At 50.0% G+C, this 115,343-nt stretch carries 97 protein-coding genes (2 of these 97 cut by a window edge); 53 read left to right on the plus strand and 44 right to left on the minus strand.

What is annotated here, in order from left to right:
- Positions 1 to 118 carry the beginning of a bestrophin family protein gene (locus tag BP71_RS03775; protein ID WP_496376762.1) on the minus strand. 884 nt of this gene lie to the left of the window's left edge, so the window shows 118 of its 1,002 coding nt (coding positions 1-118); the start codon lies at positions 116 to 118; its stop codon lies off the left edge, out of view.
- Positions 119 to 194: 76 nt separating this feature from the next.
- A complete protein-coding gene (locus tag BP71_RS03780) occupies positions 195 to 629 on the minus strand; it encodes an SRPBCC family protein (RefSeq protein ID WP_496376764.1) in 435 nt (144 codons plus the stop codon).
- Between the two features lie 222 nt (positions 630 to 851).
- On the opposite strand from BP71_RS03780, the gene BP71_RS03785 reads away from it, so the two are divergent.
- A complete protein-coding gene (locus tag BP71_RS03785; RefSeq protein WP_496376766.1) occupies positions 852 to 2,090 on the plus strand; it encodes a hypothetical protein in 1,239 nt (412 codons plus the stop codon).
- A gap of 73 nt (positions 2,091 to 2,163) precedes the next feature.
- Positions 2,164 to 2,508 (plus strand): hypothetical protein, encoded by a 345-nt coding sequence (locus BP71_RS03790; RefSeq protein WP_496376768.1) that lies wholly within the window; start codon positions 2,164 to 2,166, stop codon positions 2,506 to 2,508.
- A 141-nt stretch (positions 2,509 to 2,649) separates the two neighbouring features.
- Here the strand turns inward: BP71_RS03790 and BP71_RS03795 are convergent, their stop codons facing one another.
- A complete protein-coding gene (locus tag BP71_RS03795) occupies positions 2,650 to 3,195 on the minus strand; it encodes a hypothetical protein (protein ID WP_496376770.1) in 546 nt (181 codons plus the stop codon).
- A 138-nt stretch (positions 3,196 to 3,333) separates the two neighbouring features.
- Here BP71_RS03795 and BP71_RS03800 point away from each other — a divergent pair, with 138 nt between their 5' ends.
- The 12 genes from BP71_RS03800 to BP71_RS03855 all read left to right on the plus strand — a co-directional run bounded on the left by BP71_RS03800 (position 3,334) and on the right by BP71_RS03855 (position 23,887).
- Positions 3,334 to 3,822 (plus strand): GtrA family protein, encoded by a 489-nt coding sequence (locus tag BP71_RS03800; protein ID WP_496376772.1) that lies wholly within the window; start codon positions 3,334 to 3,336, stop codon positions 3,820 to 3,822.
- 259 nt (positions 3,823 to 4,081) lie between these two features.
- Complete coding sequence (locus tag BP71_RS03805; protein ID WP_496376774.1) at positions 4,082 to 5,140, plus strand: LacI family DNA-binding transcriptional regulator; 1,059 nt, start codon at positions 4,082 to 4,084, stop codon at positions 5,138 to 5,140.
- 194 nt (positions 5,141 to 5,334) lie between these two features.
- Positions 5,335 to 6,567 (plus strand): Nramp family divalent metal transporter, encoded by a 1,233-nt coding sequence (locus BP71_RS03810; protein WP_496376776.1) that lies wholly within the window; start codon positions 5,335 to 5,337, stop codon positions 6,565 to 6,567.
- Positions 6,568 to 6,569: 2 nt separating this feature from the next.
- The gene (locus BP71_RS03815; RefSeq protein WP_496376778.1) at positions 6,570 to 7,586 is read left to right on the plus strand and encodes an NAD-dependent epimerase/dehydratase family protein; all 1,017 of its coding nucleotides are present in this window, start codon (positions 6,570 to 6,572) and stop codon (positions 7,584 to 7,586) included.
- A 119-nt stretch (positions 7,587 to 7,705) separates the two neighbouring features.
- Positions 7,706 to 8,767, plus strand: coding sequence for a dihydrodipicolinate synthase family protein (locus BP71_RS03820; RefSeq protein WP_496376780.1), 1,062 nt, complete (start codon positions 7,706 to 7,708; stop codon positions 8,765 to 8,767).
- Complete coding sequence (locus BP71_RS03825) at positions 8,767 to 10,293, plus strand: PQQ-dependent sugar dehydrogenase (RefSeq protein ID WP_496376782.1); 1,527 nt, start codon at positions 8,767 to 8,769, stop codon at positions 10,291 to 10,293. Before BP71_RS03820 ends, BP71_RS03825 begins: the two co-directional genes overlap by 1 nt.
- A gap of 64 nt (positions 10,294 to 10,357) precedes the next feature.
- A complete protein-coding gene (locus BP71_RS03830) occupies positions 10,358 to 13,441 on the plus strand; it encodes a SusC/RagA family TonB-linked outer membrane protein (protein ID WP_496376784.1) in 3,084 nt (1,027 codons plus the stop codon).
- A gap of 17 nt (positions 13,442 to 13,458) precedes the next feature.
- On the plus strand, positions 13,459 to 14,919 hold the full coding sequence (locus BP71_RS03835) for a RagB/SusD family nutrient uptake outer membrane protein (protein WP_496376786.1): 1,461 nt from the start codon (positions 13,459 to 13,461) through the stop codon (positions 14,917 to 14,919).
- Positions 14,920 to 15,244: 325 nt separating this feature from the next.
- Positions 15,245 to 16,885, plus strand: a complete 1,641-nt coding sequence (locus tag BP71_RS03840) for a DUF5597 domain-containing protein (RefSeq protein ID WP_496376788.1) — start codon at positions 15,245 to 15,247, stop codon at positions 16,883 to 16,885.
- Between the two features lie 367 nt (positions 16,886 to 17,252).
- Positions 17,253 to 20,528: a SusC/RagA family TonB-linked outer membrane protein gene (locus tag BP71_RS03845; protein ID WP_496376790.1), complete on the plus strand. Its 3,276-nt coding sequence runs from the start codon at positions 17,253 to 17,255 to the stop codon at positions 20,526 to 20,528.
- A gap of 17 nt (positions 20,529 to 20,545) precedes the next feature.
- The gene (locus tag BP71_RS03850) at positions 20,546 to 22,300 is read left to right on the plus strand and encodes a RagB/SusD family nutrient uptake outer membrane protein (RefSeq protein WP_496376792.1); all 1,755 of its coding nucleotides are present in this window, start codon (positions 20,546 to 20,548) and stop codon (positions 22,298 to 22,300) included.
- Between the two features lie 180 nt (positions 22,301 to 22,480).
- Positions 22,481 to 23,887 carry an enolase C-terminal domain-like protein gene (locus tag BP71_RS03855; RefSeq protein WP_496376794.1) on the plus strand — a complete coding sequence of 469 codons (1,407 nt, stop codon included), beginning with the start codon at positions 22,481 to 22,483 and terminating at the stop codon, positions 23,885 to 23,887.
- Here BP71_RS03855 and BP71_RS03860 read toward each other — a convergent pair.
- The 5 genes from BP71_RS03860 to BP71_RS03880 all read right to left on the minus strand — a co-directional run bounded on the left by BP71_RS03860 (position 23,863) and on the right by BP71_RS03880 (position 28,496).
- Positions 23,863 to 25,932 (minus strand): M48 family metallopeptidase, encoded by a 2,070-nt coding sequence (locus BP71_RS03860; RefSeq protein ID WP_496376796.1) that lies wholly within the window; start codon positions 25,930 to 25,932, stop codon positions 23,863 to 23,865. The genes BP71_RS03855 and BP71_RS03860 overlap by 25 nt on opposite strands.
- 104 nt (positions 25,933 to 26,036) lie before the next feature.
- Positions 26,037 to 26,519 (minus strand): TlpA family protein disulfide reductase, encoded by a 483-nt coding sequence (locus BP71_RS03865; RefSeq protein ID WP_496376798.1) that lies wholly within the window; start codon positions 26,517 to 26,519, stop codon positions 26,037 to 26,039.
- A gap of 51 nt (positions 26,520 to 26,570) precedes the next feature.
- Entirely contained in the window at positions 26,571 to 27,548 is a 978-nt protein-coding gene (locus BP71_RS03870; RefSeq protein ID WP_496376800.1) for a DinB family protein, read from the minus strand.
- Between the two features lie 201 nt (positions 27,549 to 27,749).
- On the minus strand, positions 27,750 to 28,139 hold the full coding sequence (locus BP71_RS03875; RefSeq protein ID WP_496376802.1) for a DoxX family protein: 390 nt from the start codon (positions 28,137 to 28,139) through the stop codon (positions 27,750 to 27,752).
- 63 nt (positions 28,140 to 28,202) lie between these two features.
- The gene (locus tag BP71_RS03880; RefSeq protein WP_496376804.1) at positions 28,203 to 28,496 is read right to left on the minus strand and encodes a hypothetical protein; all 294 of its coding nucleotides are present in this window, start codon (positions 28,494 to 28,496) and stop codon (positions 28,203 to 28,205) included.
- Positions 28,497 to 28,966: 470 nt separating this feature from the next.
- Here BP71_RS03880 and BP71_RS03885 point away from each other — a divergent pair, with 470 nt between their 5' ends.
- Genes BP71_RS03885 through BP71_RS03895 form a run of 3 tightly spaced genes read left to right on the plus strand, consistent with a single transcriptional unit; the run spans position 28,967 to position 31,924 of the window.
- A complete protein-coding gene (locus tag BP71_RS03885) occupies positions 28,967 to 29,827 on the plus strand; it encodes a hypothetical protein (protein ID WP_496376806.1) in 861 nt (286 codons plus the stop codon).
- 4 nt (positions 29,828 to 29,831) lie between these two features.
- The gene (locus BP71_RS03890) at positions 29,832 to 30,761 is read left to right on the plus strand and encodes a hypothetical protein (RefSeq protein WP_496376808.1); all 930 of its coding nucleotides are present in this window, start codon (positions 29,832 to 29,834) and stop codon (positions 30,759 to 30,761) included.
- A complete protein-coding gene (locus tag BP71_RS03895) occupies positions 30,761 to 31,924 on the plus strand; it encodes an adenylosuccinate synthetase (RefSeq protein ID WP_496376810.1) in 1,164 nt (387 codons plus the stop codon). The genes BP71_RS03890 and BP71_RS03895 overlap by 1 nt, the downstream gene beginning before the upstream one ends.
- 143 nt (positions 31,925 to 32,067) lie before the next feature.
- On the opposite strand, the gene BP71_RS03900 is transcribed toward BP71_RS03895, so the two are convergent.
- The gene (locus tag BP71_RS03900) at positions 32,068 to 32,919 is read right to left on the minus strand and encodes a hypothetical protein (protein ID WP_496376812.1); all 852 of its coding nucleotides are present in this window, start codon (positions 32,917 to 32,919) and stop codon (positions 32,068 to 32,070) included.
- 175 nt (positions 32,920 to 33,094) lie between these two features.
- Between BP71_RS03900 and BP71_RS03905 the strand changes: the two genes are divergently transcribed.
- Complete coding sequence (locus BP71_RS03905) at positions 33,095 to 33,808, plus strand: LytR/AlgR family response regulator transcription factor (RefSeq protein ID WP_496376814.1); 714 nt, start codon at positions 33,095 to 33,097, stop codon at positions 33,806 to 33,808.
- 3 nt (positions 33,809 to 33,811) lie between these two features.
- Positions 33,812 to 35,842: a sensor histidine kinase gene (locus BP71_RS03910; RefSeq protein WP_496376816.1), complete on the plus strand. Its 2,031-nt coding sequence runs from the start codon at positions 33,812 to 33,814 to the stop codon at positions 35,840 to 35,842.
- Here the strand turns inward: BP71_RS03910 and BP71_RS03915 are convergent.
- The 8 genes from BP71_RS03915 to BP71_RS03950 form a co-directional block, all read right to left on the minus strand.
- Positions 35,839 to 36,261, minus strand: a complete 423-nt coding sequence (locus tag BP71_RS03915) for a secondary thiamine-phosphate synthase enzyme YjbQ (protein WP_496377744.1) — start codon at positions 36,259 to 36,261, stop codon at positions 35,839 to 35,841. The two genes, BP71_RS03910 and BP71_RS03915, sit on opposite strands and share 4 nt — an antisense overlap.
- 89 nt (positions 36,262 to 36,350) lie before the next feature.
- A complete protein-coding gene (locus BP71_RS03920; protein ID WP_496376818.1) occupies positions 36,351 to 36,845 on the minus strand; it encodes a DinB family protein in 495 nt (164 codons plus the stop codon).
- A 37-nt stretch (positions 36,846 to 36,882) separates the two neighbouring features.
- A complete protein-coding gene (locus tag BP71_RS03925) occupies positions 36,883 to 37,272 on the minus strand; it encodes a VOC family protein (RefSeq protein ID WP_496376820.1) in 390 nt (129 codons plus the stop codon).
- Positions 37,273 to 37,313: 41 nt separating this feature from the next.
- Entirely contained in the window at positions 37,314 to 38,651 is a 1,338-nt protein-coding gene (locus tag BP71_RS03930) for an MFS transporter (protein ID WP_496376822.1), read from the minus strand.
- A 430-nt stretch (positions 38,652 to 39,081) separates the two neighbouring features.
- A complete protein-coding gene (locus tag BP71_RS03935) occupies positions 39,082 to 39,666 on the minus strand; it encodes a PKD domain-containing protein (RefSeq protein ID WP_496376824.1) in 585 nt (194 codons plus the stop codon).
- Positions 39,667 to 40,058: 392 nt separating this feature from the next.
- Positions 40,059 to 40,688, minus strand: coding sequence for a hypothetical protein (locus BP71_RS03940; protein WP_496376826.1), 630 nt, complete (start codon positions 40,686 to 40,688; stop codon positions 40,059 to 40,061).
- A 151-nt stretch (positions 40,689 to 40,839) separates the two neighbouring features.
- A complete protein-coding gene (locus BP71_RS03945; protein WP_496376828.1) occupies positions 40,840 to 41,358 on the minus strand; it encodes a DinB family protein in 519 nt (172 codons plus the stop codon).
- A 106-nt stretch (positions 41,359 to 41,464) separates the two neighbouring features.
- Positions 41,465 to 43,777, minus strand: a complete 2,313-nt coding sequence (locus tag BP71_RS03950; protein WP_496376830.1) for a glycoside hydrolase family 95 protein — start codon at positions 43,775 to 43,777, stop codon at positions 41,465 to 41,467.
- A 170-nt stretch (positions 43,778 to 43,947) separates the two neighbouring features.
- Here BP71_RS03950 and BP71_RS03955 point away from each other — a divergent pair, with 170 nt between their 5' ends.
- Entirely contained in the window at positions 43,948 to 44,697 is a 750-nt protein-coding gene (locus BP71_RS03955; protein ID WP_496376832.1) for a GNAT family N-acetyltransferase, read from the plus strand.
- Positions 44,698 to 44,754: 57 nt separating this feature from the next.
- Entirely contained in the window at positions 44,755 to 45,339 is a 585-nt protein-coding gene (locus BP71_RS03960) for a hypothetical protein (RefSeq protein ID WP_496376834.1), read from the plus strand.
- Positions 45,340 to 45,399: 60 nt separating this feature from the next.
- On the opposite strand, the gene BP71_RS03965 is transcribed toward BP71_RS03960, so the two are convergent.
- From BP71_RS03965 to BP71_RS04025, 13 genes are all read right to left on the minus strand, one after another.
- On the minus strand, positions 45,400 to 46,344 hold the full coding sequence (locus BP71_RS03965) for an L-histidine N(alpha)-methyltransferase (RefSeq protein ID WP_496376836.1): 945 nt from the start codon (positions 46,342 to 46,344) through the stop codon (positions 45,400 to 45,402).
- 10 nt (positions 46,345 to 46,354) lie between these two features.
- Positions 46,355 to 47,512 (minus strand): ergothioneine biosynthesis protein EgtB, encoded by a 1,158-nt coding sequence (gene egtB, locus BP71_RS03970; protein ID WP_496377745.1) that lies wholly within the window; start codon positions 47,510 to 47,512, stop codon positions 46,355 to 46,357.
- Positions 47,493 to 49,070 carry an ABC transporter permease/substrate-binding protein gene (locus BP71_RS03975; protein WP_496376838.1) on the minus strand — a complete coding sequence of 526 codons (1,578 nt, stop codon included), beginning with the start codon at positions 49,068 to 49,070 and terminating at the stop codon, positions 47,493 to 47,495. Before BP71_RS03975 ends, egtB begins: the two co-directional genes overlap by 20 nt.
- Complete coding sequence (locus BP71_RS03980; RefSeq protein WP_496376840.1) at positions 49,070 to 50,023, minus strand: ABC transporter ATP-binding protein; 954 nt, start codon at positions 50,021 to 50,023, stop codon at positions 49,070 to 49,072. Before BP71_RS03980 ends, BP71_RS03975 begins: the two co-directional genes overlap by 1 nt.
- Positions 50,024 to 50,134: 111 nt before the next feature.
- Positions 50,135 to 51,517, minus strand: coding sequence for a mercuric reductase (locus tag BP71_RS03985; RefSeq protein ID WP_496376842.1), 1,383 nt, complete (start codon positions 51,515 to 51,517; stop codon positions 50,135 to 50,137).
- 135 nt (positions 51,518 to 51,652) lie between these two features.
- Complete coding sequence (locus BP71_RS03990) at positions 51,653 to 52,579, minus strand: bifunctional riboflavin kinase/FAD synthetase (RefSeq protein WP_496376844.1); 927 nt, start codon at positions 52,577 to 52,579, stop codon at positions 51,653 to 51,655.
- A complete protein-coding gene (truB, locus tag BP71_RS03995) occupies positions 52,576 to 53,277 on the minus strand; it encodes a tRNA pseudouridine(55) synthase TruB (RefSeq protein ID WP_496376846.1) in 702 nt (233 codons plus the stop codon). Before truB ends, BP71_RS03990 begins: the two co-directional genes overlap by 4 nt.
- A 38-nt stretch (positions 53,278 to 53,315) precedes the next feature.
- Complete coding sequence (locus BP71_RS04000; protein ID WP_496376848.1) at positions 53,316 to 54,092, minus strand: undecaprenyl-diphosphate phosphatase; 777 nt, start codon at positions 54,090 to 54,092, stop codon at positions 53,316 to 53,318.
- Positions 54,089 to 54,304: a DUF3098 domain-containing protein gene (locus tag BP71_RS04005; protein ID WP_496376850.1), complete on the minus strand. Its 216-nt coding sequence runs from the start codon at positions 54,302 to 54,304 to the stop codon at positions 54,089 to 54,091. The genes BP71_RS04000 and BP71_RS04005 overlap by 4 nt, the downstream gene beginning before the upstream one ends.
- Before the next feature lie 59 nt (positions 54,305 to 54,363).
- Positions 54,364 to 55,242, minus strand: a complete 879-nt coding sequence (locus BP71_RS04010; RefSeq protein WP_496376852.1) for a cell division protein FtsX — start codon at positions 55,240 to 55,242, stop codon at positions 54,364 to 54,366.
- A 128-nt stretch (positions 55,243 to 55,370) separates the two neighbouring features.
- Entirely contained in the window at positions 55,371 to 55,964 is a 594-nt protein-coding gene (locus tag BP71_RS04015; RefSeq protein ID WP_496377746.1) for a bifunctional nuclease family protein, read from the minus strand.
- A 333-nt stretch (positions 55,965 to 56,297) separates the two neighbouring features.
- On the minus strand, positions 56,298 to 57,272 hold the full coding sequence (locus BP71_RS04020; protein ID WP_496376854.1) for an electron transfer flavoprotein subunit alpha/FixB family protein: 975 nt from the start codon (positions 57,270 to 57,272) through the stop codon (positions 56,298 to 56,300).
- A 33-nt stretch (positions 57,273 to 57,305) separates the two neighbouring features.
- Entirely contained in the window at positions 57,306 to 58,043 is a 738-nt protein-coding gene (locus tag BP71_RS04025; protein WP_496376856.1) for an electron transfer flavoprotein subunit beta/FixA family protein, read from the minus strand.
- Positions 58,044 to 58,137: 94 nt separating this feature from the next.
- Here BP71_RS04025 and BP71_RS04030 point away from each other — a divergent pair, with 94 nt between their 5' ends.
- Both BP71_RS04030 and BP71_RS04035 read left to right on the plus strand, forming a co-directional pair.
- Entirely contained in the window at positions 58,138 to 58,464 is a 327-nt protein-coding gene (locus BP71_RS04030; protein WP_496376858.1) for a tetratricopeptide repeat protein, read from the plus strand.
- 160 nt (positions 58,465 to 58,624) lie between these two features.
- Positions 58,625 to 58,981, plus strand: a complete 357-nt coding sequence (locus BP71_RS04035; protein ID WP_496376860.1) for a hypothetical protein — start codon at positions 58,625 to 58,627, stop codon at positions 58,979 to 58,981.
- Positions 58,982 to 58,984: 3 nt separating this feature from the next.
- Here the strand turns inward: BP71_RS04035 and BP71_RS04040 are convergent, their stop codons facing one another.
- Both BP71_RS04040 and BP71_RS04045 read right to left on the minus strand, forming a co-directional pair.
- Positions 58,985 to 60,289, minus strand: coding sequence for a Gfo/Idh/MocA family protein (locus tag BP71_RS04040; protein WP_496376862.1), 1,305 nt, complete (start codon positions 60,287 to 60,289; stop codon positions 58,985 to 58,987).
- A 28-nt stretch (positions 60,290 to 60,317) separates the two neighbouring features.
- Positions 60,318 to 61,616 carry an acetylxylan esterase gene (locus BP71_RS04045; RefSeq protein ID WP_496376864.1) on the minus strand — a complete coding sequence of 433 codons (1,299 nt, stop codon included), beginning with the start codon at positions 61,614 to 61,616 and terminating at the stop codon, positions 60,318 to 60,320.
- Positions 61,617 to 61,776: 160 nt separating this feature from the next.
- Here BP71_RS04045 and rluF point away from each other — a divergent pair, with 160 nt between their 5' ends.
- The 3 genes from rluF to BP71_RS04060 all read left to right on the plus strand — a co-directional run bounded on the left by rluF (position 61,777) and on the right by BP71_RS04060 (position 65,131).
- Entirely contained in the window at positions 61,777 to 62,523 is a 747-nt protein-coding gene (rluF, locus tag BP71_RS04050; protein ID WP_496376866.1) for a 23S rRNA pseudouridine(2604) synthase RluF, read from the plus strand.
- Positions 62,524 to 62,596: 73 nt separating this feature from the next.
- Entirely contained in the window at positions 62,597 to 63,844 is a 1,248-nt protein-coding gene (locus tag BP71_RS04055; protein ID WP_496376868.1) for a serine hydrolase, read from the plus strand.
- A 540-nt stretch (positions 63,845 to 64,384) separates the two neighbouring features.
- On the plus strand, positions 64,385 to 65,131 hold the full coding sequence (locus BP71_RS04060) for a hypothetical protein (protein WP_496376870.1): 747 nt from the start codon (positions 64,385 to 64,387) through the stop codon (positions 65,129 to 65,131).
- Positions 65,132 to 65,149: 18 nt separating this feature from the next.
- On the opposite strand, the gene BP71_RS04065 is transcribed toward BP71_RS04060, so the two are convergent.
- From BP71_RS04065 to BP71_RS04085, 5 genes are all read right to left on the minus strand, one after another.
- A complete protein-coding gene (locus tag BP71_RS04065; protein ID WP_496376872.1) occupies positions 65,150 to 65,842 on the minus strand; it encodes an LCIB family protein in 693 nt (230 codons plus the stop codon).
- 5 nt (positions 65,843 to 65,847) lie between these two features.
- A complete protein-coding gene (locus tag BP71_RS04070) occupies positions 65,848 to 66,825 on the minus strand; it encodes a bestrophin family protein (protein WP_496376874.1) in 978 nt (325 codons plus the stop codon).
- Between the two features lie 114 nt (positions 66,826 to 66,939).
- Complete coding sequence (locus tag BP71_RS04075) at positions 66,940 to 67,713, minus strand: LytR/AlgR family response regulator transcription factor (protein WP_496376876.1); 774 nt, start codon at positions 67,711 to 67,713, stop codon at positions 66,940 to 66,942.
- A complete protein-coding gene (locus BP71_RS04080) occupies positions 67,710 to 68,756 on the minus strand; it encodes a sensor histidine kinase (RefSeq protein WP_496376878.1) in 1,047 nt (348 codons plus the stop codon). Before BP71_RS04080 ends, BP71_RS04075 begins: the two co-directional genes overlap by 4 nt.
- Entirely contained in the window at positions 68,753 to 69,709 is a 957-nt protein-coding gene (locus BP71_RS04085) for a GAF domain-containing protein (RefSeq protein ID WP_496376880.1), read from the minus strand. The genes BP71_RS04080 and BP71_RS04085 overlap by 4 nt, the downstream gene beginning before the upstream one ends.
- A 612-nt stretch (positions 69,710 to 70,321) precedes the next feature.
- Between BP71_RS04085 and BP71_RS04090 the strand changes: the two genes are divergently transcribed.
- The 23 genes from BP71_RS04090 to BP71_RS04200 all read left to right on the plus strand — a co-directional run bounded on the left by BP71_RS04090 (position 70,322) and on the right by BP71_RS04200 (position 99,714).
- Positions 70,322 to 71,185, plus strand: coding sequence for an ester cyclase (locus BP71_RS04090; RefSeq protein WP_496376882.1), 864 nt, complete (start codon positions 70,322 to 70,324; stop codon positions 71,183 to 71,185).
- Positions 71,186 to 71,190: 5 nt separating this feature from the next.
- Complete coding sequence (locus tag BP71_RS04095; RefSeq protein ID WP_496376884.1) at positions 71,191 to 71,601, plus strand: ester cyclase; 411 nt, start codon at positions 71,191 to 71,193, stop codon at positions 71,599 to 71,601.
- A 12-nt stretch (positions 71,602 to 71,613) separates the two neighbouring features.
- On the plus strand, positions 71,614 to 72,780 hold the full coding sequence (locus BP71_RS04100; protein WP_496376886.1) for a nuclear transport factor 2 family protein: 1,167 nt from the start codon (positions 71,614 to 71,616) through the stop codon (positions 72,778 to 72,780).
- A gap of 96 nt (positions 72,781 to 72,876) precedes the next feature.
- Positions 72,877 to 73,314, plus strand: coding sequence for an ester cyclase (locus tag BP71_RS04105; RefSeq protein ID WP_496376888.1), 438 nt, complete (start codon positions 72,877 to 72,879; stop codon positions 73,312 to 73,314).
- 72 nt (positions 73,315 to 73,386) lie between these two features.
- The gene (locus BP71_RS04110) at positions 73,387 to 74,214 is read left to right on the plus strand and encodes a type 1 glutamine amidotransferase domain-containing protein (protein WP_496376890.1); all 828 of its coding nucleotides are present in this window, start codon (positions 73,387 to 73,389) and stop codon (positions 74,212 to 74,214) included.
- Positions 74,204 to 75,913 carry a thiamine pyrophosphate-binding protein gene (locus BP71_RS04115; RefSeq protein ID WP_496376892.1) on the plus strand — a complete coding sequence of 570 codons (1,710 nt, stop codon included), beginning with the start codon at positions 74,204 to 74,206 and terminating at the stop codon, positions 75,911 to 75,913. Before BP71_RS04110 ends, BP71_RS04115 begins: the two co-directional genes overlap by 11 nt.
- Positions 75,914 to 75,941: 28 nt before the next feature.
- The gene (locus tag BP71_RS04120) at positions 75,942 to 77,471 is read left to right on the plus strand and encodes a GMC family oxidoreductase (protein WP_496376894.1); all 1,530 of its coding nucleotides are present in this window, start codon (positions 75,942 to 75,944) and stop codon (positions 77,469 to 77,471) included.
- A 46-nt stretch (positions 77,472 to 77,517) separates the two neighbouring features.
- Entirely contained in the window at positions 77,518 to 77,943 is a 426-nt protein-coding gene (locus tag BP71_RS04125) for a hypothetical protein (protein ID WP_496376895.1), read from the plus strand.
- Positions 77,944 to 77,974: 31 nt separating this feature from the next.
- A complete protein-coding gene (locus BP71_RS04130; RefSeq protein WP_496376897.1) occupies positions 77,975 to 78,367 on the plus strand; it encodes a nuclear transport factor 2 family protein in 393 nt (130 codons plus the stop codon).
- Between the two features lie 35 nt (positions 78,368 to 78,402).
- Positions 78,403 to 78,972, plus strand: coding sequence for a DJ-1/PfpI family protein (locus tag BP71_RS04135; protein ID WP_496376899.1), 570 nt, complete (start codon positions 78,403 to 78,405; stop codon positions 78,970 to 78,972).
- A gap of 11 nt (positions 78,973 to 78,983) precedes the next feature.
- A complete protein-coding gene (locus BP71_RS04140; RefSeq protein WP_496376901.1) occupies positions 78,984 to 79,412 on the plus strand; it encodes a VOC family protein in 429 nt (142 codons plus the stop codon).
- A gap of 128 nt (positions 79,413 to 79,540) precedes the next feature.
- On the plus strand, positions 79,541 to 81,364 hold the full coding sequence (locus BP71_RS04145) for an AGE family epimerase/isomerase (RefSeq protein ID WP_496376903.1): 1,824 nt from the start codon (positions 79,541 to 79,543) through the stop codon (positions 81,362 to 81,364).
- 26 nt (positions 81,365 to 81,390) lie between these two features.
- Complete coding sequence (locus BP71_RS04150) at positions 81,391 to 81,729, plus strand: STAS domain-containing protein (RefSeq protein WP_496376905.1); 339 nt, start codon at positions 81,391 to 81,393, stop codon at positions 81,727 to 81,729.
- Positions 81,730 to 81,732: 3 nt separating this feature from the next.
- Positions 81,733 to 83,853 carry a glycogen debranching protein GlgX gene (gene glgX / locus BP71_RS04155; protein ID WP_496376907.1) on the plus strand — a complete coding sequence of 707 codons (2,121 nt, stop codon included), beginning with the start codon at positions 81,733 to 81,735 and terminating at the stop codon, positions 83,851 to 83,853.
- A gap of 52 nt (positions 83,854 to 83,905) precedes the next feature.
- Positions 83,906 to 84,226 carry an STAS domain-containing protein gene (locus BP71_RS04160; protein WP_496376909.1) on the plus strand — a complete coding sequence of 107 codons (321 nt, stop codon included), beginning with the start codon at positions 83,906 to 83,908 and terminating at the stop codon, positions 84,224 to 84,226.
- A gap of 11 nt (positions 84,227 to 84,237) precedes the next feature.
- Positions 84,238 to 84,663 (plus strand): ATP-binding protein, encoded by a 426-nt coding sequence (locus BP71_RS04165; protein WP_496376911.1) that lies wholly within the window; start codon positions 84,238 to 84,240, stop codon positions 84,661 to 84,663.
- A gap of 5 nt (positions 84,664 to 84,668) precedes the next feature.
- Positions 84,669 to 87,803 carry a WD40 repeat domain-containing protein gene (locus BP71_RS04170; RefSeq protein ID WP_496376913.1) on the plus strand — a complete coding sequence of 1,045 codons (3,135 nt, stop codon included), beginning with the start codon at positions 84,669 to 84,671 and terminating at the stop codon, positions 87,801 to 87,803.
- A 17-nt stretch (positions 87,804 to 87,820) separates the two neighbouring features.
- Positions 87,821 to 90,502, plus strand: a complete 2,682-nt coding sequence (locus BP71_RS04175) for a TonB-dependent receptor plug domain-containing protein (protein WP_496376915.1) — start codon at positions 87,821 to 87,823, stop codon at positions 90,500 to 90,502.
- Between the two features lie 23 nt (positions 90,503 to 90,525).
- Positions 90,526 to 91,353, plus strand: coding sequence for a class I SAM-dependent methyltransferase (locus tag BP71_RS04180; protein WP_496376917.1), 828 nt, complete (start codon positions 90,526 to 90,528; stop codon positions 91,351 to 91,353).
- A gap of 1 nt (position 91,354) precedes the next feature.
- Entirely contained in the window at positions 91,355 to 93,895 is a 2,541-nt protein-coding gene (locus BP71_RS04185) for a hypothetical protein (RefSeq protein WP_496376919.1), read from the plus strand.
- Complete coding sequence (locus BP71_RS04190) at positions 93,892 to 97,638, plus strand: sensor histidine kinase (protein WP_496376921.1); 3,747 nt, start codon at positions 93,892 to 93,894, stop codon at positions 97,636 to 97,638. Before BP71_RS04185 ends, BP71_RS04190 begins: the two co-directional genes overlap by 4 nt.
- A gap of 17 nt (positions 97,639 to 97,655) precedes the next feature.
- Positions 97,656 to 98,486: a sensor histidine kinase gene (locus BP71_RS04195; protein WP_496376924.1), complete on the plus strand. Its 831-nt coding sequence runs from the start codon at positions 97,656 to 97,658 to the stop codon at positions 98,484 to 98,486.
- Positions 98,487 to 98,526: 40 nt separating this feature from the next.
- Positions 98,527 to 99,714 carry a PP2C family protein-serine/threonine phosphatase gene (locus tag BP71_RS04200; RefSeq protein ID WP_496376926.1) on the plus strand — a complete coding sequence of 396 codons (1,188 nt, stop codon included), beginning with the start codon at positions 98,527 to 98,529 and terminating at the stop codon, positions 99,712 to 99,714.
- A 17-nt stretch (positions 99,715 to 99,731) separates the two neighbouring features.
- Here the strand turns inward: BP71_RS04200 and BP71_RS04205 are convergent, their stop codons facing one another.
- From BP71_RS04205 to BP71_RS04230, 6 genes are all read right to left on the minus strand, one after another.
- Positions 99,732 to 100,862 (minus strand): VWA domain-containing protein, encoded by a 1,131-nt coding sequence (locus BP71_RS04205; protein ID WP_496376928.1) that lies wholly within the window; start codon positions 100,860 to 100,862, stop codon positions 99,732 to 99,734.
- A gap of 12 nt (positions 100,863 to 100,874) precedes the next feature.
- Entirely contained in the window at positions 100,875 to 103,076 is a 2,202-nt protein-coding gene (locus tag BP71_RS04210) for a DUF5682 family protein (RefSeq protein WP_496376930.1), read from the minus strand.
- Positions 103,077 to 103,109: 33 nt separating this feature from the next.
- Positions 103,110 to 104,192: an ATP-binding protein gene (locus BP71_RS04215; protein WP_496376932.1), complete on the minus strand. Its 1,083-nt coding sequence runs from the start codon at positions 104,190 to 104,192 to the stop codon at positions 103,110 to 103,112.
- Between the two features lies 1 nt (position 104,193).
- Positions 104,194 to 105,657, minus strand: coding sequence for a DUF5691 domain-containing protein (locus BP71_RS04220; RefSeq protein ID WP_496376934.1), 1,464 nt, complete (start codon positions 105,655 to 105,657; stop codon positions 104,194 to 104,196).
- Positions 105,654 to 106,967 (minus strand): SWIM zinc finger family protein, encoded by a 1,314-nt coding sequence (locus BP71_RS04225; protein ID WP_496376936.1) that lies wholly within the window; start codon positions 106,965 to 106,967, stop codon positions 105,654 to 105,656. The genes BP71_RS04220 and BP71_RS04225 overlap by 4 nt, the downstream gene beginning before the upstream one ends.
- A 97-nt stretch (positions 106,968 to 107,064) precedes the next feature.
- Positions 107,065 to 108,879 (minus strand): glycogen/starch synthase, encoded by a 1,815-nt coding sequence (locus tag BP71_RS04230; RefSeq protein ID WP_496376938.1) that lies wholly within the window; start codon positions 108,877 to 108,879, stop codon positions 107,065 to 107,067.
- Between the two features lie 225 nt (positions 108,880 to 109,104).
- Between BP71_RS04230 and BP71_RS04235 the strand changes: the two genes are divergently transcribed.
- The 3 genes from BP71_RS04235 (at position 109,105) to pgi (ending at position 112,949) form a co-directional block, all read left to right on the plus strand.
- Positions 109,105 to 110,310: a heparan-alpha-glucosaminide N-acetyltransferase domain-containing protein gene (locus BP71_RS04235; protein WP_496376940.1), complete on the plus strand. Its 1,206-nt coding sequence runs from the start codon at positions 109,105 to 109,107 to the stop codon at positions 110,308 to 110,310.
- A 67-nt stretch (positions 110,311 to 110,377) separates the two neighbouring features.
- Entirely contained in the window at positions 110,378 to 111,217 is an 840-nt protein-coding gene (locus tag BP71_RS04240) for a sugar phosphate isomerase/epimerase family protein (protein ID WP_496376942.1), read from the plus strand.
- Positions 111,218 to 111,299: 82 nt separating this feature from the next.
- Positions 111,300 to 112,949 carry a glucose-6-phosphate isomerase gene (gene pgi / locus BP71_RS04245; protein WP_496376944.1) on the plus strand — a complete coding sequence of 550 codons (1,650 nt, stop codon included), beginning with the start codon at positions 111,300 to 111,302 and terminating at the stop codon, positions 112,947 to 112,949.
- Here the strand turns inward: pgi and BP71_RS04250 are convergent.
- Positions 112,928 to 113,314 carry a VanZ family protein gene (locus tag BP71_RS04250; protein ID WP_496376946.1) on the minus strand — a complete coding sequence of 129 codons (387 nt, stop codon included), beginning with the start codon at positions 113,312 to 113,314 and terminating at the stop codon, positions 112,928 to 112,930. The genes pgi and BP71_RS04250 overlap by 22 nt on opposite strands.
- A gap of 847 nt (positions 113,315 to 114,161) precedes the next feature.
- Between BP71_RS04250 and BP71_RS04255 the strand changes: the two genes are divergently transcribed.
- Positions 114,162 to 115,343, plus strand: the 5' portion of a protein-coding gene (locus BP71_RS04255; protein WP_496376948.1) for a DUF4932 domain-containing protein. The gene runs 366 nt beyond the window's last position; 1,182 of the gene's 1,548 nt are visible here — the first part of the coding sequence; its start codon is at positions 114,162 to 114,164; its stop codon lies beyond the right edge, outside the window.

Below are 115,343 nucleotides of genomic sequence, written 5' to 3' on the forward strand. Positions count from 1 at the left end.
TCCATTCAAGGTATTCGTATACGAAAATGGCGAGAGATCCGGTGACAAGGGAAAACAGGACCATTCGCCAGGAATAATAGTAGACGATGACCGGTGACAGGTAGCGGTTAATGTACATAGGCGCGATTGAGTATTTGGAGTGAATAATTTTCTGCTCCTAAAATGCAAACAAATCGCTTCTCAGGCAATGCTTCTCACGACTCTGCCACTTCTTTCAATGAATGCAGTGCAGTATTCCAGTAAAATTGCAGGTGTTTGAATATTTCAAATGTCAGGAAGTCGCGGATGGTCAGGATTAAATGCGTACGGTTATCATGCGCAAGCAGTTCGAAATGAAGGACCGAATAATTTCCGGGAATGTCCGGTACCAGCGACAAGGTGCTCCAATGCGTGTATTCCAGGTTCCGGAAAGGTTCGAACCGGAGTATTTTTCCCCTGTTTTCAAAGGGAAGCCCGTACAGATCGCCGCGAATGAGGACATCGCCTGCTTCGCGCCATTCGGTCAGGAATTCGAGCGGGGTATCGAGCATCCATTGCTGAATGAGGTGCGGGATGGTGAGCGTAGCCCAGATACGGGCTGCGGGCGCATTGATATGGATTTCCTGGCGGACTATCGGCTCTTCTGACATTCGACAATGTTTTTACCGGACAAAGCAGGAGAACAACTGGTGAACATTCTGAATTCCCTTTGGTGATCTTACCTGCCATGAAATAATGAATGTACTTTTAATAACCCGGACCGACCATTGGAATATTTGTTTTCAGGATAGCTTTTTCAGTCTGCAACTTGAACTTCCTCAAAACCAAAAAATGGAGTTCAAAACAAATTGGCTTTTGTCCTACGGGCTGCTGTGTGGAATGGCGACCATCTTTTTTTCATCATGATTGGTCGAAATGCTGTCAATATTCCGATTGGTGATGATTTTTATTGTGCGCTGTTGTTCGTTCAGCAATTCCAGGACAACCCTGATTACCTGGAGAAGTTCAATCTGCTTTTCGGGCAGTGGGTGGAGCACCGGATTCTGTATTCAAGGTTGGTTGCTTTGGTTTCTTACTGGTTGACTGGTCAGGTCAATTTTCTCGTCATGATCTGGATTGGAAACCTAAAGCTGGTTGGCATCATACTTTTCTTTACGCAGTGCTTCCGTCGTCTGGATTTACAGGGGTATTTTCTGTTGCCGGTTTTACTGACGATGTTTACTCCTGCTATGTATGAGGGTAATTTATGGGCAGGCGCCAGTACTGTTTACATGCCCGTATGCTTAATGGGCTGTATCGCAGTTAATCTGCTGGTTAAGGGGACCAGGCCTGCCTTTCTTGGCGCAACAGCAATTGCAATACAGGCAACATTTTCATTTGGCAATGGGATGTTGTTGTTTATATCGGGTGCGATAGTGCTGCTGATTTTGCGGCGAAGCCGCCTGACGCTGATCTGGATTGTCACGGGAATGATAACGGTCATAGTGTACTTTACCAACTTCCGCGCGCACAGCGCGACCGACGCATTCAGTGTTGTTTCACATTTCCGGCACCCGCCATATTTCTGTTATAATTTTTTGGCATTTGTCGGCGGAATCTTTGACTACACAGACAACACGAATTGTCCCGTTGATATTTCAAATGTTTTCGGCATTGGACTGGGCCTCTTTGAGGTCGTCACGCTCTGTTACATTTCAGTTCTGCTGCTTATGCGCACACTTCCAGGCTGGGATGGTGATCAAAAGCGGAAAGAGGCAGTTGCGTGGCTGGGAATCAACTCATTTCTGTTTGTAACGGCCTTGGCAATCGCTTATTCGAGAACTTCCAATGATGTGCTTACTACGCTATCCAGCAGGTACAAGATCTATTCAATGTTATTTTTAGTGATGATCTACTGGGGCGTCCTGCTTTACTTTGGTAGAAAGCGGATAGTCGGATTTGCTTTCTCTTGCCTCTGCTTCTCCCTGTTAATATTTAATTTTTATGTCTACTATGGCAAAATGGTTGCATTCAAATCATCATATCTGGCGGGTCTGTATAATTATCATCGAAATCATAAGTGGCTATCTATCGCAATACATCCTATTTTGAACGATCGGCCCAAGCTGTGAGCGATTTCGTGCAGAGGCAGTTGCCCCTGTTTTTACATTTACCCCGGTATTTCCGCAACTGACACCTACTGCATTGAGCGATGCTTCCGTTGTAGCGGTCAAGCTGAGCTGGGACAGAGGTGTTAACCAGAACAGGCATCTCACGATCCAATCAGATCAATATCCGGGAAATCACGGTTCATCAGGTGAAGTATATCTGATTATTTATAATAATTCGGAATGCCTTCTCCTTCCCGCCTCGCGCATTCGGAATGGCCGGAAAAATATGCTCATTCACTGGCGGTATTTCAAGCCTGGTTTTTATTTCGATGACAAGTTGGAAAAGGTAATCCGGCCCGGGCAAAGATATCAGTTGGCGATATTTTGTCCATGGGAAAAAGAGCCGTTACGTAAGATCAATGGGGAAATACAGTTGTGATCCATTCAAATTAAGCGATTTTACAGTTTAATTCAATTCAAGGTACGATTTTCTGCCACAAATGGGCTGGCCAAACCGGTCGGTTGTCGCAGATGGAACAGCCCCACGCAGGAACACTTTCGCAAACCCTTGCCTGGGATTTCAAAGTACGATATCAATATAAGCATTCACCTGGGACCAGTCCACGAAATTCATTTTCTCGTATCTCTCAACCCATTCCAACTCGCTTCCCTGCGGTACGTGAAAGTAAATAATACTTCCGTTGATTTCGCCCCGGTCTGTCACTTCTTTCAACTTCAAAACCTGCATCGAACGCAGCCAGTCTTGCTGATTGGCCTTGTCCTTAATATCGTAAAGCCTCGGGAATATGTGGATGACATCGGTCAGATAGTGACGGTAGCCCGACACGGGCCAGTCTTTGCGGTTGGTATAGGTTTTGCCGTTCAGGTAATCAAGCACGTACTGGAGACTGTCGGGTGGAAGTGTAGAAGTGTAAATGGTATTATAAATGTATTCGACCTGGTGATCGTACCGGTTTATAAAATCGAATACTCTGTCGATCGCGAAATCTTTCTTTGTTTTTACAATTACGTCGGTTGGAACAAAGCGTGGAACCGGAGGGGTATTCTTGTCTTTGCATCCGATAGCGAAGAACAGGAGGAGGTAAATACAGATGTCTTTTTTCATAGCTTTTGTGTTTGCTTTTGAATGTACAATGAATCTGTCCGGATCGTTGTGCCGCGTATTTTTTTCGTGCTCATACCTGGCTTCCGGAGAAAATGGCAATGCAAAAACTACTATATTGCCCGTCAAGTAATCATTGATATGCCAGACCAGCTCTTTAACCGGCGCGATCTCATTGCCTATTTTATCGTCGCAGCAACAGGCGCACTTTCCAATTTACTGGTTACCACGCTGTTGCAGGAATGGTTTACAATAACCTATAAGTCCGCTTTATTCGCAGGATACTGGTTTTCTTTTGTGGTGGGTTATTTTCTCACCAGGCTATTTGCGTTCAATGCGAGAAACACGTCGCAGACAAAACGCCAAGCCCTTAAATTTACTGCCGTTTCCATTCTTTCCTGCCTGATTACCGTTTATGGGTCCGAATATTTGTATATGTATTCCAAAGAATGGGCCGGTACATTTACATTCGTCATTCCGCTTTCCGTGAAAGAAGTTAATCTAAATAAATTGTTTTCACAAATTGCATCAATGGGAGCAAGCTTTCTCAGCAATTATATTTTGCATAAGCAATTCACCTTCCGGGATACCGGCTTCTATGACCGTTTGAAACGAATGCTCGGCATTTAGAAATCAATGTAGTTGTACCAGTCCGGCATCGGAGGGACTTATTGCGAAATTGTTTGCATGCGACGGTAAATGCCCCCGGATTTCTTCTTTTGGCAACACAGCGAATCAGGTTGGATGGAAATTCCCTTGCAGGAATGACGTCACACCGGCTATATTTACCTTCCAAATCAAGCCTTAACCCGACGCGTGTGCCTGCGCAAGCGTCGTTAGCAATGCAGGAAATGCCGGTTTCCCGCGAGCGACACAAACGAATCCCTGAATGGAAAAAGAGAACGAATTGTTCGGAGTGAAGGAAATTGCAAGGCGTGCCAACGTCTCCACCGCAACTGTCGACCGCGTGCTTCACAACAGGACCGGCGTTTCCGAAAAGACCAAGGCCAGGATCAACGAGATCATCAAAGAAATGGACTATCAGCCCAATATCCTGGCGAGTCGTCTGGCATCGAGGAAGATCATCAACCTGGCCGCATTGATTCCCGATGTATCGGAAGAGACGGATTTCTGGTCGGCTCCGCTAAGCGGGATCCGGAGGGCCGAAGCTGAGATGAAGCAATATGGTGTTCAGGTGCAGGTCTTCCTTTTTGACCTGAATGACAAAGACGCGTTTGGGCAACAGATCAGGCGCGTGTTCGACACCGGATTTCACGGCATTCTCATCTCGCCCTCATTTATCGAGGAAACCAAGAAATTTGCTGCCGAATGTGCCCGCCGCAAAATTCCATTCGTGTTCATCGACTCCGACATTCCCGACCTCCATAGCCTGTCCTACATTGGTCCGCATTTGCGTAAAAGCGGTTATGTGGGGGCCAAGCTGCTGACGTACCGCCTCGAACCGGAGAAAAAAGTACTGATCATCAATATTTCCAAGGAGATCGACAATTTCAATTACCTCGAAATCGAAGACGGTTTTCGAGCCTATTTTAATGATAACAATCAGCCTAACGAAATCGTCAGGATCGATATCCGGGAGACGGATTATCAGTCGGTAGCACGTCACCTTACTTATGTGTTCCATTTGAACAAGGACATCGGGGCCGCATTTGTGACCAATTCCCGGGTGCATACAGTTGCCTCTTTCCTCAAAAACAGCCACCGGACCCATGTGTCGCTGATCGGTTATGACTTTGTGAAAGACAATGTCGGTTATCTGGAAAATAATGTCATCGACTTCCTGATCTGCCACCGTCCCGACGATCAGGGTTATCGCGGTATGATGGCGCTCTATCAGACGCTCGTCGTAAACGCATCGGTTACCAGGCAGAACTACATGCCTATTGACATTGTCACAAAGGAAAACTACGAGTTTTATCAGAATTAGGGTTGTTGTATAACATATATGGTGCAATACGGTCTATTGCCGCAAAATCCATTGCCTATAAATTTTTTCGCAAAATTTTATAGATATGATTTGCGTAAAAATGGAATTCCGGAATTCTTTTCTACCTTTACGGGCACGTGCCCGTAATCCATCAATTTAATATTGAATCACTCAAAAGCCTAAATCCCTACACATTGGAAAACACGCAAAACAATCTCCTCAAATGGCTTGGGTCGCTGGGCCCCGGTATGATTACCGCAGCGCTTGTGTTTGGTCCCAGTAAAATGACCATTACTTCTAAAATGGGAGCATTATATGGCTATTCGCTGCTTTGGCTGGTAGCGGTAGCAATTTTCTTTATGGCGATTTTCACCGGAATGGCAACGCGCATTGGGGTGGCAACAGAGCAATCGCTGCTGGCGACGGTTCGTCAAAAATGGGGTAAGGCGGCCGCTGTGGCGATGGGAATCGGCGTGTTCCTTGTTGCTTCGTCCTTTCAGGCGGGGAATTCCGTTGGCGTAGGAATTGCTGCCGGGGAATTGTTCCATACTTCTCCGGTTCCATGGATCCTGTTTTTCAATGCGTTGGCTATCTGTCTTCTGTTTTTCAGAAGCTTTTATTCGGTGTTGGAAAAAACGATGATCTTCCTGATCGTTCTCATGTTGTTATCGTTCATTACCACTGTTTTTTGGGCAAAGCCAGATGCTGGCGCGATCGCCCGGGGCCTGGTTTCCCCACAGGTACCCGAAGGCTCGCTCGGCCTGATTATTGCTTTTACGGCGTCCTGTTTTTCGATCGTCGGTGCATTGTATCAGTCTTACCTGATTCAGGAGCGCATCCGTATCAATCCTGCGGTTCGCACGAGCCGCAACGATAGCATGACAGGTATCATTTTGTTGGGAGTCATGTGTCTGATTGTGATCGTTTGTGCCGCAGCGATTTTGAAACCCAAAGGTATACCCGTGAAATCAGCCTCGGATATGGCAAAAGCGCTTGAACCTTTGTTTGGGAGCAATGCGTCCGCTTTTTTCCTGATAGGCCTGTTCGGGGCAGCCTTTTCCTCTGTGATTGGCAATGCATCGGTCGGTGGTACGTTACTGGGTGATGCTTTGGGAATGGGGAGTAATTTCAGTTCCAGATCGGTGCGTTATCTCGTGGCGCTGGTGATGGTGATCGGGGCTTTCGTAGCGATCCGGTTTGGCAAGCTTCCCCTGGAACTGATCGTATTCGCGCAGAGCGTAACCATTTTCGTCGTGCCGTTCATCGGAACGGTCATGTATCTCGTTGCGAACGATAGTAGTATAATGGGAAAAAAGGTAAACACACCTTTGGTGAAGATCTTTGCAGGCCTGGGATTGCTGATCATCTTCGCCCTGGCCCTGGTCAATATCAGAGAATTATTTTTCAACAATCCGCTTTTTAAATAGAAATGAACGGTATCGAATTTTTAGAGGAACAGTTGCTGCAACCTTCGCAGGCGCTGATCGACGACATGAAAAGTATCGAGGGCGATATTATGATCCTCGGAGCCGGAGGTAAGATCGGGCCCAGCATCGCGCGGCTGACTATGCAGGCCATTGAGCGCGCGGGACTGGATAAGCGCGTGATCGCCGTGTCGCGTTTCAGTGAACCGGGACTTACCGAGGAGCTGAATGCGGAGGGAATTGAAACGATCGTTGCCAATATTTTGGAAGACAGCCAGTTGCAGGACCTTCCTGAGGTGGAAAATGTGCTCTACCTGGCCGGGCAGAAGTTTGGGACGGCCAGCAACGAACCCTACACCTGGGCGATGAACACCTACCTGCCGGGGCGTGTGGCGGAGAAATTCCGGAAATCACGTATCGTAGTGTATTCAACCGGCAATGTGTACCCTTTCACACCGGTGGGCTCGGGAGGAGCGACAGAAGAAATGCGGGCAGATCCGATAGGGGAGTATGGGCAATCATGCCTGGGCCGAGAGCGTATGTTCCAGTATTTTTCGGGGATTTATGGAACACCGCTTCTCATTTACAGACTCAATTATGCCATTGATTTCAAGTATGGCGTATTGCTGGAAGTTGCGAAATCGGTGTTGCATGGCAAGCCGCTCGACGTGACGATGGGGTATGTGAATGTGATCTGGCAGGGCGATGCCAATGAAATGGCGATCCGTTCGCTGCTCCATTGTGAGTCACCTTCGAAGATCCTGAACATTACCGGTCCTGAAACGGTTTCGCTGCGCTGGCTGGCGCATGAGTTTGGACGTATATTCAATACCGAACCTCAGTTTACCGGCGAGGAGCAAACGACAGCGCTGCTCAGCAATGCGGCCGAATCATTCCGATTGTTTGGTTATCCCCGCACGACGTTGAAGGAGATGATCGGCATTACGGCCAAATGGCTGCTCGAAGGAGGGAAGACGATCAACAAGCCTACGCATTTCCAGGAGCGTAAAGGGCAGTTTTAGGAGTGAAGGGATAATGGGAGGAAGAGGAATGGGGAAGAAGAGGAATGGGGAAAAGGAGGAAGGGAGAAGGGGAGAAGGGAGAAAGGGCTTATTTTTAGATCAATGTAATTTTTAGAAAGATGTTGAAGGACGATGTTAAAAAATTGTTGTTCGACGGGACGGTTATTCCTGCGCATCCGCTTGCGCTGACGCAGGATTTGCGCCTGGACGAGCAAAAGCAGCGCGGCCTCACGCGCTATTATATGGCTAGCGGTGCCGGCGGGGTCGCCATCGGGGTACACACCACGCAGTTTGAGATCCGTGATCCGGACGTGAATCTCTTTGAAACGGTGCTGGCGATGACTGCCGACGAAATCAGTAAGGCTGCATTGAACAGGCCATTCATCAAAGTTGCGGGCATTTGCGGATTGACGGACCAGGCAGTGAAAGAGGCAGAAATCGCGGCAAAATATGGTTACGACCTCGGGTTGGTGAGCATGGCGGCATTCCAGACGCAGCCGGAATCGGAGATTATCGGGCATGTGAAAAAAATCGCGGAGATTATCCCGGTTTTCGGATTCTATCTGCAGGCTGCCATTGGCGGCCGGGTTTACAGCTACGATTTTTGGCTGCAATTTGCGGAGATCCCGAATGTATGCGCGATCAAAGTGGCGGCATTCAACCGTTACCAGACCCTGGATGTTGTGCGGGCGGTAGCACACTCGGGCCGGAGAGATGATGTAGCCCTTTATACAGGCAATGACGACAATATCGTGGCGGATCTGCTGACTCCTTATCGCTTTGAAATCAACGGAAGATCGGTGGAGAAACGGTTCGTAGGCGGCTTACTCGGCCATTGGGCAGTCTGGACAGAGAAGGCAGTCGAATTATTGGCAGATATCAAACGATCACTGGCGAACGGTTATGAAAATGTGGATGCTATGCTGAGCGCCAATATTGCGGTAACTGATATGAATGCAGCCATATTCGACCCGGCCCATGCATTCCACGGCTGCATTACTGGGGTACACGAAGTACTCCGTCGCCAGGGGCTGATGGATGGGATCTGGACGCTGAATCCCAATGAAAATCTTTCGCCGGGGCAGTATGAGGAAATTACGCGTGTGATCGGAGCTTACCCGCATCTGGTGGATGATGAATTTGTGGCCCGGTTTCTGGAAAAAGAAATGAATGTGATCTGATGATGAACCTGCTCCGTTCATTATCGGTCTGGATTTCAGCTGTTTCGGTGGCATGCTTTGCTGTATCCGGGGATTGGGTTGTCTCACACAAAATGGTGGTCGAAACTGTCGCGGCGGAGGTACCCGTCAGAACCTCGACAGTGATTTCCGGCCTGAATGTGCCCTGGGAACTGGTGTGGGGGCCGGATAACTGGATATGGTTTACAGAGCAGAGCGGGACGATCAGTAAGGTTAATCCTAAAACCGGGGAAAAAATCGAATTGGTTAAAATCGATGAAGTATACCGGCATCGTTCACTGGGTTTGTTGGGAATGGCATTACATCCGGATTTTAGCAAATATCCCTATGTCTTTGTCGATTATACTTGTAAGAAGGATTCGGCAATCACGACGAAACTCGTGCGTTTCACCTATCGCCAGAATCGGCTTACTGATCCGCTTACCATGTTGGAAATTCCTGCGCACACCGGGCATAACGGTTCTCGGATCGTGATTTCGCCGGACCGGAAACTGATGTTCGCGACCGGCGACGCCATCACCATTATCAATGCGCAGAACACTGCTTCACTGAACGGAAAAGTGTTGAGAATGAACCTGGATGGGAGCGTTCCGGCGGATAACCCGATCAAAGGAAGTTTGGTGTGGTCGTGGGGGCACCGCAATATCCAGGGGCTTGCATACGGTGCAAACGGGCTGCTGTACAGCTCCGAGCATGGTGATGCCGTGGAAGATGAGGTCAACATCATCCGGAAAGGATATAACTACGGCTGGCCAAAAGTGGAAGGATTTTGCGACCAGGCCCATGAAAAGGCATTCTGCGATTCAGTGAAAGTGGCGGAGCCTGTGAAGGCCTGGACACCCACCATAGCGCCCGCGGGCATCTCGGCGTACAAGGGGAACATGTTTCCGGAGTGGAAAGGAGCGATACTGCTGACGACTTTGAAGGAGGCCGACCTCCGCGTGCTGAAAACAGACGCAAAAGGCACCGACATCGTCAGTGAAAATATCTTGCTGGATGGCACATTTGGGCGGTTAAGGGCAGTTTGTCTGGCGCCGGATGGCAGTATTTACGTGTCCACGAGCAATCGCGACTGGAATCCGGGCAGCGGTTTTCCCAGGAATGACGACGATAAGATCATCCGGATTACCCGTGGTACGCGGGCCGATCTGCTTGCGCAGAAGAAACAAACCGAAGCTACTCAGGAGCAACTATCGAAGGGGGCAAGGCTATACAGACAATATTGTTCATCCTGTCATAAGCCGGACGGGAACGGCGTGGCCGGTACCTTTCCCACCTTGCACGGCACTGAGCAGGTGAAGGAAAAAGAGCAACTGGTGAAGATCATGCTCAGCGGATTGTCCGGAAAAATCAAAGTCAATGGCGAAGAGTATGACCAGCACATGCCTGCAATGGGCTTCCTGCCGGACGAATCCATTGCCGAGATCGGCACTTACGTACGACAGTTTTTCAACCGGGACCTGGAACCGGTACTGGTTCAGGATGTTACAAAAATGAGGAGTAAATAACTTTTTCTTCGTGTTCGGGCACGTGCACGTCACCAATTATCTATTTAGTTAAACCCAAATTCCTATGATCCAAATGAAGTTTTACCTGAGAAGGCCGCTGCTGGCGACGATGCTGGTCCTGGCCTTGTGTATGATGGGCCGGCTGCGCGCCCAGGATGTCGGCAACGTGTCCGGAACAGTCGTCGATAGTATCGGTAACGCGACGCTTCCGGGGGTTAGCGTGGTCATCAAAGGCACAACCAAAGGCGTAAGCACCGATGCCGACGGTAAATTTCAGATCCAGGCTTCGGCTGGTGACGTGCTTACGTTCTCATTTATCGGTTACAAAAAGGTGGAAGTGACGGTAGGAAATCAGACGATGATCCGGGTCGTGTTGCGACAGGACAATACGGTGCTCGACGAACTGGTGGTGGTCGGTTACGGGACTGTCAAGAAAAGCTCTGTGACCGCGTCTGTCGCCAAGGTAGAGAATACTGTACTCGATCAAATCCCCGTCGGAAGGCCCGAGTCGGTGCTGGCGGGACGGTTGGCGGGTGTGAACGTGACGCAGAACAATACATCTCCGGGCAGCGCGCCGCTGATCCGTATTCGCGGCGCGAGTTCCATCGACGCTGGTAACGATCCGCTGGTGGTGATCGATGGTTTTCCGGGTGGCAGCCTGGGTAGCATCAGTACCAACGATATTGAGTCGATAGAGGTGTTGAAGGATGCATCCGCCGCTGCGATCTATGGTTCACGCGGTGCGGGCGGGGTGATTATCGTAACCACCAAAAAAGGGAAATCCGGTAAAGCGAAATTCAATTTCAATGCCTATGCAGGTGTAGCCAAAGCGAAGGGGCACAAGGATTGGATCACCGGTCAGGAATACCATGACTACGCCGTCCGTTACCAGAACCGCGAATACAAATGGATCGGAGGCGACACCAGCATTCCGGTCTGGAACGACGCCCGTCGCCCCAATGCCTACCAGGTAAGCGATGTGCTGAAAAACGGTAACAACGTGATCTGGGAAGATGAGGTGTTGCAGGCAGCGACTATTCAGAACTATAACCTCTCGGTGGGTGGCGGCAATGACCACGTGCGGTATTACGTATCCGGCACTTTGAAAGACGAACAGGGCACGCTGAAAAATACCTGGTATAAAAACTACGGTGTGCGGGCCAATGTGGATGTAACCGTGAATTCGGTGGTAAGTCTGGGTTTCATGCTGAACCCTTCGTACGCCAAGCGCCGGTTTGCCTCGTCAGATATTAATAATTATGTGAAATTTCCAAGTTTCGTGGCGGTTCGGAACCCCGACGGGACTTATCCGAATGCACGGTCCTATTGGGGCGCTGTCGTCAGTGGCCAGACTAATCCGATGGCTACCCTCGACGGAAGCTACTATTACGGAACTACGATCAACAACCTCGGTGAGGCATTTGTGAACCTGAACCTCGCGAAAGGACTTTCGTTCCGGTCGTCACTCAGTACCAACCTGGCCTCCAACCAGACCGACCGTTTCCAGGCTTCCTGGGCAACCAGCACCGGCCTAAACTCGGGCTCGCAGGGATTGAGCTCAACGACCAGCATTGCTAACGAGAACGTTTTGAGCTATACTAATACTTTTAAAGGTATACATAGTGTGAGCGCGATCGCAGGTGCTTCGTACCAGAAATACAATTCGAGCAGCAGCTCCATGGCCGCGGTGAACGGATCGTTCAACAACGACATTATCCATACATTGAATAATGGGATCATCAATCCTTCTGCTACCACCTCTTCGAAGTCGCAATGGGGGCTTATTTCGTATTTCAGCCGTGTGAATTATGGCTTTAAAGACAAATACCTGCTTTCTGCATCGATCCGTACGGATGGCAGCTCGCGTTTCGGACCGGATAACAAATGGGGTTACTTTCCGTCGGCTTCGGTAGCTTGGCGCATTTCTCAGGAGGATTTCATGAAGGATATCCGTCCGGTGAGCGAACTGAAACTGCGTGCCAGCTATGGTACGACGGGCAATTTCAACATTGGTGATTTCGAATACCTTGGGCAAATCGGTGACGTGTACTATTCGCCCAATAACACATTAACCAAAGGACAAACTCAGGTGTCTTACGGAAACAGCAGCCTGAGTTGGGAGAAAACGAAGAGCTACGACTTCGGTCTGGAACTGGGCCTGTTCCGAAACCGAGTCAATGTGGTACTCGATTATTACGACAAAAGAACCAGCGGACTGCTTTACAATGTAGCGATCCCGTCGATTACCGGCTTTACCAGCTCATTGTCGAACGTGGGCAGCGTAAGCAACAAAGGTTTTGAAATTGAACTGACCACCAAAAACCTCGTCGGCGCATTCAAATGGGAGACATCGTTCAACATGGCGAAGAACAACAACAAAGTGGTGGATCTCGGCGGCGTGCAGGAGCGCATCACGACCGATACCTACGGAATGGGGTGGATCCTGCGTCTCGGACAGCCGATGTTTTCTTACTACGGGTACAAGATCGTTGGCGTACTTCAAAACGCAGAAGACGTGAAGAACTCTCCGGTGCTCGCGGGTTCGCTGCCGGGTAACCCAAAATACCAGGATGTAAATGGCGATGGTCAGATCACCTCTGCCGATAAAGTGATCCTGGGCAACTTCCAGCCTAAGGCGTATTTTGGTATGATCAATAATTTTGCCTACAAAAGTTTCGACCTGAGCATTGCCATGCAGGCTTCCGTGGGTGCGAAGATGTACAACTTCGAGAACGAGTATTATCAGGGTGCATTGCTCGGAGCGATGCGCCGCTCGCTGGTGGATACACAATGGTGGTCGGAAGCCGAGCCCGGCAATGGCATGGTTCCGGCGAGCTCGCTCAGCAAATTGACTTACCAATCGTCGTCGGATGCCTATATTGAAGATGCTTCATTCCTCGCTGTCCGGAATATCAACCTGGGCTACACGCTGCCGTCGGAAGTGACACAGAAGCTTCATTTATCAGGCCTGCGCGTATATGCGTCGCTTGCAAACCCATTCATGTTTACCAAAAAGAGCTTTCACGGCTACAATCCGGAAGGATTTACGGGCGGTGAGATTGCCGGAACGGGCAGTAAGCCGGGCTATAACAATGGTGCAACGCCTATCAACCGGGTTTATACGGTGGGTCTTAATTTCAATTTCTAATGCTTAACCATCGGGACATGAAAATCACAAAAAATATCAAAACAGCGCTGGTGCTGTTGGCTTTGGGCATGACCAGCTGCGAAGACAAGCTCCTGAACCTGACACCGGAATCGGTGCTCACGCCTACCAATTTTTATAAAAGCGCTAACGACATCAACCAGGCTGTGCTGGCCGTTTACAATAGCCTGCAAGCCCGCAAGCCAACGGATTACCTGCTTATGGAAGTGCCTGCGGACAATCTGTACATGTCGGCGAACACCACCATCGCAGGCTCCAACGACATCGACTTTCTGACCGTGAATTCGGACAATGCATTAACCACCGCATTCTGGAACACCACTTACAATGGCATCTTTCGGGCGAACGCCGTGCTTCTGAACATCGATAACCCCACGAACTATGCCGCCGGGGCGAAAGATCAGTATATCGGTGAAGCGAAATTCATGCGTGCGCTCTTCTATTTCGATCTGGTGCGCGTTTTCGGAGGGGTACCCAAAGTCACGAGCCAGATTTCGATTCCGGAGGCAGCCCTGCTTCCAAAGGCAACCGAAGCGGAGATCTATGCACTGATCATCGAAGACCTCACCGACGCAGCTGCCAAACTCCCTGTACGTAAATCCATCGCGACCGGCCGCGCAAGCAAGGGCGCTGCTCTTGGTTTGTTGGGGAAAGTTCATGTATACCGGCAGGATTGGGCGAATGCCAAAGTTCAGTTGGAAAAAGTGATCAATGAGTTGGATTATAAGCTCGTCGGCGATTTTGCCTCGATATGGAAAGTAGAGTCGGAGGACAATGACGAGACCCTGTTCACGGTAAAGTATGTCGATGGAACCAACGGCCAGAGCCTTTCCACTTCTTACACACCCAATGGCGGTCTGGTCGGTATTGCCGACCGGGGTGCAGAAACGTCGCTTCCTTCCTGGAGCCTCATGAAAAAATACGAGACCGGGGACAAGCGTAAAGCATCGACCGTGCAGGAATGGTGGACGTCTCCCGCAACCCCGAAAGCTGAGCCGATCTGGTATCCGTATGTCAGCAAGTTTGCGGTGAAGCATTCCTACGGCGCTTCGGGGCTGGATATTCCCGTGCTTCGTTACGCGGATGTTGTTTTATTGTATGCCGAAACGCTGTTCAAAATGGGCGACAAGGCCAATGCATTGGCCCAGTTGAACAAAGTCCGCGAACGCGCGTTTGGCAATGCTACCCACAATTATAAGGGAACGGAAACAACCGATCTCATGGACCTGATCCTGAACGAGCGCCAGCTGGAACTGGCCTACGAGCACGAGCGATGGTTCGATCTCGTTCGTACCGGCAAATACCTGACGGTCATGAAACAGGAGGAGCGCCTTTACAACTATGCCGCCAAATCGCCGGTGATAGTGGACCTCGCACCAAAGGATTTTATGAAGGTGTACCCCATCCCGCAGGCGCAAATCGACCTGTCGGGCGGTTTGAAACAGAATGCGGGATATTAGCAATCCATGGTTCCGTATTCATTCAGATTCTGTTGCTCCACATCCGTTGCGGTGTGGAGCAATTTTTTTTCAGCCCTTTCAAAATCGCGGTATGCGACCGCCGTCTTCTTTTAGAGTTTGCTTGATAAAAGGTTGCTTTTCTACGTACGGATCTCGAACACCGAATGTGCCAAGATTCCCCTCCTGGTCGGAAGATCCCAACTTGCACAACCTTTCCAGATTCCCGCAAACCTTTGCGGAACCCATTGCGGAAATTTTTTAACTCATTTGTTTGCAGTGCGTTATTTAATGCATCATATTCAGTTTTCACTTTCCAAACCCGAATATGGTCCTTCGATACTTCACCGGCATGCTTGCCGGTATTTGCATTGCTGTTTCTTCCATTCACGTTTTGGCGCAGCAACCGTCCGGGCGTGCGATTCCTGCCATCGTTTCTAAAAATGGCCGTCATGCATTCTGGGTTGATGGTAAGCCTTACCTGATCCTGGGCGCGCAGATGTGGAATTCGAGCGGCTGGCCGGATATCCTGGACAAAACCTGGCCGCAATTGAAAGAATTGCATTGCAACACGCTGGAAGTACCCATTTATTGGGAAAACATGGAGAAGGAAAAGGGTAAATACGACTTCACTGATCTGGATAAGCTGATCCTCGATGCGCGCCGAGAGAACATCCGGTTGGTTTTGTTATGGTTTGCCTCTTTTAAAAATGGCAGCTCGCAATACATCCCGGTCTGGATGAAAGAGAATACCAGGGATTATCCAAGGATGCTGAATGCAGGTGGTCAACCGATCCAGGTCCAATCCACGATTTCGGAAAACAACCGCAATGCAGATGCAAAAGCTTTCGCGGCGGTAATGGCCCATATCCGGCAGATAGATGAATCGTACAGGACGGTCATTATGATGCAAGCGGAAAACGAGCCAGGTTCATTGGGAACGGACCGTGACTATTCGGCAGAAGCTACGAAGCTCTTCAATGGGCAGGTACCCGCCAAACTGGTTTCGGCATTGAAAAAGAAACCGGGTACCTGGCAGCAGGTGTTCGGCGTGGATGCTGCTGAGGCATTTTCGGCTTACCATATGGCGAAATATATTGATTATGTGGCAGCGGAAGGTAAAAAGCAGTACCCGCTTCCTGTTTATGTGAATGCCTGGCTGCGTGAAAACCGTTTCGAGCGCGCGGGCGAGCATCCGAGCGGAGGACCAACGTCCAATATGATCGACGTGTACAAGGCCGCCGCACCTTCGATAGACCTGCTGGCGGTGGATATTTACAATCGGAACTACGTCCAGTTCCGCGATTTGTGCGAGAAGTACGCCCGGCCCGATAATGCCTTATTCGTGCCCGAAACCGGCAAGGGAACGCTCTTCGCCCGCTTTCATTTCTACGCGATAGGTGACTACAATGCCATAGGGGTAGCACCCTACGGCATCGATCCGTTCCATGCAGACCCGCACGATAAGCGGGATAAGACCAGGCTGGACGACAAATTCTCCGCAATTGCCGCGAATTACAGGCTGCTAACCCCGGCCATTCCGCTGATTACCAGCTTGCAGGGTACCGGCAAACTCAAAGCCGCCGTAGAGGAAGACGGGCTGGGAGAGAAGCTGCTGCATTTTTCCAATTATGATTTACTCATGACATTTGGCTTTCCTACCTATAAAACCGGCAATGAACTGACAGGCCGAGTGCTCGTAGCCGAAACGGCACCGGATGAATTCTACCTGATGGGTTTCGATACCAAATTTCAGTTTCGTCCGCGATTAGGATCTGGTTTTTCGGCGTCGGAGCTGATTGATGTGGAAGAAGGGACATTTGTGAATGGAGAATGGAAACGACGAAGGATCTGGAATGGCGACGAGGTGTACCATTCGACGCTGACGCCAGAGGGCGTGATTCTGAAAGTCAGGTTGCGGGGGCTGCAATCCGACCAGTATAACACCAAACCCAATTTTGAACAGTAAAGACATTCAATGCCAGGTTATTAAGCCTGGCATTTTTGTTTGCCGATTGGTTTGCCGTATTCGCATATTGAAATAGTTATATATTCTTTCCTTCCGTAGTTCTTTAACATTTCCATACGAACGCACTCAATCCGGCCTTCCCAACTTGCACAGCCGTTTCTGCAAAGGATTGCGAAAAGGTTTGCGGAAATTTTTTAACTGTTTTATCAACAGATAGTTAAATATTCTTTCATCTTACCATCAAAGTGTTTGATTGACACAATTCAAAAAAACGTTTCATCTCGGCATTGTACAATCAGCACATTCCAGTCAATTTTCATAAACCGGTTTTCCCGACTTCGGGAGGATCCTAAACCTTCTGTTATTTATGAAGTTAAAAAACTACTCACCAGGAAAATGTGCCTTATCCCTTGCCTTGGCAGCTGTAATGAGCTGGACGGAAGGGATTGCGAAAGGTGTGGGCGGTGACTTGCCGTACATGCGTCATATGCGGGTGGATGCGACGGTACGCGGTAAGGTTATGTCGGATAAAAATGAACCACTGGTTGGAGTGAACGTCATCCTGAAAGGCACGTCCATCGGTACGACGACCGACCCGGATGGTAATTTCCAGCTTACGGTGCCGGAAAGAGGTACATTAACCTTTTCGTTTATCGGCTACCTCTCGCAGGAAGTTCCGGTTGGCAACCGCTCCGAGATCCATATACGGCTGATGCCCGACACGAAAATTCTCAACGAAGTGGTGGTGACCGCCTACGCGACCCAGAAGAAAAAGGACATTACCGGCGCGGTGGCCGTGGTGGATGTGAAGAATATCACCAAACAGCCGAATGGGCTGGTATCCGGCCTGTTACAGGGCCAGGCTTCCGGCGTGACGGTGATTTCTTCGGGGCAGCCGGGCGCCGAGCCACAGGTACGGATCCGCGGCATCAATACGTTTGGCAATAACACGCCGCTGTATGTGGTGGACGGCGTGCCGACGCAAAACAGTACCAATCTGAATCCCAACGACATTGCATCGATCCAGGTGCTGAAAGACGCCGGAGCCGCGTCCATTTACGGTTCGAGGGCATCGAACGGGGTCATTATTATCACTACCAAGAAAGGGACGGGCAAGGTATCTGTACAATACGATGCCTACTACGGCGTGCAGGTGCCGAAGTCGGGCAACGTCTGGGACCTGCTGAGCCCGACGGAAGAAGCGCAGCTGCGCTGGATCGCGAACAAAAATTCGGGTTTACCCATCAACGACCCCATTTACGGTTCGGGTCCCGAACCGGTGATCCCGGATTACATTTATCCGCTGGGTGCGAAGGAAGGCGACGCGGCGGCGGACCCCTCCAAATACTACATCAATCCGAACTACAAAACCGACGACGATTACAACCGCTTTTACCGCATTATCCGGGCAAAAAAGGCGGGCACCGACTGGTACCACGAAGTTTTCAAACCCGCTGTCAACACGAGCCATAACCTCTCCGTCAGCGGCGGCACGGACAAAGGGAACTACATGATATCGCTCAACTATCTCAACCAGCAAGGCACGATGCTTTCGACTTATCTGAAACGCTACAACCTCCGGGCAAACACGCTTTTCAACGTTAGCAAGCGCATTCGCATTGGTGAAAACCTGACCTACACCATCACCAGCAACCCACAGCAGACTGAGCTGGCTGACCTGAACATTGTTCAAACAGCCTCTCAAATGTCGCCGATCTTTCCGGTACGGGATATAATGGGCAATTATGCGGGCATTTTCGGGACGGGTTATAATGGGAACAATCCGGTGGGAACGTTGGAACGTTTGAAGGACAACCGTAACCTCGGTAACCGGTTGTTCGGAAATATGTTTGCGGAAGTGGATGTGCTCAAAGACCTCACATTCAGGACGAATTTCGGGGGTGAAATGTACTCGGGCACTTCGCGGTCTTTTGTGTATCCGACTTATGAAAACAATGAGAATACCAAGTATAATGCTTTCTCGCAGGGTTCTTCGGGCGGGTACGCGTGGACCTGGACCAATACGTTGACTTACCGCAAAACCATTGGTTCGGTGCACGACCTGACGGTGGTACTGGGGAATGAAGCTTATAAATCGTATTACGAAAACCTGGGTGGCACCACGCGGGATTATTACACCTTCGACCCTGATTATACCACATTATCAACGGGTTCCGGTATTCAAAGCAATTATAGTGGCCGGAGCTTTGAATCGCTGAACTCGCAATTCGGGCGGTTTGATTACGCATTTAAAGGCAAATACCTACTCAGCGGCACATTGCGTCGCGATGGTTCTTCCAAATTCGTCAGATATCAATATGGCTGGTTCCCGTCGGTGAGTGCAGGCTGGCGGCTTTCGGAGGAGGGTTTTATGCAGGGCCTCAAATGGCTGACTGACCTGAAAGTGCGCGGAAGCTGGGGCGTAATGGGTAACCAGTTGAATGTCAATGCGAATAATGGCTATTACACATTCATAATGGACAAGGCGGCTTCCTATTATGACATTGGACGGACTAACAATTCCAACCAGCCAGGCTTTCAGGTTGGCCAAATTGGTAATCCGGATGCGAAATGGGAGCGGAATACCAACGCGAACATCGGTATCGACGCTAGTTTCCTGAGCGGGATGATCGATATTTCGATCGATTATTTCAGGAAGGATATCAAGGATCTGCTCTACAATCCGGCAGTTCCCGGAACACAAGGGCCGGGTATTGTACCATTTGTGAATATCGCGGGCACGACGAACCGCGGCATCGATCTGTCGGCTAATTTTCATAAAAACCTTGCGACCGACCTGCGGTTGGACCTTGGCGCCACATTTACTTCCTATAAAAACAAGGTTACCCGGGTGACCGACAACACCAATTATTTCTTCTCCACCGGTCGCGCGTTGAACGGCATCAACTATGTGCGCAATGAAGTAGGCCACCCGATCGGATCGTTTTATGGCTACCAGGTTGCCGGGTTTTGGAATACCACAAAGGAACTCGATGCGGCAAATGAGCAGGTGAGGCAAGTTACTGGTAACCCGGAGGCCGTGTATCAAACAGACCAGGCATTGGGCCGTTTCCGTTTCAAGGATGTCAATGGCGACGGCATGGTTACCGCCGACGACCGGACCTTCCTCGGAAACCCTAATCCTGATTTCAACTACGGTCTGAACGTTGGGTTGAAGTATAAACAATTCGATCTCAGCGCATTCTTCTATGGTGTGCAGGGTGGGGATATCTGGAACCAGCTGCGGTATACCACCGATTTTTACGCCTCATTTGTGCAGGCAAAAAGCAAGCGGGCATTGTATGATTCGTGGACGCCGCAAAATATGAATGCGACCCTGCCGATCCAGGAAACCAAAATGACTGCGGCTACCAACGGTTCACCGACTTCCTATTACGTCGAGGACGGCTCTTACTTGCGGCTCAAAAACATCCAGCTTGGCTATAATCTCCCGGCCTCGCTGCTTTCCAGGATCAACGTGTCGAACCTCCGCTTTTACGTGCAGGCGGCCAATGTGTTTACACTGACCAAATACATTGGGCTGGATCCCGAAATCGGCGGCTCGGCGACGAGTTTTGGGGTAGATAAAGGGATGTATCCCAATGATCGTCAATTCCTTGGCGGAGTTCAGGTTAGTTTCTAATTTTTTTCAGAGAGAAAATGAAAGCATTTAAAACAATATTGCTGGCTTGCCTGGCGGCCAGCCTATCACTGCAATCCTGCAAAGAAAATTTTCTGGATTATACGCCTCAGGGCGCATTGGGCGAAGATTTACTGGCGACCAGAGACGGCGTGAACTCGCTATTGATCGGTGCCTATGCGGCATTGGACGGACAGGGTAACTATGGTTTGAACATCAATGGCGGCACGGCCTGGGCGGTGGGGCCGGATAATGCGATCTACGGCAGTGGTTACGGCGGTGAATCACATGCGATGCCGCTTTCGACCAGCGTCGAGCCGATCAATGAATTTCTGAACGAGCGCTGGAAAGCGAGTTATGCCGGGGTAAGCCGGTGCAATGCGGTGCTGCGTGTGGCCGCCAAAACCACCGATTTAAGTGATGCTGAGCTTAAAAACATCGTTGGTCAGGCCAGGTTCCTGCGCGGGCATTACTATTTTGAACTGAAACGTATGTACAACATGGTTCCGTGGATCGACGAGGGCACGACGGACTTCAAACAGCCGAATGACAAGGACGTCTGGCCGAAAATCGTGGAGGATTTCAGGTATGCCGTCGAAAATGTGACAGCGACGCAGCCCGAGGCAGGCCGTATCAACAAAACCGCGGCTCATGCCTACCTGGGAAAGGTTTATTTGTATCAAAAGGATTATGCGAACGCCAAAAAAGAGTTTGATGAAGTGATCAACAGCGGTGTCACGAGCCGGGGCAGGAAGGTGGACCTGAACCCTGAATTCGAGGACAACCATCGTCCGGAGAAGGAGTTGGAAAGTCCGGAAGCATTGTTCTCGATAGATATGGCAGCCAATGTAGGTAATGGCACGATAGCGACAGCCAATCAGGGGAGCATGCTCAATTTTCCGATCAACAGCCCGTTTGGTTGCTGTGGTAACTTTCTGCCATCCATCGATCTGGTCAATTCCTTCCGCACCAACCCGGGCACCGGCCTGCCTTATCTGGACGATTACAACAAACACGAAGTTAAGGCGGATATCGGGATTTTGTCGAGTCAGCCCTTCACGCCGGATGCCGGTACGCTGGATCCGCGTGTAGACTGGACAGCGGGTCGTCGCGGCATTCCATTTAAGGATTGGGGACTTATGCCGGGCAACAACTGGATCCGGAATTCAGTATCAACCGGGCCTTATGTGAATCTCAAAAATATCTACTGGAATGCGACGAAGAATTTGTATTACGACGGCACCGCCTGGGCGCCGGGCTCGGCGATCAATTACAATGTCATCAGTTTTGCGGATATACTCCTGTTGGCCGCGGAGGCCGAGGCGCAGCTGGGTAATCTTGACGTCGCACAGACGTACGTGAACCGCATCCGGACACGCGCTGCAAACCCGAAAGGTTTTGTGTACAAATACAAGGACGATTCGAAACCGGAGCTAGGCTTCTCCGCTACACCTGCGGCCAATTATCTCATCAAACTTTACCCGGAAGGCAACTTTAAGGCAGGTGGAAAAGAACAGGCACTGAAAGCCATTTATTTCGAAAGGAAACTGGAACTGGCCATGCAAGGCCATCGCTTTTTCGACCTGGTGCGCTGGGGATTGGCCGATCGTTTCATGAATGCCTATTATGCCTATGAAGTGACGAAAGTTTCCGAGGTAACCGGAATGAAGTTTATCCCCAATAAAAACGAGTACTATCCGATTCCGCAGACCCAGATTGACATCAGCACTGTAAATGGTAAGCCTACTTTGACCCAGAATCCGGGGTATCAATAATCAACGGCAGTTAATTTAAGTAAATTCTCATAGCGTAGTACACCTCAGCCGGCATCCTGGGACGCCGGCTGATTTTGTTGATTGGTATTTTGTTTTTCGAAAACTGGATAAAATTCAGATATTGGATCAGGGTAATGCTTCGCAATGAAGTCTGACTAATCAAAATCATTCCCATTCAACATGACTTCCGGAAAACTTAATCAATTGTCGCGCCGAGAATTCGTCCAGCGCTCGGGTATGCTGGCCGCAGCCGGTATATTTGCGTCCGGACACGATAACCTGAACCCGTTGCCATCCAAAAAAGTGAAAAAGATCACGATCAAGCAAGTCAGTTCCAATTTTGAAAGAGAGCCATTAAATCCTTACCGGTTCAAAGGAAGCGCCATCACGGATAGCTGGCAGGCGATTGCCATGATGGAATCCGAGTCGGGCGTCCGAAAGATAGGACTGGGCACGCAGGGCGTGTTATGGTCTGATTCCAAAGTGTTTGCCGCACACTCCGAAAGTGCAGGCAATGCGTTAATGTATGCCATGAGCGAGCGTGCATTGCAGATGATCAAAGGAACTTCCTTCAATGATCCGGTTCAGTTACTTGACGATATTCTGCCTGAGGTACTGGCCTACGGCAAAAAAATAACGGGAAACCCCGATCTCCGGAAGACATTTGCATTGAACTCCCTCGTATGCGTGGATAATGCGGCCTGGCTCCTGTACGCACAGGAGAACGGGATGAAGCAGTTTGACGAAATGGTCCCGGCCGCCTACCGGCCAGGGCTTTCCTATCGGCATGAAAAGGTCGCCAGCATTCCGTCGTTCAGTGTCGGCACCACGCCTGAACGCGTTAAACAAGCGGCGGACGAGGGGTATTTTATCATGAAACTGAAAACCGGCGCCGCGGGCACCCAGCAGGAGATGATCGAAAAAGACATCGCATTCCTGACTGCCGTACATAAAGCGATCGGCCATTATGAAACGCCTTATACCCAAAGCGGCAAAATACCTTATTACTTCGATGTGAATGGCAGGTATGAGAAGAAGGAAACATTATTGCGTTTTCTCGATCATGCCAAAAAGATCGGCGCATTCGATCAGATTGCGGTGATCGAGGAGCCATTTGAGGAGAGCAACGAGGCATATGTGGGCGACCTGGGCGTTCGCGTGGCGGCGGACGAGAGTGCGCATACCGCCGAGGATGCAGCGCACCGGATTGAGCTGGGTTACTCGGCCATTGCCGTGAAAGCGATTGCGAAAACATTGAGTATGACGATGAAAATCGTACAGCTGGCCTATGAGAAAAAGGTGCCCTGTTTCTGCGCCGATCTGACGGTCAATCCGATTCTGGTTGATTGGAACAAGAACGTAGCAGCCCGAATGCAGCCATTTCCGGGAATGACGGTGGGTTTGCAGGAAACAAATGGCCACCAGTACTACAAGAACTGGGACAAGCTCATGACGTTTCATCCGATGGCAAGCGGTTCCTGGACCCAGACGCGAAAGGGGGTATACCTTACCGATCAATCATTTTATGCACAGAGTGGAGGGATTCTGGCACCGTCGGCACATTATGAGGCGCTGTTCAATGGTTGATGGATGCTGATCAGCCCGGCCTGAAAATCGAGCAGCCGCTTTTTATGAACGAAAATGGTTTGTGAAAGCAGGCGGCTGTATTGGTTGATTGTTTCAAACAGGATCTGAAGCGACTCGTTATGGTAGGAAGGGTTTGTGAAATAAACCCAATCCTCGGAAATGTATTTTGTGAATCCCTCTTGCATTTCGGAGGAGATTTGCGGTTTGTAGAGGGCATTTTCGAGCAGTTCGGAAAGGTTTTGCTTCAAGGTGCCCTCGGTTTCTTTCAAGGAAGCAAAGTTTTCTTCGATCTGAGCGAATGGCGTGGTTACGGTCAGGAATTGCGTTTGCGCGACCATGACTGAACAGACGGCATCATATCTCTCGTTCAGCGTTTTGGTTTCTGTGAATGCTCCGATCAGTGCCTGCAGTGCAGCTTCCTGTTGCTGTTGCCGGGCGGCTTCGAGAAAGAATTGACCTATTTTAAAATCTTGGACGGTTATGTCCTCCCGGGCACCGGCCAGCTCATTTTTCAGATCGGGCACCAAGAGGGCCGCGTCACGAGCTGAATACTTGTTGCCATCGTAGTCGAACGTCTTGATCTGGTAGCTTCCGTTGGAGATCGCCTCCAATAGCTGGATGTCGTTTTCCAACGCCGCAGCACTATAAACAAGATCGAGTGCTTCGTGGCCGAACAGTTCGCTGGCCTCCGTCGCATTGGTCGGCTCGTCGGCCAGGACTGAGTACTGCGGATCTTTATTATCGTAATACCCATTGTAAAGATCATCAAAAGATCTTTCACGGTGGCTTTTCCGAAAGTCTCTTTCAAAATCCGCATTACTTTTGACGATGGGTGCCGTTGGGTAATCAAACAAGCTGAAAAGATGGTCTGAGACTACTTGCTGCGCCTTGGCAGGCGCATGGAAAAGTTCGGTTGCCCTTCGTGAATCGTTGCTGCGGCTTGTCAGGTTGAGTGCATTCAGGCGTTCGATCCGGTCCTGGTCACTGGGATGAGACGCCCACTGATCGCTGATAACGAGCTTCGATTTATTGTAACGGTTTTGTTCGGCATTGGCCTGGGGAAGTCCGTTTTCGAATGCAAGTTTATTTTGCTGTCCGAGGAATGTCAAAACCGTCGATTGGTGTTCGTACAGGTTTTCGGACCTGACCGACTGTGCCGAGTGTTCATGATAATAACCTACCACGACATTGTAAGCGTAATCTGCAAGTTCGAAACGGCGGAGCGCGTTGACCAGCGGCTGGGAGCCCGCAATGTTTGCAGCAACTTCGTCCGCGTGGAACTCCATTTCCCTGGACAGGCTCATATAACTCAGATTGACAACGTCATAAGCTTTTTTGAGTACCCACTGGATACCGCGGACGATCCAGGCTGCCAGCGACGCCGCGATGCTCAGATAGCTGCTCGCTGCCGCCCATTTTTCAAGGGTGGCTTCAAACGAATTGTTATCATAAAGCATGTTGTATATGACGTAATTCACATTATATACGTAACTGCCAACTTTCATGCTGCGCTGGGAGAAATGGCCGAACTCGTGGGCGAGTACGGCTTTGAATTCAGCTACCGTCAACGTATTGACGAGGCCCATTCCGATCTGGAGGTTTTTGGGAATGGGAAGAAACATACTCCAGAAGCCCGAGTCATAGAAAACGGAGGCGTTGACTTCCGGCGACAGAAATATCTTTTTTGGAAAATTGGTGTGAGCTTCGGCTACTATTTCCCTGATCAACGCAAATAGTTCGGGGTGATCCTTTTCCGTTATTTCCTGTAACCCGGAGCGGTCTACGATGTGTTTTTGGAAAATGAATTTGATCAAAAAATAGAAAACGAAGAAACCCATGCAGATGAGGCCTACCGATAACCCGGCTGTAAGAACATTGACCCTCGTCGTCAGCATGGCGTAGCTGGCAACTCCGCAGAGCGCGATGAGCGCAATGGATGCGGAAATCAACAAGAGATAGATGAAGAGAAAGAAAACAATGGCAAGACATGCCCTGAACGTTGTCCTTCGAAATGCTTCCGAAGTCTTGATCTGATCGACCGGCATCTGATAGAGTAGGATTGTGACGAAACAAAAAAACAATGCAAAATAGCATTAAAGTCCATTTTGCATTGTAACCGATGTAAATATATTTACAGCAGGCCGTATCGTCAGATCTGCTTCATCGCCTTGAATATGTCGGCGTGCGGCTGCTCGCCCTCAAAGGTCCTGACCAGATTGCCTTTTTTGTCATAAATCGCAATGTAAGGGAATGACCGGATCTTGTAATAACGTTGGACGAGGTAGGAGGTACCCTCCGTGCCCACTTTAAAGTTCGGATAGGTGCTGAGGCTATACTGGCTTACGAATGGTTTCAGCATTTCCATCGCCTGAAATGTGATCATTACCACTTGTTTGTTGGCGACCACGCTGTAATTTTTGAGGAGGTCCTTGGTGAAGTCCTGGCAATGGTCGCAGTCGGGCGAAAAGTAAATCAGCACAACAGGCCCCGCCGCCAGCTGTGCTGATGTGTATTGCTGGCCATTGACCAGCCTGATTTGGAACGGAGCTATTTTGTTGGTGCCTCCGGCGGACTGGGCAAAACCCTTCGATGCCGCGAGCAACAAAAACAGAAGCAATAACTTTCGGAACATAGGAATTGAAAGAATATGGTACGAGTCCGCAAGTTATCAATCTTTGAGCTATCAGCCCTCCACCTGTTCCGCAACTTTTTCGAAAATATTTCGTAGCTGCCGGGTATGCCTTTGGGAATGGCACAGCACAAATTGCAGCCATTCCCAGCGCGTCAGTTCGGCGATTTGCGGAAATGCGAAATCGGTGCAGGTCAAAGATAGGTCTATGGTAGCGGCCAGATTCCTGATCCCGGCCCGGTTTGTTTTGAACGCCTTGAGCAATTCCTCATGGTCGTGCGGCCCCGGCGACGGAATAATGAAGTCGGGTGACTGGTAGTGAGCCGTAAAGTCCAGAAATATCGATTCGATCACGGGTACAAACTGCGCGACGGGGCGTTCGGTAGGGGCGGTGGAGCCCAGCAATGTTTCGGGAATGCCCGACTCCGATAACAGAATGTGCTCTGCGACCTGCCCGGCGGTCCAACTGCCTGTGAATGGTACTACATTGATTTGCTCCGGTTCAAACGACGCCAGGATCGCGTAGAAATCATGCTCGCTCTGATCCAGTTCCAAAAGAAGCTGTCGGGTATCCATAATTTTGGTGGTTTGTGTTTCTGCCAGTACCCTGATCATTTCCAGCGCATGGTCCCACGCTTCGGAAATGATTTCGAGATATTCGCTGCTGATGTCACAGATTATTTCCAGGCGGATTTTACCTGCGTCCTCATAAAGCTTGTACGATTCAAAATAACCATTGAACTGTACCGCCTCGTCACTTTCGTAGTCTTCCTTGCCGTCAGTAATGATACCCCGGTATTCCAGCGATATTTCGGATAGCGGATCATGGACGAGTATAACCCCGGCCATCCCGCTCTGCGTATCGTCTTTGAACAGGGCCTTGCTGCCCGGCTGCCAGTCGGTGATCGCATGCGTTCCCGGGCTGAATGCGGCGTACCACTGCCGGGTAAGGTGATCTTCGGTGAGAACAGGCCATATTTGCGCTTTTGGGGCGTTTATCAGGACCGATTTGTTAAGTCTCATTTTGGCCATGGCTGCGTTTGATTTTAGTTGTTGATGAGATAGTTGCTTTCCGGATATCCTTTGAGGCCGACCATTTACATGTATTCGCGCTCAGGATGATTCGTATTAAGTGTAATGCAAATTTATCTGTAATCTCTCAATCGGACGGGGTGCAAACGTGTCAAGTAAGCGGGTTGATTGTGACAAATCACATAGTACCCGGTCGTTGGTTCAGATTGTAAATGCAACTTCGTTTTGCAGTTTCCGCAATTTGTGATGGTAAATATAGGAAACGGCGATCAGGGCGAATCCAATGAAAAAGCCCGCCCACATATCAGGCCCGTCGCCAAATGCGATGTGGGAATAAAAGGCTCCGAACAGGTCGTAAAAAAGCCCCGCATACGCCCATTCTTTCAGTCGGGGGAAGCCGGGTACGAGAATCGCGACAATACCGAGGAGCTTGGCTACGCCCAGAAACGGCACGATGTAAGCCGGGTAGCCAATACGCGTGACGTGATCAACGGCTTCTTGAGCTGAAATTGCATCGTAAACGGAACCGATGCCCAGCGTGGCGGCCAGGATGCCCGTAACAACCCAGTAAATGATCTTGGTCTTTTTCATGATTCAGTCGATTTATGTAAGTTAAATTTTCAAGTTAGCGCGCTATTGACTATGAAATGCGCTCTAACGATGGATACTATACGCAAATTGCCCCGTTACTTTCGTTGTTGTAAGTTCCTCGGCCAGGTGTTCTCCCAATATCTGAGCAGCGTAGCCGAAGTTTTCCAACAGACCGATAATGCTGGCACAGCACACCGGCTGTCCATGGGAGCTGACGCGAAGTACTTTGTCACAGTCTTCCAGATCGAAACTCGCCTGGTATCCTGAAAATGCGAGGCAGATGAGGTTAGCCAACAGATCACCCTGGCTCTTTTTCTGAACATCGGTTTTAAATACTTCTATCATTTCCCTTTTCATTCTTCAAAGGTGTGTTTTGAGATACCGTTTCCGGGTGTATTCCGACAATACAAACTAAGCTTGATTCGGGCACAAAAACAGATGTGATTTGCGACATTATCAGGGGGGGATTGTGCCAAAAAGCAGCGCGGAGTCGGCCATTACGTGTGATCTGCGGGTTGGGATAGGGTCGAAACGTCGGGTGTAGTGTCCGGAACAGCTTTCATTAGTTCCGGACTCCCGACAATCATCCGGTTGTCGGGCCCGATTGAGATGGCATATATTTGAGCGCTCAGATGCCGCTTGTCGCCAGGACTGGCCGGAGGCTACGCCCACTGGTGACCATGTTTAGGTTTGTTGCGCTATACCTGGGTTCGGTTGGAGCCGATAGTTAATTGTGGTGTTCCATTGGTTCAAATGAACGCGCCGGACGCATTTGAAGACGCTATCTTGTGGCAACGAAGACCTGTTGACACACATTGATCGCAAATATGACGACCGACGCGGAAGTGATCGAAAGGGTTTTAAAAGCCACGCATTTCAAGGCCGTGGCTGCTGCCACAGAACCTGAACCGAACTACAAGGAAATTCTGAAAGTGATTCATCCTGACAAGTCCGCGCATCCGCAGGCACAGGAGGCGACGCATAAGCTGATCGCATTGCATGACCATTACACCCGAGGTTCCAGATTTTCAGATGATTCCGGTATTTTCGTTACGAATGATTATGAGATAACCTACGAAGGTGACGCTGTTGTTTTGAGGCACGGACGTAGTCGCCAGCAGTTGATTGGCAATATAGCGCCAGTCCATCTCAAAAAGTACATGCCTTATCAGTGGCTTTCGGATCAGAAGATCTTATTGGAGCAACGTGCTTTGCCGCTGATCGGACTGACATTGCCTCAGGAGCACGTAAACTGGGTTGTAAGCCGGCTGCTGGAATTCTGCATGCTGCTCCACCACAACGCGGGATATGCCCATCTGGGACTTGTACCTTCACATATTTTAATTATACCCGAAACGCATGGCATTGCCGTCGCCGGGTTTTATCACGCCGCACAGACTGGCCAGCGTATAAACACAATTTCCGCTGGCTACCGGCATTGGTATCCCGGGCACGTTTTCACGCAAAAGCTTGCATCAGGAAACATCGATCTGGAAATGGTGAAGCGGATCGGCGCGTATCTTCTCGGCGACCGTTCCGGGCTGGGAACCGCGCTGATCAGGACGCATCATCGGGAGTTTGTCGATTTTCTGCTTGGAAGCGATCAGGATGCATTCGAGTGTTACGAAAAATACAGAACCCTGCTCGACAATCATTTTGAAAAACAATTCATACACTTAAATATCTGAAACAATGGGCTATTCAACATGGAGCCGGGATGCTTACGACAGCGTCAGCAGAGTGCGGGCTACGCGCTCGATGGACGACAATTTTACACAGAACAAAGCGGGCGTCATGCACCCGGATCTTTCACCGGCCGACGTGGACGTCCGTGAGTCCCGGGATTCGGCGTTGCACCCCAACTCAGTTCCCATTATCGTAGCGCTGGATGTTACCGGATCCATGGGTTCGATTCCGGAAAACCTGATCAAGAATAAACTCGGAGCGCTCATGAACACCATTATCGACAATGGGATACTGGATCCGCAGATCATGTTCATGGCGATTGGCGATCATATTTCCGATGATTATCCTTTACAAGTAGGGCAATTTGAATCTGGTACCGCCGAACTGGACGATTGTCTTTCCAAGATTTTCATTGAACGGGGAGGCGGAGGTCAAAACATGGAAAGCTATCCGCTGGCCTGGTATTTTGCTGCACGGCATACGTCTATCGATTCTTTTGAAAAAAGGCAGGAAAAAGGCTTTTTGTTTACCATCGGGGATGAGGGCTTTCACCAACGGATGGCAACCGACCTGCTCCGAAGCAAATGCGGCTATAAGGGCAGGGAAGAACTGGTTGCCGCTTCATTGCTGAACGAGGCATGCAGGTCGTATTTTGTGTTTCATATCCACGCCAACGAGGGGAGTTATACAAATGACTATGGCATTTTTTCACAATGGAAAGCATTGCTGGGCGAACGTTTTCTGGTGCTGGAAAATCAGAACAACATCGCCGAACTCATCGCGACGACGGTCGCTCTGGTGAAAGGGGTGCATTTGGATGAGGCCATGAGCGCATTTGACACGAAAACCCGTCAATCCGTTTCCAACGCGCTGGTCGCTGTCAAAGATTCGCTTATTCGCCGGGACCATGGCACTACGGGAATCATCGCTTTGTAATGGTCCGGAATCACATTGTAGTAGGTTTAGGTTATGGTGATGAGGGAAAGGGAGTTCTCACGGACTATCTCGTAAGCTCTGTGGATAATGCGGTGGTGATCCGTCACAATGGCGGTCATCAATGCGGTCATACGGTACGAATGCCGGATGGCCGCTCGCATGTGTTTTCTAACTTTGGAGCAGGCACGTTCCGTCAGACTCCGGTTTTCTTTTCAAATTTCTGTACTATCGACCCTATCGGTATCATGAACGAGTTGGGGGCGTTGCGTACGATGGGCCTGTCACCCACGCTGTTTGTCGACCCGATGGCGATGGTAGTAACACCGTTCGACAAGTTTTTCAACATCAATGACAGCCGGAATGTAAGTCACGGAACCGTGGGCGTCGGTTTCGGCGCATGTGTGGAAAGAAACCAGGGGCCCTGTAAACTTTTTGCCCAGGACTTATTCTTCCCTTCGATACTCGAACGCAAACTTGAAGTAGTCAGGAATCACTACCGGGCCAGGGTAAAAGCCATTGGCATCGAAAGCAGATTGGCCGGTCTGGAACTGGAAATTATGCGTATCGACAGTTTTCACGAAGCACTCTGTGCGATCGGTGGGTTCATTCGGGTTATGACTGAAAAAGAGCTTTTTGCCCAGCGGTTCGATCATTTTATTTTCGAAGGAGGGCAGGGCGTGCTGCTGGATATGGAATTTGGCATTTATCCCAATATGACGAGGTCCTTTACCACCAGCCGCAATGCATTTGAGATCTTACACAGGAACGGCCAGATGACCAGCACCGCGGTTTACTACGCAACCAGAGCCTACCAGACGCGACATGGCAATGGCTGGATGTCATCAGAGCGGTATCCGGTTAGTCTGGTTAATAATCAGGATGAAACGAATACCGCGGGCGGCTTCCAGGGAGCATTCCGGACGGGCGTGTTGGATCTCGATATGCTGCGATACGCTTTGCAATGCGATTCCAACTATTCCGCGGGTGCGGAAAAGCACCTGGTGATCTCTTGCCTGGACCAACTCACATCCTGGCAATACACGCACGATGGTCGGGTTGTGCAGGTCTCAAATCAGGAATCATTTTTGCGGGCTGTCGCCCGTTGCGATTCAGTTTTTATTAATAGCAGCGCCTGTTCCGAAACGATGGTCAAATGGCGGTAAAGTTTCAAATCAGTCCTTCCGCCGGTTCCGGAACTGTCGTTAGCTAATGCGGCCAATGCGGGTCCGTTTGCCGTCTGATCGACCCCGATGTCGTAGGTCCCGGCCCGGGAAGAGCCGTTGTAATCCCTGGTCTGCGGCTGTTTTCATTTTCCCGTCTGGTAAATACTCATTAAAAAAGCCTTACTGACTTTCACAGCCGCTGCCTCACACAAGTGTCCCTGACCTTCCGGGGCGTCAATACCCTGACTTTTGCTGGGGCAGGATGCGGTCGAGCGGTATTCGTCGCAAATGCGCCACACGTTGCCCAGCTTACATGTACCGTCGCCGGATTCGATCGCCTGGAGGTCGAAAATAACATCTTTGGCTGCGAAATTGTCCTTCATCCATTGTCCCATCTTCATTTTGGCCTCATTTCCTTCGTCCCTGGTGGCAATGTAAACGAGGGGTGGAGTAATGTGCACAAACCGAAGGCCTGTTATCTGCGTACGGAGGTCATCGATCATCTGCTTGTAAGCGACCTTAACCGCCTCCATATCTTCATCGCGGATATCCGCATACCCGAACTTGAAGATAGCGATTTTAAGTATGCCTTTGTGGACCAGCGCATTCCTTCTGAATTCAGCGATCTTTTCCAGCGGCATGCCATTGGACGTGCTGAACACATTGCCACTCAGCCCTTTATCAGGTTTTTCATTCATATCAAAGTACTCGAAGCGGAAACCGTTGGCCAGGGCACCGTCTTCCAGGTCTGTACCTACCGACTGGTGCATGAATATGGTGTTCCAACCTTTGATTTTATCCTTTTCGCCCGCAGCGAGCTGGTCCCAGGCCTTGATGCCTGCGGTTCCGACCACACCCGGTTCTCCCTTGCCGGGTTGTGTTACGATGCTGGTGTCGGGATTGGTGTCAGTATCGCCCGGCTTCGGTGTGCCTTCGCCGGAATCCGAGCAACTGAATATGCATCCGAGGAGCAAGGAGAGGATGAGCTTTTTCATAGCGTAAGTTTGGAAATCGATGCTGTTCCAAAAATAGCATCGGTGGGATGCGGTCGCAACGGGCGTTCGATGAACGACATTTTAAATAGACCAGTAACTAAAACGGTTCAGGACAGGCAGACTTTTCAGGCAAACTATCTTAAATTTGGTAACCACAAGCCCATCCGTTCCTGTTATGACCGACACACCGGTTTTTCGTTGTGTGATCGTCGATGATGATGAAATCGATCGCCTCACGACGCTCATGCATGCACGCAAGTATCCTTTCCTGGAAATCATCGGAGCATACAGCTCCGTGGCTGAAATGGCTGCCATTTTGCAGCATTCGGATGTGGACGTGATCCTGAGCGATATCGATATGCCGGATGTGAATGGTCTGGAATTCAGGGCCGGGATGATGCAGGTACCTGTATGCATCTTCATCACGGCCTATCCTGATTATGCAGCCGAGAGTTTTGAACTCGAAGCATTTGACTTCCTGGTCAAACCAGTCAAAGCCGAACGCTTTGCGCATTGCATGCAACGGTTACAAAGTTATTTCGAAATGAAACGTAAAGCCGAACTGTTTGAATACAGCCTGGGCAGCGACAATACGGTTTTCATCAAGGACGGCCACCAGCAGATCAAACTGAATCTGCATGATATTGTATATCTCGAAGCGTTGAAGGACTACACGCGGATTATAACTACCACCAGAAAGTACAGCGTCCTGTCGTCGATCGGGAATCTCTTATTGGAGAATGCGTTCCGGTCGTTTTTACGGATCCACAGGAGCTATGCGGTACAGCGGCATTATATCGATAAAATCACGCCCCAGCAGGTTTTTGTACGGGAGCATGTTTTGCCGGTTGGCAGGAGTTTTAAGGATGTACTGGTCAATCTGAAATAGAATATGATCCGCGCGATTGCTTTTTTGTTGATGTATATGCTGGCCGCCCATGCCAGTTTCGGACAGAAGGAGGGGCAGGCATTGATCGATTCCCTGGTATCCGAAGTTCCGCGTGCAAAGAATGACACAGTTAAAGGACGGCTTTACAAGCGCATTGCGGAAGAATACTTTTTCTCGGACACCCGTCAGGCGTTACATTATGCACGGCTCGGGCTGGCGCACGTCACGGCAATGAAATGGCAGCGAGGTCTTGGAGTCTTTAATCTGACCATGGCCAGGGCGTTTAGTGATATGGGTAACGTGGACTCCTGCATGCACTATAACCGCAGGGCGCTGGAAGTTTTTCAGAAAATGGGAGATACTTTTAATATGTCTACTACTTTTAATAATATTGGTGCGATGTATTCTAATATCGCCTCCAACTATACGGAAGCTGCGCGCTATTATCTGCTGGGGTTACGTGAGGCCGAAAAACAAGGTGATAACTATTTGATTGCCAATGCCAACGACAACGTCGGCTCTGTTTATCTGGTACAAAAGAACTACAAAAAGGCACTCTTGTATAGTCAGAAAGCGCTGAAACTGCGAGAGCAACTTCCTAAATCGGACATTTACAATGTGGCAAGGGAGTTGGGAAATTCACATAATTCGTTGGGGAGCATTTATTATGAAATGAAAGATACGACCGCCTCCCGGACACACTTCCGGAAAGCGCTCGATCTTCATGGGCAAGCCGGAAATAAGGAGGGAATGGCAGATGCATTGAGTAATTTATCCATTCTTGAGGGGAATCGGTTCGCCAGTCGGCTTACATACGGGCTACGGGCCGAGAAGCTCTGGAACGAGGTGAATCCGTTGCACCTGGAAGCGGGTAATAATCTGGGCAACATGGGTGTCGCCTATCTCGAAATGTATACGAAGGGCGTACTGCCGAAGGGCACTTCCAGCAAAGAACAGCTTTTGACCGAAGCTGAAAAATACCTCGAAAGAGCGATTCAGGTAAGCCGGGAGAATGGTGATATCAGCCAAAAGGCCTACTTCACCGGCGTGCTTGCGGAGGTGCAGGAGCAGCGCGGGGAGTTCCGCGACGCCTATTACAATTTCAGGACCTATCAATCTGTACAGGACTCGTTATTTTCGCAGGAAGAGAAAAACAAGATAGCCGGACTGGAAGGAGAGCGTGAAATTGCATTACGTGACAAGCAGATACAGATCAACGGGCTTGAATTGCAGGCGCAAAAAAAGCAACGCTGGATTTTTATCGGTGGTTTGTTGGTGCTTGCCGTGATAGGAGCGCTGCTCTGGTGGCAGAACCGGATCCGAAAACGGACCAACGTGCAGCTGCTGCATCTCAACAATGAGCTGGATGAGGCCAATCAGGTGAAAGCACGTTTTTTTGCGATTCTCAGCCATGACTTGCGGAGCCCTGTCTCCAACCTGGTCAATTTTTTGCATTTGCAAAAAGAAGCTCCCGAGCTGTTTACGCCAGAGTCGGCAGAAACTCACCGGAAACGTATGACCGACTCGGCCGAGGCATTGCTGGAAACTATGGAGTCCATGTTACTGTGGAGCAAAAGCCAGATGCAGCAGTTCAAACCGCAGACCCGGCGCATTCCGGTAGCAGAGCTGTTTGCCTACATCGGGAAATTTTTTTCCGGAACGACAGGGATTGCATTCAGTTTCGAAGACCCGGAAAATCTGATGGTGGTTACCGATGAGGATTATCTCAGGACTATTATGCAAAACCTCACAAATAATGCCGTTAAAGCCTTAAAAAATACAGATGGGGCATTTATCAGGTGGGAGGCTCGCAGCGACGGTGATATTGTCGTGCTGTCGGTCACCGATAATGGTCCGGGTGCTTCGGCCGAACAGTTACACGCGTTGTATGATGATCACGCCGCTATTGGCATTAAAACCGGACTGGGCCTTCACCTCATCCGTGACCTTGCCAAAGCGATTTCCTGCCGCATTTCCGCCCAACCCAATACCGGCAACGGAATGATCTTCCAGCTTTTGCTGGGCGGTTCCTAAATGCCCCAGGCGGTTACTACCAAACTGCGCGAACCTCCGTGGTCGCGATGCTCGCAAAGGTAAATACCCTGCCAGGTTCCTAATGCCAGTCTGCCGTTTCGGATCGGGATCATCACCGAACTACCCAGGATCGAAGCTTTCAAATGTGCCGGCATGTCATCGGAGCCCTCGTAATCGTGTTGATAGTCGGGATCGTTTTCCGGGACATTTTTATTAAAATACATTTCAAAATCCGTGCGTACAGTGGGATCCGCGTTTTCGTTGATGGTAAGCGATGCGGAAGTATGTTGAATAAAGACCTGACACATGCCGGTTTTGATGCTGCTGATCTGCGGCATAGCATGCAAAACTTCACCGGTGATCAGGTGGAAGCCGCGACGCTTTTCTTTAAGCTGAATACCTTGCTGGAATATGTTCATGTACTGATCAAAATCGTTTTCAACACGCAAGAAAGTACAATTTGCGCTATTTTGAGGTATTCAGTACGGCATCGCGGCTTGTGATGGGACTACATGTAGCGCATGGCCGGATAGCCCAGCAACCGTCTCCACAACGCGATTTGTCCGATGATGTTCGCTTCCCGGTAGCTCACGAACGTGATCAATTCGTAAAGCGACATCGAGAACTCCGGACCCATTTCGATGCGTTTTTCGAGCGCTTCGTCGTCAAGATCTTCCAGTTCTTTTTTGAGAATGGGTGTGATTTTTTCCCAGTCGGCCCTGAAAGCGTCGAGTGCAGGGTAGGTAACCCCATCCTGTATCCCCTTATTATCTTTGAAAAGCTCGTTGGCTTGCTGATGGACGTCCACACCCAGCTGCCTGGCCATGTCGAAACGCTGTTCCACCAATGCACCTGCCAGCCAGGCAATATGGTTGGCTTTGGTATTCAGCCGGTTATGTGTATCGCTGTCCGGGATGTTTTCCAGAACAAAGTCGAAAAAGGGTGTTTGCAAGTCGTACAGGGCGATTATACCCAGCATTCTGCTGTTTTTGACAGTTTCCATAAAATAAAGTTGAAAGTTGAGGTTTAAGAAAAGTTGTTTATGACTTGTTGCTTTCTATGACGGAAAGAATATTTCCTGCCGGATCGTTAAACCACGCGATCTTGGGCCCGCTACCTCTCATGATCGCGTCTTCATCCGTTTTCAGGCCGGGCAGGTCGTAGCTTTCAAAGACAATACCTTTGGATTTGAGCATTTTTACAGCTTCTTCAATATTCGGGACGGGAAAATTGAGCACCGTGAATGTGGCGGGCTGGTGATTGGTTTTTTCATAAAGGATCACTTCATACCCCCCGTGGATGTGTAAATGCAGCACGGGCATTTCCGGTTCTTGCACTGCTTTCAGCCCGAGGACGTTCCCGTAAAACTGTTTTGCTTTTTGCAGGTCGTCGACAGAGAACCCGCTGAATGCTTTGGTTTGTCCAAACATGGTGATTGATGGTTAGTTGTTGAATGCAATAATTATGTCTTTCAGACCTCTTCAGGAATAATTGCGGCTCCTGCGTCGTATTCCGGGGCGGGTTTTTTATACACAAGCGATAGCTTTCTATACGAACCCGACTGCATGGCAAACAGTGTGACGATCAGCCCGATAATCCCCGTCACTATAAATAAGAGTGCCAGCCCGCGTGCCGTCCCTGTGCCAAACCACGGACCGATCAGCCGTGCTCCGGCACCGCTGGTCATGAAGGGGATAAAAATGAACTTGGCAATAGGACCGATGAGGAATGCGGTAACGGGCGAAGCAGCCTGTTCGACGCTTTGTGCAAACCCGAAGACCCGTCCCTGGCGTTCCGGGGGAATTACTTTCTGCAAAATGGTTTGCTCCGTGGCCTCTACGACCGGAATCAGGCAGAGGTAGACAAACATGCCCACTCCGAGCAACACGATGGATGCCTGAATGGGGAAGATCATACAGATCACCCACATGATGATATTGGAAACAAACAGGGTTTTCAGAGGCATTTTCCCAAGGCCCCGTTTCGCCACTACCAGTCCGCCTACGATGAAACCGAGGCTCAGTACGCCCCACAGGATCCCCCAGGCCTGAACGGAAACCAGAGAAAGTCCATAGGCATCCATCAGTGACATGAATACGCCGCCTAGGAAATTATTAAATGTGTTGAAAAATATCAGTCCGAAAAGCCCCGGGACCAGCCCGACGGCGGCGATGGTACCGCGGATATCGATGTGTTGCGTGTGCGGCTCGGTGTGCACGATTTCCTTTTCGGGAATGGAGATGGTCATTAGGTGCAGGATTACCAGCACGCTAAGTGCCACCGCGAGTATGAGCATCCATAATACGCCCATATACCCGATTACGAGGCCCGAAAAGATCGAAGCTACCAGAAAAGACACGCCGTTTGCCGTTCCGACCATCCCGTTCGCCTTGTCCCGGTTTTCTTCCTCGATCAGGATCGTAACGACTGTTGAAAGTGCTATTGTGCGGATATTCCCGGTGATGGCTCCGAAAAGGCACAAAGTGATGAAAATCCAAAGATTAATATTCGAATCATCCCTGAAGACCTCGGTAGGAGTGCTGATATAGGTGATCAACGCGAGCACATAAAGCACAAACGTGATGATTGCCGACAGCATCATGGATGTTTTTTTCCGGTAACGGTCTACGATAGAGCCGAGGAAAAAGCCCGACACCGCCACGGTTGCCAGGTACACCCCGGCCATGATGGATGTAGCCAGGACAGACTTCGTTTCCAGGTAAACCCAGAAGGTGACGGCGAACCAGACAAACGTATTGGTGAGTGCCGCTGCCAGAGAATTGGCAAGCACGGCATAAAAGCTTTTCATAACGAATTGAGTTAGCTTCCGGCTTGTCACCGGTTTGTGAAGTGTTGATACAAAGATACTGCCAGCCCTACTACCAGCGCATGGGAGTACAGGACAATTTAAGGGTGAAATGAGCCAAAAATTAGAAAATAGGGCTTAGCGAGCGTTTAGGGCTGTTTTTGATGAGTCGCTGGCGATCTTGACAAAGAGATTCACAATGAAAGAACAGTGTTATAAAATCTACAACAAAGAAACCCGATGGGTGCCGGGCTAATGCGATCCCCCATGTTTCGGTGCCAGTAGAAGGAGTGGAGTATTAGGGCGTGTTGGAACAAAAAAGGGGGATTGCCTTTCTTATTATTAGGTGAGTTTGTCGAATAGAGGGGGGGTAAAAATAGGCGTCCTAATAATTGTATGACGCTTATTGGCACAAAAAGATACATAGAGGCCGTTACCAGTAAAAATAATAATGTTGCCTTGTGCATTCACCGCCGATTACTGTAAATGTACCTCGTATAACTGGCCGAGCTTCGGTTCTAATGTTTATAATTTCATAGCTATGTGTTCCTTCTGTCAATTTGTACGCAGTAGGAGCCTCGTCCACACCACATCGAGGGGGAATTACGCGATACGCCCACTTCGTTGTCCCAATTTTAACACCATCAACAAAAACATCAGAGGGGTTACCATTGGCATCGATGGTGTAAAACACAGCTGAGCCTGTAATATTAGTAATGGAAATCTCTTTTTTCGCAGTAGCTTCACCTTCATTTCCTGTCCCGGTAACAGTCACCATATACTTTCCGTTACGTTTGTATATATGAGCAGGCGATTTTTCAGTGGAACTTTCTCCGTCTCCAAAATTCCACAAATAGGAATTGGTATTGGACGTAATAAGATTAAAAACGACTTTCCCTTCACTTTCTTGCGAGACCGTAAAATCAACGGTCGGCTGAGGAGTATGGTCAGTTAGCGCACAAGACTGGAAAAACGCAACAACCGAAAAGCAAAAGAGTAAACTTTGAATGGATTTCATCGGATTTAGATTTTAAAGCTGATGACTAACACCGGCGTAAAGATTCTTATTGGCCTACTCTGGGCATTTGAATATACGGTTACTTTTGGACACAAAAAAAGGGCAGAAGCTCCATTCTTATTTATCGGTATTAGTGTTGTATCCCTTTCGGGATGCGACAGCCTTGGACTCTAAAAGTGCGAAATACCTTTGTGTCCGCTGGAACTTGGAAGACATTTCAAACGAAACCTCTCAAATGCCCTAAAAATGGCCTTTTTCTATTCGTGGTTATAACTGAACATACTACGAACAATTTAAGGGTGTGACTGTGCCAAACCGGGGGCGAATCTCCCCGGATCACGAGGGGAGGGAGAAAAAAAATGCCCTGTGTGACCAGGGCAGGTATTTCATTTTCAGGGTTGTGTACTTGTGGGAACAGTTGAAGAGGGACTCTGATTGGCTTTTGGAACCGACGTAGCTGGCGCGGCAGCACTTTTCAGTGTTCTGCCACCATTTTGCGGAGCGGTGGAGGTTGCACTAGTCGTGGTTTGGGTGGTTGTCTGGGTACTCGTCACGCCATTCGTTGTACCATTGTCCCGTACGGGCTGCGTCTGCTGCAATTGCTCGATCGCTTGTTGCGCTTGCTCAGCATTAATGGCATTCGTTTGCCGGGGCATAGTGGGCTGATACCTTTCCGGCATCGACAACGGGTCTTGCGAGGTATTTACTTTTGGTACCATCCCCTGTTGGGAGGCAGGCTTCGAATTGATCTCAAACCCCAGATCCTGGACTTCTGAAACTTTTTGGGCAGGTAGAGTGGTAGTTTGGGTTGGCTGATGAATCACCCCCAATTGGCCCGGTACCTCGGGAGCTATTTGTCCGGTAGGCTTGGGTTGCAGGCCGGCCGCGGGATTACTTTGTGCACCTGAATAGGCCTTGGGAATCTGTCCGGTGGGAGCAGGCTGCCTGATTTGCGCATTGGCCTCGGCCAGAGGTATCAGTAAACCGAAGGCACCGATCGCATTCAAAATCGTCAATTTCATACGCGGCATCACTTAAGAGTTTTGGTACTACACGAAGGTATATACTAAAACTGTTCCAAAAAAGCGAAGCAAATAATCCCTGCCGGGAAATGCTCACAATATCAATGTATAGCATTTCCGGCAAGGACTCATTTCATGGCGTGGCAGATGCTTAGTACCGATCCCAAAAGAAAGGCGGTTGGATACCCAGTGCCCTCAGGTATACGAAGCCCTGCGCCCGGTGATGGATTTCGTTGTCGATCAGATAGAGTATCGTGCCGTAGATCGTGTTTTCATATTGGCCAAACGCCGCTTCGACCTCCTGGAAGCGTGCAGCGGGAATTTGTGGCCACAGGTGATCAATGTATTCCGTAACGAGATCCCACAGCTTCAGAACTTCTTCCTTGGTAGCAGGCGGAGGCGTAGACGAATCGAGTGCGGGCTCGGAGAACGTCCAGTCGCCATATGCGATGCCTCGAATTCCGGGTGCAGCCAAGCCGATCATTTCCATCGTTAACTGGGCATAAGTGCGCATGCCGCCAATCGAAAAATTATAAAACTGATCCTCAGGAAATGTCTCAATAACCTTCCTGCTAAGACCGCGATGCCCTTGCCAATGTGCCAGTAGTGCTTCGGAGCTGATGACGTTCGCGTTTGTTGTAATTTCTTTTTCGATGCTGTTAGTTTCCATGTCAAAGGTTTTTAATGTTTATTGTTTGATTGCGTTACAAACTAAACACCACCCTGTGACAGCAGTATGTCAGCAGCACTTTGACACCCGGTAAAAAACTGAAAATTTATTTCAACGGATTCAGATTCCCGTCAAAACGATAGCTCTTGCCCGTCACAGTAGGGATGGTGATCAATCTGTCGCCGTAGCGGATGCTGCATTTGTTCCCGGATTTGGACAAGACCGTTACGGTCTGGAGTTTTCCGTTTTTCCAATACAGGTCCAATTCAAAACCGCCTCTCGCACATATTCCACGCACTTTACCTTCGGCCAACGCGGCAGGCAATGCGGGTAAGAGGTTGATTTCATTTAAGTGGCTCTGTACCAATGTTTCAAGGATTCCCGCCGCACCGCCGAAGTTCCCGTCGATCTGAAAAGGCGGGTGTGCATCGAAGAGGTTGGGGTAGGAGCCTCCGCCACTCATTTTCTGTCCCGCATCAAATACCGGGTTGAAGAGTTTACGGATCATTGTATAAGCGTGCTCACCGTCGAGGAACCGCGCCCAATAGTTGATTTTCCAGGCCAGGCTCCATCCGGTGCCGTCATCGCCCCGGTAGTTCAGGGATTTTGTGGCTGCTCTGGCCAGATCGGGGGTATGGGCAGGGGTAATTTCTTCGCCCGGGTACACGCCCCACAAATGCGATACATGCCGGTGATGGCTGGTTGTGTCGTCGATATCGGTCATCCATTCCTGCAGCTGGCCATGTCGTCCGATATGGTTAGGGGCAATCTGTTTGGCCGTATTTTGCAATTGTTCGGCAAAAGCGGCGTCGGTTTGCAGGATGGCCGCGCTTTCAGAACAAGCTTTGAACAATGCGCGGATGATCTGATGGTCCATGGTAGGACCAGCTACGAGACCACCGTTTTCGGGGGAATTGGAAGGTGAACTGATCAGATATCCCGATTGGGGATCTTTGCTCAGAAAATCCAGAAAAAACTCTGCTGCGCCTTTCATTAATGGATAGGCGGTGCTACGAAGGAAGGTCTTGTCCTGGGTAAACCGGTAATGCTCCCACAAATGCAGGCTGAGCCATGCACCGCCTGTAACCCAGATCCCGTGGTTGGAAGCATTGATCGGCGCGGCGCCACGCCAGAGATCCGTATTGTGATGCAGGACCCACCCTTTCGCATTATAATGTACCTTCGCCACCTCTGCGCCGGTTTGTGATACATCTTTGACCAGATCGAAAAGCGGCTCGTGACACTCGCTGAGATTGGTGAGCTCTACCGGCCAGTAATTCATTTCCGTGTTGATGTTAACGGTATACTTACTGTCCCATGAAGGGTTCAGTTTGTGGTTCCATTTGCCTTGTAGATTGGCCGCGTGCGTTCCCGGGCGGCTGCTGGCAATGAGCAGGTAGCGTGCGTATTGTACGTATAACGCAAGTAACGCAGGATCGTCGGGATCCTTTTTGAAATGGCTTAACCGCTCGTTGGTGGGTAGGGCGGATGCTTTGTTGGTGGGTAATGAGAATAAAAACCGATTGAAAAGGCTTTGATAGTTATTTAGATGTGCCTTGTAGGCGGCTTGGTGGGGAGGGGCTTTCCGGAGAATAGCAGCCGTTTCGGCGCGCGGGTCCGCAGTAATAGTCTTGTAATTCACATAGGGCGTGGCTGCTGAGAGGACCAGGGTCGCGTGGGTTGCATTGGCAATATTGAGTTGTCCGTTGGTTTCACCGACTTTCCCATCCGTTAATACTTTCAGTCGCGCGACGCCGGAAAGGACACCGTTCTCAACCTTGACTTCCAGCATCAGTTCATTGTTGCCTGTGGTGACTTTTTTGTTCTTGTGAATGGCATCCATGCGCACGGAGAAATTCAGTGCGCCTTTTTTCGAACTGGCGAGCTCATAATAAACAGCTTTGGCCGGATAACTCGCGAATGCCTGACGGGTGTAGCCAACGCCACCGACGTTATATCGGACCGTGGCGGTAGCGGTCGTCAGGTCCAGTTCGCGCTCGTAACCGGTGAAATTTTCATGACCGGGAAAATCGATATACACGTCGCCGAAAGCCTGATATGCCATTTGACGAAGGGGCTGACTCATGAACTCTTTGTTGGCCAGGATTTCTGCCTCTTTTTGTTTCCCGTCATTCAGCAGTTCTCGTATCGCAGTCAGATGACCTGATGCGCCCGGATGTGCGTAACTCCTTGGTTCGCCTGTCCATAGAGTCTCTTCGTTAAACTGGACCTGTTCGCTGGTCACTCCTCCAAAAACCATAGCCGCCAATGCGCCATTGCCGATGGGTAGTGCTTCCTCCCATTGCTGAGCAGGTTGTTTATACCAGAGTTTGAATGCGTTATCCTGTTGTGCAATGCAAGGAGAGAAGCAAAAAGCAGCAAAAGCGATACATTGAAGCAGAAATTTTATCTTATACATGGATAGTCGGACTTGGATACAGCAATGATTGTGACCTGGTTTGCTATGCTGACGTGATTTCATGAACCTTTCCCGTACAAAAAGGGCGTGGCATTTCAGGTGTTCTGAAGAAAAACGGCTAGCTTTTGTCACCCTAATGTGTTAACTTATTTCTGTATCCGCATCACACTATGCAACTCAGCATTTATCCCACCGGGCTGGAAGAGATCAGGGCGTTCCGCACGATGTTCCTGCATGAAAACCATTTCCAGTTCGTCTGCAACAAGTGCCACGACTATGGCTGGGCCGACACCTGGCTGTTTCAAATGGATGGTGTTTCGATCGGCTACGGCTCGGTGTGGGGCACCGACCGGCGGCAGGACCGGGACACGATTTTCGAATTTTACCTCACGCCGCATTATCGCAAATATGCAGTGGTCGTTTTCGAGGAATTCAAAAACCTGAGCAAGGCGATCTGGGTCGAATGCCAGAGCAATGATATCTTCCTGACCACGATGCTGTACCGGTTTTGTGAAAATTCACTGGCCGAAGCCATTCTGTTCGAGGATCATTTTCAGACCTGTTTCACGATACCCGGCGCGGTGTTTCGCCGGCGTTCCGAACACGACCCGATGGACGGGGATGAAAGTGAATTCGTGGTCGAGATGAATGGGGAAATAGTTGCCAGCGGTGGTTTAATGTTCAATTACAATGTCCCTTATGCCGATATTTATATGCAAACCAGGGAGCCGTTTCGACAGCTCGGTTATGCGACGTGGATTGTCCAGGAGCTCAAACGGGTCGCCTACGAAATGGGAAGAGTGCCTGCCGCACGATGCAATATCGGGAACAGAATTTCACAGGCCACGTTGGAAAAGGCCGGACTCCGGGTATGCGGTTTCAGGTTGAAAGGAGCATTGCGAATTCCACGGGAACAGTAAACAGGGTTGGAGGCATACTTTTTGATGGCCATAGTTCAAATCAAATAAAACTGAACCATGGCTACTACAAAAAGCAGTACGAAAGAAGCGCCAGCCAAAATGAAATCCATGGCGAATTCTGAAAAAAGCACCGCATCGAAAAATACAGCGAAAAGCAACGGCAAAACCACGTCATCAGCCAGCAAGAAAAGCGCAACTGCTATCACTTCTGATGCCAGGACAGCCGGTAAAAAGGCTTCCAATTCCGGCGCCGGCAAGAGTTCTGCTACAAAGTCTGCCGGAGATGCCAAGAACTCCGGTAGCAAGTCTTCCGCAACCCGCAACGCACCGACCACGAACAAAGAGCCGCGAAGCAGTGCTTCGAAGTCTAATACCTCGACCCGCGATCACGACACGATCCGTAAATGGGTGGAAGAACGTGGTGGCTTTCCCGCGATGGTAAAAGGCACCGGGCGCAAAAATGAGGGTGCGGGGATCCTCCGCATCGACTTCCCTGGTTATAGTGGTGAAGACTCGTTACAGAAAATCAGCTGGGATGATTTTTTCAGAAAATTTGATGAAAGCAAGCTGGAATTCCTCTATCAGGAGAAGACCGGCGACGGCGAAATGAGCCGTTTCAGCAAGTTTGTTTCCAGCAATTAGGAGCTCATGAAGGCATCGCTTATTGGATAAACGGAGGTTGCAGCACAGCAACCTCCGTTTTCATAAAGTCCAAAGGCTGTCCGTGAAATAACCTTTGCAGTCGATGAAGTGTTCGACCACCTGAAATCCGTTTTCCGTCGCGGCGTTTTCTATCTCCGTTAGTGTATACTTTTTGGATAACTCTGTCCATATCAGCTCATTTCGCTCGAAATTATAGCATTTGTCGATTTGCCGTACATGCACTTTTTGTGGCACGAGACTTACCAGATAGCTTCTCACTTCACCATTGACGGGATTATAATGGGAATAAAAATCAAATTGGTTGGCCTTGAAACCACCTCCCAATTCACGGTTGATTCGGTGTAATAAGTTGATATTGAAAGCTTTCGTGATACCCCGGGGATCGTCGTAGGCGCAACGTATCGTCGCTGGGTTCTTTTGAAGGTCAAAGCCCGTCAGCAGGTAATCGCCCGGATTCATACATTTCCTGAAGTCGGTCAGCAGGCTATGTACTTCATGGGGTTCATAGTTACCGATATTGCCGCCGAGGAAAAGAAGCAAGCTCGGGGTTTTCGCAGCGGAAAGCTCTTCCATCATAGAAAAATAATTCCCGACCATCGGCTTGATTTTCAAACCCGGAAGACGGTTCAGCATATTGGTTTCCAGTTCCCCGATGGCCTTCGCGGAGATGTCGATGGGCACATAGGTGAAATCGATGTGATGGTCAATCAGTTTTTTGAGCAACTGCCGGGTTTTGATCCCGTCTCCCGCCCCGAACTCGACGATCTGGAAAGGCTCGGTAAATAGGAGCCGTTTGAGGATGTTTTCGCCTTGTAAGGATAAGATCTCGAATTCGCAGGGGGTAGGATAGTATTCGGGCATTTTCATAATGTCCTGAAAAATGCCGCTTCCGATATCGTCGTAAAAGTACTTGCTCGAAATATGCTTCAAAGGTGCAGATAACCCTTTGTGGATATCTCTGGCGAAAGTTTGTATGTCTGTCATAGCTAATAATTTATCGGGCCAGCCGTATGCCTGTGTATTGCCAGCGCTCGTGTGTGTGGAAGAAATTACGGTAAGTTTTGCGTGCATGTCCCGGTGAAGTGGCGACCGATGCGCCGCGCAGCACCATCTGATTCACCATAAATTTGCCATTGTATTCGCCAACGGCACCTGGCGCCTTGCTAAAACCAGGATAGGGCAGGTAGGCGCTGTTGGTCCATTCCCAACGCTGGCCCCAATCGAAATTCACTGAAGCCGCTTCCCATTCGAACTCGGTCGGGAGCCGCATTCCTTTCCATTGGGCAAATGCCGTTGCTTCGAAAAAGCTGATATGGCTCAGAATCGCCTCGGGCTCGACCTGCCGTAGTCCGGCAAGCGTATACTGATGCCACACGCCATCGATTTTGTGCCAATACATCGGGCTCCGGACCGCATTGCCATTTACCCACGACCAGCCCTCATCCAGCCAAAGGTTGAAATCCTGATAACCACCTGCTTCCATGAATTCCAGGTACTCGCCATTGGTAACCAGCGCTTTGCTGATTTCATACTCGTGCAAATATACTTTGTGACGACCTAACTCATTGTCGAAACAGAAGCCTTCTCCCTGGTGGCCGATGTCATAAATTCCCTCCGGGATTGTCAGTATTCCCGTTTCGGAGTTACGCCCATTCACAAGATGATGTGTTGGGCTGTAAATGGGGAACAGCGGATTATGGCCCAGAATGTACTTAATATCCGTCACCAGCAATTCCTGGTGTTGCTGCTCGTGATGCAAGCCGAGTTCCACCAACGCCAGTACATCCGCATCGGAGCATTCTTCCAGAAACGCATCCATTTGCTCGTCGACATATTTCCGGTAGGCATACACGCTTTTGGTGGTGGGCCGTGTAACATTTCCCCTGTCTGTGCGCAATGTGCGCTCTCCTACATTATTGTAATAGCTGTTAAAAAGGTAGTTGAAATCCGGATCGTAGACCTGATACCCGGGCACAGACGATTTCAGTATAAATGTCTCGAAGAACCAGGTGGAATGGGCCAGATGCCACTTGGGAGGGCTCACAAATGGCACTGGTTGGGGAACATAATCTTCAGTTTCCAGCGGCGCACAAATTTTCTCGCTGTGTTTCCGGACATTCCGGTACGCTTCCCTAATGCCGGTGGTTTCCATTAGTTGCATAGTTTTTCAGGTCGGTGATGGTTTGGATATTCAAGGATTGTGCCTGTCCGCGTCGCATCATGAGTGCGTAGGCATTATTGAAACCGATGGGCCGGAGCCATTCCAGCCGGTACCGGTTCGCGAATTCAGTTTTGACAAAATCATAAACCTTGTCCCGGTCGCCGGACAGGCGTTGCAATTGCGTTTTGTTTGCTTTCAGTATGGCCAGTAAACCCGTGCCGGTGTATTCCGGGTACATATCGATTTCATCATGTTGTAATGCGTCAAAGCAGATCTTCGTCCCTCCAAGCCCGGTCTTGGTTACAACTTTCAAATTCGTATTGCCTTCGATCAGCGCTTTGTACATATGGATGAGGATGTACTGTTCGGCGAAAATCTTGGAGCCGAGGCGAATCGTTCCGCTATCTCCCTTGGCGGGTTTTTTATACAGGTTTTTGGCCAGCAGAAAATCGTGTGCTACTTTTTCAGGGCTTTGTTTGAGATAATCGACGCGATAATTCAATTCGGTCATGACCGAGTCGTTGATGAACCCCGTCAGTATTTCGAGCGCAGGGTGCAGTTCAGGATAGCGTTCAAGCGTCTCTTTGCGGACCAGCGGAGCTGCATAGTACGGAGGAAAAATATGCCGGTCGTCTTCCAGCGTGACGAGGTCGAATGCTTTCAGACGGCCGTCGGTGCTGTATCCGCTGATCACATCCAGTTTTTTCTCAAACGCTGCTTTGTACATCACCGCATCGCTGATCACGACGGTCGGGATATCGAGCTGGTACACCGATTTTAAACCCAGATAACCGTCTTCCCTCCCCATGAATTCCGGTGTGAAACCGCCCAGCATTTTGGCTTTGGCATGGGGTATCAGGTAAAAAGAAGAGAGTCCCAGTAGCATTGCGGGCAATATCAGCGTCGCTTTTCGCATCCGTTTCAGGTCGCTTTTTTGAATGAGCGAAAGCAAAAAATCAAGTAAAATGGCCAGTAATGCTGCCGGTATTGCCCCTGCAAGGATCATTTGCGTGTTGTTCAGCGCAATCCCGCCAAAAATAAATTCCCCGAGACCGCCTGCCGCGATGTAGGCGGCCAGCGTAGCCACGCCGACATTGATCACGGTGGCCGTCCGTATTCCTGCAAGAATTACGGGCATCGCAAGGGGTAATTCCACATTGAAAAGCACTTGCCAGTAAGTCATCCCCATGCCTACCGCCGATTCCCGCACCGCCGGATCGACGCCTGTGATGCCCGTGTAAGTATTACGGATAATAGGCAGCAATGCGTAAAGGAACAGCGCTGTAATTGCCGGTAATGCACCAATACCCAGCAAAGGGATCATAAATCCGAGCAGGGCAATGCTGGGAATGGTTTGCAGAACGCCGGCGAAGCCCAACACAAACCATGCGGCTCTTTTCCGGCGGGCGATCCAGATGCCCAACGGGAGGCCGACAGCGACGGCGACGAGCAGCGAGATGCATGTCAGACCAATGTGCGCGATGGTTTGCGCCCACAGCTTGTCTGCCTGCTGCATCATGAATGCCCCTAAGCTTTGCTGCTCTTCCATCAGCTGTCTTGTTTTACACGGTTATAAATCCTGTAAATGTCGGATACGGAAATGCTTTTGACCGTCCCGTCCGGTTCCTGCACATTTATTGCTTCCAGGCCTCTAGTCGAAATCGCATCCAATGCGTCCCAAAGATTCTGATCCGGAGTCAAGTAATATTTAGACGTAGTTTTTGAATTTGGTAACGCAGTAATTTCTCTGCGGAGCAAAATAGTTTTCAATTCGAGCAGAAAACGTTGCTGACCGAAGAAAGATCTAGCAAAATCATTGACCGGCCGGAACAGCAATTCACCCGGCAAACCCAGCTGGATAATGCGCCCGCGATCCATCAGGCAAATCCGGTCGCCCAGTTCCAATGCCTCCTGCACATCATGCGTAACCAGCACGACGGTTTTGTTTTTCAGTTCCGGTAGGTCGGCGAAAGCTTTGCGCACGTCAGCACGCGTTACGGGATCGAGCGCACCGAAGGGTTCGTCCATCAGCAGCACCGGCGGGTCGGCGATAAGTGCCCTCGCAATGGCAATCCGCTGTTTTTGCCCGCCGCTGAGTTCATCGGGGTATTTACTTTCGAAAGCCTCGGCGGGTAATCGGAGGCGTGTAAGGAGTTGTTCTGTTTTCTGACGGATGTCAAATGCATTCCAGGCAAGCAGTCTGGGAACGATCGCGATATTTTCACTGACGGTATAATGGGGGAAAAGCCCGTTGTTTTGTGAAATGTATCCGATTGAGCGCCGGACCAGTTCAGGCTTTTCGCGAAAAATATCCTTTCCGGCAATGTGGATTTGCCCGGAGGTCGCGTCGACAAGCCGGTTGAGCATTTTTAGCGTGGTTGTTTTGCCACAGCCGCTCGTTCCGAGCAACACCATTGTCTCGCCTTCCTTCACTGTAAAGGAAATGTCGTCAACGGCCTGAATATCATTGAAATGTTTACTGAGGTGCTCGACGACGATCATGACGTATCGTTTGGGCTCGGTGGTTTAGGTTCGCAAACTGGATCTGCGTATTTAGATTCTACATAAATCTGCCCGAAAACGATCCATTTCACGCAAGAAAAATCGGTTGGATTATTGTTTCAGGCTCATGAAGAGGTTGTTCAGCGATTCTGAATAAGTAGGGTGCGCGAAAATCCCGTCCCGGACCTGTTGCCAGGTAATACCTCCCAGCATCGCCATTTGAAGGACGGTAATGATCTCGCCTCCCTGTTCCGCGAGCACGGCGGCACCGAGGATCTTGTCGGTCTTGGCATCCACGACGGCCTTCATCATTCCCCGCTCGTCACCAGTTTCGATGGAACGGGCTACGCTGTCATTGGTTAATGTGGCAATTTTGATTTCCAGCCCCATTTTACGCGCTTCCTGCTCGGTTAGTCCTACGCGGCCGAGTTGAGGATCAGTGAAAATACAGGAAGGTACCAGCCTGTTGGCGATACTAACTCTTTGCTTGTCGATTACATGACGGACAATGAGCCTGTAATCGTCATATGAAACGTGTGTGAATGCCGGGCCGCCCTTGATGTCTCCCAGCGCATAAATACCGGGTGCGGAAGTTTCGAGCTGGTCGTTGACCCGGATATAACCCTTATGATCGAGTTCTATTCCGGCGATATCCAGACCCATTTCCCCGGTGAGGGGTTTTCGACCGGCCGCTACCAGCACGTGGGTACAGAACCGTTGGGTTGTTCTGCCTGCGGCATGGAGTGTGGCGGTAATGATATGCCCGTTTTGGCTGAATGCGATTGCTTCGGTTCCGGTAAGTATTTCAATGGCCTCCTGCGCCAGGATTTTGACGATTGCTTCCGCGATATCCCCGTCCTCTCGTTTCAGGATGCGGTCCGACGGCTCGACCAGTGTGACCTTGCTGCCAAACCGGCTGAACATCTGTGCAAATTCCAGTGCGATGTAGCCGCTTCCGAGGATCAGCAAATGTTCGGGTACTTCCTCAATATCCATGATGGAGGTGGAAGTGAGGTAGGGGATTTTATGAATGCCGTCGATATCAGGAATGAACGGCTGCAGGCCGGTGTTGATGAAGAATTTGTCAGCTGTGAGTACTTCGGAACCGCCGCCGTTCAATGCAACGGTGATTTCTTTGCGGCCCGTAAACCTGGAGGTCCCGTATATGAGGTCAAGATTCGCGGTCTCTTCGATGCGCTTTTCAGAGTTTCTGCGCATCATTTGAACGATCTGGTTTTTGCGTTCAAGAATCTGATCGAGATCGACGGTAATACTGCCGACATGCACGCCGAGAGATTCATTGTGTCTGGCTGACCAAGCCGCTTTCGCTGAGGCTACCATGGCTTTGGTCGGGGAGCAGCCGTCATTTACACAGGTTCCACCAACCCAACGCTTTTCGATTAATGCAGTTTTCAAGCCGGATTCGGCCAGTTTACGGCAAAGTGGGGTGCCAGCCTGACCTGCTCCGATAACAATTGCGTCGTAATGTTTCATACAAAAGTTGAATTTGTGTCGCTGCCGTGTGCCAAAGCAGTCATGGAGATGATTCTACGTATAGCGGTCATAATAAAAGCGTGCCGGATAGGGCACGCTTAAACTGTACTTATTTCAAAAAAGAATTTTTGCTGATCAGGAGAAATAGGCAAGGCTGTTTTCCTGATCGATATGGATCTGCTTCACGAGCATATCCAGACCATTGAATTTCTGTTCGGGCCGTAAGTAATGCAGCAGTTCGATTTTCAGATCTTCCCCATAAATTTCTTTGTCGAAATCAAAGAGATTAGCCTCGATCGTCCGGCCAATTCCATCCACAGTAGGGCGGGTGCCGATATTGAGCATGCCCCTGAATGTCTGTCCATTGTAAACCGCGTTGATCACATATACGCCATTCATCGGGACCAGCTTGTACGATTCATGCACATGAATGTTGGCGGTGGGAAATCCAATGGTCCGGCCGAGTTGTTTGCCTTTCACCACCGTTCCAGACAGGGAGTAAGCCCTGCCCAGGAGGTCATTGGCCTCGTGTATGTGTCCTGTAATCAGTGCTTTACGAATTCGCGACGAGCTGATAGCCGTGTGCTCGATATCTTCCCTGGGAATTTCCTCTACCTCAAAACCATATTCAGAGCAGTTTTTTTTCAAAAATTCGAAACTACCTTCCCGATTCCGGCCAAAGCGGTGGTCATAACCGATCACCAGCTTTTTAGTGCCGATCTTTTCGACCAGGATCTGCTGTATGAATTCTTGCGAAGATAATTCTGAGAAAGACCGCGTAAAAGGGACGATTGCCAGATGTTGAATCCCAAGCTGAGAAAACAGTTCGATTTTTTCCTCGATCGTGGAAAGCAATTGCAAACCCTGGCTGTCTTCTGAAACGACGGTGCGCGGATGAGGCCAGAAGGTAAGCACTACGGTCTCGCCCCCGGATTGTTCGCTGATTTCTTTCAGGCGGGAAAGTATTTTCTGATGTCCAAGATGTACTCCATCAAAGGTGCCACTTGTTACGACGCCGTATTCCAGTTTATGAAAGGAATCCAGGCTATGATAAATATTCATTCGTCAACTTCCAAATTCAAAGCTACTCGTTTCTGATGAATGTAGGCCGTCAGGTCCCATGCATCTTTGAGTTCGAAATCTCCGATCCGCGTCCTGCATAATGCGCTCATATAAGCGCCGCTGCCCGCAAGCTGACCGAAATCCCGAACGATACTGCGAATATAAGTACCTTTTGAACAAATGATCCTAAAATCGATGGACGGAAAATGGGTGGGATCGATTTGAAACAGCTTGATCTCCACCGGCCGCTTCTTGATTTCAGCCACTTCGCCGCGGCGGGCCTTTTTGTAGAGCCGTTCACCGTCGACTTTTACCGCTGAATAAATAGGCGGAACCTGTTCAATGTGGCCGGTAAGCTGAGCCCGTGCGGCTTCCAGTATATCGGCTGTGATGTGGCTGGTCGGATATTCGGCATCGAACTCCGTTTCCAGGTCTACAGACGGCGTAGTTTTGCCTAATACCAGCGTTCCGGTATACTCTTTTTCCTGTGCCTGGAAATTGTCGATCTGTTTGGTTTTTTTACCGGTACACAGGATCAGCAGGCCGGTAGCGAGCGGGTCCAGTGTACCGGCATGGCCTATCTTTTTGAACTTGCAAGCTCTTTTGAGTTTGTTTGCGACATCAAATGAAGTCCACGTCAAGGGCTTGTTGATCAATATGACCTCCCCTTCGTCGGGTATGTTCTCTTCTTGTTTCAAATCTTTTAGATGGAGGTAATAAAAATCGGGACGATGGCTTACACCACGTCCAGCTGGTATCCCGAAGCCAGCAGGCCCAGCAAGATCAGGCCCAGGATAATGCGATAATAACCGAATACCTTAAAACCGTACTTAGTCAGGAAACTGATGAAAAATTTGATCGCCAGCATGGCCACGATAAAGGCCACGAGGTTGCCGATCAGTAACGTCTGAATGTCTTCCGACTGGATCGTGTCGTAGGTTTTCAGGAGTTTATAACCGCCTGCCGCTGCCATGGTCGGTACCGCGAGAAAAAAGGAAAACTCGGCGGCTTGTTTTCTGGACAGGCCCTGCAACATTCCCCCTATAATGGTTGATGCAGACCGTGAAACCCCGGGAATCATCGCAATGCATTGGAAGAAACCGATTTTCAGGGCAGTTCCGTAGGATATTTCCTTTTCACGGGTATCATTGGCAATGCGGTCGATAAAGATCAGAACGATACCGCCGAGTAACAGCGAGATCGCTACTACCCAAACGTTTTCAAGCAGCGCATCGATGAAGTCGTTCAGCAGAAAGCCGATCACGGCAGCCGGAAGGAATGCGACCAAAAGTTTGAAATAGAAGTCGGTAGTCTGGAAAAAACGTTTCCAGTAAAGCACCAATACGGAAAGAATAGCGCCGAACTGGATATTGACCGTAAACATTTTGGTAAATTCCAAATGGCTGATCCCCATGAAAGAGGAGGCAATAATCATGTGCCCGGTAGAAGAGATGGGCAAAAACTCGGTAATTCCTTCAACAATTGCTAAAATGATCGCCTGCCAGATGCTCATGAATTCGTGGGTTTACGTAAGATCGCCCAGAACTCGATGATGAAGCCGGTGATGACGATAATGGGGCCGAGCGTCAGACCAAGAAAGCCGAAACCGAATTCTTCGCTGTCGAAGGTCATGATCAGAAAGCCGGCGAGGATTACCGCGATACCGGTGAGCATCATCACATAATTGGATGATGAAAATGGGAGTTCATTTTTTGAAGTACTCATAACTTTTATTTATCGGTTACTGTTCTGAATAGTCTGAAAGAGGATAAGGTGCGGACGGATCAGTAAAGATCGTCCAGCGTCATACGCAGATAGCGGGCGAGCGACTGATAGGTACTTGCAACCCCAATCATAACGCCAAGTGCCAGCACAATCACTACGAGCATCACGATCTTGTCGTATTCCTGAAGCATCGCGAGGCCTTCCACATTGCGGATCGCCAGTTGCTGCAGTCCGATCAGCATAGTGCCCGCCAGAACGCCGCCGATCAGGCCCTGGACGGCACCGCGCAGCACGTAAGGTTTCTGGATAAATCCGTTGGTGGCGCCCACCAACTGCATACTGCGGATCAGGAAGCGTTGCGAATAGATGGCGAGTTTGATGGTATTGTTCACCAGGAGTACGATAATGATCAGCATGACGAGGGCGAAACTGGCCAGCACGATGTAGATCTTGGTAACATTGCGATTGATGTTGTCCGCCAGGTCTTCCTGATAAACCACCTCATATACGTTTTTAATCTTTTCCAGGTCTTTTTTGATGAGTTGCAGCTTGGCTTCTTCAAAATAGTCTTCCTGAATTTTCACGCGGTAACTGTCCCGCAGGGGATTTTCACCTAGGAATGTGGCAAAATCTTCTTTGGTGCCTTCGATGAATTCTTTCGCGGCTTCTTCCTTCGACACAAATGTGATCGCCTGCGTCTCCGTGGATTTCAGTACGAATGGCTTGCTACGGATGACCTGCAATACAGAATCCTGTCCGGCCTTGGCCACTTCTTTATTGATAAACACCCGTACTTCAATATTCTGACGGATGATGGACACCAGTTTTTTGGATTGGATCACCAGGAGCCCGCAAAAGCCGATCAGGAACAATGCAGCCGTCAGGCTCATCACGATCATTGCGTTGGGATAACTCCCGATCTTCTTTTTTTTCGGCATAACAGCGTAGATTTCGCTCGTCGTTGGTTCGGTTTGCAGGGAAACGACTCGGGCAAAAATAAGGATTATAATTTCAAAACAGCCCTTTGCAGGACAATCCTTAACTATTTTTAACTATAATGGGATTTTCAGTTTCTTCTTCCCATTTCGTCCCGGATCTTCGCGGCCTTCTCGTAGTCTTCCTTATTGAGGGCGTCATCGAGCATGCGCTGGAGTTCGTCGAAGGAGAGATCGCGCAGTGATTCTTTCGAGCCGGCAGGCCTGATCGTTTCGCGTACAGCGTCTTCGTCTTCATCCTCTTCCTCGCTCACGGAGCTGGAAACGATGCCTGCTTCTGATAAAATGGTTTCGTAGGTATAAATAGGAATATCAAAACGCAGTCCGATGGCAATGGCGTCCGAGGGGCGCGCATCGATCTCAACTTCCCGCAAATTATCAGTGCAAACGATTTTGGCGTAAAAAATACCTTCTTTGAGATCGGAGATGACGATTTCTTTCAGTGTGTAGTTCATGCCTTCTGCGAATGATTTGAACAGGTCGTGCGTCATCGGGCGGTTAGGCACTATGTTTTCAATCTGGACGGCTATCGCCTGGGCTTCGAAGACACCGATGATAATGGGCAGCCTTCGGTTGCCTAGTTCTTCGCCAAGAACCAGCGCGAAAGAGCCAGCTTGGGATTGGCTTGGTGAAAGCCCCAGAATTTCTAACTTGATTTTTTTCACGTTCAAATTAAATGCGCAAATGGTTAACAGTTGTGGTGAATTTGCCTCCGGATTGCAATGGTGACCCCGGTCTATAAAATTCAGATGTTAATTGAATGTTGATTTTCAACGCATTAACATGTAAATCTATCAAAGTGTTCCTGTTTGAAAAACACCATTGGCGAATCAAAGGTGCAAAAATAAATAACCCGTGCTGCATAAAAAAATGCAGCACGGGTTAAGATGCCGCAGGTACGGCCGGTGGTAAAATCAAATAAACTTAACAGGTTGATTTTTAGCTTCTTTTTAGATTTATACCTGTTCAATTAATTTCAAAAAATAGCCTCTGCGTTCTTATTTGAGGCTTTTTGCTGCTTCTGTCAATTTAGGAAGGACCTCGAAGACATCTCCGACGATTCCGTAGTCAGCCGCTTTGAAAAACGGTGCTTCGGGATCTTTATTGATCACTACGATACACTTCGATCCGTTCACACCTGCGAGGTGCTGGATAGCGCCCGAAATACCGCAGGCAATGTACAGGTTCGGGGCTACTTTGATACCCGTTTGTCCGATATGTTCGTGGTGCGGACGCCAGTCGAGATCAGAGACAGGCTTTGAACAACCAGTCGCAGCTCCCAACGCCTTAGCGAGGTCGAGGAGTGGTTGCCAATATTCGGGCCCTTTCATACCACGTCCGCCCGATACGATGATTTCGGCTTCGGTGAGGGACAGCTCGGAATCCGCTTTTTCTACACTCAGGACGGTCGCTTTGAAATCGGAATCACGTAGTATGGGGCTGAATGCTACTACCTCCGCTGCCTGGGCGGTTAATGCCGACTCGTCGATCTCAATGGCATTCTTACGCACGACCAGGACTTTAATATCTGATTTAAGCTCGGTGGTCGCGAACGCTTTGCCTGTGAAAATACTGCGGGTTACGCTGAAACCGCCATCCGTTTCGGGCAGGGATGTGACGCCCGAAACGATCCCGGCTTTCAGCTTTGCCGCCGCACGTGCGGCCATAGCGTCTCCTAACCCGGATTTGGACAGGATGATGACCTTACTGCCTTCCTGCTGCGCGGCTTGCGCAAGTACATCGGCATAGGCGAGGCTGTTTTCGTGTTGCAGCCGGTCGTCCGCAGCGTGCAGGACCTTGGTAGCCCCGTAATGCCCGGCTCTTTCCAGTTCCGAGGCCTGGGCCTGGCCCATTGCCAGCACGGTGGCGGTTATACCGGTTTTCACGGCGACCTGCGCACCGTAGGCTACCGCTTCCAAAGAAGTTTTTTTGATCGAGCCATTGTCCAGCTCTACATATATAAGGACTGACATGTTGATTTCAAATTAGTGTAAAAGGTCAAAAACTTAGAGAACCTTCGCCTCGGTCTGTAAAAGTTTGATCAGGGTTTCAGCCTCGCTCGCGGGGATCATTTTACAAGCGCCTTTCGGAGCGGGTAGGGTGTAGGACTGAGGGACTGTCATGTCGTCAATCTGCACGGGTTCCACCACCTGCAGAGGTTTGGTCCGTGCGGTCATGATGCCGCGCATATTGGGGATTTTCCATTCGGCGATGGGTTCCTGGCAGCCCAACACCAAAGGCAAAGGTGCCCGCAAAACTTCTTTCCCGCCGTCGATTTCACGGGTTAAGGTGGCATTATTTCCGTCGATTTCCAGTTTCATGACCGGAGAATAAGAAGGAATTCCAAGTATTTCTCCCACGAGGCCATGCACGACGCCGCTGTTGTAATCGATGGATTCGCGGCCCATCAAAATCAGATCATAGCTGTTCTGACTGGCTATGTGAGCGATCTGTACGGCGGTAAAATTAGAGTCCAACGGCTCTGCATTGATACGGATCGCATCATCGGCTCCGATCGCTAACGCCTTGCGTATCTGCGGTTCAGCATCGGCTTCGCCTACATGCAGGACGGTCAGGCTGCCGCCGGTTTGCTCTTTCAATTCGACTCCGCGCGCCAGTGCATAGTCGTCGTAAGGGCCAATAATAAACTGCACACCAGCCTTATTAAATCGGGTGTTGTTATCTGTGAAAGTTATCTTGGCGGTTGTATCTGGAACATTAGTTATACAAACGAGTATTTTCATAAGGGTATGGTTACGTATCTTTGCGTTTGAAGAGAATAACTTTACCCGGGCAAATTAAAGGAAAAGTAAATGGTATGCAAGCATAATAATTTCAATGAATAACACTTTAGTCACTAATTTGCTTGCGTTTTATGAAGAGGATCCAGCCGATCCGTTTAATGCATATGCACTGGCGATCGAATACACCAAGTCGGATGTTAATGAGGCGCGGCGCTTTTTTGACCTTCTGTTAACCAGGCATCCTGATTATTTGCCAACCTACTACCACGCTGGCGCATTTTTTGCAGCACTGGACCAGGTGGAAAGGGCTGAGGAAATTTATCAGAAAGGTGTGGAAATTGCTCAGGCACAAAAGGATGCCAAAGCGCACCGCGAACTTCTTTCCGCCTACAACAGTTTTCTTGATGAGCTGGAAGATTGATTTAGGGCTGGTTAATTTGTTGATTTCCAGAAAATAAGGTACCTTTCATTAATTCCCGGATACCGGGTAGCTATTTCTCTCGCGCTTCCTCTGTTTCAGTCTCGGCTGGATTTTTTTAGCAGTCCCCCGCTTAATCGGGTAAAAATTATACAATTTAAATATGGAAAAGGAATCACTCATCCCACAGGTAATTAAGTGGGCAAAGTCGCACGGTTTTAAGGATATCCAGGCCAACATGGAAGGATACGAGACACCGAAATCTTATGAAAGGGCAGCGGATAACACGCGCTTTACCCCTGATGTAACGGGCGTGAACATGTTTAACAGGCATTATCTGGAGGTCTGCATGAAAACGGACCAAATGCAGGGGAACCTGTCTAAATGGAAGCTGCTTAGCGAGCTTGCAGGGATGAAGGGCGCCAAGTTGTATCTCATGGCCCCCCGCGGGCACGTGCGCTTCACCCGTGAACTGGTGGATCAGCACAAAATCCCCGCGGAGGTTATCAAAATTGATTAATGCCTATACCTGGGGATATTTCCAATCCCCACGGTAGGTTCTGCTAAGCAGCTTATTGGCTTCATCATCACCGGGTATCAGCTCTTTTTCGCCGTCCCAAACGATGCTTCTTCCCAATTTGTACGAAAGCATACCCAGCAAAGCTACATTGGTCGACCGCTGTCCGATCTCGATTTCGCAGATCGGCGGCTTGTTGCTTTTGATCGAGTCCAGAAAATTGGCCCAAAGCTGCTGAATATTCTGGTCATCGGGTTTGTTGAGCTGCGCGTCCTGATGGATGACCGGCTTGTTGGGATTGGTGGGATAAAATGTCCAACCATCCAGCCAACCCATGTGGAACGTCCCTTCCGTGCCGTAGAAATAAACTCCTACGGCCTGGTTGGGATGTGTTTTTTCCGCATTGTTGGCTGCGAAATTGCGGTGCTCCCATTCCAGAGTGAAGCCGTCAAAATCATAGACGGCAACCTGATGGTCCGGGGCATCGGTATTGTCCTGCCGGATCGCTCGGCCTCCTGTGGAATAAATTTTCTTCGGGTACTTTTGCTCCGACCACCACAGCACCTGGTCCAGCCAGTGAATCCCCCAGTCGCCGAGTGTGCCATTTGCGAAATTGAGGTAACCACGGAACCCGCGCGGGTGGATGGTTTTGTTGTAAGGAACCAATGGGGCGGGGCCACAGTAAAAATCCCAATCCATGCCTTGCGGCGGCTCTGAATCAGGCGTTTTCTGACCAGATCCGCCCCCGTAATGCACGAATGCGCGCGCCATTCCTATTTTACCGGCCTTGCCTGATTTCAGGAATTCCATCCCGGACACATTGTGCGGGGATACGCGCCTGTGCGTTCCTACCTGCACGATGCGCCCATGCTTCCGTGTTGCATTGACCATCGCCCGGCCCTCCCGAATGGTATGCGAAATGGGTTTCTCGACATATACATGTGCCCCTGATTCGATGGCGGCAATACAGCACAGTGCATGCCAGTGATCGGGCGTGGCGACGATTACAATCTCCGGCTTTTCCTTCGCCAGCATTTCCCGGAAGTCGCCATAGAGTTTTGGTTTATCCGGTGTGAGTTTGGAAAACACTTCCGCGCACGTTTTTAGCTGGTTCTGATCCACGTCGCATAATGCAACGAGTTTCGATTCTCCGGCCTGAACGGCACAGCGTAAAATATTCGTCCCCCACCAGCCTGCGCCGATCAGCGCCGTACGATACGGAGCTGCCCTTTTCAATGCGGTAAGCAACGGAAGCGACGAAAAAGCCGCACCGGCAAGCGCCGACTTTTCAATGAATGTTCTGCGATCCATAAAATGAGTTTCGGTATACTTTCTTTGGTTATTTGCCTTTCAGTTTTTCGACCAGCCAATTGTTCATGATCTCCCGCTCTTCGGCATAAGTCCAGTGTCCGGTGTCGAGGAAGAGTTTCAGCTCTTTAGGGGCAGTTGTGACATTGTAGGCCGAATACATCGAAGTAGGAGGACAGGTTTCGTCGTTGAAGCCCCAGATGTAAAGGCCTGGCACTTTAACCCTTCTCGCGAAGTTGACCACGTCATAATAGCCCACGGTGTTAAGTTTCTCTTTGGTATTATTGGTTTTAACCCCGTTTTTATCAAAATAATGGGGCCATCCGCCAGCGCGTCCGTGCAGGTAGCCGGTTACATCGCTCAGTGCAGGATAGAATGCTCCCAGCCATTTGACCCGTTGATCCAGGCCGGCAGTGATGATCGATAATGCGCCGCCCTGGCTTCCACCGGTTACGGCCAGATTTTTGCCGTCATACTGTGGCAGGCTGGTCAGGAAATCATTGGCGCGTACGCAGCCGAGGTAAACCCTTTTGTAATAGAACTTATCCTTGTCATCCAGATTGTAGGCCGGGTAGCCGTTCAATACGCCCTGGCCCATATCCAGATACACCGACGGGTTCATGGTTACGGGAATGCCGTGAATACCGATTTCCAGCGTGATAATCTCTTTGTCGGCCGTGGCTACGTCGCCTGCATAGGCACGTACGCCTGCTCCGGGAACGCGCAGCAATGCGGGATACTTACCCTCTTTTTTGGGAATACTCAAAATCCCGTAGACACGTACGCCGGGACGGTTGTTTTGCAGGCTCAGATGATACACATTCGTTTTTTCGGTACAGCGTTCCGGCAACAAAGTCATCTTCGCGTCCATGGGCACATTTGCCAGTTCCTTTTTTGCAGTATCCCAAAAAGTGTCGAAATCTTCGGGGTTTGCAACGGTTGGCTGTATTTTCAACGGATCGAAACCGGCCGTGGCCAGCCCTCGGAATTCCGCTCCGTCGACGGTGGCCCAGGCAATGCAGCGCAGGAAACCGGGCGTTTTTAAAGTTCCGCCATCGATGGTCAGAGAGCCATTTGCAGCTGTTTTGTTTTCTTTAATGGTCGGGTCGAGTTTTTCGAGACCGATTTCGTAACGGACCTGGGCATTTTTCACGGGATTACCATTGCGCAATACGGTAATGATAAACTGCACTTTATCACCGGGTTTGTAGGTCCAGTCGTCACGGTCGGTGGTGACGATCACCTCGACCGGGCGCCTGGTCGGCTGCGCGTGCAGGGAAAAGATTGTTATCCAGATTAAGAGCTGACTCAGTAAAAAGCGATTTTTCATAGACCGGCAATTGTTCTATTTGATGATGGAATAGATTTAGAATTGTGAGATAAAGAGGAAAAACCAGGGAATCTTTGTTTGTAACCACATATTTTTTCCGATTTGGATTAATTTGGCTGCTATTTAGCAAACCTTGACGAGGGAAAAGGTCATTTAAACAGTGGAGCCAATCAGGATCAATAAATTTATCAGCGAAACAGGCTTTTGTTCGAGGCGGGAAGCGGACAAGCTCGTGGAGCAAGGTCGCGTGACGTTGAATGGCCGTGTGGCTGTTCTGGGCGATAAGGCATCGGAAGGAGACGATGTAAGAATCAACGGAAAGCCCTTGAAAGTAAAAAAAGCGGCGGTGTATATTGCATTCAACAAACCGGTGGGCATTACCTGTACGACGGAACGGCATATCAAAGGCAACATCATCGACTACATCCGGCATAAGGAGCGCATTTTTCCGATCGGGAGGCTCGATAAGCCTTCGGAGGGACTTATTTTCCTGACCAGCGACGGTGATATCGTCAATAAGATCCTGCGGGCAGGAAATAGCCATGAAAAGGAATATGTGGTGACGGTTAACAAACCGATTACTCCCGATTTTGTACAAAAAATGTCGTCTGGTGTGCCGGTATTGGGACAAGTCACAAAAAAATGTTTCGTCAGGAAGGAAAGCAGCTACGTTTTTACGATCATCCTCACGCAGGGACTTAATCGTCAGATCCGCCGGATGTGCGAATACCTGGGCTATCATGTAACGAAGCTCAAACGGGTCCGGATTATGAACGTGACGCTCCAGAACCTGCCCACCGGCAAATGGCGCGACCTGACACCGGTTGAAATGAAAGAGATCAATGAGGCCGTGGCCCATTCAGTTAAAACCGAGGAGGGCTCATACCTGGATAATTGGGACGAGTAACTACTCATCTGCACCCAGGACTTCAGCCTGGGACTTAGCCAGGGTCTCAGTCCTCTGACTCAACAAGCATCCGATGCCTAAACTCCTGCTCATAACCCTGCTACTGTCCGTCAGCCTGATCTCGGCTGCACAAAAGCCCGATACATTGTTCCTCGGGAAGCTGCTCCGAGGCCGTCCGGATCTTTTCAGTGGGATACTCAATCATCCCGAAAAGAACCAGGTTCAGATCCTGTATACGCAGATCGATCGTGACAAAAAGAACGTGCCGCATTTCAAGAGTTTCAGCTATAATCTGGACGATCTTCACTATTTCTTTCCGGCCAGCACTGTTAAGCTGCCGACGGTGATCTTTGCTTTGGAAAAATTGAACGAGCTGGGAATTCCCGGTTTGAGCAAAACGAGCACCATGATCACGGAGGCCGACTTTACCAGGCAAACGGCTGTGGAGCGGGACAGCTCGTCGGCAAACGGATTTCCTTCATTGGAGCATTACATTAAAAAGATTCTGCTGGTAAGCGACAATGACGCCTATAACCGGCTTTATGAATGGATCGGTCGCGCGGAGATTAATCGCAGACTGGCAGATCATGGTCTCAGGACCAGCCGGATTCTCAACCGCTATGCTGTCAAAGACACCGAAGAGACTTCCAGACATACTAATCCTATCCGCTTTTACGAAGGATCAAAATTACTGTTTAGCCAACCAGGGCAGTTTGATTTGAAGGATTACCCATTGAACCTCACCAACACTTTGATGGGACGTGCCTACATGGATAGTTCCGACAGGCTTGTGAACAAACCATTCAATATGGCGAACAGGAATGCATTCAGCCTTTCCGACCAGCAAAAGGTGATGAAGAAACTGCTTTTTCCTGAGGCATTTTCCATTTCGGAACGGTTCCATTTGATGCCGGATGATTACCGGTTGATTTACACCTACATGAGTAAATTGCCAACAGAAAGCGACTACCCAAAGTATGATCCGCAGGAGTACTGGCCTTTGTACGCCAAATTTCTTTTCTATGGAGCGGATAAGGAAACGATCCCCCGGCCGAATATCAGGATTTTCAATAAATACGGCGATTCATATGGGTTCATCATCGACAATGCCTATGTCGTGGACTTTGAGAACAAAGTAGAATTTTTGCTTAGCGCAGTCGTCCAGTCAAACGAAGACGGCGTCTATAACGACGATCGTTATGAATACAAGGAAGTTTGTTATCCTTTTATGAAAAATCTGGGGCAGCTGATTTACCAATACGAGCTGGGCCGGAAAAAGAAACAGCTACCCGATTTATCCGCATTCCGGGTGAATTACTGACCTGTTCGTCTGTGCTACGATGCGGCGAAGGCTGATCAGGAAATCCTCCTGGCCGAGCGAAAATGCTTTCCGGCCAAACCATTGCAGCTTAATCAGGTGCAATTGACACTTTCCCCTGCCATCGGCTATTTCAGGCTGTCCTGCCGATCCTAAAATCCATCCATGTTGTATGGAAATGAAGCTAGGCGAGTACACGGACGACACCATTGAATACTGGCGTTATAAAGTGCATGTCAAAAAGTAAGCGTTAGCTACGACCCAGCGAATGAGGAATTTCCCAACGGGCGCTTTCAATGGATTCCTTTGAAGGATTTGGCGAGTGTTGTTGGCGGGGACAGGAGCAGTCACCCTTTTTCTCATATCTAACAGGAAGCATGTGAGGCAAGATGGCGTTGCTCCCCAATAGGTTCGAAAACCGATGAATAATTGATTGATTGCCGTTTGATTATCCGTGCCATTTGGGGTGCTGAAATGCCCAGCCAACCAATCTATAATTGTATTTGGAATAGCTAAATACATCCATTTAAACGAAATCAAACCATGAAACAATTATCTATCCGAATTGGCGGACTGCTCGCGTTTGTCTTGTTCTTTTGTTTTTCCTGTACGGATCATGCGCCTCAGCCCGAAACAGCAGTAGCACCTGTTATTAAGACTATTGAGACAAGGTTGAATTACAAACCTGAGAATTTCTATATTATTGGTGCAGAACTTGAAAATATCGGGTCGAAGCCTATTAAAGAAATCGGTATTGTTTACTCACTAAGGTTTGTAAATAACCCTTCATTTCATGCTGTGCCAACTGTTTCCGATACAAAAGTAGCGACTGTAAGTAATCCTGATAAAGCCGGAAGCTACAAGACGGGGCACAATCTCCCTGTAAGTAGCTTTGAAAGAATGTACTATCGCGCATACGCGATCCTTTCAGATGATTCAATTGTCTATGGAAACATATTGGAGTACATTTGGTATGATACCGCGGTTATAGAAGCCGAGCCAACTGCTTCTATAAACGGGTTTGTTTTTGCCAAAATAGATGTGAGAGAGCTGGGGAGTCTACCAATCGCGGAATATGGCGTTGTATATGTTTATACAAATAACCTGAGCGAACAATTGACGAAAGATCCGGACTTATCGGACAATAAGGTTGTGTTCGACTTGCCGCTGGCTCTCGGCAAGCACAGCAAAGTCCTGCCAATCAATGCACCTGCCAGAGTAAGGGCAAGGTCGTATATTAAATACCAGAATGGGGTGATCGAATATGGCAAGGTGCTTGCCGGATCTTAGCATCGGCGGAATCCTAGGTTAGTTGTTTGGGGCCACTTTTTCAAACCGCCGTAACTCCAAAAACGACCCGTGCTGCCAATCCGTATTAATAATGATCGCACCAGCTACAAAGATGTGCTTTCCGGTAAAGGTGGTTTGCGGAATGAGGTGGTCGATGAGTTTGCCGGATTGCTCGAAAATCACTTCCGTCGCTTCTTTAATCGGGTGGACGGCATTCAGGATCCGGTCTTTTTCCTGATACAGAAAAGATTGTAAAGTATGCTGCTGATAATCATCCTCGGGTTTGTTTCCGGGGATGATTTCGTTTTTTAGGAGGCGGTTCAATGCGAGGATGGCTGCGCCGCAGCAACTGGAAGTTTCGTGTTGGCCTACGCGAAGGATTTTACCGAGTTCTCCTTCGGCGCTTACGCCGATATGTGGAGCGTAGAATATAAGCGCAGCTCCATCTTCGGGCACGTGGTGCGCGAATGCGCTCATGCCGGTAAGTCCGGTAAACGGATAACCATTCAGGCCACCAAGGTTGAACGGCCCCAGCATTTGTCGCCCTTTTTCCGGGTATTCAATAGCATTGACGTCGTCCGAGCAAATGGAATGCGCCAACAGGATTTTGTCAGGCGTAAGCTCGTACGGTGTGAGTTTTTGATAGATATTCAATACAAATTCATTCGACGGGACGGCATTAGGAAAGTACTTCCGGACTTGTTCGAGCATAATGATTACATTAAAATATGATTAATGGGGGTGATGGGAGCAGGGATATCACTTTCGTCGAGCATCTCGCGGAGATCGATCTCGATAGTCCGGCAAATGGCCGTCATCGGAATGTCGTTAATGGCATTTTCAAACGGATTTTCGCTGGTGTCGCCTACTACTTCCATGGTGTTGAAAACCCAGGCAATCAGCATGTAGCTCGGTATAGTAAGCCAGATCAGGTTTTCACCCAGCTTTGCAAACTCGTTGATCAATCCGAATGGCAGCACCAGGATGAAAAGCCACACAAAAACTTTGCTGAAATAGGCATATTGCCTCGGAAAGGGGAAATTCTTGATCCGCTCCGCTGCGCCTTGCTGATTGTAGAACTCCTGAAGGACGTTCATCATGTGGAAGTGCGCCATTTCATTGATCTGCCCGTTTTGAAGTAAAATATCGAGCTGCGCGGCCTGGACCTTCATGATGTGGGTAGCAGGGTTTTTTTTGGAAAGAAAATATGCAGACTCTTCTTTGTTGACGAGTTGTCGTAGTAGATTTTCAAGCGATGCATCTGCGGCATTATGATGCGTTTTAACAACCGAATGGGCTGTGGTGCCGGTGTCATTCCATACACTTTTAGCGCGTAACTGGATTCGGACTGCATTGACGTATGCAATGTGCCGGTGCATGAGTTGCGACTTCACCGATTCCTCCGCATGTACGCCAGTACTTACCTGCGCACCCCAGGTGCGACTTGCATTCACGAACGCGCCCCAGATACGTCGGGCTTCCCAAAGCCTTTCATAGGAGGAATTGTTTTTGAAACCCACATAAAAAGCTACTGCCGTACCGATGAGGCCAATCGGCACAAAGGAAATACCGATTGCAATACCCAGCCATTGACTGAGCGCACACAAGGATGTGGCATAAAGGAAGCAGAACAGAATGGCTTTCCAGGCAAAGGACAATATGATCCTCAGTTTGATTTCGCGGGCGGTGTACATCGGGTAAAGAATAGATGATGCCGCGAAGATTTACATTGACTTCCTAAACTTTACCCGAACTTTGGCGAAACAGCAAATTTCGTTGATCAAACCACCAAATCCACCCCTGGATTTTTACATCTGTTCCTCAAACCACTTTTTGAAAACAGGTACCCGTTCTTTTGAAATCAGGATTTGGTTCGGCGATGCAGGCGAGGTCCTGACCAGCAGCCTGCCGTTGAAGTAAAGCTCAATTTCCGTAATGCATTGCCGGGAAATGATAAACTGCCGGTTGGCCCGGAAGAAACTGCATGCATCGAGCTGGTTTTCAAGCTCTTCCAGGGTCTTGTCCAGCACGAAATTCCGGTCGTCGTGCAGGGTCGTTACAACAACGCTGTTCCGGATCGTGAGCCAGGCGAAGTCGGAGTCTTTCAGGGGAATGAGTTTATCACGGTAAGGAACGAGGAAGCTTCTCCTTGGATTTTTGCGGTTCAGGATCTCCGTGTGCATGAGCTCTTCCAGGTACTTCACCTTGTTGATCGCATTCTCCTGGTTGAGCTGGTAGTATTTGTCCAGACTGAACTTCAAAGCCTCGGGCCGGATCGGTTTCAGCAGGTAATCAATGCTGTTGAGTTTGAAAGCCCGCAACGCATACTCGTCATGGGCCGTTGTGAAGATAACGGGGCAACCGATGGAAATCTGCTCAAATACCTGGAAGCAGGTGCCGTCACCGAGCTGGACATCCAGGAAGATCAGGTCCGGAACAGGATTGCTGCTAAGCCATTCGATCGCATTCTCTACACTCTCGATCACGCCCAGAATATAAGTTTTCGGATCGGCTTTCTGGATTAACTGGGTAAGGTACTGCCCGGCGGGCTGCTCATCTTCTATGATCAGGATTCTTGTCATGGAGCTTCAATCAAGGGTACTTTTACTGTAAATTGTTGTTCATCTTCCGTCAGCGACGGTTTTTGGCCGGTCTGGATCCGGTACCGTTTATCGAGGTTCTGTAACCCGATGCCTGTACTGGGCGCGTTGAGCTTCTTGTTGACGGTATTCATGACGACTACTTGTTTTTCCTGCTCGTTGAGCCGGATCTGGATCAGCAAAACCTGGCTGGACGTAATCACGTTATGTTTGATGGCGTTTTCGATCAGTAACTGCAACGACAGCGGAATAATGTACCACTCCCTGCTGGTGTCGGTTCCGACGAATTCGAATGCCATTTTTTCCCCGAACCGTGCCTTGTGGAGGTCCAGGTACGCACGGGCAGCAGCAAGTTCATCGTTGAGCAGGATCAGGTTCTGGTTCTGCACTTTGAGGTTGTATCGCAAGATATCGGACAAATCGAGTACGATGCGCTGGGCGAGGTCCGGATTTGTAATAATCGAAATGTTGAGGATATTGAGCGCATTGAAAAGAAAATGCGGGTTCAGTTGGTTGCGGAGCGCTTCGAGCTGCGCTTTGAGCTGTTCACGTTTGAGCTGCTCGTTTTCCATTCCGATCTTGTGATTTTCCTGCGTAGTGAGCAGAAAGTTCCGGAAACCGAGGATCGCAACCAGTAACAGAACGTGGTAGAGATAGTAAACTACCCGGAAAATGACGATATCTGAATTGTCGTCGTCGAGCGCAATTTTAAGCTGAAACAGGATCTCGTTGATGCCGAGAAAAAGAATAATGAGCAACAATCCCTGTATCCACGGATTCTGGCGGTTGAACCAGCTCGGGATCTGGTAGGTATGTTGCAGGCAGATGTATACAAACATCCACGCAAACTCAAAACTGATGATAAACTGGATACAAATATCCAGCACGCCCATTCCGAATTCGGTGGGACTGAACAGCGATGTCCATACGAATATCAGCCTGGGAATGGTAGCGAACAGGCTTAAAATGAAACAGAGACGCCAACCTAACGACATCCCGTTCCGGTAATTCAGATCAGCATTCATGCCGGGCTGGTCAGTAATTCAGGGTTATGCCGGGATGATGGGGCAGTTGTGAAATGTTTTTTCTGGATCAGGTCAGCCACCGAATGCATCAGCGCTTCATCGGCTTCGGACCATTCCCGGGGATTCAAGGCATCTTCGATCGCGATATATCCGATCCAGCTGCCGCCAATGCGGATGGGGACAGCAAGGAATGACTGGATGTCGTGCCGGGTAAACAGCTGCTGCTCAGCGGCAGGAAGCAGGTTGTTCATTTCAGCCACCGTCAGTCCCGCTTCGAACAGCGCGGCCCATCGTTTCAGGTAAGGGATTTCAGCGGAGTCTCTGGCAAGGTTGTGTTTTAATGAAACACCGGATGCGACGGCCTCGGTTTGCCTGGTAATGAGCGGTTCACCATGGCTGGCTGCGGTTCTGAGGCAAAGATAGGCGCGGCTCAGGTCCATTACGTCGGTCAGCAGGCGAAGGACTTCCGAAATGGCCTGGTTGGCTTTCTTGTGTGTAATCAATAGCTCGGTGCAGCGAGAGAGCACCTTTTTATAAAGATTATCGTGGTTCTGAACGTGCTGATCGAGTTTTTGTTTGGCATTGTCTTCCCATTTCGAAAGCGTGTTTTCGAGTGCAGGGATCCAGCCGAGCTTGTTGGAGCAGTTGATATAATAATTCGTTTCCGTTACGGCCAGCACACGCTCCGCGGTGACGGGGCAATGTCCTTCCGTCATGACCAGGCAGGGAAGCTGGCTGCCCAGTACATTGGCAAGGTCGGTGATCTTACCGTCGGGCAGGATGCAGTTAGAGATCAGCAGATCGTATTTGGCTTCATGAAATGCTTTAATAGCGGATTGCTTGGAATTGGCCTGCTTGATTCGGAACTGATAGCCGGCATAACTCAGGGAGTCTTCCAGCAACCCCAGCCATTCGTTTCGGATCGCAACGACCAGGAGGTTCAAAGGTTTCATAGAAGAGAATCTTTTAAGTTGTGAAAGGTAGTGTTAATAGGTACTTGAAAGGAATAGCAAAATCATCACAGGCTGGTTATGCCATAGTATTTTAAGGTGTATTGCCGGATGCGGCAGCGCTGTCAGAAATGTGCGTAAAAAATCGGCCTGTCTGCGGCTTAGATTGCTGATTTGTGCGGGGTAAGCGGGTCCGGCTGCAATAATACTGATTAAAGTAGAAATTTTACTACCGGATAAGTGCAAAATAGTATAAAAAAAGCAATCAAGGAGCCAGCCCGAAATTTCTGCCTCCAATATAGTCAAATCCATTTTTATATAACTAGTTCTACATCAGCATTTACGAATAAAAAAATGCGTTTGGGGTGAATTCAGGTACGATAAATTCTGCTTCAATCCGTGAAAAGGAAATTTGATGCCGTTTTTTTCAGCCTGACAGTCTGAGGGAACGGTTTGACTTCGGGATTCAAAGAGTTCACATCGGTTTTTTTCAGTTTCGGTCAGTATTTGAAAGTCCGTGGAAGCGGATGTGGAGATATTTGAAACAGAATAGCACAGTAAGCGGTGCCCATTTGAATTGCTAAACCAAACCTTTCACCTGATAAGCAGAAGAAAATGAATCAGAATAAGGCAATTTCCAGACGTTATTTCTACCAGATCATGAACGGGATGAATGAGCAGACTGCTCAGGAAATCCTGGCGCAGGACTTTATTTTCACCCTCCCCACGCATCCGGAGCCTTTCCACGGCCCCGATGGCTTCATGGGCCTGGTGCATATGCTGCATGGTGCTTTCCCCGATTTTTACATCAATCCGCAGGAGATGGTAGCAGGCGGCGACTGGGTGATCACCCGGTGGAGAGGAGGGGGCACGCATACCGGCAGCCCATTACTGACGATTAAAGGCAATGTGGAAGCGACAGGCAAATACTTTGAGATAGACGGTATGACCTGGCATACGATCAAGGACGGAAAGATCGTCGAGTCCATCGGCCATGAAGATACCCTGGGTCTGATGCTCCAGCTTGGTGTATTACCTTCCGATGCCGCCGTAGCCGCTCCTGACTTTGAGCTACATAACCAACTGGCTTCAAGGTACTTTGATGAAATTATGAGCCAGGGTAAGTTGGAGGTCGTGGAAGAAATCCTTGATCCCGACTTTAAATTTATCATCCCAACCCAACCCGAGCCGATCGCCGGATACCCCGCATTCAAAGGCTTTGTTTCTTATCTCCGCAATGCATTTCCCGACATTAAGTTCAATGTCATGAGGCAAACCGCGGAAGGCGACAAGGTAGCCAGTCGCTGGAATATCGAGGGCACGCATCAGGGCGAATTTCTGGGCGCTGCACCGACCGGGAACCATATCAAGGATTATGGTATCGATATTTTTACCATCAAAAATGGCAGGATCGCTTCCGTTCATGTCAATGAAAATGATTTCGGCCTGATGCAACAATTAGGTGCAATTCCTTCCTGACTCCCATGACACAGACAGAAGACAACAAAGCCATAGTGCGCCGGTATTGGTTTGAACTATGGAATGAAAAGAGAGGCGAAGTGCTGGACGAAATCGCCGTCGAGGACGTAACGTTCCACTTCCCGCCCGGGCAGGCACACCAACCGCCCACGCTGCGCAAATGGTTCGAAACAGCCCTGCTGGCATTTCCCGACGTGCATTTCACACTGCACGATGAGCTGGCAGACGGAGACAAGGTGGTGAGCCGCTGGTCGTATGTGGCCACCAACACAGGCACGTTTCTGGGACGGGATACAACCGGCCTCCAGGTGTACGACCAGGGAATCGATATTTTCCGGATCAAGGACAACAAGATCGTAGAAATGTGGGTCGCTCAGGATAGCCTTGGGTTACTTCAGCAACTCAAAGTGCTATAACACCCATTCGGCATGGAGACAAAAAGCGCAGCGCAATTTCTGATCGCCGACGGGGATCTTCCCGCTGAACCGGTGATTGTCGACGGTTTCGATGCCGACAATGGTGTGCTGGTCATCAACACACCGGGGCTTTCGAGAAGGGGGCTGCGCTTCAGCCAGCGCGATCGGGACACTGTCATCAGGACAACGGCAGGTAAAGAAATCGCGATAGTAGCCGACGTTAATGCCTTCGACCTGGACCCGGTAGCATTGCTGCGGGATTTTTACAGAGCATGGCAGGCTAATAATCTGTCCGATGTGCTGGACTTTTTGGCGAAAGATGTGGTGTGGGAAGTAGCCGGCCCAACCGATATCATGCCCTGGGCAGGAAGCTGGAAAGGACATGCGGGCGTTTCAAAATATTTTGTTTTACTCAACGAAGGTCTCGCAGTTGATAGGTTGGAACCAAGCCGGTACATCGCGCAGGGCAACACGGTTGCGGTTGTACTGCACGGGAGCGGCGAGTCCCGGTACGGTGTTCCTTACAGTGGGGGTGTGGTACATTGGGTGACTGTCAGGAATGGGAAGATCAGTCAATTACAATACTACCGCGACACATTTCCCCTCATCGAAGCGATTTTTGGCGGCAGGCCCTTCACGATCCCGCCGGTAGGGAATGATCCGCATTATCATGTGATCCAGCCCGTGGCGGCCGAACGAACGACAGACAGCATCGTGTTCGACACAAATGTTTTCGAAAGGCCTCCGCAGACGGTCAGGACGGTGAAGGCGATGTATGCTGCCCTGCAGGGGCTGAATGTACCCGAAGTAAGGAAAGTGTTTGCAGCCAATGTGGTTTGGGATATTTTCGGCCCTCCGGATCTGCTTTCATGGGCGGGCGAGCGGATAGGCCCGGATGCAGCGGCCGAATCGGCAAGCCAGATCCTGGAAACCATGCATTTCGATCATTTCAAACCCACACGGATGATCTATCAGGACAATGTCGCCGCTATCGTGATCGACGAAGCCGGTACATCGTTGGCCACTGGCCTGCCGTTCAAAACGAGTGTCGTGCATGTCGTGGAGACCAACGATGAAGGACAGGTTACCCTCTTTAAAAACTATATTAATACCGCCTGGATCGTAGAAGCATTTCAAAATGGAAGACCATTCACGGTAAATGCGAGCCATAAGCTATAAGCTACTGTTTTGAAATTGACTATAAAACAGACCGCATTTGGCTTACAGCCTACAGCCTAAAGCATTCATACTTTTCAACCCTTAAATATTTCAACTATGTCATTTACAGCAGAACAGAACAATGCAATTTGCATCGAGTTTTTCGAAGCGGCCTGGAACACCGGTATCGTGCGGGAGGACCTACTGACAGCCGACGCCATTGATCACTCACAGGTAGGCGGCAAGACAGTTTCCGAGCCGGGCTCAGCCAGTTTTAAAGGTATTATCGGGATGTTTCGCGGGGCAATGCCAGACGTGCAGCTGACGATCGAAGACCAGATTTTTGTTAGTGACAAAGTCGTTCACAGATGGAGACTTAACGGTACCGATACCGGTGGTGTTATGGGAATGCCGCCATCAGGCAAACCGATCACCATGACCGGGACCACCACCGTGCGCCTCAACAACGGCAAGATCGCCGAGCGATGGGCCAATGTCGACGAACTGGGCTTGTTGCAGCAATTGGGCGTAGTACCGCCGCCCCCCGGACATTGATCCCCCAACTACTAAATCCTCCTCCCTATCAGTTTATCCTCTTTTTTAGATTTCTCCGAAACACTGAATCTTATGTCAAAGAAAATACTCGCCGTATTGTCGGAATACGGTTACTGGGGCATTGAGCTCGTTGGTCCGCTCGAAAAGCTCGAAGAGGCGGGTTACACCGTCGAATTCGTGACACCCAATGGCAAAAAAGCGGAAGCATTGCCTCCCAGCTATGATACGACTTATGTAGATCCACCGCTGGGCGTCTGTGTGACGACTCCGCTGGCAGCTGAAAAGGTGAAGGCCTTCGAAGCGACAAACCGCCTCGAAACACGTCATAGCCTGAAAGATCTCGTCCCGGAACGCCCTTACTTCTCAACACCTGATTTTCTCCGGACATTTGAGAAGTACTATTCCGATCTGAAAATTGCCCAGGAAAAGCTCACGGAAGAGTATGCGGCCGTGTTCCTGGTCGGTGGCAGCGGTCCGATCATCGATATGGTGAACAACCAGCGGGTCCACGATCTGGTACTGGGATTTTATAACAAGCAAATGCCGGTAGCAGGTATCTGCTATGGTGTTGCTCCATTGGTTTTTGCCAGGGACTTCAATGAGCGCCGGTCCATTATCCGCGGCAAACATGTTACAGGCCATTGCATCGAATACGATTACCACGATGGAACCGGTTTCCTGCATACCGATCTGAACATGGGACCTCCGCCATACGTACTGGAATACATCCTGGCGGATGCCGTAGGCCCGGAAGGACAATACCATGGTAACTTCGGAAAGGAAACGTCGGTGATCGTGGACTATCCATTCATTACGGCGCGTTCGCTGCAATGCTCGTTCGAATTCGGGGAGCAGTTTGTCAATGTGCTCGATAAAGGTCTCAAACGTTATGGCTGGTAAGACCGGAAATCAAAAGATCATCGAGCAGTTCCTCGCGGATGGCATGGAATACATGTTCGGTAACCCGGGCACGGTTGAGCAGGGATTCCTGGATGCCGTGGCCGAGTACCCTGAGATGAAATACGTCCTTACGTTGCAGGAAACCATCGCGGTGATGATGGCTGACGGTTACGCCCGAGCCACACAAAAGCCTACCCTCGTGCAGCTGCACAGCTCGCCGGGGATCGGCAATGCAGTCGGCGCCGTATATCAGGCGAAAAGAGGGCATGCCCCGCTGGTTGTTATCGGGTCCGACGCTGGCGTGCAATACATGAATATGGACGCCCAAATGGCCAACGACCTGGTCGGCATGATGGCACCGGTTACGAAATTTTCGACTATGGCCACCTCGTCGAAATCGTTGCTGCGGACGTTACGCAAGGCTGTTAAGATTGCCTCTACGCCACCAATGGGGCCCGTATACGTATGCCTGCCGATGGATGTGCTGGATGAAATCAATGACGAACCCGTCTTTCCATCCTGCATTCCCTCTACCCGGGTATCGCCCGCACCCAGCCTGATCCGTCAGTCGGCGGAAATGCTCGTTGCAGCAGAAAAACCGATGATTTTTGTGGGCGACGGAGTCGCATATTCCGGGGCTATCACGGAACTGACCCGCGTGGCTGAATTATTAGGTGCTGAGGTTTACGGAGTCGAATTCGGGGATGTGGTTATGGACAATACGCACCCGCTTTACCAGGGTACGACCGGACATATGTTCGGGTCTTACAGCCATCCCATTACGACCAGGGGAGATGTTAATCTGATCGTTGGGACCTACATGGTGCCTGAAGTATTTCCTGACCTTGGCGAGATTTACGCACCCGGTGCAAAGGTGATCCATTATGATTTGAATGCTTATGAGATCGCTAAAAATCATCGGGTCGACCTGGGCGTAGTCAGCGACCCGAAACTTTCCCTGGCGGAGTTGGCCGAAACGATCGAAGCCATCATGACGCCCGGCCAAACCGCCGCAGCGAAGTCACGTATAGAGTTGATCGGTAGTGCAAAGCAGGAGAAAATCAATAGCGAAAAAGAACTGGATGACGCGCAACCGGGTAAGGCACCGCTGCACATGGCTCAATTTGCACGGGTGCTGGCCGAAAAGCTTGATCTGGACGAAACGGTCATCTTTGATGAGGCATTAACCAGTTCGCCAGCCGTGAGCCGTTACATTCCACCGACCCGGGCCGGAAGCTATTTTGTTACCCGCGGCGGGTCTCTCGGAGTGGGATTTCCCGGCGCAATCGGTGCGAAGCTGGCTAATCCGTCAAAGACGGTCATCGGATTTTCCGGCGACGGCGGATCCATGTACACGATCCAGGCACTCTGGTCCGCGGTGCGGCACCAGACAGGTGCAAAGTTTGTCGTGTGCAACAACGGTTCCTATAAGCTTTTACAGCTCAATATTGACCAATACTGGAAGGAAAGGGAAATTGGCAAACACGATTATCCGCTTCCGTTCGATCTGTCTTATCCCGCGATCCGTTTCGATATGCTCGCTCAGTCGATGGGCGTGGAATCGGTAAGAGTTGAAACGGAGGAGGAAATAGGCCCCGCAATCGAGCGGATGCTGGCCGACGATAAGCCCTTCCTGATCGACCTGGTGCTGGAAGGAGACCACCGGTCGGAGTGGGTGAAAATCAATTGCTCACATTAGCTGACCATCTAAACCCTTCACCTTTGAGATGCTGAACAATCAGATATACGATTTTATCATTGTGGGGGCCGGAGCTGCGGGCAGTGTGCTGGCCAACCGCCTCAGCGCTGATTCACAACGCAAAGTGTTACTGATAGAAGCAGGTAGCGCCGACAGCGAACCGGCCATTAAAGACCCGGCAGGTTTTGTGAGCCTTTGGGGTTCAAACCTCGACTGGAAACTTGAAACGACGCGGCAGCAAGGTCTCGGCGGACGCCAGATCGTGATCAATCAGGGAAAAGTCCTGGGCGGCAGTACGTCGCTGAATGCGATGATGTATGTGCGTGGCAACCCCGGTAATTTCGATGAATGGGAAGCCAAAGGTGCCACAGGATGGGGATACAAGGACGTTTTGCCCTATTTCAAAAAATCGGAAAATTTTGAAAACGGTGCTTCGGAATATCACGAAACAGGTGGGGAGCTGAGTATCCGCGACTGCCCGGATGAGGTGATGCGTTCAGAACATTTCTCCATTGGTGCCACAGAACTGGGCTTCGACGGGCCTCACTGGGACTACAATGGTATGCGACAAGAGAACGGTGCCGGGTTGCTCCAGTTCCACATCAGCAAAAATGGTCAGCGGGACAGCGGTGCTTCTGCATTCCTGGACCCGGTGGCCGATCGCGAAAACCTGACGATAATTACCGAGGCACTGGTCTTGCGCATATTAATCGAACATGGTAATGCTTTTGGCGTTGAGTTGCGGCATGGGGGACAGACCTGGCATGCCCTGGCGTCGCGGGAGGTGATCCTGTCGGCAGGTGCATTAGCATCGCCAAAACTGCTGCTGCTTTCCGGAATCGGTCCTGCGGAAGCGTTGCGGGCCCACGACATTCCGGTGTTTGTCGATTTGCCGGGGGTAGGCAAAAATTTACAGGATCATTTGCAACTGCCTATGATCTTCCGTTCCAAAATAGCAATGCCCCGTACGACGCTACTGACCGGCAATGCGCTTTTTGTGAACACTAAAAACGAAGACAGCCCGGTCGATCTCCAGATCAATTTTACGCCCAGCTTGCCACAGCCACTGGCACCTGTTTTACCTGACCTTGGAGGCCCCGTGTGTATATTCCTGCCGATACTGGTGCAGCCCGAAAGCAGGGGAGAGGTAACACTCCGATCCAAAAACCCTGCTGACGCTCCGGTTGTAAACCCGAAATACCTGGACAGCGAAGCCGATGTGGCTGTATTGTCCAAAGCCGTAGCACTCGTCAGGAACCTTGCCAATACGCCTAAATTCCTGGAATTGAATGGCGGTGAAATGGTCCCCGGGGAAGGGGCCGACATTCCGGCCTTTATCAAAAGTCAAAGCACGACGATCTGGCATCCCGCCGGGACTTGCCGGATCGGGCAGGATCCTGACGCTGTGGTCGATCCGCGCCTGCGTGTATACGGCATCGCCAACCTGCGCGTGGCAGACGCCTCCGTAATGCCGACCGTGACCAGCGGCAATACAGTAGCAGCCTGTTTCATGATCGGTGAAAAAGCCGCCGATATGATCCTGGAAGACAATTCGTAAGCACAACCACCCGATCATTTTATTTCAAACCTTAAAAGACATCACAATGCTAACTCAGGAAGCCATAGTTGAACTAGCCAAAGATTGGTATAAAAAACTGGACGTTCACGTCCCGATGGTAGAAGTGCTGCCGCTGCTTGCAGATGCGGAACTGGAAATGGTTTTTCCCGAAGTGACGATCTACGGCCATGCCGGATTTGAAGGCTGGTTCCAGCGTGTGATCCGCATATTCTTTGACGAAGTACATACCGTCAAGACGGTCGAAGCCGATATTGAAGGCGACAAGGCCACGGTGAAGGTGGTTGTGCAGTGGGAAGCCAGCGTGTGGAATGCGCCGGAACCATTCAGCAAACGTATCAAATGCGATGCTTTCCAGACCTGGGAAGTAAAGCTGAATGGCGCCGGTAAGGCAATTATTACCAAATACATAGTCGACGGTCTCGAATATCATGAGGGCTCGGCTACGCTCTAAACCATTCTCTCATTTTAACAGAAATCAATCCATGAAGAACGTGCCGGATACCAAACTGGGCAGGATGTACAAGGAACATATCCAGTTTATCCTCGATAAGAATATCGATGCATTGCTTGACCAGTACACCGATGATGCGACGCTGATCAGCAGTTTTTCGAAATCGCCGGTCGTGTATAAAGGCCGCGACCAGGTAAATGAGCACATGCAGGGGATCCTGGGCATAGATGGCCTCGAAACGGAAATCGTCTTCTGGGCAGAGACGGAAAATCCGGAGACGCTGATGATCACCGAACAGATTACGATGACCGCTGGCGGGCAAAAGAGCGAGATGCGCTTTGCTGATAGCTGGGTCCTCGAAAACGGCAGGATTGCCATCCATTTCGCTGGTATGGTCCAGCATCCCGACGGTTCTTTGGCTTAACCTAAACTATACATCTACGCCTAAACCCTGTTACCATGAAACTTGCAGGAAAAAAAATCGGGGTCCTGTTCGAAGCGGACTACTTCGAGAATGAGATCTTCTATTACAAATTCCGTTTCCCGGAGGAAGGCGCCGACCTCCGTTTTCTGACCAGGTTGTGGGGCCAGGAAAGACTCACCTTCCACGGGCACGAATACCGGGCTCCGATGGATTGCTGGGAGACTTTCGAAGGAATGAGCGACGAAGAGCTCCGCACCTATGATGCCATCATTGTCCCGTCGGGCATGGTTTCCGACCGCCTGCGTTACACCGAGGACGTGGAGAAGATCCCCCCTGCAACGGCATTCCTAAAAAGGGTATTTGCCGAGCCAGGCATTGTTAAGGGCATTATCTGCCATGGTTTGTGGCTTACCGCACCGGCTACGGAGTTGGTGCGGGGACGGAAATTAGTGTGTCACAACAACCTGATCGGCGACGCGAAGGCATATGGCGCTACCTATGTCAATGAAGATGTGGTAGTGGATGGTGACCTGATCACCGGACGATCGGGAGGGCATGCGCACCTGTTTGCCAGACAGATCATCGAGACGCTCTCATCCAGATAACCCATACAACTATGAACACGACATTTTTTCACCTGGCACTTACCGTCAAAAACCTGGCCCGGTTCGAATCATTTTACGCAACGCATTTTGGTTTCAAGCGGGCCAGGACGATCAGTCTGGGCGACGACGCCGAGCTGGTTTTTTTGAAAAATGAAGAGAATTTCTACTTCGAGATCTTCCCGCCCGAGGAAGAGCGACCCTGCCCGATGTCCGAAGCCGACGGCCCGCATTATCCCGGTTTGCGCCACATCGCGTTTTCGGTGGAAGATGTGGATGCCAAGATCGAAGCCATGGGGGACGACGCCGTGATCACACTGGGACCTTTGCATTTCGACGACGTGATCGAAGGCTGGAAAACCGTTTGGCTCAAAGATCCCGAAGGAAACATCATCGAGATCACAGAAGGCTATCGCGACCAGGAGCCTGAGGCAGTCGCATGAACCCTGCCACGCAGCTGCGCAATAGTGACGGTGCAGCTTTAATGTAATGAATGGTGGCGTCCGCCGACTATCGGGAACCGACAGAATATTTTTCAAAAAGCATTTTTAAACACCTTAATATCAAAAGCATGAATATCAATTTCACCTTTTCTGATACCATTGCGGGGTATATCACAGGGTACAATCCGCAGGAACGGTGGTTTACGCTGGAAACCTCGGATAAGAGGCCTTTCAAACTCCAGCTGATCGCCTCCACCTATGCGCGCAGCGTGCAGAACCTCACCGAGGGTTGGCAGGATCCGGGCGATATCACCGCCTTTCTGGCTACCAACGGGCAGTACGTTTTCGCATATGGCACATTTTATCCCAATGCGGGGGCGGATGAGCCGGCATTCGAGGCGCAGCAACTGATTTTCCCGGGCAAAGAGCCCAAGGTATATCGCCACGAAGAACAGAACTGGTGGATCACCCAGATCAGCTCCATTGCATCGAGTTACCTGAAATGGCAGTTTGATTATCCCAAAGAAGACATTAATTACAAAAATTACCGGACGATGCTCCACCTGGGAGGAGCGAAAAAAGGGGATTATTTGCAGGAAACAGATACCATTTCGCGCATGGTCTACGGCTTCGCATCGGCTTATCTGCTCACCGGAAAGGATGAATTCCTCGAAGGTGCCGAGCTGGGTACCGAATACCTGCGCGATCACATGCGTTTCTTCGATCAGGATGATGACCTGGTTTATTGGTATCATGGTTTGAAAGTGGAAGGTCAGAAAGAAACCAAGCTGCTGACTTCCGAGTTTGGGGACGATCTGGATGCATTGCCCATGTACGAGCAGATCTACGCATTGGCGGGACCTACGCAGACCTACCGCATTACCGGTGATCCACGCATCCGTTTCGATATAGACAAGACGATCGATCTTTTTGAAAAATATTTCAAAGACCACAATGGTGTAGGCTATTATTCGCACCTGCACCCCATCACGCTCGACGCACACGAGGAATCGCTCGCGCACAACAAAGCTCGCAAAAACTGGAACTCGGTGGGTGACCACGCGCCTGCTTATCTGATCAATCTGTACCTGGCAACGGGAGAGAAGAAGCATGCCGACTTCCTGGAATATACTTTCGATACCATTACCAAATATTTCCCCGACTACGAAAACAGCTCGTTTGTGCAGGAGAAATTTTTCGAGGACTGGAGTAAGGACCAGACCTGGGGATGGCAGCAAAACCGTGCGGTGGTGGGCCATAACCTGAAAATTGCCTGGAACCTCATGCGCCAGCATTCAATCACGCCGAAGGAAGATTACCTCGAATTCGCGAAGAAAATCGCTGCATTGATGCCGGCTGCTGGTTCGGACCAGCAGCGAGGCGGATGGTATGATGTGGTGGAGCGCGAACTCAAAACCGGCGACCGCCATCAGTTCGTATGGCACGACCGCAAGGCATGGTGGCAGCAGGAACAGGCGATCCTCGCTTACCTGATCCTTTATGGTATTCTGGGCGACAAGGAGTACGAAAAGCAGGCACGTGAAGCCGCGGCATTCTACAATGCGTTCTTCCTCGATAACGACGATGGTGGTGTGTACTTCAATGTGCTGGCCAACGGAATGCCTTACCTGCTTGGAACGGAACGTTTCAAAGGAAGCCATTCCATGAGTGCCTACCACAGCACGGAGCTTTGCTACCTGTCGGCGGTTTACATTAACCTGCTGATCACCAAACAGCCAACCTATTTCTATTTCAAACCGTATCCGAATAGCTGGCCGGACAACATCCTCCGCGTTTCCCCGGACATTTTGCCTGCCGGAAGCGTCTATATCAGCGAGGTGTTTATCAACGACCAGCCCTATGCGGACTTCGATGCACAGGGATTGACCGTGAAGCTGCCTCAGACAGACGAACGCATCCGTGTGAAAGTACAGATCAGCCCTGTGGTGTAATCCGGTCACATAAAGAACCTTTTCAGATGAAAGTTACAATTACCGAACAGGATGGCATCTCGGTTGTCGAGGTGGCAGGAGATATCGATAGCAAGACGGCACCGGAGTTTGAGAAAAGCGCGCGGCAAGCCACCGATCAGAGCCAGCAGGTAGCGATTGACCTTACGGCGGTGGGGTTCATGTCGAGCGCCGGGCTTCGGGTGTTACTGATGGTCTACCGGAACATCAAGGGACAGAATGGAAAAGTAGTGCTGGTAGGGGTATCGGAAGACATCCAGGACGTGATGTCAACCACCGGCTTTATCAACTTTTTCACGATCGTTGGTCAGATAGGGGAAGCAATTGTCATCCTAAAACAAAACTGAGGTATGGCAACAGATATCCGGATAGACTATTACCCCACGCACGAACAGCAGGGGATCAAGTTCCGCCGCGGGCATGTGTTGCCATTCGGCGCGACGATGGTGCCTAATGGGATCAATTTCAGCATTTATTCCAGTGAGGCGATCGACTGCACGCTGGTGTTGTTTGAAAGGGGAGAAGCCCAGCCATTTGCCGAGATACGGTTTCCCGAGGAATTCAGGACCGGAAATGTATATTCCATGATCGTATTCGACCTCGATTACGAGCGGCTCGAATATGGCTACCGGATGGACGGCCCATTCAAGCCCGGGGAGGGGCATCGTTTCGATAAAAGTATAATTCTGAGCGATCCTTACGCGAAGGCGATCGGGGGACGGGACAGCTGGCTGGCCGAACCCAATTGGGATAATGTGTACCCCTACCGCTCGCGCCTGGTTTTTGAGGATTTCGACTGGGAGAATGACCACCCGCTGGAGACGCCGATCGAAGATCTGGTGATCTATGAAATGCACGTGCGGGGTTTCACGCAACATCCCTCTTCGAACGTCAAAAATCCCGGCACGTTTGCAGCGATCCGCAGTAAAGTCGCCTACCTGAAAGAGCTGGGGGTAAACTGCGTAGAGCTGATGCCCATCTACGAATTCGATGAATGGGAGAATAGCCGGGAGAACCCGGTCACGGGCGGGCTGATCGTCAATTTCTGGGGATACAGTACTGTCAATTTTTTCTCACCGAAGGCGGGTTACGCAGCGACCGGAAAGTTCGGGATGCAGGTCGACGAACTGAAAACGCTGATCAAAGAGCTCCATAAAAACGGAATCGAGGTGATGCTGGATGTGGTTTTCAACCATACGGCTGAGGGAGATCACCGGGGGCATACCATCTCGTTTCGCGGGATAGACAACAAGACCTATTACATGCTGACGCCGGAAGGGTACTATTTCAATTTCTCGGGAACGGGAAACACATTGAATTGTAACAATCCCGTAGTGCGGAACATGGTGCTTGATTGCCTCCGCTATTGGGCGGCAGATTACCATATCGACGGCTTCCGTTTCGACCTGGCCGCTATTCTCGGGCGCGATCAGAACGGCGCTCCATTAAGCAACCCGCCATTACTGGAATCCCTCGCATACGATCCCATCCTTGCGAAGTGCAAGCTGGTGGCCGAGGCGTGGGATGCAGGCGGACTTTACCAGGTGGGTTCATTTCCTGCTTATGGCCGCTGGGCAGAATGGAATGGTAAATACCGGGATGCGGTGCGGAAGTTTCTTAAGGGGGACGAGGGATTAGTGGGTGAGATTGCGCAGTGTATTCAGGGATGGCCCGATTTGTACCATTACCGTGGCCCGACCGCGAGTATCAATTTTATTGCCTGCCACGATGGTTTTACACTCTATGATCTTTTCGCCTACAATGAAAAACACAACGAAGCGAATGGAGAACATAACAATGATGGTGGTAATGATAATCATTCATGGAACTGCGGGGTCGAGGGTGAAACGGGCGATCCGTTCGTTAATCAACTTCGTCACAAGCAGATCAAGAATGCGCTGGCCATCCTGATGGTAAGCCAGGGCGTACCAATGATCCTTTCGGGTGATGAAATGGGGGGCACGAAGTCGGGCAATAACAATACCTACTGTCACGACAATGAGCTCAACTGGATCGACTGGAACCTGTTGGAAACGAACGCTGATATTTACCATTTCGCAAGCAATATCACACGGTTCCGTCGCGCGCACCCGGTCTTAAGAAGCCGTACGCATTTTCAGCACCGCGATTACGTGGGCAGCGGATATCCCGACATCAGTTTTCATGGTACGCAGGCATGGCAGCCCGATTTTGCCAGTTCCAGCCGGTGCCTCGCTTTCATGCTCGACGGTGCGCACGCGAAAAGCGGCACCATTGCAGATGATACTCTGTACGTGGCGATGAATTCTTATTGGGACGCCCTTTATTATGAATTGCCGGTATTACCCGCGGGCAGAAGCTGGCACTTGTCCGTCAATACCGATATGCCATCCGGAGAAGACATCTATCCGATAGGCAAGGAGCCGAAGCTGGAAGATCAGGGACGGTTCCTGGTGGGAGGAAGGGCGACAGTGATTCTCATAGGCAAATAAGGGAAGCGACACCGACAAAAAACAAAACCATTCATTTCAAAACATTATAATCATGGCATTTCAAATAGAATCAGCAGTAGCAGACAAGGTAGCGCGGCTGACCCTGCACGGGGAACTCGACTCCCTGTCGGCCCGTGTGTTTCAGACCGAGGTAGAAAAAATAGCCAACCAGGACATCGAAGCATTGGTGCTTGATATGGAGGATCTTAACTTTATGTCGTCCGCCGGGTTGCGGGTATTAATTTATTCCAAACAGAAAATAGGCCCGAAACTGGCCATTTACATTGTCAGACCTCAGGAACTGATCGTTGACACGCTTGAAAAAACAGGCTTGCAGCACAGCGTCACCATTGTTGAACAATACCCTGTCTAACATCCAGCATGATGGAAACAAAAAGTTTTCCCGGAGTTGTCGATTCATTGGACCTGCTCCGGGATTACATCAGTACGCTTGCCGCGAAGGCCGGACTCGGTAAAAAGCCGACTTACAGCCTGATCCTGGCCGTGGACGAAATTGCCACCAACATTATCCTGTACGGCTATGAGCGTGCAGGTATCGTGGCGGATTTTACGGTACTCAGCGAGATTACCGACAGCGAACTGGTCGTCATCCTGGAAGATGTTGCCAAGCCCTTCGATCCGCTTTCCCGCGAGCTGCCCGACGCCGACTACCTGGCGAGCGAACTCGAAGACCGGGAAATCGGCGGATTAGGCATTTTCCTGACGGTGAATGGTGTCGATGAATTTTCCTATGAATATGCGGATGAGAAGAACCGCAACAAGTTTGTCATGAAGATAACCGGTAGCTGAAAAGCATGGCCCCGTCCATCAATCTTTCCAACCCATTTCCTGGACTCAGAAGTTACGAATACGAAGACAGCGCGCTGTTTTTTGGCAGGGACCTGCATATCCGGGCGCTGAAAAGCAAACTCCTGGAAGGCAGGTTTCTCGCGTTGATCGGGTCATCCGGGAGCGGTAAATCATCGCTCATCAAGGCCGGGTTGATCCCGTCGCTGGAAACCGGCGACACCGGGCAGGCGGAATGGACTGTAGTACTGTTCAAACCGGGTGCACATCCCGTCAAAAACCTCCTGGCCGCTTTAAAAATGCAGTTGAGGAGGAAATTGGGAACTGCGGTCGCCGCCGTCCTGCATGAGGATGAAATGGGGAGGGATGGCACGCGGACTGCCATTATGGAACTGATCAGCGCATTAGGCAGCGGGAAAATACTATTGGTGATCGACCAGTTCGAGGAGATATTCCGGTACGATCTGGCCCGTCACACCTGGACGGAGGCCCGGGCCGAGACGTCGCTTTTCATCCGGCTGATCCTGGAACTCATTCAGGGGCGGGAAAGTGACTGCTATGCCGTCATCACTATGCGGTCGGATTATCTCGACAATTGTACGGAGTTCAAAGGCCTGACAGAAGCCATTAATACCGGTTACTACCTGCTTCCCAAAATGACAGCAGAAGAGATCAGCGAAATCATTACGAAACCCATTGAAGCAACGGGCGGCGTCATTGCGCCCGACCTCACTACCTTACTTTTGCAGGAAATCAGTACCAGCCCTGATTCCTTGCCGATTTTACAACATGCGTTACTTCGCACCTGGGACAAATGGATGACTACGCCCGCCAACCCCTCGCTGATCACTATTGCGGATTATGAGGCCATCGGGACGATGAAAAACGCCATTACCATTCATGCAGAGGAAATATTTAATCAGAAATTGGATGATCGGAGAAAACTGGCGGCGGAAAAGCTCTTCAAATCACTGGTTGTTTCAGGGCCAAGCGATACGCCGGAACTCCATCCGATTGCACTCAGCGAGATTATCAGGATCACAGGGGTTGCGGACTATCAGCTTATCGATGTCATTCAGGCATTCAGGGCGAAAGGAATTTCCTTTTTGAGTCCCAATTCCGGCATAACCCTCACGCCGGATTCGATTATCGACCTCACCGTAGAACGGATCATGGTCCTTTGGGTGCGCCTGAACCGGTGGATCGGCGAAGAAATGAAATCTGCGAAACTGTACAAGCAGTTGAGCGCGAACGCGCTGCTGTATCAGGACGGCAAAGCAGGTTTATGGGTGAACCCGGAGTTACAGCTGGGTTTGAAGTGGCAAAAGGATAATCAGCCAAACAAAGAATGGGCCAGACGTTACGACCCGTATTTCGAAAGGGCGATCAATTACCTCGATTACAGTCGCAAGCAATACGAATCAGAGCTTAAAAACGAAGAAGAAAAACAAAAAAGAGCATTGCGCCAAAGCCGGATGTTCGCCATGCTGGGGGTAGGCGTGGGAATGGTCGCCACGGTAGCGGTGTTGTACCTGACTTATCTTCAAGCCGAAACGCGGCAGGCGTTGAAAGAGTCCGATGTAAAAGGGCAGACCGCCCAGGCGGAAAAAAAGCGTGCAGAGGAGCAATCCCAGAAAGCACTGGTGCAGAGCCGGATCGCACAGCAGCAGCAGGAGATTGCCGAGCAGCAACGCGAGCTGACCCGGTTACAGAAGGAAAACGCCGAGCGCCAGGAGGAAAAGGCCAGGGTGAGCGAAAAAGCAGCCCGCTCCGCAACGGCAGTGGCTTTGGAACAGCAACAAAGGGCCAGGCGGAGCGAGTTGGCTGCGCGCGATTCGGAGAAGCGGGCCGAGCTGGGGAGGCAGGCCATGGAGCGGGAAAAATTACGCGGTGATACATTGCTGAACATTGCGCAGGATGCACGCAAAAAGGCCGACGCGGCAACGCAACAGGAAAAGCAACTGAGGTTAATCGCGATAGCCCGGTCCATTGCCATTCAATCCTATCAGATGCCCGACAGCAAGGATGACCTTTCCGCATTGCTTGCATTGCAGGCCTATAAGTTCAATGATAAAGAGTCTCCGGATATTTTCAATGCATTGTCGAAAGCTGCTGCTGCCAAAACAGTGCTTCGACGGCACAGCGACGCAGTTCGTGCGCTTGCTATTAACCCGGGGCACACCCGGCTGGCATCGGGTAGTGACGATGGCACGCTTAAAATCTGGAATATCGACGATTTTACGCAGCGTCCGCAGAACTTTGAGCTGCCCAGAGGTGCGAGGCAGGATATCCGCTCGGTATTATTTACGAATGACGGCGCGAGCATACTGGCTGGAACAGACCAGGGCGCGATCTTCAAATGGCGGGAGCAGATCGGTAATGCATCGCCCGAAAGTATCCACGCCCACAAGGCCCCCGTACACACGCTCACATATGCAGGCGGGGAACTTGTATCGGTAAGTTCCGACGGCGTAATCCGGACCTGGAAAGTAACCGATCGTTCGCTGGATTCACTGCAGCATATCCGGTCGGGGTTTCCGATCCTTTCTGCAAAGCCGAGCCCGGATAACAAAGTGCTCATGTGCGGGTCCACCCAAGGTCGGCTGCTGGCTTTCGATCTCGGTAATCTGAAAAAGGCACCGGTAATTTACACGTTTGCGGAATTGGGCAGTCAGGTGGGGGCGCTGGCATTCAGTCCGGATGGTAAACGACTCATTACCAGTAATAATTTTGGTTCGCTTCATGTCTGGAACCTGGTTCACAATGCGATTGCCGGGCGGGGATACGCAATTACGGGGCGTCATACCTCGACGGTCAACAGCATTATATTTTCCCCCAACGGAAAACAGATGGCAACGGCCAGCTTCGACGGGTCGGTGCATTTGTGGAACTATAAAGACATTTTTTTACAACAGCAGCCCATTGCCATACACGATTACGACAACTGGGTGATGGGCCTGTGCTTTACGGCGGATAGCAACCGGCTGATCTCTTGTGGCGCTGACAAATCGGTGCGGGTGTGGGAGATTAATCCGGATCACCTGTATGCAAAGATCGTCGGGAATGTAAGACGGAATTTCACGAGCGAGGAATGGAACACCTACATCGGCAAAGATGTGAGTTATCAAAAAATAATACCATAAGCAGTTATCCGGCGAGTATGAAAAGATACGTGTACATAGTGCTGTTTTTGATCGGGTTTTCTGTTGCCTGCATGCCCCTGTGCCTTTATGCGCAGGATTGTGGGGGATTCAAGATCGGCGAGGCCCAGAAGCGGTATGGCAACGGCAATTTCACGGATGTTTTCACATTGCTTAATCCCTGTATCGAAGACGGTTTCTCAAACAACGAGAAGGCAGCGGCTTACAAGCTCATCGCGCAGACTTACCTGGCTATGGACTCGCTTGAAAGCGGGACCAGGGCTATCCGGGAAATGCTCTTGCTGAATCCATCATATGAACCCGAAGGAGACCTGTCGGTTTCTACCAAATTCGCCCGCATTGTAAACCTGCTCAAAAACGCAACCGATCGGGTTATCCAGGTGAGTTCGGTATCCAAAAAGCTGGAAGATATCAACAAAGCGCCGGCAACGGTATTGGTACTGACGGGCGAGGAAATCGTGCAGCGGGGTTACATCGACCTGGAAGCCCTGTTCAACGACCTTCCGGGTTTTGATGTTTCCCGGACCTATGGTTCTACCTATTCCAATATCTATCAGCGCGGTTACCGGTCCAGCAATACTGATCGGACGCTTTTCATGGTCAACGGCATCGAAGAGAATGATTTCTGGGGAAATTTTGTGTACTGGAACCGGCAGTTTCCAATCACCAATGTGAGCCGGATCGAAATCGTGTACGGTCCGGCGTCGACGATGTACGGGGCCAATGCATTTCTTGGCGTTGTGAACGTCATCACCAGACAGCCTTACGAGGTCATTAAAAACAACAGGAATTTCGGTCTTCGTGCCGACATGGGTTATGGCAGCTACAAAACCCGGTATGCCGATGTCACCACCGCCGCGAGAATGAAGAATGTGCTGTTTTCGCTCACCGGCCGCGCCTATTATTCCTACGAGCAGGATCTATCCAAATACCAGGAGTATAATTTCGATCCGGCGGATTACGATGAGATCGATTATAACAGGTTGATGAGCTATTCCGGGGCGGCGGCTGCCAGTTTTGTAAACACCAACCAGATCGGGAATGGCAATGCTATTTACAATGTGGTAAGAGATGCCGGCGGAACGGTCATCGCCGCCAATCTGACCGATCAGGGCGCTGCAAAGGCCCGTGAGCTGGACAAAGCGGCTTTGAAAGGCAACCTGAATGGCAGCCCGATTGGCTACTCCAACCGGTTGGAACAATATTACATCAAAGGAAGCCTCAAAGTGAGTGATTTTACGCTGGGCTTTCAGAACTGGCAGAGCGTCCAGGGATCCATTACGTATGCCAACGACAACACCCGCGCGGGAGCCGACAACGGGAACATCTGGGAACCCCGGCAGTCGTTGTACTATGCCCTGTATGAAAAAGAAATCATCCAGGACAAACTGGCCATTATCAATACGGCGCAGTTCCGCACCACGCAGATCAACGACCAATCCCGGATCGTAACGGTCCGGAATTATTCTAATAAATCGCTGACTGGCAGCGATTTGCTCAAAAATAGATTGCCTTTCTGGCGCACCCAGTTTTATTATCAGCAATCCCAGCAGTTCCGGGACGAATTCAAGATCCTCTACACGCCGTCCCGCAGACTGGATATCGTGGGTGGTATAGAAGTTCGCAACAGCCTGATCCAGGGTGATTATAAGAAGGTTACCATCGATTCGACCCTCGTTGACGACTATTACGTGAGCGCCACTGAAAAAGGAAGGAGCGACTTCGATAATGTACCCGGCGGCAATCTTTTTGAACATTACAACATCGGCGCCTACGCGCAGGGCACCTACGTTGCGAGCGAGGCACTACGGTTCACCCTCGGTGGCCGCTTCGACCACAACCGCATTCGTACGACCGGTGGATACGGTAACCAGTTCAATCCAAGGGTTGCGGTGGTATACGCGCCGGGAAAGTTCGTGGTGAAGGCGATCTATGCACAGGCGTTTCAGGACGCGTCTAGCCGCGACCGTTACTCGACTTCGGCCCCCACGCGTCTGGTCGCCAATCCCGGCCTGAAACCGGAGCAGGTGAACAATTATGAGGTTTCCTTCAACTTCTCGCCGGTAAAAGGGGCACGGCTGGATGTGAGCGGATACTACGCGATTTACAAGGACATTATCGAGGAAATAGCGGTGCCTTATAATAACACCACGACTTTACAGAAGAATAATACGGGCAAATCCTACGTAGGCGGGCTACAAACTGTTTTGGACTACAAAATTACCCGGACGCTGACCATTTGGAGCAATTATACATTTACCAATGCCAAAAAGGATTCCATTGCCGGTACCGTCACATCCGACGTGGTAACGAATAAAAAGCTGATTGTCGGCGACATTGCACGTCATCATTTCAATGTCGGGCTGAACGGGGTTTTTCTTAAAAATGAAAAGCTCAATGTAAATCTCCGGCTCAACTATGTCGGAAGCAGGCGGGTGGGACAAGGCACGTCTGTTCCGCAAAATCCGCAACCGGGAGGTGTTTTTCCATCCTATAAGCTGCTGAATGCGGCCATTACCTACAAAGTTACCGACTCCGTGCAGTTACAGGGTATACTCAACAATATCCTGAACGAACAATATTCCGATCCCGGCATCCGCAGTGCAAACGGGGCCGATCAGGCCTATCGTACGCCGCAAAAAGGCTTTAACTCCATGTTACGCTTAATTATTAACCTATGATCCCAATGGTAAACCCGACACTAATGAAAAACTCCTATGACGACAGAGTGATACGGTATGAAACCGTGACGAATTTCAGTGACGAAATGTTCGATGAATTGGTGAAGCTCATCGAACCGAAGGACGGACAACGCATCCTTGACTGTGGGGCGGGGTATGGCCCGGTTACCCAGGCGCTTATCAGCCGTCACCCGACTTTGGAAGTGGACTATTACCTCCTCGAATACAGCACCATACAACTGGATCGTGCTCGTACAGAGGTAGGCCGGCTGCTGCAACTGCTTGGAGAAACGCATTTCACCGACTTCCGGCAAAACTCGGCCGCGGCCATGGATTATCCTGATAACCATTTTGATACAATCGTTGCGAAGATGGTATTGCATGAACTCCCGCCGTCGGATCAGGTGAGGATGATCAACGAGACTTACCGGATCCTGAAACCGGGGGGGAAGTTTGTACTCTGGCAAACGATCCTGGATGACAGCACGGTGCAGTTTTACCGGAATATGTTCAGGAAAAAGGACCGTTTGGCTGGCTATGAATCGCTGGTGGCCAATCGCAACTTTATCACGCAGGAGGCCTTTTTCTATTTGTTGGAAAATGCGCGCTTCGAGGGTTATCAGCTCGCGAGGGCATTTACCTACAATTTCAACAGCAAATACCGCCTCTATTCTGAGTTGCAGGGTGACTGGGCAAAGCTGCGCGAATTAAACGGCTATCTGATCGACCTCATTCGTGACCAGGAGGCGGGCTTTTCGGAGAAAACAAGGTTCACTTTTGAAGATGATAACGTCAGCCTCTTTTTTAAACAGGGCGTTTATCTGGCCAGGAAACCATCGAGCAACGACTGATATGCTAACGAGACAGTCCGTTTACGCCGCATTACACGTGAAGGCAGACGAGGAAAAACCCGTGCTGCTGATGCTCTGCTACTCTTTTTTCAGCGGGGTATCGATTTACGTCTTCTATATCGTGGCCAATGCGCTGTTTCTTGTTAATTATGCCAAATCAATGCTGCCCGTTGCCTACATCGGTGGAGGCCTGTTGCTTTTTCTGATCGGTAAGATCAATGTGGGACTACAACGGCATTACGATTTTTCCAGGTTATGCATGGCATTGATCGTTTTTCAGTTCGTTTCCGTGGGGCTTATGCTCTTCGCTTACGAGCTCACCGGCTGGAAAGGCGTAGCATTGACGATGTTCATCTGGAACCGGATTTCGGTTTATGTCAATAATGTGACTTTCTGGAATTCATCTGCTAAAATTTTCAACCTCGAACAGGCGAAGCGTATTTTCAGTCTCATAGCAACCGGAGACGTGGTTGCCTCCATTGTCAGCTATCTGGCAGTGAATGTGCTACTGGGTTTCAGGGCAATGGAAACCGAAGAACTGTTGTACCTCAGTATGGCTGCACTGCTGATTTCGCTGGGTTTTATGGTAGCCATTACCCGCAATTACCGGGACAAACTGGCTGTTCGTCAGCAAATAGGGGCGGATCATGCGGAGCAGGAGGAGCTGGAAGAAAGGCGTTATTTCAAAAACAATTATCACCTGCTCGTGCTGCTGCTTGGAATGCTGCCGGTGCTCGGCGTTTACTTCGGCGAGTTTATTTTTTCGGTGGAAGTAAAGCGCCAGTTTCCGATGAAGGAGCAGCTGACGCTTTTCCTGGGGCAATTTTTCCTGGTTTCTTCGGTCATCGAACTACTGGTAAAAGTCTTCTTCTATCGTTTTGCGATCCGCTCTTTCGGCCTGGTTTCCGGGATTATCATTCTGCCTGTGGCCCTCATACTGGTGCTGGGCCTGGCCATTCTGTTTATTTCTCTGAAATATTCGGTGTTTTTCTACATCCTGCTAAGTCGTTTTCTCTGCATTTCGGTTAAAAAATCTTTCAGTGATACCTCCTTTCAGATCTTGTATCAACCATTGGAGAGAGGCGAAAGCCAGGAGCTGCAAAACAGGGTGGAGATTTATGCCAAACCGGCAGGTTATATTCTCGCAGGCGTGATCCTGCTTACGCTCATGAGTATAGGCCTGGGCGAGCCGGTCGAAATTATGATCGTCTTCGTCGTGATCCTGATCGGGTGGACGTACGCGTCATTCCGGATGCAGGGAGAATACCAGAACACATTGAGCAACCTGTTTACAAGTCTCGGGAATGTATGGAGGGATGCCCTGCCAAACAAAAGCACAACCGGGATAGCAGAGGCAGAAGAAAATACATTGAAACCCCTCTCTTTCGACGAAATCGTAGCCAAAGCGGGCAGTGTCCTTCCGGCCGAGCGGTTGGAAGCCATTGAAATGTTGGGTCAGTCGAAGCGGTTCCTGGCATTCAGGTATCTGATCCCCTTTTTACAGGGCAAGGATGCCAGCCAAAAACATGCCGCATTGAGGGCATCCGGGGTGAACGGAAACCCGGAGCTCTGGCCATATCTCTTTGAAAACCTCAGTCAGCCCGATTTTCGGACGGCGGCTGCCGATGCGATCCGGCATATAGGCGAACCTGTTTTACCTGCATTAAATGATTATTTCGATAAGTCCGGTGGCCGGGAAGATGTTCAGACGGCCATTATCGGGGTCGTAATGCAGATGGAAGGGAATGAGGCGGTCCGGGTATTGAGGCAGAAACTCAACCATCCCGATCTTGCGGTGAGACATCAGGTTTTCAGGGCGCTGGCTGCGCGTGGGTATGGCGCGCGGTTGAATGAAAGACCTGCCATTGTGCAGGAGGCAGTACTGCAGATCCGGTTTATGGCATGGCTTCTGGCTGCGCAGCGCGATTTGTCCCGAAGCCACAAACTTTACAACTCACCGCTTGCCGATGAATTGCAGGAGGAGTATTGGGCCGCCATGGCCGGACTGATCAACATGCTGACGATCCTCACGCAGGATAAGCGCCTGTACTACATCCAGGATACGGTGCAGTCGAAGAGTGAAAACAGCCGCAGCTATTTACTGGAAATATTGAATATGGCTATTCCCGCCGAACACAAAAAACAGGTCATTCCGCTGTTTGAGGACATTTCGGGCTCGGACAAGCTCGAAAGGCTGCACCACGCATTCCCGCAGGAACGGCTTTCGGTAGAAGACCGGCTGCACGACGTGATCAACAAAGATTTTGCCAGACTTGGCCGGAAGACAAAAACGCTGGCGATCCGTGCCCTGGAAGATTACCCCTCGGAAGCTACCACGATCATACTGCTCGCGAATGCCACTTCCCCCGCAGAGTCCCTCGCCGAAGCTGCATTGCGAACGCTTTACCACCTCGATCACGATCGTTTCAGCGAGCTCTACCGCACGATGCAGTGGAACGAGGACGACCTCCATTGTGGTGTGTGCCAACAGGTCGAAAGCTCGGAAAAAGCGGCTGAACTACTCAAAACGGCTGACACATGAGATACTTATTATACATAGGATTATCCGTCTTGTTGTTTGCCTGGCATGTACAGGCGCAGCGCCTGGTCGACAACACGCGCCTGGCCGCCTCGGGGCTGCGGCTCTATTCGGCCCGTGACTACAAGGCGCACAGCCAGAATTTTGCAGTCACCGCCAACTCGCAGGGGGTGTTGTATTTCGGCAATTTCGCGGGCGTACTCGAGTTCGATGGGGTCTTTTGGAAAACCATTCCAACGGCTAAGATAAGCAAGGTATCCGCTTTGCACGCCGACCGTTCTGATCGCATTCTGGTGGGTGGTAAGGATGAGTTTGGTTATCTGGCGAAAGACAGGACCGGCAGGCTGGTCTTCCGGTCCGTGAGCCGGCAGATTTCGGGTTTCGGGGCGATCAATACAATCCTCGAAACCACGGAAGGAATCTATTTTGTAGCGAGCCGGCAGATTTTCCTCTGGAATGGAAAGCGGCTCAGTAAATGGAACTCACCCAGGACTATAACGGCTGCTTTTAATGTACACGGGAATGTATATCTTTTCAGACAGGGTGCCGGACTTTGCATGTTTAATGACGGTATTTACAACACGATTTTTCCCGCCGATGGGCCGCAAGGCCTGCCCGATGTGAGTTCAGTGTTGCCCGTAGGTGAGGAAACCATTGTATTGACGAGCAGTAAGGGCGTTTTTCAACTGAACGGTAACCGGCTGACCCGTTTTTCCGAAGAGACCAACCGCATAGTCGCAAGCAAGGAACTTTACGGAGCCAGAATGCTGGGTGACGGCACGATGGCCCTGATGGTCGAAGATGGTCAGATCGTGTTTGTGTATCCACAGAGCGGCACCGTGGCCCGGGTAATCAGCGAAAATTACCGCCTCACGGACGAACGCGTTAATGCCTGGATCCAGGACAAAACAGGGAACATCTGGCTGGCACTGAACAACGGGATTGCGCAATTGGACGTAGCTTCGCCGATTACCGAATATGACGAGGACAACAACCTGCGCGGCCAGATCAACGACGTCATCCGGTTTGAGGGACACCTTTATTGTGGCACGAGTAATGGATTGTACGTGCTGGACGGGGAGATTTTCAACCCTGTCAGGGAGGTCCGTTTGGCGGTCTGGTCAATGACCGTTCATGACGGCGCGCTTTACGTGGCTACCAGCAAAGGGGTTTTTCGGGTCGATAAATCCGTTTCGCAGCTTTCAGCTGAATTCGCGTTGGCGGTATGTCCGTCTAAATTGAAGCCGGATATCTTGTACGCCGGACTTGAAAACGGCTTAGAGATTCTGGATTTACGCTCCCGCCATTCCCGTCGCATGAAGGGGATCAGCGAGCAAGTCGAGCGGATCATTGAAGATATCCAGGGTAATGTGTGGCTCGAAACGCCTGCCGCAGGCATCATCCGGCTGGCAGCCGACGGCATCACTGTGAAGCGATACAAGCAGGCGCAGGGCTTGCCGACGCCTTTGCTCAACCATATTGTACAAACCGGTGAGGGAATACTCGTCAGCAACCCGAGTGGCATTTACCGTTACAATGCCACCGCCGACCGCTTTGAGGTATATCGGAATCTGACGGGTAAGGACACTGCCTCGGTATGGCGGGGCGAACTCGTGGCGGATGCGACCGGTAATATCTGGACGACCAACGGTGATTCGAGGTTCATTACCTGGTTTGAAAAAGCCGGTGCGGGAAAGTTCCGGCAGGTGATCAAACCTTTCTTGCCGCTTTCCGACCGGGATATCAATGTAATTTACCCGGATGCGGACCGAGTGATGTGGTTTGGCGGCAGCGACGGGCTGATCCGTTACGATCTCAAACTGAGAAAGGATGATACCAGGGCGTTTCCTGCATTTATCCGCCGGGTCGCGGCGAAGGGAGACACCGTATTGGCGGATGGCTTTATCGGCTCGACGAATGCGGATAGTGCCGCACTCAGAGGTAATGATCCGGTCAGACTGGCCTATCAGTTCAACGACATGAGCTTCGAGTTTTCAGCGGCGAGCATGCTGCCTCAGGATAATCTCGAATACCAGGTATATCTCGAAAATTTTGACAAAACATGGGGCTCCTGGTCGGGCAAAAACCAGAAAGAGTACACCAATATTCCGCCCGGAGATTATCGCTTCCGCGTAAAGGCCAGGAACATTTACTACAATCAAAGTTCCGAAGCCTCATTTGCATTTACCGTGATCCCGCCGCTTTATCAGCGCTGGTGGGCCTATGTGCTGTATGCGCTGCTGATCCCGGCGGGTATTTTTTTCCTGAACAAACAACGGAGGAGCTTTCTGCTGAAACGGACCCGGAACCTGGAAAATCTGATCCACGAACGAACCGAAGAAGTAGTGAGCCAAAAGGAGGAGCTGGAACAGCAGTCGGAGCAACTGGCGGCCACAAATGACCAGCTCGAACGGATCGATGATTTTGTGAAGGCCATCAACAGCGAGGTCAACACCCGGAAATTGTTCCAGCTGGTGCTTGAAAGGCTGTGCCTTTTCCAGAATGTCGACAGCGCGTCCGCATTGATCCACAACCGTACAACAGGTAATTATCAGTTTATCGCCATCACAGGCGGGATCGATATCGACGAGTTGGAGGGCGTGACGATGAGCTACGATCAGGCCGAACAACGGTATATGGAAAACGGGACGGAGATCTTTGAAGATATTTTTCTCAAAAACAATTTCCGCTACGAAAACCTGAATAGTTCCATTAATGATGTTTATGCCCCGAAATCTTTGATAACCATTATTATCCGGGTAGAGGGCGAAGCCAAGAGTTTTATCACGCTGGAAAACACGGACCATGAAAATGCATTCGTCGAGCGCGACTTTATTATGGTTCGCAACCTCAAAGAGCATTTGATCGCAGCCTATATCAAGACGGATATTCTTGAAAACCTGGAAAATACGCTCACAAACCTCAAATCGGCCCAGGAAGAACTGATCCGTCAGGAACGTCTGGCGTCGGTGGGCAGTCTGACGAAAGGCATTGTGGACCGTATCCTCAACCCGCTCAATTATATCAATAATTTTTCGCAATCCTCGGGCAAGCTGCTGACGGAGATTACCGAAGTCACGGACAAGCATGCCGACGCGCTTACCGAGGATGAAAAGGACGATCTGGACAGCGGGCTGGATATGTTGCGGAAAAACCTCGAAAAGATATACGAACATGGCAACAGTACCACGCGGATCGTGAAAGACATGCAGAAGCTCCTGAAAGGAAAATCGACAGAGTTTTTTGTCACCGAGCTGAACCCATTCCTGGAATCCAAAGCGCGGTACGCCTTGCAGGAAGTACTGAATGAATACAAGGAAAATTCTGTGGATATGACGTTTTCCCTCAATCAAGGAGGGGTAAAAGTGAGCCTTTTGCCATTCGAGTTTGCACAGGTATTGACCAACCTGATCAGCAATGCATGCTATGCGCTCATCGAAAAAGCCAGGACCGACCCAACTTTCGAACCCCGGCTGAATGTAAGCAGCAGGCCGACAGAAGGCGGTATTTGCATCCGCATCCGGGACAATGGAAAAGGTATTCCGCCTAAGGAGGTTGAACAGCTTTTCAATCCCTTTTTTACCACCAAACCCACATCAAAGGGAACCGGGTTGGGCCTTTACATGAGCAAAGACATCATCGAATACCACAAAGGGCGGATCAGCATGCATTCGGAAGAAGGTGAGTTTACCGAAGTCGAAATAATCCTCCCTGTTGTAACCGAACCTGCTAAAATCGCTATATAACTTAAACAGCCGTGCATATGGGGCCAGAAACTACGGACAAGGACATTGAAGTCTACCAGCAGAAGATCATCGAACTCAACCGGCTTGCGGAGATCGGCCAGCTGAGCGCGGGGATTTTGCATGAGATCAAGAACCCTGTCAGCTTTGTCAACAACTTCTCGCGCCTTTCACAAGGCCTGATCGATGAAATGAAGGAAATCGTACAGAAGGAATTGGGCGAGTTGGATGAGGACGACATAGCCGATGAAAAAGAGCTGCTGGATACCCTGGCTCAGAATCTTTTGAAGATCAATGAAAACGGCAAGCGGATCGAGCGGATCATCCAGGGAATGCTCTCGCAGAGCCGTGCCGACGGGGTGGTGATGGAAGCCGTTGACCTGAACCAGCTGCTCGAAGAATACAGCAAGCTGGCCTACCAGAGTGTGCGGGCGGAAGACAAGGAATTTAATGTGACACTGACTTATCATCTCGATCCGGGCGTAGGCGAAGTGTCCATCGCAAAAGGAGAATTCGGCAGAGTAGTGGTAAACCTGGTCAACAACGCCTGTTACGCGGTAAACGAGCGGCGAAAGCGGGGCGAAGTGGGCTACGAACCGGTAATTGAAGTGACCACGCACCGGGAGGCGGGCAACGTGGAAATACGGGTCAGCGACAATGGAATAGGCATTCCGGAAGAGATCGTTTCCAAACTCTTCCTACCATTTTTTACGACCAAGCCACAAGGCAAAGGCACGGGACTGGGTCTTTCGCTCACCTATTCCAGCATTGTGGACACCCATAAGGGGCAGATCGCCGTGACCTCTGTTCCCGGCGAACGTACGGAGTTCAGGATCGTGATCCCGGCTTAGGTTTTACCCAAAATTTGAAAAATCATTCAATCAGATCATAATGGCAATCAAGATTTTAAGCGTGGATGATGAGCAGGACATGGAAATGCTCATTTCCCAGTTATTCAGAAAACAGATCAGGGATAAAAAGTATGAGTTCGTTTTTGCGAACAATGGCAACGAGGCTTTGGCAAAACTGGAAGAAGCTGAGGATATTGCGCTTATCCTTTCAGATATCAATATGCCGGGTATGGATGGACTGACGTTTCTCTCGAAGATCAATGAGAAGCAAAACCCGTTACTGAAAGCGATCATGGTGTCGGCATATGGGGATATGGATAACATCCGAACGGCCATGAACCGCGGCGCATTCGATTTTGTGACGAAACCGGTGAATTTTGAGGATCTGGAAATCACGATCAGCAAGACGGTCGAACATATTGAAATGCTGGCTAACCTCGAAAAGGGCAGGCAGCAGCTCATAGCGATCCAGAACGACCTCAGCGTGGCGAAAGAAATCCAAAGCTCGATGCTGCCCAAAACCGTCCCGGCAAACATTGCCAAAGCCGGCGTTGACCTTCATGCATTCATCCATCCGGCGAAAGTGGTTGGAGGTGATCTGTATGATTATTTCATGATGGACTCTGAGCGGTTGTTCTTCATGATCGGAGATGTTTCCGACAAGGGCATTCCCGCCGCATTGTTTATGGCGATTTGTAAGGCTATCTTCAAAAGCCAGTTTTCCAACCGCAACGATGATACGATTTGCGATAAAGTAAGAATTATTAATGAATTTTTAAGTGAGGATAATACTTCATTTATGTTTGTAACCGCATTTGTGTGTGTTATGAATGTAAACACCGGTGTGGTTGAATATGTCGACGCGGGACATGAGCCGCCGCTTATTATTCGCGCGAATGGAGATGTCGAACTGATTAAAAAGCAGGGCGGAATGGCGCTGTGCTTCGACAGTACATTCGTGTACGAATCCCGCAATTTCCAGTTGAATCCGGGCGATAAATTTGTACTTTATACAGATGGTGTTACAGATGCCAACAACCTCACGGGTGCACGTTACGGATTGAACTACCTGATCGACTTTTTCAAAACCGGCGATGGGTCTACCAAAGCCACGGCCAGGGAAATGAATGAGGCAACTCTTGCGAGCCTGATCGATTTCATCGGACCTGCGAATCAGTTTGACGATATTACGATGCTGTCGATGCGGTATCTGGCGACCGGGGTGTGATAGACAGTTGGTGCCTGTTAAAGCTTGATGTCGTTGGTACCTGCCCAGGCGGCAATGTCTTGTTTGCTCAGTGCGGTGGCCATGAGATCGGGGAACTGATCCGGTGAACAAGCGAAAACGGGAATACCCAGGCTGGCGAAGAAGGCCGCATTCTGGTGGTCGTAAAACGGTGCGCCCTCGTCATTCAATGCCAGTAAGGTGATGACCTGGACGCCGGAATCGACAAGCTGGGCCACTTTTTTTCGCATTTCCGCTTCGTTGCCGCCCTCATACAGGTCGCTGATGAGCACCAGAACGGTGTCGAGCGGCCGGGTGACCAGTTGCTGGCAATAATTCAATGCCTTATGGATATCCGTTCCGCCACCGAGCTGCACACCGAAGAGCAGATCTACCGGGTCGTTCAGCTCTTCGGTGAGGTCGGCGACAGAGGTGTCGAAAACGATCATTTTGGTACGTACAGCAGGCATCGATGCCATTACCGAGCCGAAGATGCCGGAGTAGATAACGGATGTACCCATGGAACCGCTCTGATCGACGCAGAGAAACACATCTTTCAGCGCTTTGCGCTTTCTGCCATAGCCGATTCGGGTTTCCGGGATAATCGTCTGATAGTCGGGCTGGTAGTGTTTCAGGTTTTTGCGGATGGTCTCCGGCCAGTTGATCTCGTTATGCCGCGGCCTCGTATTTCGTGCGGCACGGTTCAGGCTACCGGTGATGGCTTGCTGGGTTGGTCCGGATAATTTTTGTATCAGCTGATCCACCACCTTCCGTATGACTTCACGTGCAGTAGCTTTGGTTTTCTCGGGGATCAGCTTGCCCAACGTCATCAGATTCGCCACCAGTTGAATATCCGGCACAATGGTTTCCAGCATTTCGGGCTCGGTGAGCATGGAAGTTAGTTTGAGACGTTTCAATGCATCCTGCTGCATGATTTTCACGACGGACGTCGGAAAATACTCACGGATGTCGCCCAACCAACGCGATACATGGGGAGAGGACGCGCCCAGGCCACCTTTCCGGTCGGAGTTATAAAGTGCTTCCAGTGTACGGTCGATACCCGCCTCTTCTTTGGTAAGCGTATATTCCAGTTCATCCTGCGTTTCTTTACCCAACACAAGGCGCCATCTTCTTACTGCATCGTTTTCCATTTGATTTTTACTTTAAAAGCCCATCAGCATTTCGAGCACCGGAAGCACCTTTGCAGCTCTTTCGTGATCGATGTCGCGCTTAACGGCAACCGATGCTCCCGCTTTGCCTTGTTTTGCACGTCCCGCAATCTTGTTCTTTTCCACATGACTGAAATTCGCGAAAGTTCGTCGCAGCAATGGCACCACTTGCAGGAACATGTCATTGTCCAGGGATAGCAGCCATTCGTTTACAACATTCCAGATCACGTCGTCCAGGATCAGTACCGTGGCGGCATCTTTCAGGAAACCTTCCAGCCAGTTGGCGGAAGCGGAAGGCTCATTGTTGACGGACAATGCTTTGGAAAATGCGTTGAAAGTAGCATCCATATCTAATACTCGACTGTCATACAGCGCTTTACAACAATAGCCCTGTATGAGCGAGGCGCTGCGGTCGGATTTGAAAATCACATGCATTGTTTCGGTCCAGGTTTCCTTAAGGAGTACGTTTTCCAGCATCTGCACAGACCGGTTCACTTCTCGGATCTTATCGGTCATCACGGTGGCCTGCTCATCGTCGATACCGGTGCAGCCAGCCGGTAAGCCGGCAGTGATCCGATAGAAGACCGAAGTGAGGATCAGTTCGATGGTCTCCCGGTCGGTCTTCCTGACATTGCCATACCGGCTTACCTGTGCCAGCGGCGTGAAAGCGTCCATGAGCATGGAAATATCGGAGGTACTCGCGGCCAACTCGTCCATTTTTCGCATTGCGGTGGCCAGGGCCGCCTGTAAGTCTGCGGGAATCGCACTTTGTACCAGCGGCGTAATTTCGTCCAGCCGTGTGCATTGACGCGCTTTACTTTCCAGGTATTTCCTTGCTGCTTCTTCGATAGTGTTGCCCCAGGGTGCTTTTTCAAGCAGTTTGATCGTTAGTTCGGGATACCAGCGAAGTGTCCATTCTTCTTTGAATGTTCCTTTACCCGTGGTGACCTCCATGTTGCCCCAGTCGATGTCCAGCAGCTGTAACCGGTGCAGGAGGATGCTTTTTTGAAGATCATTCTCCTCCCTCAGATCCAACTTCAGCGACTTCTCCTCCGGTAATATCTTTATCCTGAATTTCTTTGCCAACTGATCCAGGTTCCGTTGCAGCGGCACCTGGGGCGTGCCCTCGGGAATCTGGCCAAAGGCTTTCCCAACAATCAGCTCACGGTAGATGAGCTTCATGAATGCGGCGTCGCCCATGCACATGACGGCGATGGTCGCTTCATTGAATTCTTTCAGGCCCGGCCGGGGAAGCTGCCGTAGCCCTGCCAGTGCGCCAGCTAATCGTACGGCCTCAATAATATGTGCCGAAGAGATGTCCACGCGGTTTTCCCGGAACACGCGGGCGGTGTAGGAAAGCCAAAGCGTGCCCTGATCATCGGGATGAAGCCAGTGGTGGCGGTACCACCCGGGTGATTCCACGCCGGCACCGTAACCACTTTCAAAAGACATCCGGTCATTGGTCCAGGGGATCCAGGTCGTTTCGACTTTGCTTTTCGGGAGATTTTTTAGGAGCGCGTCGTCTTCCTTTTGTTTGGGGAGCGTGGTCAATGCAGGTACATGCCACGCACCGCATACGACCACGATGCGCTCGAAGCGCTCCTTTTGCGCCAAACGGATAGCCTTCCGCATGAATGCTTCCCGGAGCTCTTCGCGATGGTCGGCCCGGGATGGAATGGCCTGCCGGAGTGCGATCATGCTTTCGGTAATTGCTTCAAACACCTCGCCCGGTTGTTGCGCTATTTCAAACCGGTGTTCCCACCACTCCTCGGGATCTTCAAAACCCGCGATTTCTGCGAGATAGGAGATCGGATTCTTGCGGATCTTTTCAATATTATGGGCGTCAGGCGCTTCCCGTCGCGACGCTTCCTGCGCTTCGATCGCAAAACTGTGGGTAAGCGGCATATCGATAAAACGGACGGGGACCCGGTTGTTCAGGCCATAGCGGATTGCGTTCCATTCGGGACTGTGAATGGTAAACGGATAGAATACAGCTTGTTGCGGATTGTCCGGGACGTAGGCCAGCAATGCCACGGGAGGGTGCATGTCGGCATGGGTTGTCCATGACAACATGGCTTCACCTTCCGGCGGGCCTTCTATCAGTACAATGTCGGGCCGGATCGTTTCCAGTGCATTCGCGACGTGGCGGGACGAACCCGGACCATGGTGCCTGACCCCTAAAAGATGAACGGGCATGGGTTTATGGTAAGTAGTGGGTGTAGTTATGGGTCAGACGATCTCTCTGCATGCCCGGTAAATGTCCTTCCAGCCGTCACGCTGTTTCAAAACTGTTTCCATGTATTCCTGAAAAACAATCTTGTCCTGCACCGGATCCTTGATAACCGCCCCAATGAGGCCGCTCGCCAGGTCGTCTGCTTTCAGGCTCGCATCGCCGAAATGATAAGCCAGCGATAATCCGCTGTTCATCACGGAAATAGCCTCGGCGGTGCTCAAAGTCCCGGATGGGGATTTGAGTTTGGTTTTACCATCGGCGGATACGCCATTGCGCAATTCACGGAATATGGTTACAATCTGGTTAATCTCTTCGAGAATAGGTTTTTCAATGGGCAGGTCAATGGCCTGGCTGAAACTGGCGACCCGTTGCTGCACGATTTCCACTTCTTCTTCCATCGTCTCCGGTACGGGCAGGATCACGGTGTTGAAACGGCGTTTCAATGCACTCGAAAGGTCGTTGACCCCTTTGTCCCGATTATTTGCGGTAGCGATGATGTTGAACCCGCGCACTGCCATGACTTTGGTGTTCAGCTCGGGTATCGGCAACATTTTTTCGGAGAGAACGGTGATCAGGCTGTCCTGGACGTCGGAACCAATGCGTGTGAGTTCTTCTACCCGCACGATTTTTCCTTCTTTCATCCCTCTCATCACCGGTGTTTCCACGATCGCCTCGGGAACAGGTCCTGCGGACAGTAATTGTGCGTAGTTCCATCCATAGCGCACCGAATCTTCGCCGGTACCTGCCGTGCCCTGGATCACCAGGCCGGAGTCGCCCGAAACAGCAGCGCTGATATGCTCCGAAACCCATGATTTGGCGGTTCCCGGCAGACCGTAAAGCAGCAATGCACGGTCCGTGGTAAGCGTGGCGACCGCGATTTCCATCAGACGACGGTTACCGATGTATTTTGGCATGACCATGAACCCGTTATCGAGTGTTCCTCCCATCAGGTAAGTAACCACTGCGTGAGGAGACAGGAGCCAGTTTTCGGGCCGGGTGTGCTTGTCCTGCTTCCTGATTTCTTCAATTTCTTGGGCAAACTCCGTCTCGGCGGCTTGCCTCAGTATACTTTGCGACATATTAGGCGATGTTTTTTCTTAGTTCCAGTAATCGCATCATTTCGGATGCCTGATTTTTGAAGTATCTCAATTGGTAATCCTGCCGGGGATCTTCGGCATATTTTTTCAAAACGGGCGTAATGGATGCCGGTAGATGTAATGCAAGTCGTTGATAAACAGTTTGGTTGATATGATATGGGAATTTAGAAAGGTGATCGAGCAGCTGTTCAGCTAATCGGGCCGGTAACACGGAGTAGGTATCGTCGAGCAGGTAAGCGAACAGGTTCTGTGCATTACCGTTGAGAAACTGCAGATAGAAAGGTAGCCGTTCGTTGGCTTCCAGAGCATCGAGCAACCGCATATCTCGTGAATCGCCACGGTGGAGCAGCGCCAGCGCCCAGGCCTTATTGCGGAATTCGGCGGCGGACGAGGTCAGGAAAGGCAATAGGGCTGTTGCGGCGGGGTGTTGGAGCAATAACGAGATCAGTTCCTGCTCATTTACACCGAGCCGCTTTGCCAGTATCGCAGGGTCCAGGAAAGCAAGCAACTGGCCCGCCACAAAAATATGATCTTGTACCCCTTTTTCTTTACTTACCCTTTCAATACCCGTCTTGAAAACAAGATCATCCGGAACGATATTGTCCGCAATGGACAGCACCTTCTTCTTCGTGATTAGTAAATGCCGCTCCTCCCGCACCTCCACCATGCGCAGCAGCCAGTCGAGGTAAAGCTGGTTGAGGGCCGAGCCCTGTATTTTTCGAAGCATATCGGTGGCCGTTTCTTTTACCTTTTGGCTTTTGTCAGTGCGTAGTTTTTGTAAAAACGGCTCGTCGGTAATGGAAAGGTTATTTTGTAGTAACTGTAAGAATACGAGCCGGTTACCGGCATTTTCTTCGTTCCATGTGCTTTCCAGCAGCATAATGGCACCCATGGGATCGTTGCTGCGCAGGTTTGTGAGGAATGACTTACGGCTTTCGACATCGCCTGTTTCCCAGATATTCTCCTGACTATCGCCATCGGTCGATAGCGCCTTCCATTTCGGGTTCAGATTACACAGCCACCGGCCAGTTTCTCCGCAGATCGCGAGCATTTTTTGCTTATCTTTCTTGGTTTCCAAAGCTTTGCCAAGGACTGTCGGAACGAGTTGTGGCGGTATTACTTCGTTTTTTTGGATTATTTTAAATGCCAGAAACCCAAACAATACGTCATTCTGATCTGCCAATGCGGTTTGCGTAAGGGAGGCGAGCGGACCTGTGCTAACCGGCCGAGTCTCCGGTGGGCATTCCGGTGAACTTGCGTCAAGAATAAGCGGTTTGACCCCTGCTTCTTCGTACAACATCGAGGTAAAAGCCATTTTCAAAAAACGGTCCTCCTTACTCGTCGGCAACGCATTGATTTTTGCGTAGATCGCCTGGGCATCTGGCGGAATTTCTGGTACATATCTGTCGGTGCCCAGCAGGGCTGCTTTCAATATTTCTGCATTCATGGCTTGATAAAAATGGCTTGTTGGGAAGTCCATACATAGTGTAGCTCAAACCGGCCCTGCTCGTAAACGCCAAAAGCGGAGAACAGGCGCCCGCCCGAGAATGCGAGCACGTTCCAGCATTCTTCCTCCGGATTGGCCAGGGGCGCGCTCTGTCCGTTTCGGTCGGTTATATGCCATTGTTCGCTGAATACTACAATCCGGATTTCTTCGATCATGAATGGGATTTGCTCGATGAAGGTATTCTGCGCCAGGCTTGCGGTGATATGAACATAAATGTCTGACAGCGAGTCGGGTATTTGTATTTTTGCCAGCGGGGCAGCGGGTGCCTGCTGGGAGCGGATTAGTGCCCGCATTGGCACCGAGGCCGGGTAGTAAACCATGTCGGCCTCTATCTGCATTCCCGGAAAAAGGAGCGTTTGGTATGGCTGATTTCCGGCGTAGAAGTTCAGGAGCAATGCATACCGGCCGTTTTTAGATCCATACAACCATATTCTCTCGGTAGTAATATTGCTTTCTTCCGAGGTGGTGACCGATAAGACGATCCAGTGGTCGGTAACCGGCTCGCTCTGCAGTACTTCTTCCTTTGGGATGGTCCAGCCGATCAGTGTAGCAAGGTCGCGGACGATGGCAGCGGGTAACATCTCCCGGTTGAGATAGCCCTCTGTAATCATGTACAAGCCTGACAGGCGTTTGAGCAGGGGCTGCTGCCAGCCATCCCGGAAGAAATTGAGCTGGTTGATCTGTCGCAGTTGGTTAGCCAGTCCGCCAGCCTGTGCATCGACCATTCTGGCCGTAATGTTGTGATGAAACTGATAGGCTTGCTGGGGTACATGCATGATGCCCGTGCGGATAACGTCATTGAGCCAGACCCGCAATTCCTCAATGCCGCCATTGACCTTTTTTTCGCGGGACTCGGCGCGTTTGGCACGTGCAACGTCGTCGACCTGCTTTTCTTCTTTTGACTCACGTACTACCTCGCGGACCTGCCGTTTGTCCAGCCATTCAGAAACATGTGCTGGCGATTCCGTTTGGATTGCAAATGCACCCGGATCTTCGGCATAGAGCAGAAATAGGCCCAAGCCGTGCTTGCAAGGGAATTTGCGGCTGGGACAACTGCATTTAAATGCAATGTTGGTCAGGTCGATGATCGTCTGATAAGGCACTTTGCCACTACCCTGGCAATTGCCCCACAAGGCCTTGGTACTAGCACCGGTAGTAATCCATTTGGAGCGGCTTGCCAGCTGCCGGCCTGCTTTCGCCGAGGCATCGTCGGGCGCGAGTTGAAGAATCTGTTCCCGGTTGTACTGCATTCAAGGGTATTGGTCTGGTCGGAAACGCCAAAAATAGGGATTAAGGTTTACAAATCTGAGGTAAATGTTTAACTGACGCGGCGGAGACGAAATGAGGCTAATACAAACCAGCAATAGGTTGGTAGCGCATCAATGCGAGCCGGTAATTTTCACGGTAACGTCTTTCGAGTTCCACCCAGCACAGCGAATCCATGACCAGTTTAGGCAGGCTCGCCCTGGGAATATAATGCTCTTCCGAAAATGTTCGGACAAATGAGCTGAGTATCCGGGTGAGATCGGTAATGGTCTCTTCGTCAGTTTGTTCGCTGCGGGAAAGTAATCTGAATTCACGTGGTTCGCTACCTGGTGTAACGTCCTGCATATAGCGTCCGAAACCTGCCAGATCACTCGTGACCACGGGCGTGCCGTGCATTACAGTTTCCATCGGCGCGTAACCCCACGGTTCATAGAGGGACGGAAAAATACCCAGATGGCAACCTCTTACAAATTCAAGGTAGTCCAAAGAAAAAAGGGAAGTGGCGCGCTCGATAAAATCGGGATGATAGATGATTTTTACCCGGTCCTCTTCGCTGTTGTTCAATCCGGCTTCCCTGCAAAATTCTGTAATGGCATCTGCTTCCTGCAAATGGTGCGTGGTTACAGGCGGCAGCCCTTCCCGCTTGAATTGCGCCATTGCCTGGCGCCATGTGATTTGCAAGTCGTCGTCGATCAGCCCGTTCAGGTCCGGTATCTGGGGTGCGCCCGAGCCCGTTACGTGCGAGTACATGCGCGGCCCGAGTCTGGAGCCGATCATTTTACAAATCTGGTGAAGGTTTTGAAAACGTTGACGTGCTTCCAGTACATCAGGTTTGATATGATGGAAAGGTTGTTTGGAAATAATGAAGAACACGATGGTAATATCCGAGTGGAGGCGGACCAGCTCCCTGTTCAGGCGTGCCATCGCTTCCAGCGTAATATCGAAGCCTTTGTTACGGTACTCATGCCGCCCGGATGTGAAGAAGTACAGTGTCTTGTCGGATCTCAAATGATAACTCGGTGAAAACAATGCCCTTACAAACGCATCGATCTTGGATCGGTTCTGTAAATGCTGCTCAAAGACCTCATGGCCGACGCCGGGTTTCTGGTGGATGCCATTTCGTATAATGCTATCCGGTGAGCGGTTGAAATAGGTCTCGCACTCGCGTGCAATCCCGTCGCTGCACGTAACGAGCACATGTGCGTGCCGGGCGGCTGCGCGTTCGATCGAAACCCGGCTTTCGATTCCGTATTGGATTGCTTTCTCCTGCCATCGATAGCTGGTGAATCGCTGATGGTATTGAGGCTCATTGGGAGCCAGATACCGGCCTAGCAAGGTTCCATGGCAGGTGTATAGGGTCGCAAGCCTGGTTTTCTCAAACGCAAGATCCGGCAGGCTGGCGGCCGACATCCAATCGTGGTAATGGGCGATCACGTCGCGCTGGACAGGGATCGATTCGATAAAGCGGGTGAGGAAAAGCCTGGTGACTTCCCCGAATGCAATCACCTCGTCGGTCAGGGCATCGGGAGCGATCGTTGAAATACCGTGCCTTTGCCATGCTCTTTCCTTGATGGCATTCAGTACTTCCGGCGCAAATGCAGGTTTGATGAGCAATACTTTCGGACGGGCGTCTTCCAGCAACCAGAATCCGTAATGGATTTCATGGCCCAGGCTCCGTATGTAGTCGATCGTTCTTGAAAAAGGACATTCAGGCAGGTCGCGGATTGGTTTGAAATCCAACTTTGCCTGGTCTGCATTGTATGGACCTATGAGGATGTAGTTGTCTTCATAGTTGTCCACCATCGTCGGAACTTTGGATTTGATATACGTAAAGATCCCGCCGATCTGATTACAGACCTCCCAGGCAATTTCAAACAAAAAAGTATCCGGTTTCAAGACGAAGGTTTGGAAAGAAAAGGTTTTATAACGTCGATCGTGCGGGTGTGCTCCTGTGATGCAGGATATTTCAATTAAAAATAAGCACGAAAACAAGCCAGGGGCGGATAGATTGGATTAGGCGGAAAAAACGGGAAGTGAAACCGACAAAAGCGGCTGTGAGCTCTTTGTAACCGGGAAAAAGAAAAACCGCTATATTAGGTCTTCCTAAATCTACTCTTACTGATGAATCAAGTTAAGTTCCCCTCATTGCGCCTGGACTCGATCGATGTTTTCAGGGCCATTACCATGTTTCTCATGATCTTCGTCAATGACCTCTGGTCACTCGAAGACGTTCCGGACTGGCTGAAACACAGTAAGGCGGCCGAGGATGCCATGGGACTATCGGATGTCGTTTTTCCGGCTTTTCTGTTTATCGTAGGACTTTCCATTCCTTTTGCGATCGCCAGCCGGAGGCAGAAAGGGGATTCCGATACGACCATTCTCCGGCACATCGCCGAGCGTACATTTGCATTGCTACTGATGGGTATTTTCATTGTAAACCTTGAAAACGCGGCTGGTTCAGCCATGGTGATCAGTAAATATGTGTGGGAGATCGGGATGGTGATTGCATTTTTCCTGATATGGAATGTATATCCGCCGAATCCCGAAAAAAGCGGTTTGTTCACTGCGCTGAAAGTGGTGGGCTACCTGTTGCTGATCTTGCTGGCCTGGGTGTACAAGGGTGGCGATCCGGAGAATCCTTCCTGGATGGAAACGCATTGGTACGGCATCCTGGGGCTGATAGGCTGGTCTTACCTGCTGGGCGCTGTTACATTCCTGCTTACCCGGGAACGTCTGATCTGGGTGATCGCAGGCTGGTTGTTTTTTGTGCTGTTCAATCTCGCCGACTTTGCAGACATGCTGACGTTCCTGGAACCCGTGAAAAAATATGTCTGGATCGTAGGAAGCGGTTCGATGCCTGCATTTGTGATGGCGGGTGTGACAGGTACAGTGATTTATAGACGTTATGCACGGGAAAATGCCGCGGGAACCCTGTTCCTTTTGGTGTTACTGGCGCTTGGTGTAGTGAGTTTGCTTTATGGTTTTGGTACAAGGCCGTTCTGGGGGATTTCCAAAATCCGCGCCACACCGGCATGGGTCGGCATTTGCTCGGGCATCAGCTTTATCGCATTCGCATTCTTTTTCTGGCTGGTTGATCTAAAAAAACAGAAGGACTGGGCCAATGTGTTGAAGCCTGCCGGTACCGCAACATTGACCTGCTATCTCATTCCTTATATATGGTACGCGGTGATTACATTGCTCGGAATCAGCCTTCCCCTGTTTCTGAGGACGGGTGTGGTAGGTCTGATCAAGTCGGTGTGCTTCTCATTGCTCGTTATCCTGGTGACGGGGTTGATCAACCGGATCGGCATAAAACTTAAGATTTAGAGATAGGTGGTAAATTCACGTGTCCTCGTCTTTTATAAAGTAACGAATCAATATTAAATGTAAAGGAATGAACTCAAGAAGAACATTTGTCAAAAAGGGCATCGCCGGTTTGATGGCTGGAAGTATGATATCCTTGCCGGACGATAGCGTCGCCGGAAAACCGGAGGCCAAAAAAGAAGACACTTTCAAACTCGGAATGGCGGGTTACAGCTTTGTTCATTTCAAACTGGACGAAGCCCTTGAAATGATGAAGAAAACAGATGTTCATTATTTATGCATCAAGGATTTCCATTTACCTTATAAGAGTACCGCCGAGGAGATCACGGCATTTCACCAGAAGCTGAAAGAGGCCGGGGTCACAGGTTATGCAGTAGGGCCCATTTACACCAAGACCCACCAGGAAATCGACAATGCATTCGACTATGCCAAACGGGTAGGTGTGGACCTGATCGTCGGAATACCCAACCACGAGGATCTGAAATATGTGGAGCAAAAGGTGAAAGAGTACAACATCCGCTACGCGATCCATAATCACGGGCCGGAAGACAAACTTTATCCGAATGCGACTTCGGTATACAATCTGGTGAAGGATCTCGATCCACGCGTAGGGCTGTGCTTCGACATGGGGCACAATCGCCGCGATAATCAGGACTCAGTGGCCGATCTTGGCAAATATGCAAAGCGGATTTTCGATATCCACCTTAAAAACGTGACAGCAGCGACCAAAGAGGGTAAAACCTGTGAACTGGGAAGAGGAATTATTGATATTCCTGCATTTGTAAAGATGCTCCGGAAAATCAAATATCCCGGTTCATGCAGCCTTGAATATGAGAAAGATATGAAAGAGCCATTGGCTGGCATAGCCGAGTCGGTAGGTTATTTCCGAGGGGTTTGCCAGGCGAGTTAATAAGGAAAAAACGTATAAAATGCCGTAAAATCATATTTTTGCAGGATCAAGGTTGATTTTTTTTACCATAACGCTCAAAGAAATGCTCTCGAACGTCCCCTTTGATAAGTTGGCAGCGTATAAAAAGCTGAAAACGCATCACAAAACCATTTCACAAAAGCACTTAAAGACCCTTTTCGAAGAAGATACTGACCGTCATAAAAAATTCTCTATCCGCTTCGGGGACATATTGTTGGATTACTCCAAAAACCGCATCACTTCACGCACGCGCTCGTACCTGGTGCAGCTCGCAGAAGAAGCCGGGCTGGCGGAGGCGATCGAGCAGATGTTTACAGGAGGGAAGATCAACGTGACCGAAGGTCGTGCCGTTTTGCACACCGCCCTACGCAATCGTTCCAACGAACCTGTGCTTGTAGATGGCAAGGATGTAATGCCTGACGTAAACGAAGTTCTCGCCAAAATGAAGGACTTTTCGACCCGCGTGCGGTCCGGCGCCTGGAAGGGTTACACCGGAAAAGAAATTACCGACCTCGTGAACATCGGTATTGGTGGGAGTGACCTGGGCCCGGTAATGGTGACCGAGGCATTGAAAGCTTACGGCAAAGCCGGGTTGAATGTACATTTCGTGTCTAATGTGGACGGAACCCACATTGCCGAAACCGTGAAGTCGCTGAATCCGGAGACGACATTGTTCATGATCGCGTCCAAGACTTTCACAACGCAGGAGACCATGGCCAATGCCCACAGTGCAAGAAGCTGGTTCCTGGAAAAAGCTTTGGACGAAGAGTTTGTGAAAAAGCACTTCGTTGCGATTTCAACCAACCAGAAAGAAGTTGAAAAATTCGGTATCGATCCTGAAAACATGTTTGGTTTCTGGGATTGGGTTGGAGGCCGCTACTCGCTCTGGTCAGCGATCGGGTTGTCGATTGCCTGTTTTATCGGGTTCCAGAATTTCGAGCAGCTGCTTGCCGGTGCCCACGAAATGGACAAGCATTTCCGGACAACCAAACTGGAGCGCAATATCCCGGTCATTCTGGCACTGATAGGAATCTGGTACAATGATTTCTTCGATGCGCAAACGCAGGCTATTCTGCCATACGATCAATATATGCACCGTTTCGCGGCATACTTCCAGCAGGGAGATATGGAAAGTAACGGAAAGAGCACGGGGCGCGACGGGCAGCCGGTAGGTTATCAGACGGGGCCGGTGATCTGGGGAGAGCCGGGTACCAACGGACAGCACGCCTTTTACCAGCTGATCCACCAGGGCACGAAGCTGATTCCTTGCGATTTCATTGCACCGGCGGTGAGCCACAACCCGCTGGGTGATCATCATAAAATGCTGCTTTCGAATTTCTTCGCGCAGACCGAGGCATTGATGAACGGTAAGACTGACGAAGAAGTAAGAGCTGAGTTGAAAGCCGCGGGTAAGAGCGATGCCGAGATTAATCAGATCGCTCCGTTCAAAGTTTTCTCCGGAAACCGTCCTACCAACTCAATCCTCGTGAAAAAGATCACCCCGAAGGTTTTGGGTAGCCTGATCGCCATGTACGAGCATAAGATTTTTGTACAGGGTATCATCTGGAATATTTACAGCTTCGACCAATGGGGCGTTGAACTTGGCAAGCAGCTTGCCAACAAGATTTACCCTGAGTTACAGAACGACTGGCCGGTGACGAACCACGACAGTTCAACCAATGGATTGATCAATCAGTACAAGCGCTGGAGATAATTTTTGAGCGCAAGTTTTGTGAAAATATATCCGATTCCTACACCAACAGCGTCTGCCACGGCATCCCACCAGTCAAAAGTGCGGTCGAATGGCAGAAGCTGTTGGTAAAATTCCAATCCCAGCCCGTAAGCCATTCCCAATCCTACTACTAACCGGCTTTTTTGAGGGTAAATAATCAGCGCGAGAATTGCCCATACCGTAAAGAGGCCCGAATGGACAATTTTATCAAAACCTAAGACGGGTGCAGCGGGTAGATCTTTACCCGGCCAAGTGCACGCAACCAAGATCAGGAAACTCCATAGCCAGATAACCCATTGACGTTGAGTAATAAATCGAATGGTGGATTGTAACAAATCTGAGATCATCGTTTGGAAATTGTATTCCGAAAGTTACGGTTCATTTTTTGAATTTTGGTCGTATTTCCCTTAAAAGTGCCATTTTAGCTCCCAAGTGCGTTTTTCCGGGAATTTAATTTTTATTTTATTAAATATTGGTCGACTATTTAGTAGTATTTTTTTAGGTTTAATTTTTGTCTGACTGCTAAACCGCCATCGATGAAAAGGATTTCGCGACACTCTCATGACTATTTGTTATTTCTCAAAGAGACGACCAGTCAGTGCACCATTTTGAAGATGGGCTTGCGGTGGGATCCTGTCATAAATGTATGGAAGGGAAGCTTGTATACCGATCAGCTTACTTACGAGCTTTACAAGAGCACGCTAAAACCGCAGGAGAGTAACGTTTTGTTCATTCGGAGCGAACAATGAAAGATTTGTTGGCTGGGCAGATTGGGAGGTCGTCCAAAAACACTTGTGCGGATAAACAAAAACTGGCTGTTCAGCTTTATGAAGCTAAAAAGAACAACGGTCGAAAAAATACGTGAGCTGTTCGAAATTAGTAAACGGACCCTTTACGCGTATAAAAACAAGTACAAAAAGGTAGATTCGGTCAAATTAAAGTTGGAACGGCCGTCGCCGCCGCAAAAAGCACCGGGGGTTTTGCGTAGCAAAGCGTTCATCACTATACATTATTGTTCGAAAATGGACAAAGATGTATCATGTCAATATACAAAATAGCCCTTTCAATGTAAATAGGAGGGTTTAAGGTTTTGGTCCAGTATTTATATGAGAAGCCTTTATACTTATTTTCATAAGCAAAACTAATAGTTATAGCCAGATGAACCCGGCTGTTAATCATCAAATATAGTCCAGTATGGTGCTTAAAATCAGACACAAAAAGATTGACCCGATTATATTGCTACTCAAAATCTATGATAGTTCTTGCGAGGGACGGCCATCCTGCAATGCTGCCGACGAAGACGCTACCTTACGTTATTTTACGTTAAGCGCAAAAATTACGCAGGCCATAAAATTTGGTTTGTTGATACTACTGCTTGTTGCTATTTCCTTCAATAGTTTTAGCCAGAAGATACCTGTGTTGAAATCGAATACTTATAACATTTCGATACGGGATGGGGATGATTTCAGGAAAGGCCGGTGGAATATAGACTCGAAAGTAAATCCTGATATTTATGAGGCGCCAATTACAATAAATGAGAAATATAAGATGGTCACATTTATTACAGATGTTGATTCTCTTCGATTTAGGGTTGAGAAGGGTAAAACATATCCTTTCATTATTGTTGTGAATGAAAAAGATAGCGCGTTTACTCAGGTAAGAACTGTGAAATCAGCCGTTAACTTTACCAGAGACTATATAAAATCCCACGAAGGAAAGACTTTTGTTGAAGTACCAGCTGTATATGAATTGGTTAACATCGTTATTACTTTAACTAATACAGGCAAAAATAAAGAAGGGTTAGTTGTTAAAAACACGGCCTACTACCAAGAAGTAATAAATTGGTTTAGCAAATATGACAAAGAACCCATTATTAGAAAGATAGATTCGGTTTTATCAAGTAGTTATGTCGAGTATTTTTCCATTAAGATGAATGCCTACTCTTTTAAGTTTAGTCCCAAAGGGAAAATCGTACCAGATGAGGTTTACGACAGGCTCACCAGCGTTAATACCCTCAGGCCATATCTTAAAGAATTACAGAGCTTTTCTGACAAATCTAAGTTTGAGATTTTTTTTAAGCAAAATCACTCTCTTTATAACCAACTAATTAGTTCATACAGAGATTCGATAGGTATAATGGAAATGCAAAAATGGCTGGGGAAGAACTTTCCGAAAACGAAATACAATTCCTATAAAATTGTTTTCTCTCCCTTAGTCGGTAACAATCAGTCTGCCAATTGGTTTGAATACAATGGATTTAAAGAAGTTCAGGCACATGTAAACTTCCCATATAGGAATGAGGAAGAAAAAAAGGAATTTTCCAGTGACGCACTTCATGTTAAAGATGGAAATATTGTGTTTACAGAATTGAACCAC

This window comes from Dyadobacter ginsengisoli DSM 21015 (assembly GCF_059568735.1).

Excerpts from the sequence above, each read along its gene's own strand:
- BP71_RS03780 (WP_496376764.1), bottom strand. The coding sequence starts at position 629 with ATGTCAGAAGAGCCGATAGTCCGCCAGGAAATCCATATCAATGCGCCC.
- BP71_RS03795 (WP_496376770.1), bottom strand. The coding sequence starts at position 3,195 with ATGAAAAAAGACATCTGTATTTACCTCCTCCTGTTCTTCGCTATCGGA.
- BP71_RS03800 (WP_496376772.1), top strand. The coding sequence starts at position 3,334 with ATGCCAGACCAGCTCTTTAACCGGCGCGATCTCATTGCCTATTTTATC.
- BP71_RS03805 (WP_496376774.1), top strand. The coding sequence starts at position 4,082 with ATGGAAAAAGAGAACGAATTGTTCGGAGTGAAGGAAATTGCAAGGCGT.
- BP71_RS03815 (WP_496376778.1), top strand. The coding sequence starts at position 6,570 with ATGAACGGTATCGAATTTTTAGAGGAACAGTTGCTGCAACCTTCGCAG.
- BP71_RS03820 (WP_496376780.1), top strand. The coding sequence starts at position 7,706 with ATGTTGAAGGACGATGTTAAAAAATTGTTGTTCGACGGGACGGTTATT.
- BP71_RS03825 (WP_496376782.1), top strand. The coding sequence starts at position 8,767 with ATGATGAACCTGCTCCGTTCATTATCGGTCTGGATTTCAGCTGTTTCG.
- BP71_RS03830 (WP_496376784.1), top strand. The coding sequence starts at position 10,358 with ATGATCCAAATGAAGTTTTACCTGAGAAGGCCGCTGCTGGCGACGATG.
- BP71_RS03835 (WP_496376786.1), top strand. The coding sequence starts at position 13,459 with ATGAAAATCACAAAAAATATCAAAACAGCGCTGGTGCTGTTGGCTTTG.
- BP71_RS03840 (WP_496376788.1), top strand. The coding sequence starts at position 15,245 with ATGGTCCTTCGATACTTCACCGGCATGCTTGCCGGTATTTGCATTGCT.
- BP71_RS03845 (WP_496376790.1), top strand. The coding sequence starts at position 17,253 with ATGAAGTTAAAAAACTACTCACCAGGAAAATGTGCCTTATCCCTTGCC.
- BP71_RS03850 (WP_496376792.1), top strand. The coding sequence starts at position 20,546 with ATGAAAGCATTTAAAACAATATTGCTGGCTTGCCTGGCGGCCAGCCTA.
- BP71_RS03855 (WP_496376794.1), top strand. The coding sequence starts at position 22,481 with ATGACTTCCGGAAAACTTAATCAATTGTCGCGCCGAGAATTCGTCCAG.
- BP71_RS03860 (WP_496376796.1), bottom strand. The coding sequence starts at position 25,932 with ATGCCGGTCGATCAGATCAAGACTTCGGAAGCATTTCGAAGGACAACG.
- BP71_RS03865 (WP_496376798.1), bottom strand. The coding sequence starts at position 26,519 with ATGTTCCGAAAGTTATTGCTTCTGTTTTTGTTGCTCGCGGCATCGAAG.
- BP71_RS03870 (WP_496376800.1), bottom strand. The coding sequence starts at position 27,548 with ATGGCCAAAATGAGACTTAACAAATCGGTCCTGATAAACGCCCCAAAA.
- BP71_RS03875 (WP_496376802.1), bottom strand. The coding sequence starts at position 28,139 with ATGAAAAAGACCAAGATCATTTACTGGGTTGTTACGGGCATCCTGGCC.
- BP71_RS03880 (WP_496376804.1), bottom strand. The coding sequence starts at position 28,496 with ATGAAAAGGGAAATGATAGAAGTATTTAAAACCGATGTTCAGAAAAAG.
- BP71_RS03885 (WP_496376806.1), top strand. The coding sequence starts at position 28,967 with ATGACGACCGACGCGGAAGTGATCGAAAGGGTTTTAAAAGCCACGCAT.
- BP71_RS03890 (WP_496376808.1), top strand. The coding sequence starts at position 29,832 with ATGGGCTATTCAACATGGAGCCGGGATGCTTACGACAGCGTCAGCAGA.
- BP71_RS03895 (WP_496376810.1), top strand. The coding sequence starts at position 30,761 with ATGGTCCGGAATCACATTGTAGTAGGTTTAGGTTATGGTGATGAGGGA.
- BP71_RS03900 (WP_496376812.1), bottom strand. The coding sequence starts at position 32,919 with ATGAAAAAGCTCATCCTCTCCTTGCTCCTCGGATGCATATTCAGTTGC.
- BP71_RS03905 (WP_496376814.1), top strand. The coding sequence starts at position 33,095 with ATGACCGACACACCGGTTTTTCGTTGTGTGATCGTCGATGATGATGAA.
- BP71_RS03910 (WP_496376816.1), top strand. The coding sequence starts at position 33,812 with ATGATCCGCGCGATTGCTTTTTTGTTGATGTATATGCTGGCCGCCCAT.
- BP71_RS03915 (WP_496377744.1), bottom strand. The coding sequence starts at position 36,261 with ATGAACATATTCCAGCAAGGTATTCAGCTTAAAGAAAAGCGTCGCGGC.
- BP71_RS03920 (WP_496376818.1), bottom strand. The coding sequence starts at position 36,845 with ATGGAAACTGTCAAAAACAGCAGAATGCTGGGTATAATCGCCCTGTAC.
- BP71_RS03925 (WP_496376820.1), bottom strand. The coding sequence starts at position 37,272 with ATGTTTGGACAAACCAAAGCATTCAGCGGGTTCTCTGTCGACGACCTG.
- BP71_RS03930 (WP_496376822.1), bottom strand. The coding sequence starts at position 38,651 with ATGAAAAGCTTTTATGCCGTGCTTGCCAATTCTCTGGCAGCGGCACTC.
- BP71_RS03935 (WP_496376824.1), bottom strand. The coding sequence starts at position 39,666 with ATGAAATCCATTCAAAGTTTACTCTTTTGCTTTTCGGTTGTTGCGTTT.
- BP71_RS03940 (WP_496376826.1), bottom strand. The coding sequence starts at position 40,688 with ATGAAATTGACGATTTTGAATGCGATCGGTGCCTTCGGTTTACTGATA.
- BP71_RS03945 (WP_496376828.1), bottom strand. The coding sequence starts at position 41,358 with ATGGAAACTAACAGCATCGAAAAAGAAATTACAACAAACGCGAACGTC.
- BP71_RS03950 (WP_496376830.1), bottom strand. The coding sequence starts at position 43,777 with ATGTATAAGATAAAATTTCTGCTTCAATGTATCGCTTTTGCTGCTTTT.
- BP71_RS03955 (WP_496376832.1), top strand. The coding sequence starts at position 43,948 with ATGCAACTCAGCATTTATCCCACCGGGCTGGAAGAGATCAGGGCGTTC.
- BP71_RS03960 (WP_496376834.1), top strand. The coding sequence starts at position 44,755 with ATGGCTACTACAAAAAGCAGTACGAAAGAAGCGCCAGCCAAAATGAAA.
- BP71_RS03965 (WP_496376836.1), bottom strand. The coding sequence starts at position 46,344 with ATGACAGACATACAAACTTTCGCCAGAGATATCCACAAAGGGTTATCT.
- egtB (WP_496377745.1), bottom strand. The coding sequence starts at position 47,512 with ATGGAAACCACCGGCATTAGGGAAGCGTACCGGAATGTCCGGAAACAC.
- BP71_RS03975 (WP_496376838.1), bottom strand. The coding sequence starts at position 49,070 with ATGGAAGAGCAGCAAAGCTTAGGGGCATTCATGATGCAGCAGGCAGAC.
- BP71_RS03980 (WP_496376840.1), bottom strand. The coding sequence starts at position 50,023 with ATGATCGTCGTCGAGCACCTCAGTAAACATTTCAATGATATTCAGGCC.
- BP71_RS03985 (WP_496376842.1), bottom strand. The coding sequence starts at position 51,517 with ATGAAACATTACGACGCAATTGTTATCGGAGCAGGTCAGGCTGGCACC.
- BP71_RS03990 (WP_496376844.1), bottom strand. The coding sequence starts at position 52,579 with ATGAATATTTATCATAGCCTGGATTCCTTTCATAAACTGGAATACGGC.
- BP71_RS04000 (WP_496376848.1), bottom strand. The coding sequence starts at position 54,092 with ATGAGCATCTGGCAGGCGATCATTTTAGCAATTGTTGAAGGAATTACC.
- BP71_RS04005 (WP_496376850.1), bottom strand. The coding sequence starts at position 54,304 with ATGAGTACTTCAAAAAATGAACTCCCATTTTCATCATCCAATTATGTG.
- BP71_RS04010 (WP_496376852.1), bottom strand. The coding sequence starts at position 55,242 with ATGCCGAAAAAAAAGAAGATCGGGAGTTATCCCAACGCAATGATCGTG.
- BP71_RS04020 (WP_496376854.1), bottom strand. The coding sequence starts at position 57,272 with ATGTCAGTCCTTATATATGTAGAGCTGGACAATGGCTCGATCAAAAAA.
- BP71_RS04025 (WP_496376856.1), bottom strand. The coding sequence starts at position 58,043 with ATGAAAATACTCGTTTGTATAACTAATGTTCCAGATACAACCGCCAAG.
- BP71_RS04030 (WP_496376858.1), top strand. The coding sequence starts at position 58,138 with ATGAATAACACTTTAGTCACTAATTTGCTTGCGTTTTATGAAGAGGAT.
- BP71_RS04035 (WP_496376860.1), top strand. The coding sequence starts at position 58,625 with ATGGAAAAGGAATCACTCATCCCACAGGTAATTAAGTGGGCAAAGTCG.
- BP71_RS04040 (WP_496376862.1), bottom strand. The coding sequence starts at position 60,289 with ATGGATCGCAGAACATTCATTGAAAAGTCGGCGCTTGCCGGTGCGGCT.
- BP71_RS04045 (WP_496376864.1), bottom strand. The coding sequence starts at position 61,616 with ATGAAAAATCGCTTTTTACTGAGTCAGCTCTTAATCTGGATAACAATC.
- BP71_RS04055 (WP_496376868.1), top strand. The coding sequence starts at position 62,597 with ATGCCTAAACTCCTGCTCATAACCCTGCTACTGTCCGTCAGCCTGATC.
- BP71_RS04060 (WP_496376870.1), top strand. The coding sequence starts at position 64,385 with ATGAAACAATTATCTATCCGAATTGGCGGACTGCTCGCGTTTGTCTTG.
- BP71_RS04065 (WP_496376872.1), bottom strand. The coding sequence starts at position 65,842 with ATGCTCGAACAAGTCCGGAAGTACTTTCCTAATGCCGTCCCGTCGAAT.
- BP71_RS04070 (WP_496376874.1), bottom strand. The coding sequence starts at position 66,825 with ATGTACACCGCCCGCGAAATCAAACTGAGGATCATATTGTCCTTTGCC.
- BP71_RS04075 (WP_496376876.1), bottom strand. The coding sequence starts at position 67,713 with ATGACAAGAATCCTGATCATAGAAGATGAGCAGCCCGCCGGGCAGTAC.
- BP71_RS04080 (WP_496376878.1), bottom strand. The coding sequence starts at position 68,756 with ATGAATGCTGATCTGAATTACCGGAACGGGATGTCGTTAGGTTGGCGT.
- BP71_RS04085 (WP_496376880.1), bottom strand. The coding sequence starts at position 69,709 with ATGAAACCTTTGAACCTCCTGGTCGTTGCGATCCGAAACGAATGGCTG.
- BP71_RS04090 (WP_496376882.1), top strand. The coding sequence starts at position 70,322 with ATGAATCAGAATAAGGCAATTTCCAGACGTTATTTCTACCAGATCATG.
- BP71_RS04095 (WP_496376884.1), top strand. The coding sequence starts at position 71,191 with ATGACACAGACAGAAGACAACAAAGCCATAGTGCGCCGGTATTGGTTT.
- BP71_RS04100 (WP_496376886.1), top strand. The coding sequence starts at position 71,614 with ATGGAGACAAAAAGCGCAGCGCAATTTCTGATCGCCGACGGGGATCTT.
- BP71_RS04105 (WP_496376888.1), top strand. The coding sequence starts at position 72,877 with ATGTCATTTACAGCAGAACAGAACAATGCAATTTGCATCGAGTTTTTC.
- BP71_RS04110 (WP_496376890.1), top strand. The coding sequence starts at position 73,387 with ATGTCAAAGAAAATACTCGCCGTATTGTCGGAATACGGTTACTGGGGC.
- BP71_RS04115 (WP_496376892.1), top strand. The coding sequence starts at position 74,204 with ATGGCTGGTAAGACCGGAAATCAAAAGATCATCGAGCAGTTCCTCGCG.
- BP71_RS04120 (WP_496376894.1), top strand. The coding sequence starts at position 75,942 with ATGCTGAACAATCAGATATACGATTTTATCATTGTGGGGGCCGGAGCT.
- BP71_RS04125 (WP_496376895.1), top strand. The coding sequence starts at position 77,518 with ATGCTAACTCAGGAAGCCATAGTTGAACTAGCCAAAGATTGGTATAAA.
- BP71_RS04130 (WP_496376897.1), top strand. The coding sequence starts at position 77,975 with ATGAAGAACGTGCCGGATACCAAACTGGGCAGGATGTACAAGGAACAT.
- BP71_RS04135 (WP_496376899.1), top strand. The coding sequence starts at position 78,403 with ATGAAACTTGCAGGAAAAAAAATCGGGGTCCTGTTCGAAGCGGACTAC.
- BP71_RS04140 (WP_496376901.1), top strand. The coding sequence starts at position 78,984 with ATGAACACGACATTTTTTCACCTGGCACTTACCGTCAAAAACCTGGCC.
- BP71_RS04145 (WP_496376903.1), top strand. The coding sequence starts at position 79,541 with ATGAATATCAATTTCACCTTTTCTGATACCATTGCGGGGTATATCACA.
- BP71_RS04150 (WP_496376905.1), top strand. The coding sequence starts at position 81,391 with ATGAAAGTTACAATTACCGAACAGGATGGCATCTCGGTTGTCGAGGTG.
- glgX (WP_496376907.1), top strand. The coding sequence starts at position 81,733 with ATGGCAACAGATATCCGGATAGACTATTACCCCACGCACGAACAGCAG.
- BP71_RS04160 (WP_496376909.1), top strand. The coding sequence starts at position 83,906 with ATGGCATTTCAAATAGAATCAGCAGTAGCAGACAAGGTAGCGCGGCTG.
- BP71_RS04165 (WP_496376911.1), top strand. The coding sequence starts at position 84,238 with ATGGAAACAAAAAGTTTTCCCGGAGTTGTCGATTCATTGGACCTGCTC.
- BP71_RS04170 (WP_496376913.1), top strand. The coding sequence starts at position 84,669 with ATGGCCCCGTCCATCAATCTTTCCAACCCATTTCCTGGACTCAGAAGT.
- BP71_RS04175 (WP_496376915.1), top strand. The coding sequence starts at position 87,821 with ATGAAAAGATACGTGTACATAGTGCTGTTTTTGATCGGGTTTTCTGTT.
- BP71_RS04180 (WP_496376917.1), top strand. The coding sequence starts at position 90,526 with ATGAAAAACTCCTATGACGACAGAGTGATACGGTATGAAACCGTGACG.
- BP71_RS04185 (WP_496376919.1), top strand. The coding sequence starts at position 91,355 with ATGCTAACGAGACAGTCCGTTTACGCCGCATTACACGTGAAGGCAGAC.
- BP71_RS04190 (WP_496376921.1), top strand. The coding sequence starts at position 93,892 with ATGAGATACTTATTATACATAGGATTATCCGTCTTGTTGTTTGCCTGG.
- BP71_RS04195 (WP_496376924.1), top strand. The coding sequence starts at position 97,656 with ATGGGGCCAGAAACTACGGACAAGGACATTGAAGTCTACCAGCAGAAG.
- BP71_RS04200 (WP_496376926.1), top strand. The coding sequence starts at position 98,527 with ATGGCAATCAAGATTTTAAGCGTGGATGATGAGCAGGACATGGAAATG.
- BP71_RS04205 (WP_496376928.1), bottom strand. The coding sequence starts at position 100,862 with ATGGAAAACGATGCAGTAAGAAGATGGCGCCTTGTGTTGGGTAAAGAA.
- BP71_RS04210 (WP_496376930.1), bottom strand. The coding sequence starts at position 103,076 with ATGCCCGTTCATCTTTTAGGGGTCAGGCACCATGGTCCGGGTTCGTCC.
- BP71_RS04215 (WP_496376932.1), bottom strand. The coding sequence starts at position 104,192 with ATGTCGCAAAGTATACTGAGGCAAGCCGCCGAGACGGAGTTTGCCCAA.
- BP71_RS04220 (WP_496376934.1), bottom strand. The coding sequence starts at position 105,657 with ATGAATGCAGAAATATTGAAAGCAGCCCTGCTGGGCACCGACAGATAT.
- BP71_RS04225 (WP_496376936.1), bottom strand. The coding sequence starts at position 106,967 with ATGCAGTACAACCGGGAACAGATTCTTCAACTCGCGCCCGACGATGCC.
- BP71_RS04235 (WP_496376940.1), top strand. The coding sequence starts at position 109,105 with ATGAATCAAGTTAAGTTCCCCTCATTGCGCCTGGACTCGATCGATGTT.
- BP71_RS04240 (WP_496376942.1), top strand. The coding sequence starts at position 110,378 with ATGAACTCAAGAAGAACATTTGTCAAAAAGGGCATCGCCGGTTTGATG.
- pgi (WP_496376944.1), top strand. The coding sequence starts at position 111,300 with ATGCTCTCGAACGTCCCCTTTGATAAGTTGGCAGCGTATAAAAAGCTG.
- BP71_RS04250 (WP_496376946.1), bottom strand. The coding sequence starts at position 113,314 with ATGATCTCAGATTTGTTACAATCCACCATTCGATTTATTACTCAACGT.